This window comes from Rhodospirillum rubrum ATCC 11170 (assembly GCF_000013085.1).
GTDB classification, from domain to species: domain Bacteria; phylum Pseudomonadota; class Alphaproteobacteria; order Rhodospirillales; family Rhodospirillaceae; genus Rhodospirillum; species Rhodospirillum rubrum.
The window spans coordinates 3,134,546-3,248,678 of the sequence record NC_007643.1 but is presented as its reverse complement, the minus strand read 5'-3'; the positions used below and the strand labels follow the sequence as shown (position 1 = coordinate 3,248,678).

The 114,133-nt window shown below is 66.0% G+C and carries 104 protein-coding genes and 1 tRNA gene (2 of these 105 cut by a window edge); 60 read left to right on the top strand and 45 right to left on the bottom strand.

Features of this window, described 5'->3' with window-relative positions; all coding sequences use genetic code 11:
* Positions 1-32: the 3' portion of a phasin family protein gene (locus tag RRU_RS14540; RefSeq protein ID WP_011390444.1), read on the top strand. It extends 319 nt beyond the left edge of the window; 32 of the gene's 351 nt are visible here — the last part of the coding sequence; its start codon lies off the left edge, out of view; the stop codon is at positions 30-32.
* Positions 33-183: 151 nt separating this feature from the next.
* Here the strand turns inward: RRU_RS14540 and RRU_RS14535 are convergent, their stop codons facing one another.
* From RRU_RS14535 to RRU_RS14505, 7 genes are all read right to left on the bottom strand, one after another.
* A complete protein-coding gene (locus RRU_RS14535) occupies positions 184-762 on the bottom strand; it encodes a TetR/AcrR family transcriptional regulator (RefSeq protein WP_011390443.1) in 579 nt (192 codons plus the stop codon).
* 136 nt (positions 763-898) lie between these two features.
* On the bottom strand, positions 899-1,387 hold the full coding sequence (locus RRU_RS14530) for a molybdenum cofactor biosynthesis protein MoaE (protein WP_011390442.1): 489 nt from the start codon (positions 1,385-1,387) through the stop codon (positions 899-901).
* Between the two features lie 4 nt (positions 1,388-1,391).
* On the bottom strand, positions 1,392-1,643 hold the full coding sequence (gene moaD / locus RRU_RS14525) for a molybdopterin converting factor subunit 1 (RefSeq protein WP_011390441.1): 252 nt from the start codon (positions 1,641-1,643) through the stop codon (positions 1,392-1,394).
* A gap of 108 nt (positions 1,644-1,751) precedes the next feature.
* Positions 1,752-2,252 carry a cyclic pyranopterin monophosphate synthase MoaC gene (gene moaC, locus RRU_RS14520; RefSeq protein ID WP_011390440.1) on the bottom strand — a complete coding sequence of 167 codons (501 nt, stop codon included), beginning with the start codon at positions 2,250-2,252 and terminating at the stop codon, positions 1,752-1,754.
* A gap of 44 nt (positions 2,253-2,296) precedes the next feature.
* The gene (gene mobA, locus RRU_RS14515) at positions 2,297-2,992 is read right to left on the bottom strand and encodes a molybdenum cofactor guanylyltransferase (RefSeq protein WP_237703773.1); all 696 of its coding nucleotides are present in this window, start codon (positions 2,990-2,992) and stop codon (positions 2,297-2,299) included.
* The gene (rimO, locus tag RRU_RS14510) at positions 2,952-4,277 is read right to left on the bottom strand and encodes a 30S ribosomal protein S12 methylthiotransferase RimO (RefSeq protein ID WP_011390438.1); all 1,326 of its coding nucleotides are present in this window, start codon (positions 4,275-4,277) and stop codon (positions 2,952-2,954) included. Before rimO ends, mobA begins: the two co-directional genes overlap by 41 nt.
* 97 nt (positions 4,278-4,374) lie before the next feature.
* Positions 4,375-5,517 (bottom strand): saccharopine dehydrogenase family protein, encoded by a 1,143-nt coding sequence (locus RRU_RS14505; RefSeq protein WP_011390620.1) that lies wholly within the window; start codon positions 5,515-5,517, stop codon positions 4,375-4,377.
* 277 nt (positions 5,518-5,794) lie between these two features.
* On the opposite strand from RRU_RS14505, the gene RRU_RS14500 reads away from it, so the two are divergent.
* The 7 genes from RRU_RS14500 (at position 5,795) to RRU_RS14470 (ending at position 13,698) form a co-directional block, all read left to right on the top strand.
* Positions 5,795-7,741, top strand: a complete 1,947-nt coding sequence (locus RRU_RS14500; RefSeq protein WP_014626455.1) for an FTR1 family iron permease — start codon at positions 5,795-5,797, stop codon at positions 7,739-7,741.
* A gap of 162 nt (positions 7,742-7,903) precedes the next feature.
* Positions 7,904-8,434, top strand: a complete 531-nt coding sequence (locus tag RRU_RS14495; RefSeq protein ID WP_011390618.1) for an iron transporter — start codon at positions 7,904-7,906, stop codon at positions 8,432-8,434.
* Positions 8,435-8,534: 100 nt separating this feature from the next.
* The gene (locus tag RRU_RS14490) at positions 8,535-10,004 is read left to right on the top strand and encodes a Fe-S-containing protein (RefSeq protein WP_011390617.1); all 1,470 of its coding nucleotides are present in this window, start codon (positions 8,535-8,537) and stop codon (positions 10,002-10,004) included.
* Position 10,005: 1 nt separating this feature from the next.
* Positions 10,006-11,295 carry an ABC transporter permease gene (locus RRU_RS14485; RefSeq protein ID WP_011390616.1) on the top strand — a complete coding sequence of 430 codons (1,290 nt, stop codon included), beginning with the start codon at positions 10,006-10,008 and terminating at the stop codon, positions 11,293-11,295.
* A 19-nt stretch (positions 11,296-11,314) separates the two neighbouring features.
* Positions 11,315-12,463: an ABC transporter permease gene (locus RRU_RS14480; protein ID WP_014626454.1), complete on the top strand. Its 1,149-nt coding sequence runs from the start codon at positions 11,315-11,317 to the stop codon at positions 12,461-12,463.
* A 4-nt stretch (positions 12,464-12,467) separates the two neighbouring features.
* Entirely contained in the window at positions 12,468-13,199 is a 732-nt protein-coding gene (locus tag RRU_RS14475; protein ID WP_011390614.1) for an ABC transporter ATP-binding protein, read from the top strand.
* Complete coding sequence (locus RRU_RS14470; RefSeq protein WP_162470626.1) at positions 13,192-13,698, top strand: TlpA disulfide reductase family protein; 507 nt, start codon at positions 13,192-13,194, stop codon at positions 13,696-13,698. The genes RRU_RS14475 and RRU_RS14470 overlap by 8 nt, the downstream gene beginning before the upstream one ends.
* Here RRU_RS14470 and RRU_RS14465 read toward each other — a convergent pair.
* Complete coding sequence (locus RRU_RS14465) at positions 13,695-14,042, bottom strand: c-type cytochrome (RefSeq protein WP_014626452.1); 348 nt, start codon at positions 14,040-14,042, stop codon at positions 13,695-13,697. The genes RRU_RS14470 and RRU_RS14465 overlap by 4 nt on opposite strands.
* 37 nt (positions 14,043-14,079) lie before the next feature.
* On the opposite strand from RRU_RS14465, the gene RRU_RS14460 reads away from it, so the two are divergent.
* A complete protein-coding gene (locus tag RRU_RS14460; protein ID WP_014626451.1) occupies positions 14,080-14,601 on the top strand; it encodes a TlpA family protein disulfide reductase in 522 nt (173 codons plus the stop codon).
* A gap of 74 nt (positions 14,602-14,675) precedes the next feature.
* Here RRU_RS14460 and RRU_RS14455 read toward each other — a convergent pair whose 3' ends face one another.
* Positions 14,676-15,122: a transposase gene (locus RRU_RS14455; protein ID WP_014626450.1), complete on the bottom strand. Its 447-nt coding sequence runs from the start codon at positions 15,120-15,122 to the stop codon at positions 14,676-14,678.
* A gap of 261 nt (positions 15,123-15,383) precedes the next feature.
* On the opposite strand from RRU_RS14455, the gene RRU_RS14450 reads away from it, so the two are divergent.
* The 5 genes from RRU_RS14450 (at position 15,384) to RRU_RS14430 (ending at position 19,502) form a co-directional block, all read left to right on the top strand.
* Positions 15,384-15,707, top strand: a complete 324-nt coding sequence (locus tag RRU_RS14450) for a heavy-metal-associated domain-containing protein (RefSeq protein WP_014626449.1) — start codon at positions 15,384-15,386, stop codon at positions 15,705-15,707.
* Between the two features lie 65 nt (positions 15,708-15,772).
* Positions 15,773-16,138 carry a magnetosome protein MamC gene (locus tag RRU_RS14445; protein ID WP_011390608.1) on the top strand — a complete coding sequence of 122 codons (366 nt, stop codon included), beginning with the start codon at positions 15,773-15,775 and terminating at the stop codon, positions 16,136-16,138.
* The gene (locus tag RRU_RS14440; protein ID WP_011390607.1) at positions 16,138-16,770 is read left to right on the top strand and encodes a hypothetical protein; all 633 of its coding nucleotides are present in this window, start codon (positions 16,138-16,140) and stop codon (positions 16,768-16,770) included. The genes RRU_RS14445 and RRU_RS14440 overlap by 1 nt, the downstream gene beginning before the upstream one ends.
* Positions 16,771-16,817: 47 nt before the next feature.
* On the top strand, positions 16,818-18,974 hold the full coding sequence (locus tag RRU_RS14435; protein WP_011390606.1) for a heavy metal translocating P-type ATPase: 2,157 nt from the start codon (positions 16,818-16,820) through the stop codon (positions 18,972-18,974).
* 123 nt (positions 18,975-19,097) lie between these two features.
* Positions 19,098-19,502 carry an HMA2 domain-containing protein gene (locus RRU_RS14430; protein ID WP_011390605.1) on the top strand — a complete coding sequence of 135 codons (405 nt, stop codon included), beginning with the start codon at positions 19,098-19,100 and terminating at the stop codon, positions 19,500-19,502.
* Between the two features lie 21 nt (positions 19,503-19,523).
* On the opposite strand, the gene dcd is transcribed toward RRU_RS14430, so the two are convergent.
* From dcd to RRU_RS14405, 5 genes are all read right to left on the bottom strand, one after another.
* Entirely contained in the window at positions 19,524-20,111 is a 588-nt protein-coding gene (gene dcd / locus RRU_RS14425) for a dCTP deaminase (protein ID WP_011390604.1), read from the bottom strand.
* A gap of 95 nt (positions 20,112-20,206) precedes the next feature.
* Positions 20,207-21,388, bottom strand: coding sequence for a winged helix-turn-helix domain-containing protein (locus tag RRU_RS14420; RefSeq protein ID WP_011390603.1), 1,182 nt, complete (start codon positions 21,386-21,388; stop codon positions 20,207-20,209).
* A 6-nt stretch (positions 21,389-21,394) separates the two neighbouring features.
* Positions 21,395-22,252 (bottom strand): FAD-dependent thymidylate synthase, encoded by an 858-nt coding sequence (thyX, locus tag RRU_RS14415; RefSeq protein WP_011390602.1) that lies wholly within the window; start codon positions 22,250-22,252, stop codon positions 21,395-21,397.
* A gap of 54 nt (positions 22,253-22,306) precedes the next feature.
* Positions 22,307-22,771 (bottom strand): dUTP diphosphatase, encoded by a 465-nt coding sequence (gene dut, locus RRU_RS14410; protein WP_011390601.1) that lies wholly within the window; start codon positions 22,769-22,771, stop codon positions 22,307-22,309.
* Between the two features lie 86 nt (positions 22,772-22,857).
* Positions 22,858-23,370 carry a MarR family winged helix-turn-helix transcriptional regulator gene (locus RRU_RS14405; RefSeq protein WP_011390600.1) on the bottom strand — a complete coding sequence of 171 codons (513 nt, stop codon included), beginning with the start codon at positions 23,368-23,370 and terminating at the stop codon, positions 22,858-22,860.
* A 153-nt stretch (positions 23,371-23,523) separates the two neighbouring features.
* Here RRU_RS14405 and RRU_RS14400 point away from each other — a divergent pair, with 153 nt between their 5' ends.
* Positions 23,524-25,230 carry an MFS transporter gene (locus RRU_RS14400; RefSeq protein WP_011390599.1) on the top strand — a complete coding sequence of 569 codons (1,707 nt, stop codon included), beginning with the start codon at positions 23,524-23,526 and terminating at the stop codon, positions 25,228-25,230.
* Here the strand turns inward: RRU_RS14400 and RRU_RS14395 are convergent.
* The 6 genes from RRU_RS14395 to RRU_RS14370 form a co-directional block, all read right to left on the bottom strand.
* On the bottom strand, positions 25,186-26,508 hold the full coding sequence (locus tag RRU_RS14395; protein ID WP_011390598.1) for an amidohydrolase family protein: 1,323 nt from the start codon (positions 26,506-26,508) through the stop codon (positions 25,186-25,188). The two genes, RRU_RS14400 and RRU_RS14395, sit on opposite strands and share 45 nt — an antisense overlap.
* A 1-nt stretch (position 26,509) precedes the next feature.
* Positions 26,510-27,451 (bottom strand): ABC transporter permease, encoded by a 942-nt coding sequence (locus RRU_RS14390; protein WP_011390597.1) that lies wholly within the window; start codon positions 27,449-27,451, stop codon positions 26,510-26,512.
* Between the two features lie 17 nt (positions 27,452-27,468).
* Entirely contained in the window at positions 27,469-28,518 is a 1,050-nt protein-coding gene (locus RRU_RS14385) for an ABC transporter permease (protein ID WP_011390596.1), read from the bottom strand.
* Positions 28,508-30,064: an ABC transporter ATP-binding protein gene (locus RRU_RS14380; protein ID WP_237703772.1), complete on the bottom strand. Its 1,557-nt coding sequence runs from the start codon at positions 30,062-30,064 to the stop codon at positions 28,508-28,510. The genes RRU_RS14385 and RRU_RS14380 overlap by 11 nt, the downstream gene beginning before the upstream one ends.
* A 20-nt stretch (positions 30,065-30,084) precedes the next feature.
* Positions 30,085-31,074, bottom strand: coding sequence for a BMP family protein (locus tag RRU_RS14375; protein WP_011390594.1), 990 nt, complete (start codon positions 31,072-31,074; stop codon positions 30,085-30,087).
* A gap of 273 nt (positions 31,075-31,347) precedes the next feature.
* Positions 31,348-31,908: a DUF2076 domain-containing protein gene (locus RRU_RS14370; RefSeq protein WP_011390593.1), complete on the bottom strand. Its 561-nt coding sequence runs from the start codon at positions 31,906-31,908 to the stop codon at positions 31,348-31,350.
* Positions 31,909-32,062: 154 nt separating this feature from the next.
* Between RRU_RS14370 and RRU_RS14365 the strand changes: the two genes are divergently transcribed.
* The 3 genes from RRU_RS14365 to RRU_RS14355 all read left to right on the top strand — a co-directional run bounded on the left by RRU_RS14365 (position 32,063) and on the right by RRU_RS14355 (position 35,163).
* Complete coding sequence (locus RRU_RS14365; RefSeq protein WP_011390592.1) at positions 32,063-32,968, top strand: hydrogen peroxide-inducible genes activator; 906 nt, start codon at positions 32,063-32,065, stop codon at positions 32,966-32,968.
* Positions 32,969-33,099: 131 nt separating this feature from the next.
* Entirely contained in the window at positions 33,100-34,320 is a 1,221-nt protein-coding gene (locus RRU_RS14360; protein ID WP_011390591.1) for a Tm-1-like ATP-binding domain-containing protein, read from the top strand.
* Positions 34,321-34,332: 12 nt separating this feature from the next.
* Positions 34,333-35,163 (top strand): phosphoenolpyruvate hydrolase family protein, encoded by an 831-nt coding sequence (locus RRU_RS14355; protein WP_011390590.1) that lies wholly within the window; start codon positions 34,333-34,335, stop codon positions 35,161-35,163.
* A 108-nt stretch (positions 35,164-35,271) separates the two neighbouring features.
* Here the strand turns inward: RRU_RS14355 and RRU_RS14350 are convergent, their stop codons facing one another.
* The 3 genes from RRU_RS14350 to RRU_RS14340 all read right to left on the bottom strand — a co-directional run bounded on the left by RRU_RS14350 (position 35,272) and on the right by RRU_RS14340 (position 36,961).
* Positions 35,272-35,604: a HigA family addiction module antitoxin gene (locus RRU_RS14350; protein WP_011390589.1), complete on the bottom strand. Its 333-nt coding sequence runs from the start codon at positions 35,602-35,604 to the stop codon at positions 35,272-35,274.
* Positions 35,605-35,613: 9 nt separating this feature from the next.
* A complete protein-coding gene (locus RRU_RS14345) occupies positions 35,614-35,874 on the bottom strand; it encodes a type II toxin-antitoxin system RelE/ParE family toxin (protein ID WP_237703771.1) in 261 nt (86 codons plus the stop codon).
* Positions 35,875-35,980: 106 nt separating this feature from the next.
* A complete protein-coding gene (locus tag RRU_RS14340) occupies positions 35,981-36,961 on the bottom strand; it encodes a DMT family transporter (protein WP_237703770.1) in 981 nt (326 codons plus the stop codon).
* 99 nt (positions 36,962-37,060) lie between these two features.
* On the opposite strand from RRU_RS14340, the gene RRU_RS14335 reads away from it, so the two are divergent.
* From RRU_RS14335 to RRU_RS14325, 3 genes are all read left to right on the top strand, one after another.
* On the top strand, positions 37,061-37,777 hold the full coding sequence (locus RRU_RS14335; protein WP_014626448.1) for a gamma-glutamylcyclotransferase: 717 nt from the start codon (positions 37,061-37,063) through the stop codon (positions 37,775-37,777).
* A 72-nt stretch (positions 37,778-37,849) separates the two neighbouring features.
* Positions 37,850-38,659: a dienelactone hydrolase family protein gene (locus RRU_RS14330; RefSeq protein WP_011390585.1), complete on the top strand. Its 810-nt coding sequence runs from the start codon at positions 37,850-37,852 to the stop codon at positions 38,657-38,659.
* Positions 38,660-38,856: 197 nt separating this feature from the next.
* Positions 38,857-41,046, top strand: coding sequence for a methyl-accepting chemotaxis protein (locus tag RRU_RS14325; protein WP_011390584.1), 2,190 nt, complete (start codon positions 38,857-38,859; stop codon positions 41,044-41,046).
* Between the two features lie 27 nt (positions 41,047-41,073).
* Here RRU_RS14325 and RRU_RS14320 read toward each other — a convergent pair whose 3' ends face one another.
* A complete protein-coding gene (locus RRU_RS14320) occupies positions 41,074-41,718 on the bottom strand; it encodes a hypothetical protein (RefSeq protein WP_011390583.1) in 645 nt (214 codons plus the stop codon).
* Positions 41,719-41,993: 275 nt separating this feature from the next.
* On the opposite strand from RRU_RS14320, the gene hisG reads away from it, so the two are divergent.
* The 15 genes from hisG (at position 41,994) to hcp (ending at position 57,748) form a co-directional block, all read left to right on the top strand.
* Positions 41,994-42,677 (top strand): ATP phosphoribosyltransferase, encoded by a 684-nt coding sequence (hisG, locus tag RRU_RS14315; RefSeq protein ID WP_011390582.1) that lies wholly within the window; start codon positions 41,994-41,996, stop codon positions 42,675-42,677.
* Positions 42,661-43,965, top strand: coding sequence for a histidinol dehydrogenase (gene hisD, locus RRU_RS14310; protein WP_011390581.1), 1,305 nt, complete (start codon positions 42,661-42,663; stop codon positions 43,963-43,965). Before hisG ends, hisD begins: the two co-directional genes overlap by 17 nt.
* A gap of 2 nt (positions 43,966-43,967) precedes the next feature.
* Positions 43,968-44,453 (top strand): UPF0262 family protein, encoded by a 486-nt coding sequence (locus RRU_RS14305; RefSeq protein WP_011390580.1) that lies wholly within the window; start codon positions 43,968-43,970, stop codon positions 44,451-44,453.
* 5 nt (positions 44,454-44,458) lie between these two features.
* Positions 44,459-44,908 (top strand): low molecular weight phosphatase family protein, encoded by a 450-nt coding sequence (locus RRU_RS14300; RefSeq protein WP_011390579.1) that lies wholly within the window; start codon positions 44,459-44,461, stop codon positions 44,906-44,908.
* A gap of 146 nt (positions 44,909-45,054) precedes the next feature.
* A complete protein-coding gene (locus RRU_RS14295) occupies positions 45,055-45,687 on the top strand; it encodes a Maf family protein (protein WP_011390578.1) in 633 nt (210 codons plus the stop codon).
* Positions 45,680-47,062, top strand: coding sequence for a ribonuclease E/G (locus tag RRU_RS14290; RefSeq protein ID WP_011390577.1), 1,383 nt, complete (start codon positions 45,680-45,682; stop codon positions 47,060-47,062). The genes RRU_RS14295 and RRU_RS14290 overlap by 8 nt, the downstream gene beginning before the upstream one ends.
* 350 nt (positions 47,063-47,412) lie before the next feature.
* Positions 47,413-47,649, top strand: a complete 237-nt coding sequence (locus tag RRU_RS14285; RefSeq protein ID WP_011390576.1) for a DNA gyrase inhibitor YacG — start codon at positions 47,413-47,415, stop codon at positions 47,647-47,649.
* Positions 47,650-47,693: 44 nt separating this feature from the next.
* On the top strand, positions 47,694-48,815 hold the full coding sequence (locus tag RRU_RS14280; RefSeq protein ID WP_011390575.1) for a peptidase C39 family protein: 1,122 nt from the start codon (positions 47,694-47,696) through the stop codon (positions 48,813-48,815).
* A gap of 11 nt (positions 48,816-48,826) precedes the next feature.
* Positions 48,827-50,296, top strand: a complete 1,470-nt coding sequence (locus RRU_RS14275; protein WP_011390574.1) for a RimK family protein — start codon at positions 48,827-48,829, stop codon at positions 50,294-50,296.
* A 288-nt stretch (positions 50,297-50,584) separates the two neighbouring features.
* Positions 50,585-53,047 (top strand): putative bifunctional diguanylate cyclase/phosphodiesterase, encoded by a 2,463-nt coding sequence (locus RRU_RS14270; RefSeq protein ID WP_011390573.1) that lies wholly within the window; start codon positions 50,585-50,587, stop codon positions 53,045-53,047.
* Positions 53,048-53,166: 119 nt separating this feature from the next.
* Complete coding sequence (locus RRU_RS14265) at positions 53,167-53,562, top strand: hypothetical protein (RefSeq protein ID WP_014626444.1); 396 nt, start codon at positions 53,167-53,169, stop codon at positions 53,560-53,562.
* A gap of 103 nt (positions 53,563-53,665) precedes the next feature.
* Positions 53,666-53,741 (top strand) — tRNA-Phe (locus RRU_RS14260).
* A 430-nt stretch (positions 53,742-54,171) separates the two neighbouring features.
* Complete coding sequence (locus RRU_RS14255) at positions 54,172-55,329, top strand: acyltransferase family protein (RefSeq protein WP_011390571.1); 1,158 nt, start codon at positions 54,172-54,174, stop codon at positions 55,327-55,329.
* Positions 55,330-55,538: 209 nt separating this feature from the next.
* Positions 55,539-55,766 carry a hypothetical protein gene (locus tag RRU_RS14250; RefSeq protein ID WP_011390570.1) on the top strand — a complete coding sequence of 76 codons (228 nt, stop codon included), beginning with the start codon at positions 55,539-55,541 and terminating at the stop codon, positions 55,764-55,766.
* A gap of 332 nt (positions 55,767-56,098) precedes the next feature.
* Positions 56,099-57,748, top strand: a complete 1,650-nt coding sequence (hcp, locus tag RRU_RS14245; RefSeq protein ID WP_011390569.1) for a hydroxylamine reductase — start codon at positions 56,099-56,101, stop codon at positions 57,746-57,748.
* Positions 57,749-57,801: 53 nt separating this feature from the next.
* Here the strand turns inward: hcp and RRU_RS14240 are convergent, their stop codons facing one another.
* Both RRU_RS14240 and RRU_RS14235 read right to left on the bottom strand, forming a co-directional pair.
* Positions 57,802-58,170 (bottom strand): response regulator, encoded by a 369-nt coding sequence (locus tag RRU_RS14240; protein ID WP_011390568.1) that lies wholly within the window; start codon positions 58,168-58,170, stop codon positions 57,802-57,804.
* Positions 58,171-58,233: 63 nt separating this feature from the next.
* Positions 58,234-60,009 carry a methyl-accepting chemotaxis protein gene (locus RRU_RS14235; protein WP_011390567.1) on the bottom strand — a complete coding sequence of 592 codons (1,776 nt, stop codon included), beginning with the start codon at positions 60,007-60,009 and terminating at the stop codon, positions 58,234-58,236.
* Positions 60,010-60,037: 28 nt separating this feature from the next.
* Between RRU_RS14235 and RRU_RS14230 the strand changes: the two genes are divergently transcribed.
* A complete protein-coding gene (locus RRU_RS14230; protein WP_162470625.1) occupies positions 60,038-60,517 on the top strand; it encodes a hypothetical protein in 480 nt (159 codons plus the stop codon).
* Between the two features lie 631 nt (positions 60,518-61,148).
* Here the strand turns inward: RRU_RS14230 and RRU_RS14225 are convergent.
* On the bottom strand, positions 61,149-61,361 hold the full coding sequence (locus RRU_RS14225) for a cold-shock protein (protein WP_011390564.1): 213 nt from the start codon (positions 61,359-61,361) through the stop codon (positions 61,149-61,151).
* 365 nt (positions 61,362-61,726) lie between these two features.
* On the opposite strand from RRU_RS14225, the gene RRU_RS14220 reads away from it, so the two are divergent.
* The 17 genes from RRU_RS14220 (at position 61,727) to RRU_RS14140 (ending at position 82,217) form a co-directional block, all read left to right on the top strand.
* Positions 61,727-62,593: a transglutaminase family protein gene (locus tag RRU_RS14220; RefSeq protein WP_011390563.1), complete on the top strand. Its 867-nt coding sequence runs from the start codon at positions 61,727-61,729 to the stop codon at positions 62,591-62,593.
* A 147-nt stretch (positions 62,594-62,740) separates the two neighbouring features.
* On the top strand, positions 62,741-63,802 hold the full coding sequence (locus RRU_RS14215) for a sensor histidine kinase (RefSeq protein ID WP_042440462.1): 1,062 nt from the start codon (positions 62,741-62,743) through the stop codon (positions 63,800-63,802).
* Positions 63,803-63,859: 57 nt separating this feature from the next.
* Positions 63,860-64,387: a methyltransferase family protein gene (locus tag RRU_RS14210; RefSeq protein ID WP_011390561.1), complete on the top strand. Its 528-nt coding sequence runs from the start codon at positions 63,860-63,862 to the stop codon at positions 64,385-64,387.
* A 193-nt stretch (positions 64,388-64,580) separates the two neighbouring features.
* Complete coding sequence (locus RRU_RS14205; RefSeq protein ID WP_237703769.1) at positions 64,581-65,768, top strand: efflux RND transporter periplasmic adaptor subunit; 1,188 nt, start codon at positions 64,581-64,583, stop codon at positions 65,766-65,768.
* A 4-nt stretch (positions 65,769-65,772) separates the two neighbouring features.
* Entirely contained in the window at positions 65,773-67,002 is a 1,230-nt protein-coding gene (locus tag RRU_RS14200; protein ID WP_011390559.1) for an ABC transporter permease, read from the top strand.
* Positions 66,999-67,694, top strand: a complete 696-nt coding sequence (locus RRU_RS14195) for an ABC transporter ATP-binding protein (RefSeq protein WP_011390558.1) — start codon at positions 66,999-67,001, stop codon at positions 67,692-67,694. The genes RRU_RS14200 and RRU_RS14195 overlap by 4 nt, the downstream gene beginning before the upstream one ends.
* Before the next feature lie 161 nt (positions 67,695-67,855).
* The gene (locus RRU_RS14190) at positions 67,856-68,617 is read left to right on the top strand and encodes an SDR family oxidoreductase (RefSeq protein WP_011390557.1); all 762 of its coding nucleotides are present in this window, start codon (positions 67,856-67,858) and stop codon (positions 68,615-68,617) included.
* Between the two features lie 167 nt (positions 68,618-68,784).
* The gene (locus tag RRU_RS14185; protein WP_011390556.1) at positions 68,785-69,975 is read left to right on the top strand and encodes a DegT/DnrJ/EryC1/StrS family aminotransferase; all 1,191 of its coding nucleotides are present in this window, start codon (positions 68,785-68,787) and stop codon (positions 69,973-69,975) included.
* Positions 69,972-71,108, top strand: coding sequence for a class I SAM-dependent methyltransferase (locus RRU_RS14180; RefSeq protein WP_011390555.1), 1,137 nt, complete (start codon positions 69,972-69,974; stop codon positions 71,106-71,108). The genes RRU_RS14185 and RRU_RS14180 overlap by 4 nt, the downstream gene beginning before the upstream one ends.
* Positions 71,099-71,848, top strand: a complete 750-nt coding sequence (locus tag RRU_RS14175; protein WP_011390554.1) for a WbqC family protein — start codon at positions 71,099-71,101, stop codon at positions 71,846-71,848. The genes RRU_RS14180 and RRU_RS14175 overlap by 10 nt, the downstream gene beginning before the upstream one ends.
* Entirely contained in the window at positions 71,845-72,852 is a 1,008-nt protein-coding gene (locus RRU_RS14170; RefSeq protein WP_011390553.1) for a radical SAM protein, read from the top strand. Before RRU_RS14175 ends, RRU_RS14170 begins: the two co-directional genes overlap by 4 nt.
* A gap of 3 nt (positions 72,853-72,855) precedes the next feature.
* Positions 72,856-74,400, top strand: coding sequence for a peptide transporter (locus tag RRU_RS14165; protein WP_011390552.1), 1,545 nt, complete (start codon positions 72,856-72,858; stop codon positions 74,398-74,400).
* A gap of 132 nt (positions 74,401-74,532) precedes the next feature.
* Positions 74,533-75,600 carry a polysaccharide biosynthesis protein gene (locus RRU_RS14160; RefSeq protein WP_011390551.1) on the top strand — a complete coding sequence of 356 codons (1,068 nt, stop codon included), beginning with the start codon at positions 74,533-74,535 and terminating at the stop codon, positions 75,598-75,600.
* Positions 75,597-76,694 (top strand): non-hydrolyzing UDP-N-acetylglucosamine 2-epimerase, encoded by a 1,098-nt coding sequence (gene wecB / locus RRU_RS14155; RefSeq protein ID WP_011390550.1) that lies wholly within the window; start codon positions 75,597-75,599, stop codon positions 76,692-76,694. The genes RRU_RS14160 and wecB overlap by 4 nt, the downstream gene beginning before the upstream one ends.
* Positions 76,691-79,153: a glycosyltransferase family 4 protein gene (locus RRU_RS14150; RefSeq protein ID WP_011390549.1), complete on the top strand. Its 2,463-nt coding sequence runs from the start codon at positions 76,691-76,693 to the stop codon at positions 79,151-79,153. The genes wecB and RRU_RS14150 overlap by 4 nt, the downstream gene beginning before the upstream one ends.
* Positions 79,150-80,772, top strand: coding sequence for a glycosyltransferase (locus RRU_RS14145; RefSeq protein ID WP_011390548.1), 1,623 nt, complete (start codon positions 79,150-79,152; stop codon positions 80,770-80,772). Before RRU_RS14150 ends, RRU_RS14145 begins: the two co-directional genes overlap by 4 nt.
* A complete protein-coding gene (locus RRU_RS14140; RefSeq protein WP_011390547.1) occupies positions 80,769-82,217 on the top strand; it encodes a glycosyltransferase family 2 protein in 1,449 nt (482 codons plus the stop codon). Before RRU_RS14145 ends, RRU_RS14140 begins: the two co-directional genes overlap by 4 nt.
* Before the next feature lie 5 nt (positions 82,218-82,222).
* Here RRU_RS14140 and RRU_RS14135 read toward each other — a convergent pair whose 3' ends face one another.
* The 6 genes from RRU_RS14135 to RRU_RS14110 all read right to left on the bottom strand — a co-directional run bounded on the left by RRU_RS14135 (position 82,223) and on the right by RRU_RS14110 (position 90,641).
* Positions 82,223-84,829: a glycosyltransferase family protein gene (locus RRU_RS14135; RefSeq protein WP_011390546.1), complete on the bottom strand. Its 2,607-nt coding sequence runs from the start codon at positions 84,827-84,829 to the stop codon at positions 82,223-82,225.
* Positions 84,826-85,458, bottom strand: a complete 633-nt coding sequence (locus RRU_RS14130; protein WP_011390545.1) for a class I SAM-dependent methyltransferase — start codon at positions 85,456-85,458, stop codon at positions 84,826-84,828. The genes RRU_RS14135 and RRU_RS14130 overlap by 4 nt, the downstream gene beginning before the upstream one ends.
* Positions 85,455-86,360 carry a dTDP-4-dehydrorhamnose reductase family protein gene (locus RRU_RS14125; RefSeq protein ID WP_011390544.1) on the bottom strand — a complete coding sequence of 302 codons (906 nt, stop codon included), beginning with the start codon at positions 86,358-86,360 and terminating at the stop codon, positions 85,455-85,457. Before RRU_RS14125 ends, RRU_RS14130 begins: the two co-directional genes overlap by 4 nt.
* A 110-nt stretch (positions 86,361-86,470) precedes the next feature.
* Positions 86,471-88,222, bottom strand: a complete 1,752-nt coding sequence (locus RRU_RS14120) for a glycosyltransferase family 2 protein (protein WP_011390543.1) — start codon at positions 88,220-88,222, stop codon at positions 86,471-86,473.
* 156 nt (positions 88,223-88,378) lie between these two features.
* Positions 88,379-89,911 (bottom strand): ATP-binding protein, encoded by a 1,533-nt coding sequence (locus RRU_RS14115; protein ID WP_011390542.1) that lies wholly within the window; start codon positions 89,909-89,911, stop codon positions 88,379-88,381.
* Positions 89,912-89,996: 85 nt separating this feature from the next.
* Positions 89,997-90,641, bottom strand: a complete 645-nt coding sequence (locus RRU_RS14110; protein WP_011390541.1) for an exopolysaccharide biosynthesis protein — start codon at positions 90,639-90,641, stop codon at positions 89,997-89,999.
* A gap of 284 nt (positions 90,642-90,925) precedes the next feature.
* Here RRU_RS14110 and RRU_RS14105 point away from each other — a divergent pair, with 284 nt between their 5' ends.
* Entirely contained in the window at positions 90,926-91,240 is a 315-nt protein-coding gene (locus RRU_RS14105; protein ID WP_011390540.1) for a hypothetical protein, read from the top strand.
* 51 nt (positions 91,241-91,291) lie between these two features.
* Here the strand turns inward: RRU_RS14105 and RRU_RS14100 are convergent, their stop codons facing one another.
* Entirely contained in the window at positions 91,292-91,855 is a 564-nt protein-coding gene (locus RRU_RS14100; RefSeq protein ID WP_011390539.1) for a TIGR02444 family protein, read from the bottom strand.
* A gap of 182 nt (positions 91,856-92,037) precedes the next feature.
* Here RRU_RS14100 and RRU_RS14095 point away from each other — a divergent pair, with 182 nt between their 5' ends.
* Complete coding sequence (locus RRU_RS14095) at positions 92,038-92,718, top strand: NnrU family protein (protein ID WP_011390538.1); 681 nt, start codon at positions 92,038-92,040, stop codon at positions 92,716-92,718.
* 122 nt (positions 92,719-92,840) lie between these two features.
* Positions 92,841-93,632, top strand: a complete 792-nt coding sequence (locus RRU_RS14090) for a DUF2189 domain-containing protein (RefSeq protein ID WP_011390537.1) — start codon at positions 92,841-92,843, stop codon at positions 93,630-93,632.
* 66 nt (positions 93,633-93,698) lie between these two features.
* On the opposite strand, the gene RRU_RS14085 is transcribed toward RRU_RS14090, so the two are convergent.
* The 6 genes from RRU_RS14085 to RRU_RS14060 all read right to left on the bottom strand — a co-directional run bounded on the left by RRU_RS14085 (position 93,699) and on the right by RRU_RS14060 (position 102,287).
* Positions 93,699-95,642, bottom strand: a complete 1,944-nt coding sequence (locus tag RRU_RS14085; RefSeq protein WP_011390536.1) for a response regulator — start codon at positions 95,640-95,642, stop codon at positions 93,699-93,701.
* Positions 95,639-98,143: an ATP-binding protein gene (locus RRU_RS14080; protein WP_011390535.1), complete on the bottom strand. Its 2,505-nt coding sequence runs from the start codon at positions 98,141-98,143 to the stop codon at positions 95,639-95,641. Before RRU_RS14080 ends, RRU_RS14085 begins: the two co-directional genes overlap by 4 nt.
* 104 nt (positions 98,144-98,247) lie before the next feature.
* Positions 98,248-98,961, bottom strand: a complete 714-nt coding sequence (locus RRU_RS14075; protein WP_011390534.1) for an alpha/beta hydrolase — start codon at positions 98,959-98,961, stop codon at positions 98,248-98,250.
* 81 nt (positions 98,962-99,042) lie between these two features.
* Positions 99,043-99,546 carry a ferritin-like domain-containing protein gene (locus RRU_RS14070; protein WP_011390533.1) on the bottom strand — a complete coding sequence of 168 codons (504 nt, stop codon included), beginning with the start codon at positions 99,544-99,546 and terminating at the stop codon, positions 99,043-99,045.
* Positions 99,547-99,666: 120 nt separating this feature from the next.
* On the bottom strand, positions 99,667-100,497 hold the full coding sequence (locus RRU_RS14065) for a 2-oxoacid:ferredoxin oxidoreductase subunit beta (protein ID WP_011390532.1): 831 nt from the start codon (positions 100,495-100,497) through the stop codon (positions 99,667-99,669).
* A gap of 2 nt (positions 100,498-100,499) precedes the next feature.
* Positions 100,500-102,287, bottom strand: coding sequence for a 2-oxoacid:acceptor oxidoreductase subunit alpha (locus tag RRU_RS14060; RefSeq protein ID WP_011390531.1), 1,788 nt, complete (start codon positions 102,285-102,287; stop codon positions 100,500-100,502).
* Positions 102,288-102,686: 399 nt separating this feature from the next.
* Between RRU_RS14060 and RRU_RS14055 the strand changes: the two genes are divergently transcribed.
* Positions 102,687-102,875 carry a YfhL family 4Fe-4S dicluster ferredoxin gene (locus RRU_RS14055; RefSeq protein ID WP_011390530.1) on the top strand — a complete coding sequence of 63 codons (189 nt, stop codon included), beginning with the start codon at positions 102,687-102,689 and terminating at the stop codon, positions 102,873-102,875.
* A 55-nt stretch (positions 102,876-102,930) separates the two neighbouring features.
* On the opposite strand, the gene ipdC is transcribed toward RRU_RS14055, so the two are convergent.
* Together ipdC and RRU_RS14045 are read right to left on the bottom strand one after the other, a co-directional pair.
* A complete protein-coding gene (ipdC, locus tag RRU_RS14050; protein WP_011390529.1) occupies positions 102,931-104,592 on the bottom strand; it encodes an indolepyruvate/phenylpyruvate decarboxylase in 1,662 nt (553 codons plus the stop codon).
* Between the two features lie 28 nt (positions 104,593-104,620).
* Positions 104,621-107,020, bottom strand: coding sequence for a DEAD/DEAH box helicase (locus RRU_RS14045; protein ID WP_011390528.1), 2,400 nt, complete (start codon positions 107,018-107,020; stop codon positions 104,621-104,623).
* Positions 107,021-107,351: 331 nt separating this feature from the next.
* Here RRU_RS14045 and RRU_RS14040 point away from each other — a divergent pair, with 331 nt between their 5' ends.
* Complete coding sequence (locus tag RRU_RS14040; protein WP_011390527.1) at positions 107,352-107,921, top strand: hydrolase; 570 nt, start codon at positions 107,352-107,354, stop codon at positions 107,919-107,921.
* Between the two features lie 169 nt (positions 107,922-108,090).
* Here RRU_RS14040 and RRU_RS14035 read toward each other — a convergent pair whose 3' ends face one another.
* From RRU_RS14035 to RRU_RS14025, 3 genes are all read right to left on the bottom strand, one after another.
* Positions 108,091-109,194 (bottom strand): acyltransferase family protein, encoded by a 1,104-nt coding sequence (locus tag RRU_RS14035; protein WP_011390526.1) that lies wholly within the window; start codon positions 109,192-109,194, stop codon positions 108,091-108,093.
* Positions 109,195-109,610: 416 nt separating this feature from the next.
* The gene (locus RRU_RS14030; protein ID WP_011390525.1) at positions 109,611-110,714 is read right to left on the bottom strand and encodes an acyltransferase family protein; all 1,104 of its coding nucleotides are present in this window, start codon (positions 110,712-110,714) and stop codon (positions 109,611-109,613) included.
* Between the two features lie 866 nt (positions 110,715-111,580).
* The gene (locus RRU_RS14025; RefSeq protein WP_011390524.1) at positions 111,581-112,630 is read right to left on the bottom strand and encodes a restriction endonuclease; all 1,050 of its coding nucleotides are present in this window, start codon (positions 112,628-112,630) and stop codon (positions 111,581-111,583) included.
* Positions 112,631-113,568: 938 nt separating this feature from the next.
* Here RRU_RS14025 and RRU_RS14020 point away from each other — a divergent pair.
* Positions 113,569-114,133 carry the 5' portion of a TetR/AcrR family transcriptional regulator gene (locus RRU_RS14020; protein ID WP_011390522.1) on the top strand. Its footprint extends 56 nt past the window's final position, so the window shows 565 of its 621 coding nt (coding positions 1-565); the start codon lies at positions 113,569-113,571; the stop codon falls past the right edge of the window.

The window sequence follows — 114,133 nt, the reverse complement described above, 5'->3', positions numbered from 1 at the left end:
CCGCACTCAATACGGTCGCCAAGGCCGCCTGATTTTTTCTTCTCATCGAACCGTCCGCTTCGGGCCGCCTTTCGCAAGAAGGGCGGCCCGATCGCTTTTGGCGGCATGGAGGGGGGAGGCGCTGCCGGCGATAAAGCCAAGGCCGCTCTGTGCCAAGGATAAGCGGGCGATCGCGGGTACGCTTTAAGCGGGCAGGGGCGCGGGGTGGCTTTGGGCGAGCGTCAGGGCGCTGTGGCGGGCGATCTCGAAGGCCCGGCCGTCGCTTTGAATATGGGCGATGGTCAGGGCGCCAACCACCAGCAGGCCCATCTGCGCCGCGGCGACCGCGTCGATGCCGACGCGTTGGCTGGCGGCATCAAGCAAGGTGGTCAGCGATTGGATCTGGGCGGCGGCGGCGCGGTGGATCGGATGATCGCTCGCGCCGAATTCGCCCGCCGCATGAATGGGCAAGAACCCCTGGAAGCGGATTTCCTGAAGGGTTTGGCCCCTTTGCCAAGCGGCCAGACCGTCGAAGAGGGTTTCGATGGTCGGCCCGGGGGTGGCGGGGCAGGCGGCCAGACGCTCTTCCAGCCAGTGGCGGAACACCAGCCAATGACGGTCGAGCGCGGCGAGGATCAGGTCGTCCTTGGAGCGGAAGTGGCGGTAGAGGGTCATCTTGGCCACCCCGGCCTCGGCTAGGATCCGATCGATACCAGTCGCATGAAACCCTTCGGAGGCGAAGAGGGTGATGGCGGTCTCGATCAGACGCTCGCGCGGTTTCACCTGCAATGCCGCCTCCGTCTGAAAAGGATGCCCGCCCGTACCTTGGGCGGTCTACAGTCTTAAAGCTAATACATCCCTTCCGCTATGACTAGAGCCTTTTGCATCTGTCTTGTTTCGTCGGCAAAATGGTCGCGGCTTAGTCGGGGTTGCGCGGCGCGCTTGCCTCGTTCCAGGCCGCGGCGCGGGCGTCGTCTTCGGCCTTGGCGTCGACCCACCGCGGTCCCTCGGCGGTTTCCTCTTTTTTCCAGAAGGGCGCCTTGGTCTTGAGCCAGTCCATCAGAAAGGCGCAGGCGGCGAAGGCGGCTTCGCGGTGCGAGGACGCGGTGCAGACCAGCACGATGCGCGCGCCCGGCTCCAGCCGGCCGAAGCGGTGGATGATCAGGCTATCGGTCAGCGGCCAGCGGGCCAGCGCCTCGGCCTCGATGGCGGCCAGGGCGCGCTCGGTCATGCCGGGGTAGTGTTCCAGGGTCATCGCCCCGATCAGCGGACCATCCTCCCCCTCGCGGCCGCGCACCAGCCCGCAGAAGCTGGCCACCGCCCCGGCGCCCTTGAGGGCGGCTTGGCGCTCGAAGCGGGCGATCTCGGCGGCGCTGTCGAAATCGGCGCTTTGGACGTGAACGGCCATCGCCTCAGCCCCCGGTCAGCGGCGGGAAGAACGCCACTTCATCGCTGGCGGTCAAAGGCGTCTCGGGGGTGGCGAGGTCTTGATTGACCGCGGCGCGCAGGCGGCGGGGGTCGGAAAACGCTTCCGCATAGCCGGCGCCGCGCCCGGCCTGCCACAGGGCGAGGTCGCCCAAGGTGGTGACGCCGGGCGGCAGGGATAGGGTTTCCTCGTCCAGGCCGACGGTCTCGCGCACCCAGGCGAAATAGAGCAGTTTCATGGGAGGTGTGTCCTTTGGTCATGGGGCCCGCCCCGGCGAGCGCGAAGCCCAGAGAAAATCCCCTGGAGCGGCGAGCGCGAGATCTGGTCCCCGCTCACCGCGTCACGATTAGGAGGCGGTCCAGGTCCCCGACTTGCCGCCGGTTTTGGACAGCAGCCGGATATCGGTCAGGCGCATGCCCTTATCGACGGCCTTGCACATGTCATAAACCGTGAGTCCGGCGACGGCGACGGCGGTCAGCGCCTCCATCTCGACGCCGGTCCGCCCGCGCAGGGCGCAGGTGGCGGTGATCACCACCCGGTCATGGTCGGGGTCGGGGGTCAGCTCGACGGCGACCTTGGTCAGGGCCAAAGGATGGCACAGCGGGATCAGATCGGGGGTGCGCTTGGCGCCCATGATGCCGGCCAACTGGGCCACGCTCAGCACGTCGCCCTTTTTCAGGCCGCGCTCGATGATGGCGCGCAGGGTGGCCGGCGCCATTTCCACGCAGCCGCCGGCCACGGCCACCCGTTCGGTCTCATCCTTGGCCGAGACATCGACCATCACGGCGTTGCCCGCCGTATCGAAATGGGTCAGCCCGTCGGCAGTGGCGGGGGCGGGGTCCGTCATCGGGGAAACTCCTGTGGTCGAAACTCCAGCACCGGCGGGGCGGCTCAGGGATGTGTCCGCGCCATCCGGCGGGCGAGGCGGGTGGTGGCAAGGCCGCGGATCTGGGCCAGATCCTCGGGCGTATTGACGTTGAGGAAGGGATCCTCGGGCCCCAGGTCGTCGAAGGCGACGGCGATCGAGCCGGCTTCTTCGAGCAGGGCGCGCAAGGCGCCGCCGCCGTCGCGGCACAGCCGGGCGGCGATCGCCGCCACCCGTCCGCCCACCGGCCACAGCGCCACGGCGTTGTGGCGGCGGCCGGCGAAGCTGGCGACGGCGACGGGCGGGTCCCGGGGATCGGCGGTGGCGGCGGCCTGATCAAGGGCCCGGGTCAGGCGTTCGGCCAAATCGGCGGGGGGGAAGGGGGTATCGACGGGCAGGGTCAGCAGGCGCTTGGCCCCCCGAGTCTCGGCCCAGTCGAGCAGGGCGGCGACGGCGGCCAGCGGGCCCAGGCGCGGGCCCGGCCCGTCGCCGACCTGGGGCAGGCCGAGCACGGCGAGCGCCGGATCGGGGGCGTGAACCGACAGCGCCACCACGTCCACGCTCCGCCGCACCGAATCAAGGGCCCAGGCGGCCATCGGCTGACCGGCGATCGGCACCAGGGCCTTGCTGACGCCGCCCAGGCGTTTGCCCTCGCCCCCGGCCAGCAGGCCGCAGGCGATGTCAGTCCTTGCCGGCAAGGGAGCCCCACAGGTCGTATTCATCGGCATGCTCGATGAGCACGGGCACGATATCGCCCGGGGCGAGGCTGGTTTCGCCGTTGAGGAACAGGCTGCCGTCGATCTCGGGGGCGTCGCCCTTGGTCCGGCCGATGGCGCCTTCCTCGTCGACTTCGTCGATGATCGCCTCGATCACCGTTCCGACCTTTTGGGCCAGACGGCGCTCGCTGATCTCCTGCTGGGCGGCCATGAAGCGGTGCCAGCGCTCCTCCTTGACCTCTTCGGGAACGGCATCGGCCAGGGCATTGGCCTTGGCCCCGGCCACCGCCTCGTATTTGAAGCAGCCGACGCGGTCGAGTTCGGCTTCGCCCATCCAGTCGAGCAACTGCTGGAAATCGTCCTCGGTTTCGCCGGGGAAGCCGACGATGAAGGTCGAGCGCAGCGCGATATCGGGGCAGATCGTCCGCCAGCGGCGGATGCGCTCGAGCGTGCGGTCCTGGGCGGCCGGGCGCTTCATCGCCTCAAGGATCTTCGGGCTGGCGTGCTGGAAGGGGATATCCAGATAGGGCAGGATCTTGCCCTCGGCCATCAGCGGGATGATCTCGTCGACGAAGGGATAGGGATAGACATAGTGCAGACGCACCCAGATCCCCAGTTCGCCCAGGGCGCTACACAGCTCGGTCATGCGGGCCTTGACCGGCGCGCCGTGCCAGGGGCTTTCGCCGTGGCGCAGATCGACGCCATAGGCGCTGGTGTCCTGGCTGATCACCAGCAACTCGCGCACCCCGGCCTCGGCCAGCTTCTCGGCCTCCATCAGCACCTTGGAGGCTGGGCGGCTGACCAGTTTGCCGCGCAGATCGGGGATGATGCAGAAGGTGCAGCCGTGATTGCAGCCTTCCGAGATCTTCAGATAGGCGTAATGGCGGGGCGTCAAGCGGATGCCCTCGGCCGGCACCAGATCAAGATAGGGGTCATGGGCCGGCGGCGCCGCCTCGTGGACGGCGGCGACCACGCGCTCGTATTGCTGGGGTCCGGTGACCGCCAGAACGCCGGGATGGGCGCTGCGGATGGCGGCCTCGTCGCCGCCCATGCAGCCGGTCACGATCACCCGGCCGTTCTGGGCCATGGCCTCGCCAATCGCCTCCAGGCTTTCGGCCTTGGCCGAATCGAGGAAGCCGCAGGTATTGACGATCACCACATTGGCGTCGTCATAGGTGGGCGACACCTCATAGCCTTCCGCCCGCAGGCGGGTGAGGATGCGTTCGGAATCGACCAGGGCTTTGGGGCAGCCCAGGCTGACGATGCCCACCTTCTGAAGGTCTTTGTTCATGCTCTCTCGCGCGCGGGGGAAAGTTTTAAGCCCCCATATAGGCCAGACTCCTTCCAAAAAGCCAGACCGCTCGCCGCCCCGACGCGGTTAAAGACGATCAGGCGGGACAGAGGTCGGGGCTGGGGCGCGCCGGCGCCTGCGCGCCTTGGGCCGCCTCGGCCTCGTCGGGCCAATAATTGCGGCCGAAGCGGTTGGCGCGAAACAGCGGCAAGGGGATGTCTTCTTGGCGGATCAGGCCGCGATCGGGCAGGGCGCCTTCGACCAGCAGGTCGAGAACGGCGGTGATGCCCGAGGCGGTGGTGAGGCCGATGGCGCTCAGTTGGCGCCCGGCCACCGGCTTGCCGAAAATGCGGCTGATCAGGCTTTCCTCGATGAAGCGCCCCTGGCGCTGGCCGCGCGCCGTGACCAGCACCAGCACCATGTCCTGGGCGGTGATCGGCAGGCCGGCGTCGAGCAGCTCGCACAGCAGCTCCGGGCGGCGCGACAGCCCCAGATCATCAAGCAGCACCTTCATCAGCGCGCAATGGCCGGGATAGCGCACCGAGCGGTAATCAAGGGCGCGCAGCCGCCCGGCATAGGTCTCGCACAGGCTGCCCAGACCGCCCGAGGTATTGAAGGCCTCATAGGCCACGCCATCAAGCGAGAAGCTCTCCAGGCCGTCCATCGGCTGCACCGTCGTCAGCCGGCCATCGACGATGGCCTCGCAGGGGCGGAGATATTCATTGACCAGCCCCTGGGTGCTCCAGGAAAGGTTGTACTTGAGCCCGTTGGTGGGAAAACGCGGCAGGGCGCCGACGCGCAGACGCAAGGAGTCGAGGCTATCGAAACTCTGCGCCAGATCGTTGGCGGCGATCGAAATGAAGCCGGGCGCCAGACCGCATTGGGGAATGAAGGCGCTGGTCGCCCCCTCGGCCAGGGCCCTGACCTCGGCGGTCGAGGCCACGTCCTCGGTCAGATCGAGATAATGGGCGCCGGCGCGGCGCGCCGCCCGGGCGATGCCGACGGTTAAAAAAAACGGACAGGCGCTGAGGATAGCGAAGGCGCCGCCGGCCGCCGCCGCCACCGCGTCCTCGTCGCTGGCGTCGATCACCAGGGGGGTGACCCCGGGCAAGGCCGCGACCCCGGCCAAAGCCTGCGCGCTGCGATCGCCGACGACGATTTGATAATCGCCGCTTTCGCCCAAAAGGGTGGCGATGGCCTCGCCGATCTTACCGCCGCCGAGAAGAAGGATGCGCGTCATGGTCAAGACCCTCCGTGGTGATCGACTATTTCTTTAGGGAAGCACCCCTTCGTGTCGGACGGAACGCCATGGAACGTCGCCAGACCGGCGGTTTTTCCGACGAACCGTCGGTTTCATGGGTGGTTTCGTCGGTGCCTGGGGCCAGCCGGGCTTGGGTGATGGTAGGACATGGCCGATAAGAATGAAAATGCATGGCTTTCGCGCTTGACCTGATAACTCCTCTCATTACCATGCCCATTGCATGTTTATGGATAACCGTGCCGTTGGAGTATGGGGTTTGGGTGTTCTCAAGGGTGTGTCGCTGTGGACCGCGCGGGTGGCGGTGGTGGTGTTCGTCTGGGCCGCTGGCCTCGGTCCGGCCTTGGCCGATCCCGACTACAAGGGAATGGTCGATCGCATCGACGCTTTCTTGAGCGGCGCGGCGGAAAGCTACCGGGCGGGCGACGCCGAAACCGCCAAGACCAACGTCCAGCGCGCCTATTTCGAGGTTTTCGAGAACCTTGAAGGTCCTATTCGCGTCAATATCTCGGCCAAGGCCAGCTATGCCCTGGAGGCCGAATTCGGCGCCATTCGCAAGCTGGTGATGGCCGGCGCCCCGCCCGAGGAGGTCGCCGCCCGGACCACCGCCCAGATCGCGGCGATTCGCGCCGTGGTGCCGGTGCTCGAGGCCGGCTTCAAGATCAAGGCGCACCCGGCCGCCGGCGCCGAGGACGAGGCCGCCCCCAATCCGACTCCGGCCCTGCCGCAAACCATCGAACCCTATTGGCAGCGCGCCGTCGAGGCGATCGGCACCGATCTTTACGCCGCCGCCAGCGCCCTCGAGGCGGGAAAGCCCGATGAGGCCAAGGCGCTGATCACCCGCGCCCAGTTTAGCGGCTATAAGAACTCGCTGCTGGAAACCGCGGTCCGGCGCACGCTCTCCCAACGCCAGGACATCGCCTTCAACGCCGAATTCCAGCGCATCCTGGGTTTGGTCGACGCCGGCAAGCCGCCAAGGATGATCCGCGCCTCGGCCGATGTTCTGGTCGAGGAACTGACCGCCCTGCTGCCCGGCCTGCCGCTGGTCGGCATCGCCAAGGATCAGGCCGCCCCGGCCGCCGAGCCCGAGGCCGATTGGGCCCAAGTCGCCCGCGACGTCGCCACCCGCATCGATGGCGCCATCGCGATGGCCGGCGAAGGCAAGACCGGCGCCGCCGCCGGATCGATCCAAGACACCTATTTCGACGTGTTCGAGGCCAGCGGCATGGAAAGCCGCATCGGCGCCCGCGACACCGCCTTCAAGGCGCGGCTTGAGGCGCATTTCAGCAAGATCGCCGCCCTAATCAACCAGGGGGCCGATCAGGCGACGCTGAAGGCCGCCGCCGAGGCGATGGCCGTCGATATGAAGAAGGCCATCGAGATGCTGGGCGGCGGGTCGTCGTCGCCGACGGCGCTGTTCTTCTATGCCCTGCTGATCATCCTGCGCGAGGGGGTGGAGGCGATGCTGATCGTCACCGCCATCCTGACCTATCTGGTGAAAACCGGAAATCGCGACCGCCAGGGCACCATCGTCAACAGCGTTCTGGTCGCCTTGGCCTGCTCGGTGGTGACGGCGGTGCTGCTCAAGCTGGTCTTCCGCGCCTCGGCGGCCAGCCAGGAGGTTCTGGAAGGCGCCACCATGCTGGTCGCCGCCGTGATCTTGTTCACCATGAGCTACTGGCTGGTCTCCAAGGCCGAGGCCCAGAAGTGGATGGCCTATATCAAGGGCAAGGTCGAGGGATCGCTGTCGTCGGGATCGCTGAAGGCCCTGTGGTTCACCAGCTTCCTGGCCGTCTACCGCGAAGGCGCGGAAACCGTTCTGTTCTATCAGGCCCTGACCCTGGATGCCGATACCACCGGGCTGTTCGCCATCGCCGGCGGCTTCGCCGTCGGCTGTGTAGGGCTGGGCGTCATCTATCTGGTGATGCGCGCCGGGGCGATGAAGCTGGCGATCCGGCCGTTCTTCATGATCACCGGGGGGCTGCTCTATGCCATGGCCTTTATCTTCGCCGGCAAGGGCATCATGGAGCTGGTGGAAGGCAAGATCATCGAGCCGACGCTGGTCTCCTGGGCCCCCGACCTGCCGATGATCGGGATGTTCCCCTATGTCGAATCCCTTGTTCCGCAAATCGCCCTGGTGGTGGCGGCGGTGATCGGCTTGCTGGTGGCGACGCGGCGGCGGGGTCCGTCGCCGGCCACCCCCTGATCCCGGCGCCGCCAGAGCGGCGGGTGCCGCCGGACCGGCGGGCGTCGGGCAAAAAAAGACCACGGGTCGGAGGAGCCCGTTAAAAAAAGACTTTAAAACGATAATGCGACTTAATCACCATACCGATGCTCCCGGAGCGGATCCGGGACCGAAGGAGGATCGATGAAGACCCTTGTTAGCCTAGCGGCCGCCGCCGCCCTTACGCTTGGTGTCGCGGCTTCGGCCAATGCCGAGGAATTCCAGGAATTCCCCATCGGCGAAGCCAAGACGATCAACACCTTGGAAGTCGCCGCGGTTTATCTGAAGCCGATCGACATGGAGCCGCGCGGCATCGATCTGCCCGCCTCCCAGGCCGATATCCATCTCGAAGCCGACATTCACGCCGCCGAAGCCAATCCCAACGGCTTTGGCGCCGGCGAATGGGTGCCTTACCTCACCGTTTCCTATCGCCTGGAAAACCAGGATACCGGCAAGGTTCTGACCGGCAATCTGATGCCGATGGTCGCCGTCGACGGGCCCCATTACGGCGCCAACATCAAGATGCCCGGCACCGGCAATTACAAGTTGAGCTACAACATCGACCCGCCGTCGCGTCAGGGCTTCGGCCGTCATACCGATAAGGCGAGCGGCGTCGGTCCGTGGTTCCAGTCTTTCGCCGTTGACTACGAATTCAAGTACGTCCCGCTGAAGTAGGACGGCGGACTTCACCTGGGGTGACGCGACCGGATCAGGCAAGGCCCGATCCGGTCGCATCGCTTTTTCAAGGATTGGCGCGGCCTTCGGGATCGATACCATGACAGCCTATTTGACCAGCCTGATCCATGCCTTCGCCGCCCCGGCCGTTTTGCTGGGGCTGCTGATCGCCCTCGCCCCCGCCGAGGCGCGGCGGCGCGTCGCGCGGGGGGCGGGCTGGGTCTTCGCCGCCGGGCTGGCCGGCGGGGCGGTGCTGTGGCTGGCCCTGGCGAGCGGCGGCGCCGTGGTCGAGGCGCGGTCGATCCTGCGGCTGACCGCCCTGGCCCTGGGTCTGGCGGTCGTGGCCGCCGCCCTGGGCGGCGGGCGGACCGCGCGCCGCGCCCTGGCGCTCGTCGCCGCGCCCTTCGTCGGCGTTCTGGGCGGGCAGGGGGTCTTCGACCTGCTCGCCCGCACCGCCAATCAAAGCTTCACCGCCACCTCGGTGATCAATACCGAACTGCTGCTCAACGCCTTCGCCCTGGTGCTCGGCTCGGGTCTTTGCGCGACCTTCGGCCTTGCCAGCGCCCAGATCGCCGCCCGGCTGCGCCGGCGGTGGGCGGTCGGGCTGCTGGCCGGGGTGGTTCTTCTGGAAGCCGTGTTCTGGCTGGGCGACGCCATGCTGGGCGGCCTGCAGGTCGGCACCCTGGGCGTGACCTCCGGGCGCATCTCCTTCGTCGCTAAGATCACCTCGGCTTCCGGCTTCGCCGCCTATGGCGTGATCGTCCTGGTGGTCCTCGCCGCCCTTGGCCTGTGGATCGGCGGTCCGCCGCCCAGCGCGATGAGCCAGGACCCGTCCACCGCTGCACACGCGGCGCCGGAGCGGCGCAAGGACCGCGCCCGCCTTCTGACCCGACGGCGCTGGCTGCGCACCGCCGTCGGCTCGGCGGCTTTCCTGGGCGCGGCGCTGCTCTATCACGATCTTTACGCCTCTCTGCCCCCCAGCCTGTCGCCGGCCGCCCCGGTGACGCCCGATGCCAAGGGGCAGGTGCGCCTGGCCATCGATCCGCTGAAGGACGGCGCTTTGCACCGCTTCGCCTATATCGCCGGCGACGGCCACCGGGTGCGGTTTTTCCTGATCAACCGTTATGACGGCGAGCATGTGAAGATGGGCGTGGTTTTCGACGCCTGCATGATCTGCGGCGACGAGGGCTATATCCAGAAGGGCAATGAGATCATTTGCATCGCCTGCAATGTGCGGATTTTCCGCCCCTCCATCGGCAAGGCCGGCGGCTGCAACCCGATTCCGATGCGCCACACCGTGGAAAACGGCGAGATCGTCATCACCCAATCCGAATTGGAACGCGGCGCCCGCTATTTTTCGGAAGTGGTCGATATAGAAGTCGGCGATCCGGTGACCAAGGGTCGGTTGATCAACACCAAGGCGCCGTTCCAATACGAATACAAGGGCCACATGTTCTTCTTCGAATCCCGCGAGTCCTACGATCTGTTCCGCGCCGATCCCGAGAAGTACGTGGGCAACGTTGAAAGTCGTTCCCTGCGCGTCCAGGGCTTCCAGCCGGTCGAGGGGTGAGATGTTCTTTCACATGCTGCGCCAGTCCTTCCTTGAAGGACGCAAACGCAAGATTTTGGCGGCGGTGACGGTGGCCTTGGCCGCCACCTTGATCACCACGCTGTTCACCATCTCGCTTGATGTCGGCGACAAGATGGCCCGCGAGATGAAGTCCTATGGCTCCAACATCCGGGTTGTGCCCAAAAGCGAGGCGGTGCCGCTGCGCATCGGCGGGGTCGATTACAACCCGCTGAAGGGCCGCGACTATCTTGACGAGGCCGATCTGCCCAAGATGAAGGACATCTTCTGGCGCAATAATATCGTTGGTTTGGCGCCGACGTTGCGCACCCCGGTACGCCTTGGCGAGGAAAAGGCGGTGTCGCTGATCGGCACCTATTTCGACAAGCCGATGCCCCTGCCCGATGATCCCGATTACCGCACCGGCGTGCGCCAGACCAGCGGCTTCTGGAGCGTCGATGGCGCGTGGCCCCAAGATGACGCCTCTGATCAGGCCTTGGTCGGCGTCACCCTGGCCGGCCGCCTGGGGCTGACCAAGGGCGCCACGGTGAGCGTGGTCGACGAGGCCACCGGCACAAGCCGGAGCTTCACGGTCAGTGGCCTGCTGACCACCGGCGGGGTCGAGGACGACGCCGTCGTCGTGCCGTTGGCCGTGGTTCAGGAGATGGCCGGCTTGGCCGGCAAGGTGGCCGAGGTCGAGATCAGCGCCCTGACCATCCCGGAAAACGAGCTTTCGACCAAGGCGCGGCGCGATACCGAGAAGCTGTCGACCGCCGAATACGACACTTGGTACTGCACCGCCTATGTCAGTTCGATCGCCCATCAGATCGAAGAGGCGGTGGTCAACGCCTCGGCCCGGCCGATCTGGCAGGTGGCGGCGGGCGAGGGGGCGGTGATCGGCAAGATCCAGGCCCTGCTGCTGGTCGTCGGCCTTGCCGCCTTCGTTTCGGCGGCGATGGGGGTGTCGTCGATGATGAACACGACGATCACCGAGCGCGCCCGCGAGATCGGCCTGATGAAGGCCCTGGGGGCGGCGGGTGGCGAGATTTATCTGCTGTTTTTGGGCGAGGCGGTGATCGTTGGCGGGATCGGCGGGCTGGTCGGCTGGGGGCTGGGGCTGGGTTTGGCCCAGGGCGTCGGCCTGATGGTCTTCGGCTCGACCGTTACCATCGCCTGGGTCAGCGGCCCGCTGGTGGTGCTGGTTTCCATCGCCATGGCCCTGGCCGGATCGGCCCTGCCGGCCCGCGCCATCACCGCCCTGATGCCCGTCGAGGTGCTTCATGGTCGTCGTTAAGCAAAAGGGACGTTGGGCGATGACGCTACGCCTGCTGGTCAAATCGTTGCTCGGCCCGACTAGCAAGATCGGCGTCGCCCTGGCCTCGCTGGCGGTGGGCGCGGCGGTGGTTTCGGCCCTGACCAGCCTCTATCTCGATATCTCGATCAAGATGAGCGAGGAATTGCGCGCCTTCGGCGCCAATTTCATGGTGGCGCCGCTGGCCGGCGAGGCCGAGGCCGGCGCCCCCCCCACGGTGCGTGGCATGGCCACCGAACGTCTGGAGGCGGCGATCGCCTCGGTGCCCGCCGACCGGCTGGTCGGCGCCAGCCCCTATCTTTACGGGCTGGTGCGCCTTGATCTGGGCAACGCGGTGATGGTCGGCGTCGATTTCCCCGGCCTGCGCCGCCTGTCGCCCTATTGGCAGGTCGAGGGATCGTGGATCGGCGTCGCCTTCGATGACCGCAACGCCATGATCGGCCGCCGTCTGGCCGAGAGCATGGCCCTCAAGGTCGGCGACGGCGTGACACTCTTGAACCGGGCCGAGGGGCAACAGACGCGGGTGACGATCAAGGGCATCATCGATGCCGGCGATCAGGAGGACGATCAGATCTTCGTCGCCCTGCCTTTGGCCCAACGCCTGCTTGGTTTGGCCGGGCGTGCCGATTTCGCCATGCTCAGCGTGGTCGCCCAGGGACCCGAGGCCGATGCCCTGGCGGCGACGATGACCCGGGAGTTCCCCGATGTCAGCGCCCGGCCGATCCGCAAGATTTCCCAATCCGATGGCCAGATCCTCGGCAAGATCGACGGGCTGATGGCCCTGGTCGCCGCCACCATTCTGGTCATCACCACGCTCTGCGTGAACGCGACCTTGACGGCGATGGTGGCGCGGCGCACCCCCGAGATCGGCCTGCAAAAGGCGCTGGGCGCCGATAACCGGGCCATCGTCGCCCAGGTGCTGGCCGAGACGACGCTGATCTGCCTTGTCGGCGTCGTGCTGGGGTTAGTCATCGGCTATGGCCTAGCCCAAGTTCTCGGCCAGGCGGTGTTCAATGCCTGGGTGACCTTCCGGCCCGTCGTCATTCCGCTGACCCTGGGGGTGTCGCTGGTCGCCGCCCTGATCGCCGCCGTTTTGCCGGTGCGCGGCGCCGTGCGCGTGGCCCCGGCCCGCGTGCTGAGAGGAGAATAAGCCCATGACCACCATGCCGCCCCGCCCCGACGGCGTCGTTTCCACCGCCCAATCCCCAGCGTCCGCCGATCCACGACCCAACGGAGCGCCGGAGGTCATCCGCATCCGTCATCTCGCCAAGCGCTTTGGCGCGGTCTCGGCCCTTGATGGGGTCGATATGGGGGTCGAAGCCGGCGAGTTCGTCTCGATCATGGGCCCCTCGGGCTCGGGCAAGACGACGCTGCTCAATATCTTGTCGCTGCTCGATCAGCCGACCGAGGGCGATTATCTGCTCGATGGCATCAACACCTCGGTGGTCAGCGAGCGCGAGCGCGCCGTCATCCGCCGCGAGCGCATCGGGTTGGTCTTTCAGCAGTTCCACCTGATCCCTTACCTGAGCGCGGTGGAAAACGTCATGCTCGCCCAGCACTATCACAGCGTCGCCGATCGCGGCGAAGCCCTGACCGCCCTGGGGCGGGTCGGGCTCGATCACCGGGCGAGCCATCTGCCCTCGCAGCTTTCGGGCGGCGAGCAACAGCGCGTCTGTATCGCCCGGGCGCTGATCAACGGCCCCTCGCTGATTCTGGCCGACGAGCCGACGGGCAATCTGGACGCGGCGAACGAAACCCTGGTGATGGATCTGTTCCGCGCCCTGCATGGCGAGGGGCGGACCATCGTGCTGGTCACCCATAACCCCGATCTCGGGCGTTTGACCGATCGCACCATCCGCTTGCAGCATGGTCGTTGCGTTGACTAGGGCCAGGGCCAGGGGCTTGTGGGCGGCGGTCGGCCTGATCGGCGCCCTGCTGGCGGCGGGCTGCGACGAGGCGCCCAAAACGGCGCGCACCGATCAGGGGGCGCCCGAACTGGTGGCGACCGACCGGCAAGACGCCGTGGTGCGTCTGGCCGACCAGCGCGGCAAGGTGGTTCTGATCAATTTCTGGCTGGCCGAATGCGGTCCCTGTCTGGCCGAGATGCCCGATTTCGACGGCTTCTACCGGGAAACCCGCGGGCGCGGCTTCGAGATCCTGGCGATCAACATGGGCCAGGAGGACAAGGTGGTGGGCGATGTCGCCCGGCGGCTTCAGGTGTCGTTTCCGCTGCTGACCGATGCCCTGGGCATCACCACCAAGCGCTATGAGGTGGTCGCCGCCCCCACGTCGTTCCTGATCGACCGCGAGGGCAGGCTGGTGGCGCGCTTCAACAGTCCGCTCAACCGGGCGGCCCTGGAAAAGGCGGTTGGGCCGCTGCTTTAAGGGTGCGTCTTGATCGAGGCGATGTAGGCGGCCAAAGCCTCGACATCGTCATCGGTCAGGCCGCTTTTGATGCGGTCTTGCATCGAGCGCGGCGGCCGGCGGCGGCGCTCGTCAAGGGCGGCGGTGATCTCGGCGGCCGACAGGGCAGCGACCGGTCGCGACAGGCCCAAAGCGGCCTTTTCGCCGGCGCGGCCGTGGCAGTCGCGGCACGACAGGCTAAACAGCGCCGCTCCTTCGCTGATCAACGCGTCATCGCCCGCCAGGGCCGGCGCGGCGCTAGCGATCAGGGTGGCGAAGGCGGCGGTGGCGAGCAAGGGGCGCGGGAGGGAAAGGCGGGTCATCATGGGGCGGCTACCGGTGGAAAAGGACGAGGGGTTGAGAATGCGACACACTAAGCCGGCTTGGGGCGTCAAGGCCAGCGCCAAGACCGCCGCCCTGGGTTTGGCGCTGGTCCTGGGCCTCGCGGCCTGCAAGCCGGAAGAAGCCGGCCGCGCCGGCGCCAAGGCTCCCGATCTTGCCGCCCTGACCCTGGAGGGCACCCCGACCAGCCTTAGGGATCATGCCGGGCGGGTGGTGGTGGTGAATTTCTGGCTGGGCGGCTGCGCCCCCTGCCTGACCGAGATGCCGGCTTTGGAGGCCTTCCATCGCGGATGGGCGGACAAGGGCGTCGATCTGATGGCGATCAATGTCGGCGGCAATGCCCAGATCGTGCGCAAGGCGATCACCGACGTCGACGCCACCTTCCCCTTCCTGGTCGACGAGTTGTCGCTGACCGCCAGCCGCTACGAGGTCGCCGTTTTCCCGACCACTTTGGTCATCGACCGCCAGGGCATCGTCCGCGCCCGCTTCGCCGGCGAAATGAAGGACCAAGTCCTGGCCCAGGCGGTGCTGCCGCTGCTGTAAGGCCCGGGCATGGAAAAGGGCGGCCTCCGCTGGGGAAGCCGCCCTGGCGAGGGCGGGCCAGGGGAGAAGTCCGCTCAACCCGGGGGCGGGGTGGTCTGGCGCAGGCCGAGGATCAGCGGATCTTCGGGGGCGGCGCGCATGCGCTGGACCATGCTCCAGGCGGTTTTGTAGCTAACGCCGGTGGCGCGCTCGATGCGGGCGGGCAGGCCGGCGCCCGGGGCGCTGATGAACAGGCGCAGCGCCGTCAGCCAGCCGGCGGTGGGAACGTTGGAGCGTTCCATCACCGTGCCGCGACGGGCCGAATACTGCTTGCGGCAGCGGGCGCATTTGAAGCGGACCCTTTGGCTGCCTTCCAGGCGATAGGCATGGCGAAAGCCGCAATGGGGGCAGACCGGCCGCGAGCGCGCCCAGCGCAGTTGTTCAAGCTCGCGCTCCGGGCTGTGGGGTTCTTTTGGCCGGGCGGGAAGGGGGCTTTGGGGCAGAGCCTCAGAGCTGGGGAAAATCATCGAAGAGCCGTCCATTTGCATGCTGTCCTGCTCCAGGTACAAAGACGAATGACCGGATTTTCGCGATGGTATTGGAAATGAAAGTCATTCGCAATCCACTTTTCGCGCGGATTTCAATCTCCGACGGTGCCGAGAGGATATGAACGCCCGCCGGTGGGGTGGCGGGCGGGCTTGAGCGGAATTGGAAAAATGGGTGACTAAAGGATATAAACGCCCTTGTCGGCTGTGGCGGGCGAGCGTTAGGGTGGGACAAATACCTCTTTAACGGTCATGGGTATGTCCGCGAATTTGTCCGATTTGGTCGATCTGTTGTTGCGGATCCGCCCTTACGCCTCCATCGCCCACCATCTTCCCGGCCGGGTTCGCCTGAAGATCGGCCTGGGTGTGCTTGGCGCGCTCAAGGGCATGCCGCTGGATCTGCGGCTTGCCGATCTCCGGGCTTTTCAGGGCATCGGCGAGGTGCGGGTGAACATGGCGGCCCTGTCGGCCGTGGTGTCCTATGATCCCTCCATCGTCCCTAACGACTTTTGGCGGCAGTGTTTGACCCTTGCCGACGCGGATCTGCGCGAGATGGTCGCGCGGGTCCTGCGGCCTTTGTAAGACTTCAAGGTTCGGGGCCTTGGCCAGATCAAGGTCCCGGGCCGTTCCGGGTTGAGGAGAGCGCGATGTCTGAGGACTGGACAAAAGGGCGGGCCGTCGGCCTGCGGGTCGGCGGACCAACGGCGCCGGCCGATTTGCTGGTGCGGGCCGGGGCGGTCGGCGCCCTGGTGGGCGGAACGGCCGCCCTGGCGATCGCCGCCCGCAAGCTCAAGGACCAGGAGATCACCCGCGACGAGGCCCTGCGCAAGGTGCTGATCGGCGCCGCCCGCTCGGGCGTCGCCACCGGACTGGGGGCGCTGGTCGCCTCGTCATTGCGCGGCAACCCGCTGTTGTCGGCCACCGCCATGGTCGCCACCGGCGCCGCCGTACTCTACGTGATGGATGGGGCCGAGCTGAGCAAAGCCGCCCCGAAGACGCAAAGGAAGGCCTGATGTCGCACGAACAGAACACCGCTGGCGCCGCTTCGGCGCCGGGCGCCCAAGGTCCGGCCAATGACCCGTGGACGGCCTGGGCTGCCTGGGCCGCCGCCCAGGGCCAGGGGGCGGCCGCGCCGCAGCAGGGTCAGGGTCCGGCCCCGCAAGGCGCCGCGCCCGGCTATCCTTGCCCCTATCCCGGGTACGCCCCGCCGGGATATGGCCCGGCTTATGGCTATGGCTATCCGTCGGCGGCTCCCCATTTTCCCCATCCGCCCCACCATGGCCACCCCTACGCCGGCTGGGCGCCGCCGCCGGGCTATGCCCCGGGCTGGGGTCCCAATGGCCCCACTCCGGGCTGGGGTCCCAATGGTCCCCAGGGCGCGGCCGGCCCGCTGGGCCCGCTGGGCGGGTGGTTCGATTTCCGCAACGAGGCTTTCGTGCGCGGCGCCCTGGTCGGGGCGGCGGCGGCGGTGCTGCTGACCAATCCGTCGATCCAGAAAAAGACCCTGCAGTCGCTGGTCTCGCTTTGGGGCCTGTTCCAGGGCGGCATCGAGGAGATGAAGGAGCGCCTGCGCGACGCCGAGGCCGAAATGCAGGCCGCCGCCGCGACGGCGCCCGAGGACGAAGCCCCGGCCAAGCAGGACTGACCGCCCGGCCGTCAGCTTAATTCCATTACGAAAACAACGGGGAAACGATGATCAGCCTCGTCCACGGACTGCCCGGGCGGTCGCGCTATAAGCTGGCGCGGCTGCGTGACCGGCATCTCGATTTGCGCTATGTGCGCAGCTATCTGGAAGCCGTGCCCGGAGTCCGTGGCGTGCGGGTCAACCCCGGGGCGCTGTCGCTGGTCATCGAGCACGAGACCTCCAAGGCCGTGCGCGCCGCCGTCGCCGAGGCGGTTTCCGCCCTGGCCAAGGCCGATCTGCCGCGCACGGCGCGGGCCGATCAGGGGGGGGCGCCGCCCGATGGCAGCCGCCTGCTGGCGGGCGGTGCCTTGATCCTCGCCCTGCCGCTGTTGCCCCGGCCGTTGCGCGCCGTGCTGACGGCGATCAACATCGCGGGCAACCTCAAGACCGGACTGACCACCCTGGTGACGCGGGGCATGAAGGTGGAGGTGCTTGATTCCATCGCTGTCGGCCTGTCGGCGGTGCGCGGCGAATACGTCACCGCCAATATCACCCAGCTTCTGCTTAATTTTTCCGATTATGTGCAAAGCACCACCCAGCGGGCGTCTGATGATCTGATCTTGCGCCTGCTTCAGCCCGACGCCGAAGAGGTGTGGGTGGAGACCGACGACGGGGCGGTGGTCGCCCAGCCGTTCTCCTCGGTGGTTCCGGGGACCAAGGTGGTGGTCGGCGCCGGCGAGTTGATCCCGATCGACGGCGTGGTCGCCAGCGGCTCGGCCTATGTCAACCAGTCGACGGTGACCGGCGAAAGCCTGCCGATCCCGCGCGAGGCCGGCGACGCCGTGCTGTCGGGCTCGGTGGTCGAGGAAGGCCGTCTGACCATCGTCGCCGAGCGGGTCGGCGGTTCGACGACCACGGCGCGCATCGCCCGCTTCATCCAGCAGGCCCTGGCCGAAGAGGCCGATACCCAGTCCAAGGCCAGCCTGCTCGCCGATCGCCGCGTTTATATCACCCTGGCCTCGGGGGCGGCGATCTTCGCCCTGACCCGCGATATCCGCCGGGTCGAGGCGGTGTTCCTGGTCGATTTCTCCTGCGCCGTCAAACTCGGCACCTCGGTCGCGGTCAAATCGGCGATGTTCAAGGCCGCCCGCCATGGCGCCCTGGTCAAGGGCGGCCGGGCGCTTGAACGCCTGGCCGAGGTCGATACGGTGGTCTTCGACAAGACCGGCACCCTGACCCATAACGAGCTCGAGGTAACCGATATCGTCTGCCTGGGGCCGCTGTGCACCAGCCAGGACGATCTGCTGGCCATGGTCGCCTCGGTGGCCGAGCATTCGCGCCACCCGGTTTCCGCCGCCGTCGTCGATATCGCCAAGCGCCGCAACCTCGCCCATATGGGCCATGAGGAGGTGGATTTCTTCGTGGGTCATGGTCTGGCGACGGCGGTGGGCGATCACACCCTGCGCATCGGCAGCCGCCATTACCTGGAAGAGCACGAGGGCATCGATTTCACGCCCTATGAAGATATTCTGACCGGCCTGACCGCCCAGGGCGAAACCCTGCTGTACGTCGGCTCCGATGGCCGTCCCCATGGGGTGATCGGCCTGCGCGACCGCCTGCGACCCGATGCCGCCCAGGTGCTGGCGCAACTGCGCGCCGGCGGGATCACCCGTTTGGTGATGATCACCGGCGATCACCGCGACAAGGCCCAGGCCTTGGGCGCCACCCTGGGGCTGGACGCCGTTCACGGCCAGATCGCCCCCGAAGAGAAGGCCGAGATCATCAAGGCCCTGCAGGCCGAGGGGCGCAAGGTGGCCTTCGTCGGCGATGGGGTGAACGATGGCCCGGCCCTGATGGTCGCCGATGTCGGCATCGCCATGCCGCGCGGCGCCGATGTCGCCCGGGCGACCGCCGATGTCGTGCTGCTGGAGGACGATCTGCGCGGCGTGGCCGAAACCCGCCTGCTGGCGACCCGCACCATCGATTTGATCGACCGCAACTTCACCGTGGCCGCCGGCATCAATACGGCGGTGATGTTCGGCGCCGTGGCCGGCTGGCTGTCGCCGGTGGCGACGGCGCTTTTGCACAACGGCACCACCATCGGCGTTCTGGCCAACGCCTTCCTCGGCGGCGATTTCTCGCGCCAGGGCATCACCGCCGCCCTGGCCGACCTGCGCAAGGCCGCCCTGGCACCGCCGCGCGACGAGGGGGAGCGGCCGCTGTAAACGGCTGTCCCTGGGTGGAAACGGGTTATCAAAGGTGATGGGCGGGGGTCTTTCCCCTACGCCGTGAAGGCGCGAGTTATTATCATCCGCACCCAAAGCTCACAACTCTGCGGGGATGACCTCATGGCCTATATTCACAGCGTGCCCGGTCGGATGCGGGTGAAGTGCAATTCCTTCAAGCGCGACGAGGGCCGCTGTCTGGCCCTACGCCAGGAACTGGCGGCGATCGACGGGGTGGCCGATGTCAGCGTCAATGCCCGCGCCCATAGCCTGATCGTTGTTTACGATCCGGCCGTGGTCGGGGCCGACCGCCTTTTGCGCCTCTTGCGCGATCGCGGGGTGGCCTGCCAGCCGACTCCGACCGTTGGCCAAAGCCCGGCGCGACGCGGCCGGCCGGTTTCGGTGGCGGTGGTTTCGGGGGCAGCGGCGGCTTTTGGCGGGGCTTTCGGGCGGGCGGTGTTCGGCGCGGTGCTCAAATCCAGCCTGGAACGCGGCGTCGCCAGCTTGGTGAGCGCCGCCATCCGTTAGAGCGATGCTGTCTCGCCGCCCTTATGCCGATTGGTCGCTGGCCAGTCGGCTGGGCAGGGGGGCGAGTTGGTCCTTGTATTTGGCGGTCGGGCTGGCGGCATAGGGCTTGGAGGTCGGCGACATCAGGGCTTCGAAGCTGATGGCGCAGATCCGCATGCCCGGGCGCATGGCCAGCGGCAGCGGGCCGCAGTTGAAGAACTCCAGGGTGATGCGGCCGTCCCAGCCGGGATCGATGGTATGGGCGGTGGCATGGACCATCAGCCCCAGGCGGGCGAGGCTGCTGCGGCCATCCAGGCGGCCGGCGACATCGGCGGGCAGGCGCACGCGCTGGATGGTGATGCCGAGGGCGAATTCGCCCGGATGCAGATAGAACGCCTCGTTCTCGCCGACTTCGACATGGCCCATCAGGGCTTCGATATCGCGGCCCTTGATGCCGCCGGGCGGCGCCAAATCGACATGGCTGACCTTGCCCGGAACGAAAACCCGGAACGAATCCCCCAACTGCAGATCAACCGACATCGCCCCGATCGCGTCTTCTCCGGGAACCGGATCAATGGCGATACGTCCCTCGGCCATATAGCGCCGGATATCGGTGTCGGACAGTTTCATGGGGCGGGTGCTCCGGGGGCGACAAAAAGCGTGAAGAATGGCGGCGAAGATTCCATGAATTGGGCGAAAGGTCCACCGGTTGCGCCGATTCCCCGTCACTTTGGCGGGTCAAAGGCGATTTCCGCCGGGGGATCAAGGTTTTGCCAGCGGGCAATCTCGGCCAGCTCCAGGCAAAGGGCGGCGGTCACGGCCTCGCGGTTGGCGGTTTTCTCCAGGTGCGCGCTGGCCACCACCAGCCTTCGCGCTTTGCGCTCGGCTCGCAGATCGACGCGGCCGACCAGGGTGTCGCCTAGCAGCAGGGGCAGGGTGTAATAGCCGTATTGGCGCTTGGCGGCGGGAACATAGATCTCGATGCGGTAGGTGAAGCCGAACAGGCGTTCGACGCGGGCGCGCTCGAACAGCAAGGGATCAAAGGGCGAGACGATGGCTTGGGCCCGCAAAGGCCCGCTCGACGGCGGATCGGCGCTTAGATAGGCCGGCTGGCCCCAGCCGGCGACGGCAACGGGCTGAAGGGTGCCCTCTTCGACCAGTTCGGCGATGGCGCGATTGGCGTCAGTCGCCGGCAGGCGGAAGTAAAGCCGCAGGTCGCTCGCCGTCGCCACCCCCAGGGCCGAGGCCGCCTGGGTGACAAGGATCCGCAGCGCCTCGGCGCGTGGCGGGGTGGGGCGGGCGAGCACGCTGGCGGGCAGGGCGCGCTCGGTCAGATCATAGACGCGCTCGAACCCCCGGCGCCTCAGGGTGGTGACCAGCCCGCCCCAGAACAACCATTCCAGGGCGGCCTTGGTCTCGCCCCAGCCCCACCAGGCGCCATTGCGCTTTTGTCCGGGATCAAGGTCGCGGGCCGAGGCCGGGCCATGGGCGGCCAGCGCCGCCAGAACGCCGTCGATCACCGCCCGGCGCTCGACGGCAAAGCGCGCCAAACCACTGTAAAGGCCGAGGCCGGCCCGGGCATCCTCCATCCGCCAGCGCAGGGCCGGCTGCAACTCGAGGCGGATCAGCGAGGCCTCATGGCCCCAATATTCGAACAAGGTGCGCCGGCGCGGATCGTAGCTGGCGGTTTCCAGCAGGGCCTTGTCATAGGGGCCAAGCCGCGAGAAGGCCGGCATGGCATGGGCGCGGGCCAGAACATTGATCGAGTCCATCTGCACCAAGCCGAGACGGCGGGTCACGGCGTCGAGATGGCGGGGGCTTGGCGTAGGGGGCCGGGCGCGGCCGAAGCCCTGGGCCCGCAAGGCGATGCGGCGGGCTTCCAGGGCCGAGAGCGCGCGCGGCCCCATCGGCGCTTAAACCTTGTGGTGGCCGACGCCGACGCTTTCGAAGCCGTCGCTGTCGGTGAACACCCCGACATCGGCGAAGACCAGCGGCGCGACCTCTTTCATCTTGCGCGCCAGCAGGCACGACAGGCGGCGGATCTCCAGATCGGCGTCGCGATGGCCGCGCAGTTCCACCACATGGCGGGCCGAGCGCAGGTTCATCGTCCACACCAGCCGGGTTTCGGTGGCGTTGGGCAGGATGCAGCGGGCGGCCTCATTGGCGCGCTTCTTGATCAGGGTCGGTTCGCTGACGCCCAAAGCCTCGACCTGGGCGCGGAACGACTCCTGCCAGCGCTTGTAACGGCCAAGGGCGCTTTCGCAATCGGTCAGGAATTCGGCGCACAGGGCGTCGGCTTCGCCGGCCGCGCCGCTGGCTTTCAGGCGGTCGATCTCGGCCACCAGCAACGGCGGCACGACGAAATTCACCGATTTGGCATCGACGTAGCGCTGGCTTTCCTGGCTGACCGCCGTGCCGGCGCGGTGGCGGATCAACTCGTGGGTCAGGGCGCGCGAGACGCCGGTGACGGCGAAGGACACGCTGACATGTTCGAGCACCGAGCCATGGCCCGAGTCGAGGATATGGGCGACGTATTCGTCGGCCGGCCGGCCCTTCTTGAACGAGCGGTAGCAGAAGCGCCCGGCGAATTCGGGCAGGACATCGGCCGATCCGGCGCCGGTCGACGCCTGGGCGATATCGCCCAGCGGCGTCGTCGCGTCGTCGATCAGGGCGCCATAGCCCATTTCGGCCGCCCACCCGGCAAGGCCGGCGGGGTCCATCGATGAGTGGGCCACCACCGTGGCGGTGGGGGCGAAAAGCAGTTCGGTCATGCCGTCCTCGTTGGTCGGGTGATCTGATATCGGGTCATCGTGCGGCGGCGACGATTAGCCGCGCGGCGTTTCGGCCACCGACACGCCGGTCGAGCCAAAACCGCCGCTGCCGCGCTCGGACGGGGGCAATTCGGCGACTTCGACGAAGGGCATATGGGCGACGGCGGCCAGCACCGCCTGGGCGATGCGGTCGCCGGGGGCGACGGTATGGGCGACGCGACCGATATTGGTCAAGATCACCTTGAACTCGCCGCGATAGCCCGAATCGACCGTTCCCGGCGCATTGGCGACGATCAGCCCCTTCAGCGACAGCCCGGAGCGCGAGCGCACCTGGATCTCATAGCCCTCGGGCACGGCCATGGCGATGCCGGCGGGCACCAGGGTGATGTCGCCGGGCTCGATGGTGATCGGCGCGGCGATGGCGGCGCGCAGGTCGAAGCCGGCGTCGCCGGGCTTGGCATAGGCCACCGGACCAAAGGTGGCGCGGTCGTAATGGGGAAGATAGGTGATCTGAAGCATCAAAGGTCCGTTAAGTCAGGGGGAAGGCGGCGGGCGCCGACATGGGGCGCAGTATCGGTGGCACGGTCGTGGGTGGCAACCCTTGGCTAGATCGTCGGATCGTTGATCCGAGCCGTGGCGTCGTCGATGTAGCGGCCCAGCAGGTGGCGGAAGACCTCGCGGTCGCTTTCCGACCACGGGGCGAACAGCAGACCGATGCGTTCCAGGCGCAGGGCGCGCATGGCCGTGTGCTGGTCGCGGCCCGTGGCGGTGGCGGCGACCAGAAGGCTGCGGCGATCGGCGGGATTGGGGCGCTTTTCAACCAAACCGGCCTGCCCCAGCGTCGCCACTTGCCGGGTCACCGTCGATTCGTCGAGCAGCAGGGCCTGGGCGAGGTGCGAGATGGTCAGGCCTTCGCCCTCGACGATCCGGCCAAGCAGCAGGTAAAGCGCCCGCTCCAAGGGATAGCCGCGCTTGCGCTGGCTGGCTTCCTGGATGCGGCCAAGGAAGGCCAGGGCGCGTTCCAGGTCGTCTAAGGTATCGGCGGGCAGGGTATCCGCAGGCAGGGGCTCGGCGGGCGAGCGATCGGCGGACGGCGGCGGCATGGGCATGGCGGTCATCGGTCTCCCCCGGGAACGTCGGTTGGCTGGCGTGTTTTTTCGCAGAATACCTCCTTCAAAAGGACGGTCGCGGAATTATCTTGATTTGATGTCTGTATGCTACAAGCATATAAACGTCCTCCCTCCCTCTCTCCTTCCGCAAGGTCGCTTGCCATGTCGTCGTCTTCCGCCGGTGCCGCCGCCGGCGCCCCCTCGCTGTTTCGCCAGCCCAAGGCGGTGTGGGCGACCGCCTTCGCCGCGGTGATCGGTTTCACCAGCATCGGACTGGTCGACCCGATCCTGACCTCGATCGCCGAGGGGCTGAGCGCCACGCCCAGTCAGGTCTCGCTGTTGTTCACCAGCTATTTCTTCGTCACCGCCGTGATGATGCTGGTCACCGGCTTCGTCTCCAGCCGCATCGGCGGGCGCAACACCTTATTGCTTGGCGCCCTGCTAATCGCCGTCTTCGCCGCCCTGGCCGGCACCTCCGACTCGGTGGCCGAACTGGTCGCTTATCGGGCGGGATGGGGCTTGGGCAACGCCTTTTTCGTCGTCACCGCGCTGTCGGTGATCGTCGGCGCCGCTTCGGGCGGCACGGCCGGGGCGATCTTGCTTTATGAGGCCGCCTTGGGCTTGGGCATCTCGGCCGGACCGTTGATCGGCGCGGCGCTCGGCGCCCATTCCTGGCGCTATCCGTTCTTCGGCACGGCGGCGCTGATGACCATCGGCTTCCTGGCCATCGCCGTGTTCCTTGATCCCCAGCCCAAGCCGGCGCGCAAGATCGGCTTGTCGGGGCCTGTGAAGGCCTTGCGCCATCCCGGCTTGCTGACGACCTCGGTCAGCGCCTTTTTCTATTACTACGCCTTCTTCACCGTGCTGGCCTTCGCGCCCTTCGTGCTGCGACTGTCGGCCCATGCCATCGGCCTGATCTTCTTTGGCTGGGGGGTGGCGCTGGCCCTGTTCTCGGTGCTGGTCGCCCCCCGTTTGCAGGCGCGCTTTGGCGCCTTCGCCCTGCTTGCCGTCAGTCTGGTCGGCTTCGCCCTGCTGCTCTGCGTCATGGCCTTCGGCACGATCCCGATGATCGTGACCGCCGTCGTCGCCTCGGGGGCGCTGATGGGCGTCAATAACACCGTCTATACGGAAATGGCGCTGGAGGTTTCCGAGCAGCCGCGCCCGGTGGCTTCGGCGGCCTATAATTTCCTGCGCTGGTTCGCCGGCGTCATCGCCCCTTATGCCGCCTCGCGCCTGGGCGAGAGCTCCGGTCCGGCCAGCGCCTTCCTGACGGCGGCGGGCGCCGCGCTGATCGGTGGGGCGATCCTGGTGGCGCTGCGGCGCAATTTGGGCCGCTACGGCCAGACGCGCCAGGACGCAATCCCGCCGACCGTCCCGTCGATCGGGCCGATTCTGGTCGGGCTTGATGGTTCGGCCGCCGATCGGGCGGTGCTGGCGCGGGCGGTTACCCTGGCGCGCCAGGGCGGCGGGGCGGTGTTCGTGCTGCACATTCGCCCGATCGAGGTGTTTGGCGAATTCGCCGCCGCCCTGGAAGACCGCGCCGCCGGCCGGGCGGTTGTCGAGAACGCCGTGGCAAGCCTCGGCGCCCAGGGGATCACCGCCATGGGCGAGGTGCTCGAGGAATCGTCCACCCTGGTCCCCCAGCGGGTCATCGCCCGCGCCCGGGCCCTGGCCGCCCGGGTGATCGTGCTGGGCACCCGCCATCCCGGCGATCTTGGCAATCTGTTGCACGGCTCGGTGGCCGATATCGTCGGCCGCGAGGCCGGACGGCTGGTCGAACTGGTTCCGAGTTCGGCGGGGGAAGGCGAGGCCGGGGAGACTGCCTTAGAACCCCGGGCGCTCGCCGCCACGCCAGGACACCGGGTTTAGGGTGGGGCGGTCGCCGTCGCCCAGATCCAAGGTGGCGGTGGCCGCCGGGGTGCGGGCGATGATCCGGCCGCCGCGCACCACGGCCAGCCGGGTCGCGCGCAGACGCAGGGCCTCCACCGGATCGCCGGCCTGCAGCAGCACCAGATCGCCCCGACAGCCGGGCATCAGGCCGTAATCGTCGAGCCCCATCAGCTTGGCCGGCGCCGTGGTGACGGCGGCGAAGCACTCGGCCATCGCCGACTGGCCGGTCATCTGGGCGACGTGAAGGCCCATGGCGGCGACTTCAAGCATGTCGGCGCTGCCCAGGCCATACCAGGGGTCCATCACGCAGTCATGGCCGAAGGCCACGGTCAGACCGGCGGCGAGCAATTCGGGCACCCGGGTCATCCCCCGGCGCTTGGGATAGCCGTCGTGGCGGCCCTGAAGGGTGATGTTGATCAGCGGATTGGCGATCACCCCCAGCTCGGCCTCGGCCATCAGGGCGATCAGTTTCGAGACGTAGTAGCTGTCCATCGAATGCATCGAGGTCAGGTGCGAGCCGGTGACCCGTCCTTCCAGACCGAGGCGGGTGGTTTCCGCCGCCAGGGTCTCGACGTGGCGGCTCATCGGGTCGTCGCTTTCATCGCAATGCATATCCACGCGCAAGCCGCGCTCGGCGGCGATCTCGCACAGCGCGCGCACGCTTTCGGCGCCTTGAGCCATCGTGCGTTCGAAATGCGGGATGCCGCCGACCACATCGACGCCGCGATCCAGGGCGGCGATCAGGCGCTCGCGGCTGCCTTGGGCGCGCAAGAAGCCATCCTGGGGGAAGGCGACAAGCTGCAAGGTCAGCCAGGGGGCGACTTTTTCGCGGACTTCGAGCAGGGCGTCGACGGCGAGCAGGCGGGGATCGCAGATATCGACATGGCTGCGGATGGCCAGCAGGCCGCGACCGATCGCCCAGTCGCAATAGGCAAGCGCCCGATCAACAATCGCCTGATGGGTCAACTCGGGCTTGAGTTCCCCCCACAGGGCGATGCCTTCGAGCAAGGTGCCCGAGGCGTTGATCCGCGGCAGGCCGTAAGACAGTGCCGAGTCCATATGGAAATGGGCATCGACGAAGGGCGGGGCGACCAGATCGCCTTTGGCGTCAAGAACCGGGGTGGCCTCGGGCGCGTCCAGGGCCGGGCCGATGGCTTTGATCGTGCCCGCCAGGATCAGGATGTCCTGAGCGCGGCGGCCATCGGGCAGGCTGGCGTTGCGGACGATCAAGTCCTGGGCGGGGGGAAAAGTGGTCATCTTAGCGTTCTCCCTTGCGGAAGGGGATCATCAGGGCCTGGGGATAGGCGGCGCGGCGCGACATGACGACCAGGGCGACGATGCTCAGCACATAGGGGGCCATCAGATAGACCTGATAGGGAATGCCGCTGTCACCGCCCTGTTGCAGGCGGGTTTGCAAGGCGTCGAACAGGGCGAAGAGCAGCGCGCCAAACAGCGCCTTGCCCGGTCGCCACGAGGCGAAGACGACCAGGGCGATGCAGATCCAGCCGCGTCCGCCGATCATGTTGAAGAAGAAGGCGTTGAAGGCCGACAGCGTCAGAAAGGCGCCGCCCACGGCCATCAGGGCCGATCCGGCCATCACCGCGCCCATGCGGACGGCGGTGACGCTGATGCCCTGGGCGTCGGCGGCGGCCGGGTTTTCGCCGACCATGCGGATCGCCAGCCCCAGCGGCGTGCGGTACAGCAGCCAAGCGATCGCCACGACGGCGCAGAGGGCGACCATGGTCAGCGGCGTTTGCTGGGCGAGGACCCCGCCGATGACCGGCAGGTCGGCCAGCGCTCCGTCGCCAAACGGGGCGAAGGGGGCAATGCTGGGCGGCGTCGTCGTTTGCGGCAGGGCGAGGCGGTAGACGTAATAACTGAGGCTGGTGCACAGCAAGGTGACGCCGATGCCCGTCACATGCTGCGACAGGCCGAGCGGCACGGTCAGCAGCCCCTGAAGCAGCCCGGCGGCCATGCCGGCGCAAGCGGCCAGCATCACCCCGGTCCACAGGTCGCAGCCCTGGTAGACGCTGAGCCAACCGACGAGGGCGCCCAGCGTCATGATGCCTTCGATCCCGAGATTGAGAACCCCGGCCCGCTCGCAGAGCAATTCGCCGAGCGTGCCGAAGATCAAAGGCGTGGCGATGCGCAGAACCGTGGCCCATAGGCCAGCGCTGAGCAGCAGATCAAGGAGGTCCATGGTCTTCTTTTCCCGGTTCAGCCGCGGCGCAGCCGGTAGCGGGTGAACAGCATGGCCGTCAACATGCACAGCAAGGAGACGGCCACCAGAACATCGGCGATGTAATTGGGCACGCCGACCGCCCGGCTCATGGCGTCGGCGCCGACGAAAACACCGGCCACCATCACCGCCGCGGCGATGACGCCCAGCGGGTTCAATTGGGCCAGCATGGCGATGACGATGCCCGAATAACCATAGCCCGGCGACATGTCGAGGGTCAGATAGCCCGCCCGCCCGGCGACCTCGCAGGCCCCGGCCAGCCCGGCCAGCCCACCCGAGAGCAGGGCGACCCGCAGCACGACCTTGCCCACCGGCACCCCGGCGAAGGCGGCGGCGCGGGGATTGGCGCCCAGGGCCCGCATCTCGAAGCCCCAGATCGTCCGGCTTTTGAGCAGCCAGACCAGCCCGGCCAGCGCCACGGCGATGAGCAGCCCGGCGTGAATGCGGCTGCGCGCCACCAGCCGGGGCAATTCGGCCTCGGGCAGCATGGCCGCACTTTGCGGCCAGCCCATCGCCATCGGGTCCTTCATCGGCCCCTCAAGCATCATCGAGACGAACAGCAAGACGATGAAGTTCAGAAGCAAGGTGGTCACCACCTCGTCCACGCCGAAGCGGGTTTTGAGCAGGGCGGGGCCGAGCAGGGCCAGACCGCCGGCCAGGGCTGCGCCCAACATCACCACGGGCAGCAGGGCCCAGGCGGGCAGGGCGAGCGGCCCCGAGCCCAGGGCGACGGCGGCCAGGGCGCCCAGGTAAAGCTGGCCCTCGGCCCCGATGTTCCACAACTTGGCGCGGAAGGCGACGGCGGCGGCCAGACCGGTGAGGATCAGCGGCGTCGCCCGGGTCAGGGTTTCGCCGATGGCGAACCGCGAGCCGAAGCCGCCTGTGAACAGCGTGGCGAAGGCCTTGAGCACCGGGGCGCCGCTGGCCGCGACCAGCAGGGCGCACAGGATGAGGGCGGCGGCGACGGCGGCCAAGGGGGCTGCGACCGAGGCCCAGGCCGGAACGCTTTCGCGTCGTTCAAGCCGCATGACCGGCCTCCTGTGGGCCGTCACCGGCCATCATCACGCCCAATTGGCCGATGGTCACGCTTTCGCGGGCGACCGGCGGCGACAGGCGGCCAGCATGGATAACGGCGATGCGATCAGACAGCGCCAGGATTTCATCAAGGTCTTCGGAAATCAGCACGATCGCCGCCCCTTTCTCGCGGGCCCGCAACAACCGGTCGTGAACAAAGGCGACGGCGCCGATATCCAGGCCGCGATTGGGCTGATTGGCCAGGATCAAGCCGGGATCGCGCGTCAACGTCCGCCCGAGGATGAGCTTTTGCATATTGCCCCCCGACAGCAGACGCGTCGTGGCGTCGGGCGAGGAGCAGCGTACGTCGAAATCGGCGATTAGCGCCCGGGCATGGGCGCGGGCGGCCTTGCGTTTCACGAAGCCGGCGCGCTGGAAGGCCTTGTCGCGATACTGTTCGGCGATCAGGTTTTCCCAGATCGCCAGATCGCCGACCAGCCCTTCGGCGTGGCGATCCTCGGGAATGCGCCCCACCCCTAGGGTAATCATCTGGGTTGGGCGGTGGCGGGCGGGTTCCTGACCAAACAGGCGAAACTGGCCCGACGTCGGGGCGACCAGCCCGGAAATCAGCGCCGCCAGGGTGGCTTGCCCATTGCCCGACACCCCGGCGATGCCGACAATCTCGTGGCGATGGACGGTCAGGCTGACATCGCGCAAGGGGGCGCGGATCCCGGGACCGTTGACCGTGATGGCGCGCAGCGCCAGGGCCGGCGGGCCGGGCGGCAGGGGGCGGCGCACCGGATCGGCCACCGGGCGGCCGACCATCAACTCGGCCAAGGCGGCGCGGTTCATGCCGGCGGTCGGGCGCTCGGCCACCAGCTTGCCGCCGCGCAACACGGCGACCCGGCTGCTGACGGCGGCGACCTCGTTTAACTTATGGCTGATGAAAATGACCGACAGCCCGTCGCCGACCATGGTGCGCAGGGTGGAAAACAGCGCTTCGCTTTCCTGCGGGGTCAGCACGGCGGTCGGTTCGTCAAGGATCAGGATGCGGGCGTCGCGGTAGAGGGCCTTGAGGATTTCCACGCGCTGGCGTTCGCCCACCGACAAGGCGGCCACGGCGGCGTCGGGATTGACCTCCAGGCCGAAGCGCCGGCCAAGCGCCAGCAAACGGGCCCGCGCCTTGGCCCGCCCCAGGCGGGGAAGCCACAGCGGCTCGGTGCCGATCAGCACGTTTTCAAGAACGCTGAGGTTCTCGGCCAGGGTGAAATGCTGGTGGACCATGCCTAGGCCGGCGGCGATGGCCGCGCGCGGCGAGGCGGCGGTCAAAGGCTTGCCAAAGACCTCGATCGACCCTGAATCGGCCAGATAATGGCCAAACAGGATATTCATCAAAGTGGTCTTGCCCGCGCCGTTTTCGCCCAGCAGCGCCAGGATCTCGCCCTTGGCCAGATCCAGGCTGATGGCGTCATTGGCCAACAGGGCGCCGAAGCGCTTGGTGATGGCGCGCAGCCGGAGCGCGGGCTCCGGCTGCGTCATCGTCGGGGGGGAGGAGGACAAAGGGGAGAGACCCTGCTGGCTTACTTGGAGGATTTGGGCTCGGCGTCATCGACGGTGACGACGAAGGATCCATCAAGGATCGCCTGCTTCTTGGCTTCGACCTTGGCCTTCAGATCGGCCGGGATCTTGTCGTCGAAGGTGCCGTAAGGGGCCAGCGCGCCGCCCTGGTGCTTCATGTAGGAATAGACGCTGTAATCCTCGGCCTTGAAGGTCTTGGCCTTGACCATCTCCAGGGCCTTGGCGATCGTCGGCTCCATCGACCACAGGGCGCTGGCGACCACGGTCTGCGGATAATCGGCCTGGGTGTCGATGACATTGCCGATGGCCAGCACGCCCTTTTCCTTGGCGGCGTCGGAGACGCCGAAGCGCTCGGCATAGAGCACGTCGACGCCGCGTTCGATCATGGCGAAGGCGGCTTCCTTGGCCTTGGGCGGATCGAACCACGAGCCGATGAACGACACGGTGAAGCTGGCCTGCGGGTTGACCTCGCGGGCGCCGGCGATGAAGGCGTTCATCAGGCGATTGACCTCGGGGATCGGATAGCCGCCGACCAGACCGATCTTGGCCGTTTTGGTCATGCCGCCGGCGATCATGCCGGTCAGATAGCTGGGCTCGTGGATGTAGTTGTCAAACACCGAGAAGTTCGGCGCCTGGGGCTTGAACGACGAGCCCATCAGGAAGGCGGTGTCGGGGTAATCCTTGGCCACCCGGCGGGCGGCCTGTTCCACGCCGAAAACCTCGCCGATGACCAGGGCGTTGCCCTTTTCGGCGTATTCGCGCATCACGCGCTCGTAATCGGCGTTGGCCACCGATTCCGAATAGGCGTAGTCGATCTCGCCACGCTCTTTCGCCGCCGTCAGCGCCTTGTGGATGCGGCTGACCCATTGCTGTTCGATCGGCACGGTATAGACCGCCGCGACCTTCAGGGGATCGGCGGCGGTGGCCGCGCCGGGCAGGCAGAACGCGGTTGCGGCAGCCAACACGGCCGCTTTGACGAAAGAACGCAGCATGGATGGGTGATCCCTCAAGCTATTTGGCGCGGGGGCGCGCGATAAGCCTTTGCTTCCCCCAAAACCACGGTCGGGGGGAACAAGGCCCGGTCCCGGATGGGGGGCGGCGCCCGACCAACGCAAGTCCGGTGCCACTCTACCCCGAGGGCCAGGGCGAGGGCCAGCGCCAAGCGGACGGGTCCGGGGGGAACCGGCTCCGTCCGCTGTGGCTGTTTTCAGGGCGAGGTGACCGCTTTTTAGGCGGGCCGCCGGGCCGGACCGGCGGCGGGAGGCTTACAGTTCCTCGAAGCCGCCGTCGTCGAAGCCGGCGTCATCGGCGGCGTAGTCTTCTTCGGGGGCGGGTTCGGGCGCCGGCTCGGCGGCCTGGGCCTCGTCACCCGAGAACAGCGACATGATGGCGTTGCCCATCAGCACGCCGCCGGCGACGCCCATCGCCGTCTGCATCGCGCCGGCCAGGAAGCCGCCCTGGGGGGCGTTGGCGAAGGCGGCGCCGGGGTGGGGGGAATGGCCGCCATAGGACGCGCCCATCGGCGCGGCGCGGCGCGGCGGCTGGGGCTGGCTGCCGCCGCCGAACAGACCCGACAGAAAGCCGCCCGAGGCGGCCGGACGGGTCTCGCGCTCGCGCTCCATCTCGGTCAGGCGCTCATTGGCCGCCTTCAAGGCCTGTTCCTGCACGAGAATGGTCTGGGCCATGTAATAGGCGGCATTGGGGCTGGCGGCGATGCGCTGGGCGATGAAGCGCTCGGCATCGCTATCGCGCTGGGGGGCCTGGGATTCCACGGTGCGCAATTTGCCGAACAACCCTTCGATCATGTCGCGTTCGGTTTGGTTCATAGCCTTCGATCTCCTGATGAACCGGCGGGCGTTTTTTGGGATATCCCGCCGGGGTGACCCTTGATATAGCCCCCTTGAAAGATAGGTTCCAATTGATACCAAGGCATCCTGTGATAGGGTGAAATTATCATTAAAGCCGCTTTCGGAGCCGTCGATGTTCACGTTGCGCCAACTCCGCTACATCGTCGCCGTAGCCGATACCCTGAATTTCCGCCGTGCCGCCGAGGTTTGTCTGGTGTCGCAACCCACGCTCAGCGTGCAGATCGCCGAGGTCGAAGCCTTCCTTGGGCTGACGCTGTTCGAGCGCACTCGCCGCAGCGTGGTGCTGACGCCGATCGGCCGCGAAATCGCCGAACGGGCGCGCGGCGTTCTGCGCGAGGCCAATGAGATCGTCGATCTGGCGCGCTCGCTGCGCGCTCCCCTGTCGGGGCCGCTGCGTCTGGGCGTCATCGCCACCCTCGGCCCCTATCTGCTGCCCTATGTGTTGTCGGCCTTCCGCGAAAAGCATCCCTCCTTGCGCCTTTACCTGCGCGAGGACCCATCGCTGCGCCTAGAGCGTCGGCTGCGGGCCGGTGAGCTTGATCTGATCCTGGTCGATATGCCCATCGACGATGCCGGCCTCGACATCATGGATCTGTTTTTCGAGCCCCTATGGCTGGCCGCGCCCCCCGATCACGCCCTGGCCGACAGGACGCGGGTGAGCGTCGAGGATCTCGCCGGGCGCGACCTTTTGCTGCTCGAAGAGGGCCATTGCCTGCGCGACGAGGTGCTTGACCTCTGCCGGCGGGTGGGGGCGCGCGAACATGGCGGCTTCCAGGCGACCAGCCTTGACACCCTGCGTCAGATGGTGGCCAGCCGCATCGGTCTGGCCCTGCTGCCCGATCTGTATGTCGCCGCCGAGGCCGCCCAGGATCCCAATATCCGGATGATTCCCTTCAGCGCGCCGCCGGTCCGCCGAGTCGGTTTGGCATGGCGCAAAACCTCGGCGCGCGTAGCCGAATTTCGCGAATTCGGCGCCTTTATCCTGGCCCGGTTGCCGGCCAGTCTCGCGGTTCCGTGAGGAAATCGGCTTCCCGCAAATTGCCTTGTTTCCCATGGGTTAATCGGGCTCTCTTAGATTAATTCATCTAACCGCCAAGACGATTATTCCTCGCCCTGGCGGTGAGGTGGGACGACCTTCAGGAGGGATCCATGGGGAAACGTCTCTATATCGTGGGAACCCGCGATACCAAGAATGACGAATTGGTTTATGTGCGCGATCAGATCACCCAAACCGGCGCCCGGGCGGTCATCGTCGATCTGTCGACCTCGGGGCCGGAAACCTTCGCCGATGGTGTCGCCGCCGCCGAGGTCGCGGCCGCCCATCCCGAAGGCGCCAAGGCGGTGTTCACCGGCGACCGCGGCCGCTCGATCGCCGCCATGGCCGTCGCCTTTGAAAGCTATCTGACCGGCCGCGACGATATCGCCGGGGTGATCGGTCTGGGCGGATCGGGGGGGACGGCGCTGATCGCCCCGGCCCTGCGGGGGCTGGCGGTCGGCGTGCCCAAGCTGATCGTTTCGACCGTCGCCTCGGGCAATGTCGCGCCCTATGTCGGGCCCAGCGATATCGCCATGATGTATTCCGTTACCGATCTGGCCGGCCTCAACCGCATCTCGCGGCTGATCCTGGCCAATGCCGCCCATGCCATCGCCGGCATGGCCAAGGCGCCGCCCGTACCCCTGTCGGCCTCGGACAAGCCGGTGATCGGGTTGACGATGTTCGGCGTCACCACCCCTTGCGTCAACGCCCTGACCGCGGCCTTGGGCGATGCCTACGATCCTTTGGTGTTCCACGCGACGGGGACCGGCGGCCAGTCGATGGAAAAGCTTGTCGAATCCGGGCTGATCGCCGGGGTGATCGACATCACGACCACCGAGGTCTGCGACCTGCTGATGGGCGGGGTGCTGGCCTGCACCGAGGATCGCCTGGGCGCCATCGCCCGCACTGGCGTTCCCTATGTCGGGTCCTGCGGCGCCCTGGACATGGTCAACTTCGGGGCGCCCGACACCATTCCCGAACGCTATGCCGGGCGCACCTTCTACGCCCATAATCCCCAGGTGACGCTGATGCGCACGACCGTCGAGGAAAACGTGCGGATGGGGCGGTGGATCGGCGAAAAGCTCAATGCCTGCGAGGGCGAGGTGCGCTTTTTGCTGCCCGAGGGCGGCGTCTCGGCCCTTGATGTCCCGGGGATGGCCTTCCACGATCCCGAGGCCGACGCGGCGCTGTTCGCCAGCCTGGAGGCCACCGTGCGGCCGACGGGGCGGCGCCAGTTGATCCGCGTGCCCGCCGCCATCAACGACCCGGCTTTCGCCGAGGCGGTGCTGACGACCTTCAAGGGACTGATGTCCTCTTCCAACCACGACGCATAAGGATTCTGTTTTATGGCTCGTATCGAGAGAACGGCGCTTCTGGAAACCTTTCACGAGATGGTCAGGCAGGGCCGGCCGATCGTTGGCGGGGGCGCCGGCACCGGATTGTCGGCCAAATGCGAGGAGCAGGGCGGCATCGATCTGATCGTCATCTATAATTCCGGCCGCTACCGCATGGCCGGCCGCGGCTCTTTGGCCGGGTTGCTGGCCTATGGCAACGCCAATGAGATCGTGATGGACATGGCGCGCGAGGTGTTGCCGGTGGTCCGCCATACCCCGGTGCTGGCCGGGGTCAACGGCACCGATCCCTTCTGCAATTTCGATCATTTCCTTGATCAGGTGAAGGCCGTCGGCTTTTCCGGGATCCAGAACTTCCCCACCGTCGGGCTGATCGATGGCACCTTCCGCGCCAATCTTGAAGAGACCGGCATGGGCTTTGGGCTGGAAGTCGATCTGGTGCGGCTGGCCCGGGCCAAGGATCTGCTGACCACGCCCTATGTCTTCAGCGAAGACGACGCCCGGGCGATGACCGAGGCCGGAGCCGATATCGTCGTCGCCCATATGGGGCTGACCACCGGCGGAGCGATCGGGGCGGAAACCGCCCTGTCGCTGCACGGCGCGGCCGAGCGGGTTTCGGCGATCGCCCAGGCGGCAATCGCCGTGCGCCCGGATGTGATCGTGCTCTGCCATGGCGGGCCGATCGCCACGCCCGAGGACGCCCAGTTCATCCTGGAAACCTGCCCGCAATGTCACGGCTTCTATGGGGCAAGCAGCATGGAGCGCCTGCCCACGGAAATCGCCCTGACCGAGCAGACGAAACGCTTCAAGGCGATTTCCCGCTAATCCTTGCGGGATGGGATGTCGCGAGCGGACGGCCGTTGCGGTCCCTCCGCTCGCGGCTTGCCGTTTTTAAAGCGACCCCTTGGCGATCGGTCGCCGCGTGTTCCCGGCTCAGATCGGCGTCGCTTGCCGATCCTGCGGCTTTCCCTGGAAGGGCGCGACGGTGATCTCCCCCTCCCGCTTGCGGGCCTGGGCGATGTCGTAGCTGTTCTGCATCCGCATAAGCGTATCCATCGACACACCGAACGCCTTCTCGATCCGCAGCGCCATTTCCGGTGAAAGATGCGCGCGCTCGTTCAGCACGGCCGACAACGCCGCCCGCGTAACACCAAGAACCTGCGCCGCGCTCGTCACCGATAGGCCGAGCGCCTCGATGATCTCGCTTTTGACGAAACCGCCGGGATGAGCGGGGTTCTTCACACGGAGGCCTAGTGCCTCGCTCATGGACATCTCCTAGTGATAATCTTCATAGTCGAGGTCGATGATCTCGATTTCGCTTTGGTCGATCCGGAAGGTGATCCGCCAGTTTTTGGTTACGAACAGGCTCCAGGTGCCTTTCCGATCGCCGGTGAGTTGATGGGCCTTCCAGCTCGGAACCGTGCGCAACTCCTCTTCCCGCTCCATATCTTGGAGAAAGGAGACGATGCGACGGACTTTTGGCACTACGGCCGTCTGCAAGCCGGTGGCGTCATCATCTTCGATGAACCGGCGCAACCCCTTATGAACCACGTTTCGGAGTCTCATATGCCGAGACTGGCAGGCAAACCGTATAGTGTCAAGCTACGCTATACAGATGTGCCGCGTTATGGTCCACGGCACGTCAGCGCAGGCCTTTGACCTTGCGGTCGCGGTAGAGAACATACAGACCCGAGGCGACGATCACCGCGCCGCCGATGAAGGTGGCGAGATCGGGGATGTTGTTGAAGACCAGATAGCCGACGATCCCCGACCAGACGAGGCTGAGGTAATTATAGGGCTGGAGGACCGAGGCCGGGGCGTATTCCAGGGCCTTGATCAGCAGGAAGTGCGAGCTCATGCCGAAGAGGGCGAGCAGGGCCATCCAGCCCCAATCGATGCCGCTCATCGCCGTCCAATGGGCGCCGCCGAACAGGGTGACCAGGATGGCTCCGACCACTCCCGTATACAAAAACGTGGTGCCGGCGCTGTCATCAGCGCTGACCATGCGGGTGAGCACCGTGTAAAGGGCGTACATCGTGGCCGAGGCCAGACTGTACAGGGCGGCGGGCTCGAAGGTGCCGACGCCCGGGCGAACGATGATCAACAGGCCGATGAAGCCGACCCCCGTCGCCACCCAGCGCCGCCAGCCGACCCGCTCGCCCAGCAAAACGATGGCCATGGCCATCACCAGCAGCGGATAGACGGCGAAGATCGATTGCACCTCGGCCAGCCCCATATGACGGAAGGCGAGGGCGACCAGACCGATTTCGCTGACCAGCAGCAAGGCGCGCAAGGATTGCAGAATCGGCCGCTTGCTGCGCGTCGCCGCCCTTACGCCGCCCGGCTTGCGGGCGACCAGGGCGATGGCGAACAGGGCAAAAGCCCAATAGCGAACCATGACGATGAACGGAATCGGGTAATGGCTGGCAAGATACTTGGTGATCCCGTCTTGGAAGGCGAAGATGACCGTGGCGCCGACCAGACAGGCCACCCCCAGGCGCAGCTGGGGGGCGCGGCCGGGCGGGGGCGCGGCGGGGGGAAGATTTTCCGCCGGAGGCATGGGAAGGGGAGCGGCCGGCGAACCGGCGAAGGGCTGGGAAGCCATGCTGGGGGACTTGCTCACTTTGGGATCCAATATTCATACTGAAGGCCAGGACCGGGCGTGGCAAGGCTTAGATCCGTTATGGCAAGGGCGCCAGAGCCGATAGCAGGAGGCCAAGCGTTGATTCCGTTCACCCTTGATCGCACCACCATCGCCGCCGGCGGTTTGCAGGATATGGCGCTGCGCCATGGCGCCCGGGTGCGGGTGATGAGCCCGGCCGAGTTGGACGCCTCGCTGGAGGAAACCCTGGCGCACCGCCCCGGTGGCGGCGATGTCTGGCTGTTCGCTTATGGCTCGCTGATCTGGAATCCGGCCTTTCATTTCGCCGAGCGCCAGGTGGGAACGGTGCGCGGCTGGCACCGTCGCTTCTGCCTGTCCTCGACCCTGGGGCGCGGCACCCCCGATTGCCCCGGGCTGGTTCTGGGGCTTGATCGCGGCGGCGCCTGTCGCGGCGTGGCCTTTCGCATCCCGGCGGCCTTGGTGCGCGCCGAACTGGCCGTGGTCTGGTGCCGGGAAATGCTGACGGCGTCCTACACGCCGCGCTGGGCCCGGGTCAGCCTGGGGGGAACGCGGGTGCCGGCGATCGTTTTCACCATCAATCGCGCCGATCCCCATTACGCGCCGGGCCTTGACGACGCGACGGTCGCCGCCCGGCTGGCGGTGGCCCGCGGCGAATTCGGCGCGGCCTCGGATTACCTGTTCAACACCCTGCGCGCCCTGGATGCCGAGGGCATCATCGATGTCGGTCTTCACCGCATCGCCCGCCACGTCCGCCTGTTGCAGGCCGAGGCTTTGGCTCCGCCGCCGGTTGAAACCCCGGCGCAGGCGCCCACCTGACAGAGAGCCCCGGGGCGTGCGGTCTTGTCGGCGTCCCTTTCGGCGTTTCACGCCCCGCTCTGGAGGATCGCCATGTCCGTCCGCCGCTCCGCCGTCCTGTTCGCCGCGCTGTTGGCCCCCGCCGGTCTGGGGGCGGGCGCTAGCGCCCCGGCGCAAGCCGCCATCGTCGAAAAGCCCGTCGCCTATAGCGTGGACGGCACCGCGTTTGAAGGGGTGCTGGTTTACGACGACGCCGTCGCCACACCGCGCCCGCCGGTGCTGATGGTGCCCAACTGGTTTGGCGTGTCGGCCGCCGCCATCGCCCAGGCTGGCGAAATCGCCGGGCGCGACTATGTGGTGCTGGTCGCCGATGTCTATGGCAAGACCCTGCGCCCGACCACCGCCGAACAGGCCGGGGCGGCCGCCGGGGCCTTGCGCGCCGATCGTCCGCGCCTGCGCGCCCGGGCCAACGCGGCGCTTGACGCCCTGCTCGCCCAGGCCGGCGGCGCGCCGATGGCGACGGGCAAGGTCGCCGCCATCGGTTTTTGTTTCGGCGGGGGCACCGTTCTGGAACTGGCGCGCAGCGGCCGGCCGCTTGATGCGGTGGTGTCCTTCCACGGCAATCTCGATACCCCAAGGCCCGAAGACATGACCAAGGCCCAGGTCAAGGGCGTGCTGGTTCTGCATGGGGCGGCCGATCCCTTCGTGCCGCCGGCCCAGGTCGATGGCTTCCTGGCCGAAATGAAGGCGACCAAACTCGACTGGCAACTGGTGTCGTTTGGCAATGCGGTGCATTCCTTCACCGATCCCGAGGCCAATGATCCCGGCAAATCCCAGTATGACGAGACGACCGCCAAGCGGGCTTTCGCCCTGATGCGCGCCTTCTTTGACGAAAAGCTGTGAATGAACCTATTGCGAAACATTCTCCCCTGCGCGATCGGACCCTGGTATAGGTGAAGCCTGGGGTTTCCGCCGTCGCCCCCCCTCTTGCCCGGGGGCTGGTTCACCTGCCGGTTGACGGGTTCCAGACGATGGCGTATCGGGCGTGATCGGGTTTTTCAACCGGGACGGCGCATGCCACCGGGGGCGTGGGGATTGGCATGACACAGACAGGCAAGCGGTCGGCGACGGCCGGCGGGATCCGCTTTGGTATCGGCAAGCGGATCCTGACGTCTTTTCTGGCGGTGGCGGCGATCACCGTCGGTCTGTCGGTGCTCGCCTGGACCAGCCTGGATCAGTCGCGCAAGGATTACGGCGCCCTGGTCGACGACAGCCTTCCCGCGGTCAAGGACGCCCTGGAACTGGCGCGCAGCAGCGTCGTGCTGACCAGCATGGCGCCGATGCTCCAGGCCGTGCGCAGCGACGACGAGCGCAAGAGGATTTTCGATGACCTCCGCGGCTCCCATCAGGCCCTTGATCAGCGCATCACCGATCTGGCCGCCCGCGTCGATCGTCCCGAGATCATCGCCGGCCTGCGCAAGACCGCCGAGGAGATGCGAACCACCCTTGATCGCCTGAACGGCATCGCCCAATCGATGCTGGGGACCGAGGCGGTGATGATCGAGGATACGAAAACCATTCGCGGCCTTGAAACCGGCTTCGCCGCCGCGGCGCGCAAACTGGCCGGCAGCGCCAAGATCGAGGTGGTTCTGGGCGCCCGCAAACTGGCCAATATGATCGAATTGCTCCAGGCCGATCAAACGGTGACCGGGGCGGCCGAGGTGGCCAAGGCCGGCGAACAGGCGACCCAGGCCTTTGAGGCCAGCTTGCGCATCAGTGCCGATGCCGTGCGCTCGCTCAGCATTCTGGCCCAGGCCCAGCGCGCCCCCGATCTGGAAACCCTGTCGAGCCTGGAAAGCGCCTTCAAATCGGGCATGGCCTCGGTCTCGTCGCAGCTAAGCCGGCTGAAATCGGCCAATGTCGATGCCGATCAGCTCGCCCAGCTGCAAAGGCTGTTCGACGATACGATGATGCTGGGCGACGAAATGCCCAGCCTGTTCGACCGTCGGGCCAGCGCCCTGACCCAGGTTGGCATGGCCAACGATCTGGTCGAGGAGAGCCGGGCGATCGCCGAGCGCCTGGGCATCCTGGTCAATAACTTGGTTGGCGCCGTCGATGGCGATATCGCGACCACTGTCGAAATCAGCGAGGCCCGGGCCAAAACCACCGTCATCATCCAGTGGTCGGTCGCCGGCCTTGCCGTGTTGATCACCGTGTTGATCGGCTGGTGGTATGTGGGCAAGCGGATCATCGGCCGTTTGCTGCGGCTGGCCACGGCGATGGATCGCATCGCCGGCGGTGATCTTGATACGGCGATTCCCGATCAGGGCAACGACGAGATCAGCCAGATGGCGCGCACGGTCGCCGTATTCCGCGATACCGCCCGCGAGGCCCGCGAGGCCGAGCGGCGGGTGGCCGAGGAACGCGAGCGGGCGGCCCGGTTGAAGCGCGAGGGTGAATTGTCGCTGGCCGACGCCTTCGATCAATCGGTGGGGCAGACCGTGCAGGATCTGGGCGGGGCGGCGCAGACGGCGGCCGAACGCGCCGATACCATGGACCAACTGGCGCGCGCCGTGATGGACGAGAACCGCGGCGTCGCCCAGACCTCGGAGGAGATGTCGGGCCAGACCCAGGCGGTGGCGGCGGCGGTCGAGGAGCTGGATTCGGCGATCGAGGAGATTTTGCGCCAGACCACCGGATCATCGGAAGTGTCGGGCAGCGCGGTGCGCGAGGCCGAAGCGATGCGCGCCGTCATGGACTCGCTCAACGACGGTTCGGGACGGATTGGCGAGATCATCGGCCTGATCGAACAGGTGGCGGCCCAGACCAATCTTCTGGCGATGAACGCCACCATCGAAGCCGCCCATGCCGGCAACGCCGGCAAGGGATTCGCCGTGGTGGCGAGCGAGGTCAAGAACCTTGCCCACCAGTCCAGCCAGTCGGCCGATGATATCCGCAAGCAGATCGCCAAGATCCGCGCCGATGTGGAAAACGCCGTTTCGGCGACCGGCCGGCTGACCGATATCATCCGGCGCAACGACGAGATCGTCGCCGGCATCGCCAGTTCGGTGGAACAGCAAAGCGCCGCCACCCGCGAAATCAGCCGCAATGTGCAGATGGTGGCCGAAGGCGTGCGCCATATTTCTTCAAGCGTCACCCTGGTCTCGGATGTCTCCGAACGCTCGGGCAAGGCGGCCGCCGAGGTTCTGGCGGCGTCACAGGCCATGCGCGGTCAGGTTGGCGTCATCACCGGCGAGATCGATTCCTTCCTGAGTGGCATTCGCGCCTAAGGTCCTTGGCGGGCCGAACCGCCTTACTTACATGATTCCGGCAAGGCGGCGTCGGCGCAGCTCGGTCAGGTTGAACTCGACGGCGGCGGCGCCCAAAGGCTTGCCCATCTCGTCGGTCAGGGTCATGTTGACCTGCAGCCGTTCGGTGGCGGTCGCCTTGTCGACTTCGGGGTCATCGATGAACACGGCGTCGCCGCCGACCAGGAAGGTCTTCTGATATTTGGCTTCGTCGCCCTGCCAGTAATCGGAGCTGATGGCGCTGAGCCCGGCGTTCAATCCCCTGGCGTCCATGACGATGATCTCGGTGATCAGGCCGTTGGATTGCGCCTGGATGCGGATCAGGTCGGCCGACAGCGGGCTGGCCATCACCGAGGCGACCAGAGGTTGCTCCTTGGCGGTGCGCTGGGCGATCCAGGCCTTGTCCAGGCCATCGATATCGGACTGGCTCATGCTCCGCGTATTGGCCCGACGGGCTTCAAGGATCGTGCGCACCAGCGGCGTGCTCAACTGATTGCGGATTTCACCCAGCATCGCCTCGCTCACCTCGGCGGTGGCGGCGCTCACCGGTTCGGCGGCATTGGCGACGTGAAGAGGGGTGGTGACCGCCAGCAGGCCGGCGAGAGCGAGCGGTGTTCCCGAGAGAAGGGTGGCCAGGGCGATGGCTTTTTTCATGGCTGTCCGCTTTCGTTCCTGTCGGCGCCGGCTTGGCGCTCGGCGCGCTTCGATGGAAAGGATGTAGCATTTCAGACGGGGTCTGAGAATCCACCGAAAGGCAGGGGTCCGAAAGACAGGGGGTGCGCGGTTTGGGAAAGATAAGGTAGAACGGACAGGAAGAAGAACGCTACGCTGGGCCGAGCCTGTGGCTGCGGCGCCTCGGACGAGGTTGGCGGCGTGACGGTTATCCGACGGCCGGACCCACGGCCACCACGACGGAAGGCATAGGTTCCATGGTGTTCGACGCGCGCGATGGCGCGGACAAACTGGTGATCGCCCTGCCCAAGGGGCGCATTCTCAAAGAGGCTATGCCGCTGATCGAGGCGGCCGGGCTCTCTCCCGAACCCTCGTTCGATGATCCCGACAGCCGGCAATTGCGCTTTTCCACCAGCGATCCCCGGGTGGATATCATCCGGGTGCGCAGCTTCGACGTGGCGACCTTCGTCGCCTTCGGGGCCGCCCATATCGGGGTGGCGGGCAATGACGTGATCCTTGAGTTCAATTATCCCGAGCTTTACGCCCCGCTTGACCTGGGCATCGGCGCCTGCCGGCTGTCGGTGGCCGAGGCCGAGCGGTTTTCGGCCGAGGATGATCCGGGGCGCTGGTCGCATATTCGCGTGGCGACCAAATATCCCGAGATCACCCGCCGCCATTTCGCCGCGCGCGGGGTTCAGGCCGAATGCATCAAGCTCAATGGCGCCATGGAACTGGCCCCGGCCCTGGGGCTTTGCCGGCGCATCGTCGATCTGGTGTCGAGCGGCGCCACCTTGAAGGCCAATGGCCTAGTCGAGGTCGAGCGCATCCTTGATGTCACCTCGCGTCTTGTCGTCAACCGCACCGCCATGAAGGTCCGCTCGCGCGAGATGACCGCCTGGATCGAACGCTTCCGGGAGGCTTGCGATGCCGTTGCGGCTTGAGGCCTCCAGCGCCGATTTCGCCCCGGCCTTCGCCGCGCTGCTGGCGGGCAAGCGCGAGAGCGCCCAGGACGTCAACGACGTGGTGAGCGCGATCCTGGCCGATGTGCGCCTGCGCGGCGACGATGCCCTGATCGATTACACGGCGCGCTTTGACAAGATGACCGTTTCGGCCGAGGGCCTGCGCTTTAGCGACGACGAGGTGGACACCGCCGTCGCCCTGATCGAGCCGGCCTTGCGCGATGCCCTGGCCCTGGCGGCCAAGCGCATCACCCGCTTCCATGAACGCCAGATGCCCACGGCGATCTCGTTCACCGACGAGGACGGCGTGCGGCTGGGCCAGCGCTGGACGGCGGTTTCCGCCGCCGGGCTTTACGTGCCGGGCGGTCTCGCGGCCTATCCGTCCTCGGTGCTGATGAACGCCCTGCCGGCCAAGGTGGCGGGCGTCGAACGGCTGGTCATGGTGGTGCCGACGCCGGCCGGGCGGATCAATCCGCTGGTGCTGGCGGCGGCCAAGCTGGCCGGCGTCGATGAGATCTATCGCGTCGGCGGCGCCCAGGCGGTGGCGGCCCTGGCCTATGGCACGCGGACCATCGCCCCCGTCGACAAGATCGTCGGCCCCGGCAACGCCTATGTCGCCGCCGCCAAACGTCAGGTTTTCGGCACCGTCGGCATCGATATGATCGCCGGTCCCTCGGAGATCCTGGTGGTCGCCGATGGCGCCAATGATCCCGACTGGATCGCCCTTGACCTGCTGTCCCAGGCCGAGCACGACGCCGCCGCCCAATCGATCCTGATCACCGATGATCGGGCCTTCGCCGATCGGGTGGAGCGCGCGGTGACCGACCGCCTGCGGACGCTGTCGCGCACCGAGATCGCCAGCGCCTCCTGGCGCGACCACGGGGCGATCATCCTGGTGGGCGATCTGTTGCGCGACGCCCCGGCCCTGGTCGACAAGGTGGCGCCCGAGCATCTGGAACTGGCGGTGGCCGATCCCGACGCCCTGGCGGCGCGCGTGCGCCACGCCGGCGCGATCTTCCTTGGGCGCTATACCCCCGAAGCCATCGGCGATTACATCGCCGGGCCCAACCATGTGCTGCCAACCTCGCGCACGGCGCGTTTCTCGTCGGGGCTTGGGGTGCTCGACTTCATGAAGCGGACGACGCTGGTCGGCTGCGGAGCCGAGTCGCTGGGGGCGATCGGACCAAGCGCCGTCCGTCTGGCCCGGGCCGAAGGGCTTGAGGCCCACGGGCTGTCGGTGGCGGCCCGCATGAACCGGGGCTGGGAGTAGACATGGAGGAGGGCGAGCTGAAGGATACGGATCATCTGATCGATATTCAGCTCGACGAAGTGACCTTCGTGCGCCGGCGGCCCGAGGTGGAGCACGAACGGGCCGTGGCGATCTTCGATCTGCTTGAAGACAACCATTTCGGCATCAAGGGCTTCCAGGGGCCCTTCCGGCTGGTGCTGAGTTTGGCCGAAAACCGCCTGTTGTTTGACATCCGCGACGGCGAAGACAAGCCCTTGCGCAAGGTGATCTTGTCGCTGCGGCCCTTCCGCATGATCGTCAAAGACTATTTCATGATTTGCGAAAGCTATTTCAGCGCCATCCGCTCGATGACTCCGGCCCAGATCGAGGCCATCGACATGGGGCGGCGCGGCCTTCACAACGAAGGGGGAGCGGTGCTGAAGGAGCGGCTGGCGGGCAAGGTCGTCGTCGATCATGATACCGCCCGCCGGCTGTTCACGCTGATCTGCGTTCTGCATGCCCGGGGCTGAGGGGCTTGGTCGATTCCCTTCCCTCGGCGGTGCTGTTTTGCTGCACCATGAATTCGATCCGCTCGCCGATGGCCGAAGGGATCCTCAAGCGCTTTCACGGCAATCGCATCTATGTCGATTCGGCCGGGGTGCGGGCGGGGGGCTATATCGATGGCTTCGTCGTCGAGGTGATGGAGGAGATCGGCATCGATCTGAGCGGCCATCGCTGCAAGGTCTTTGACGAGTTGGAAGATGACAGCTTCGACGTCATCGTGTCGCTATCGCCCAAGGCCCAGCACCGGGCCGTGGAAATGACCCGCTTCATGTCTTGCGAGGTGCTGTTCTGGAATACCTTCGATGCCAGCCTGATCGATGGCAACCGCGAGGTTCGGCTCAACGCCTATCGGGCGGTAAGGGACGATCTGATGCGCAAGATCCTGGCCCGATTTCCCGTTGCCCGGGCGCCCTCGGGGTAGCAAGCCGCGCCGGGCCCTCCGGCGCCGGCGGGCGTGAGCCGATTCTTCTTGACGTTTTAATGTCGCCGAAACATTTAGGAGCCTGAGGCTCCTTATGGATCTGGCCTTCCTTTTCTTTCAATCAGCAGATTGGTCACCCGCCACCGATGACGCACGGCGATAACCGGGACGGACCCGGCCGGGAAACCCGTTCCTCTGGACCCCTCGTGCTGGCATCGGCTTCGCCCCGGCGGGTGGATCTGCTTGCCCAGATCGGTCTGGTTCCCGATGCCATCGATCCCGCCGATCTTGACGAGACGCCGGCGGCCGATGAACTGCCGCGCCCCTATGCCGAGCGCGTCGCCCGGGCCAAGGCCCTGGCGGTGGCGCCACGCCACCCGGGCGCCTGGGTTCTGGCGGGGGATACGGTTGTCGCGCGCGGGCGGCGCATCCTGCCCAAGGCCGAAGACGCCAAAACCGCCAAGACCTGCCTGGAGATGCTGTCGGGCGCCCGCCACCGGGTGATCGGCGCCATCGCCCTGGTCACGCCCGAGGGGCGGCTGATCGAGCGCAGCGTTGTTAGCCAAGTGGCCTTCAAGCGGCTGTCGGCGGCGGAGATCGCCGAGTATCTGGCCGGTGACGAATGGCGGGGCAAGGCCGGCGGCTATGCCATCCAGGGCCGGGCGGCGGCTTTTGTGCGCTGGCTGGAAGGCAGTCATTCCAACGTCGTCGGCCTGCCGCTGTTTGAGACCAACGCCCTGCTCGCCGGAACGGGCTACCGGCCCGGACGCGATGGCTGACCCCGGCCGCCAGACCTATCACGTTCTGGTGTCCGATGGGCCGGGCGAAACCCGCTGGGCCCTGCTGGCCGGGGATACGCCGGTCGAGGTGGTCTTCCAGCGCGCCCATGCGGTGGAAACCGGCGCCATCGTCGCCGGTCGGGTGACCGCCGCCGTTCCCGGCCATCAGGCGCTGTTCGTCGATCTGGGGCGGGGGCCGGCGGGGTTCCTGGGGGCCGAGGACACGCCGCGCGGCCTGCCCGGCGAAGGCGCCCTGCTGGCCTTTCAGGTGTTGCGCGAGGCGGTGGCCGGCAAGGGGCCAACGGTGACGGCTGCGCCGACCCTGGCCGGGCGTTTGCTGGTCTATACCCCTTATGTGCCCGGTGTCGGGCTGTCGCCGCGCGCCGGATCGACCGCGGCGCGCAAGGCGCTGCGCGCCCGCATCACCGCTTTGCTCGATCCCGGCGAAGGCGTCGTCGCCCGCACCATCGCCGGCGAGGCCAGCGAGGCGGCCCTGCGCGCCGAGCTTGATCATCACCGCGCCCGCTGGCGCGCCATCGGCCGGGCGCTGGCTGCCAGCACCCGCCCGGGCCTGCTGGAGGCCGCCCCCGGTCCGCTGGGCGGCTGGCTTGACAGCCTGGGCGACGCCCTGCGCTCGGTGGTCGCCGATCAGGGCGAGCGTGCCCAGGCCCTGCGCCGCGCCCTGGCCGCCCGGGGCCCGGACTGGCCGGCCCGGGTGGTCATCGAACGCGCCGACCAGCCCTTGTTCGAGCGCTGGGGGGTCGAGGAGGCGCTGGAGGCCGCCCTGGCGGTGCGCTTGGCGCTGCCCGGCGGCGGAGCGATCGCGATCGAGGAAACCGCCGCCCTGACCGCCATCGATGTCGATGCCGGCGGCGCCGATCGCCGGCTGGTAGCGCCGGTGGCGGCGCGCGAGATCGCCCGCCAGATCCGCCTGCGCGCCCTGGCCGGCCAGATCCTGATCGATTTCCCGCGTGGTGCCCGCGGTCCGGAGGAAAGCGGTCTGGTCGCCCTGATCGAGGCCCTGGCCGCCGATCCGGCCGGTCCGCGCGTGTTGGGGGTGACGCGGGGCGGACTGGTCGAGGTGGTGCGGCCGCGGCGGCGCCCGCCCTTGTCCTCGCTGCTGACCGTTCCCGGCGGCCCGCCGAAACTGACGGCCGAGACCGCGCTGCTGGCCGCCTTGCGCGAGCTGGTGGCCGGGGCGACGCGGGCGCCCGGCGCCCGTCCGCATCTGCGGGTCGGGCCGCGATCGGGCGGGCTGCTCGCCACCGATCTGGCCCAGGCCCTGGCCGAGGTGGAAGCGGCCCTGGGGCAGGCGGTGGCGATCGATTGCTTTGCCGATCACCCGGAAGACCGGCCCGAGGCGACGTTTTTCTAGGGCCGGGACGGGCCGTTGGGGCGGAGCCCGCCGTCTTGGCATGGCTGCCTCCCGGCTTTCCCCGGGGCTGGAGAGTGGATTTTTCGCGCGGGGCGTCCTAGATTGCCTCTTGAAAGGTGGAGGTGCGGGCTGGGCGCATAACCTCCACTGGCCGGTCACCCGTCCCACCAAGGGTGGCTTATCAACTCAGTGGGTCGCTCCTCGCGTACACTCGCGTACAGTAGCCCCCCCTGCCGTTTGTTGTTCGCGTAGGACGGTGAGCTGGCCGGGATAAAGGTCCATCCCTCGAAGCGCCCCCGGGTGGCGTTGGCGACTTTTTTGGGGCGGGCGAGCATTTGTGAGGCGGCGCTATGACAGTACCCTCCGGAGGGGACGACGATTTCCCCAAGGATCCCCCCGGCGAAAAATCCGCCAGTCCGGATTTGGTGCGGGTCACCGCCCGGGCCTGCCCGATTTGCGGTCATCCGGTCGAGGCCCGCTATCGGCCGTTCTGCTCCAAGCGCTGCGCCGATATCGATCTGGGACGCTGGGTGCTTGGCACCTATCGGATCGAGACCAACGAGGCCCCCGACCCCGACGAAATGTGATCGCCCGCTTTCCTCGAAAAACCTGAAACCGGCCAGGAGGCCGGATGATGACCCTGCGAACGCGTCTGCTGGGATCTGACGATCTGTCGGATCTGGTTTCCCTGGAAACGGCCAGTTTTACCGGCGATCAGCTGTCGCGGCGCAGCCTGCAGCGTTTGCTCAAGCGCCCCAACGCCCTGTTCGTCGGGGTCGAGGAGGAGGGCGCGGGGCAAGGCCTGCTCGGCTACGCCTTGGTGCTGCTGCGCACCGGCACCTCGCTGGCCCGGCTTTATTCCCTGGCCGTCGGCCCCACGGCGCGCGGACGGGGGGCGGGGCGGGCCCTGCTGGCGGCGGCCGAGGCGGCGGCGGTGGACCAGGGGGCTTCGGCCATGCGCCTGGAGGTTCGCCCCGACAACGCCGCGGCGATCACCCTTTACAAGTCGTCGGGTTATAGCGAATTCGCCGTTTACCAGGGCTATTACGAGGATTTGTCCGATGCCCTGCGGCTGTCCAAGCCGCTGCTGGTCGATACCAATCGGGTCTCGTCGCGGGTGCCGCTGTATCATCAGACCTTGGAGTTCACCTGCGGCTCGGCCTGCCTGATGATGGCGATGCACGCCTTGGATTCGCGCCAGCCGATGACGCGCAGCCACGAGATCCGGCTGTGGCGCGAGGCCACGACCATTTTCATGGCCAGCGGGCATGGCGGCTGCGGACCCCATGGGCTGGCGCTTGCCGCCCATCGCCGGGGCTTCGAGGCCGAGATCTATGTCTCCGACGATGGCCCGTTGTTTGTTGAAGGGGTGCGCGATCCGGCGAAAAAAGAGGTCCTGCGCGTTGTCCATCAGGATTTCCAGATCGCCTGCCTGGAAGCCGATATTCCCGTGCACAAGCGCTCGCTCGGCGCCGACGATGTCAGCCGCTTCGTCGCCTCGGGCGCCATTCCCATCGTTCTGATCAGTCAATACCGGATCTGGCGCGAGAAAGTTCCCCATTGGGTGGTGGTGGCCGCCGTCGACGACCACTGCATCCATGTGAACGACCCCGACGTTGATTTGGCGGAGGAGACCTCCTCCTCGCTCGAATGCCTGAGACTGCCCATTCCCCGGCGCGATTTTCAGGCGATGGCTCGCTATGGCCGTTCCCGGCTGCGCGCCGCCGTGGTGATACGCCGCGCCACCTTCTGACGGACCCACAAATGCTTTTCATTTTGTCCGAACGCAAGCCCGAGACCTTCCCGGCGGACGTGGCCGATCTGATTGTCGCCCCCCGCGAGTTCATTTCCCGCCCGGCGCTGTTTTCGGCCCCGGGGACCCGCATCATCAATCTGGCCAGCGATTGCTCCTATCTGGGGCTGGGCTATTACGCCTCGCTGCTGGCGGCGGCGCGCGGCCTGAAGGTGCTGCCCGCCGTTGCCGCCATCGTCAATCTGAACCGCAAATCCCTGCGCCAGATCCTGATGCGCGGTCTGAACGACGCGCTTGATATCCGCATGGGAGACCTGGGCGAAACCGAAGCCCAGCCATTCGAGGTGTTCATCGCCTTTGGCGCCACCCCCGATGCGCGCTTTGGCAAGTTGGCCCGTCAGGTGTGGGAGGCATTTCAGTTTCCGCTGATGGTGATGACCATCGCTCCGGTGGCGGGCGGGTCGGGCTGGCAGATCCAGGATATCGAGCCGCGCTCGGCCAAGGATCTTCCCGAAGACCGCGAGAGCTTTTTCCAAGAGCAACTGGCCAAGGCGCTGAAGGACGAATGGAAACCGCCCAAGCCGCGCAAGGCGCCGAAATGGTCGCTGGCGGTGCTGTATAACCGCGAGGATCCCCTGCCGCCCTCGACGGCGCCGACGCTACGCAAGCTGAGCCGGGCGGCGGCCAGGGCCGGGGTCGAGGTGGAGGTGATCGGCAAGAAGGATCTGCCGCGTCTGGCGGAATTCGACGCCCTGTTCATCCGCGAGACGACCAACGTCAACCACCACACCTTCACCTTCGCCCGCACCGCCGAGGAAAACGGCATGCCGGTGATCGATGATTCGCTGTCGATCCTGCGCTGTACCAACAAGGTCTATCTGGCCGAGCTGCTGGCGGCCAATAATCTGCCGACCCCGGAAACCCGGGTGATCGATCGCCAGCGGCTGAAAACGGTTGAACGCTATCTGAGCTACCCGATCGTCCTCAAGATCCCCGACGGCAGTTTTTCGCGTGGGGTGGTCAAGGTCGAAGACCGGGCCGCGCTGCTTGATGTCGGCCATAAGCTGCTGGGCTCGTCGGATCTGATCCTCGCCCAGGAATTCGTACCCACCGCCTTTGATTGGCGGGTTGGCGTGCTCAACGGCCAGCCGCTGTTCGTCTGCCAGTATCTGATGAGCCGCAAGCATTGGCAGATCGTTAATCACAACGCCAATGGCAAGACCGAACTGGGAAGCTGTAAGACCCTGGATATCGATCAAGCCCCCCACGAGGTCATCGCCCTTGCCCTGCGCGCGGCCAATCTGATGGGCAACGGGCTTTATGGCGTCGATATCAAACAAACCGAAAAGGGCTGTCTGGTGATCGAGGTCAACGACAACCCCAATATCGATACCGGCATCGAGGATCAGGTGCTTAAGGGCGCCTTGTACGACACGCTGATCGGCGAGTTCGTGCGTCGCCTCGAAGAGGCGCGGAGTTAGTCGCCTCGAAGAGGCGCGGAGTTAGAATCTCGAAGAGGCGCGGAGCTAGAGTCTCGAAGAGGCGCGGGGCGAGAGTCATCTATCGGTCAGGGATAACCACACCTTTTTGATGTATTAACGCGGGGCTCCACAAGAACCATACGGCTAAATCTTGACAACCCCCCAGGACTTCAGGTTAGGCTGATATTGAAAATGAGAGTGATTCTCATGTCGGACTAACTGAAGGACCGGCGTTCAAGGCGGGGCCGCTTGCGGCCGAGGTCGCCCAGACGTCGAAAAGGGGGAACCGTGCGATCGATTTCACAGAGTTTGCGCGGGCGTTTTTTGCTGACCGCCCTGGTTCTGGCCATCGTCTTGCTGGGAATCTCGGCCTATGGCCAGTCGCTGGTCAAGGCCATCGGCGCGGAAAGCCACCGGCAGATCCAAACCTATTACGGCTCCCACCGGCTGCTTCAAGAGACCAAAACCGCCCTTGGTCAGGTGGAACGGGCGCTGCACGAGGCGATGATCCACCCCGATGCCATCGGTTCGGTGCGGGCGGCGGTGGCCGGGCTGAGGGCGGCTGTCGGTCGGCTGACCAGCGATCCGACCTTGGCCGGACAGCCGATCTTTTCCGGCCTGCCGGCCGCCGTTGACGAGATGAGCACCCGCCTGGACCGCGACCTGGGGCGATGGAGCCGCGGCGAGGCTGCGGCCCCCGTTGGCCTTGTCGATGGCTTGCGCGACGTTTTGCACCTGTGCGAAAGGCGGGTTTATGACGCCATGGTCGATAAGACCTATCTCGCTTTGGGCACCTCGGACACGCTGAGCATCATCATCTGGGGGCTGACCGGGGTTATCTTCCTGATCGTGCTGGCGGCTTATGGCGTTTTCGAACTGTCGATCCGCCGACCGGTGTTGCGGGTGGCCGAGGCCCTGCGCGCCGAAGGCCGCGGGGCGGTTGGAGAGACCGATGTGCCGATGCCGCGCACCATTGAAACCTGGCTGCTGGTCGATGCCTTCAATGGCATGCGCCTGCAGGTCCATTCCCGGCAGTTGCGGCTGCAATCGGTTTTGGAAAGCACCAGCGACGGCATCATCACCGTCGATGACAAGGGCAGCATCGAATCGATCAATGGCGCGGCCGAGCGGGTGCTGGGGCTGACCAGGGACGAGGCGGTGGGGCGGCCGCTCGGCGATCTTATTCCCCTGGACCGGTTGGCCGAAGACGGGGGCGAGGAGGGGGCGCTTTCCCGGCGGCTTTTGGCCTTGCGCGGCCGTGAAATCGATCTGCCGGCGCGGCGGGCCGATGGCGCGGCCTTTCATCTGTCGCTCAAGCTCAGCGATTTCATGTTGGGCGAGCGGCGCTATTTCAATGCCCTGATCGCCGATGTGACCGACCGCAAGGCGATGATCGACCGCCTGACCTTCCTGGCCCAGCGCGATCCGCTGACCGGGCTGATCAATCGTCGCAGCTTTTTCGATGATCTGGAAAAGGCGGTGGCGCGGGCCGGCCGATTCCCGGCGGCCGGGGTGGCGGTAATCAGCATCGATCTCGATCGCTTCAAATACGTGAACGATTCCCTTGGTCATCAGGCCGGCGATTGCCTGCTGAAGGAGGTGGCCGAGGTGCTTTTCGGCCGCCTGCGCGAAACCGATCTGCTGGCCCGCCTGGGGGGCGACGAATTCGCCGTGCTGCTCCACGGCGTCAACCGCGAAGGCGCCCTGCATGTCGCCGAGGCCCTGCGGCTGTGTTTGGCCGATTACGCCTTTTCCTATGACGGCAAATCGGTGGAGATCGGCTGTTCGCTGGGCGTCGCCACTTGGGCCGCCGATGTGGACGATCCCGAGGACCTGCTGGCGCGGGCCGATATGGCGATGCGGCTGGCCAAACGCGCCGGGCGCAACCGCGTTCATCTGTTCGAGGAGGGCGACCTGGAAGTCCGCGCCCGGGTGGTGGCCGATGCCGGCTATTCCAAGCTGATCGATCGCGGGTTGCGCAACAATCTGTTCCGTCCGGTTTTTCAGCCGATCATTGATGTGACGAGCGGGGCAGTGGTCGGCCATGAAACCCTGGCCCGGCTCCATGATCCGGCGGCGATCGGCCTGACCATGGATGTGTTGATTCCCGTCGCCGAACGCTTCGGTCTGGCCGTGGAGATCGATCGCCAGATCATCCTGGCGGTGACCGAGGCCCTGGCCGAGGATGCCGGCTGGCTGGAGGGCGGCTTCCTGAGCTTCAATCTTTCGGCGCAATCCGTCGGCGATGGACGGATTTTCAGCGCCGTCCGCCGGCTGATCGCCACCCGCCGCTTGCCGCCACAGGCGCTGATCTTCGAGATCACCGAAACGGCGGCGATCGCCAGTCTGGCGGCGGCGCGGACTTTCCTCAAGGCCTTGACCGATCTCGGCTGCAAGACCGCCCTTGATGATTTCGGCTCGGGGTATTCCTCGTTCACCTATCTGCGGGAGCTGCCGGTGGATTTCCTTAAGATCGATGGCCGCTATGTGCGCGATATCCACCACGACCCGGTCAAGGCGGCGATGGTCCAGGCGATCAATACGGTTGCCCATGCCATGGGCATGCGCACGATCGCCGAATGCGTCGAGGAGGCGTCGGGTCTGGAGGTTCTGCGCCAAAGCGGTGTCGACTGCGCCCAGGGCTTCCTGTTTGGCCGACCGGCGCCGCTGGGGCCGTGGATCGTTCCCAACCCGATCCCCAAAGGTATCGGCCGGCCGCGTCTGGCTCTCGTCGCCCCGGAGGGACGGTGAGAGGGGTACGCCCCTTTGGGGCGATGACAGGAGTACGCCCCTTTGGGGCGATGAAAGGAGTACGCCCCTTTGGGGCGCTCGCGTGGCGGAGAACGGCGCTGGTCCTTGCCGGAGGGATCTTGATCGGGTGGCTGGCGGGGGCGCCGTTGACCGCCTCGCTCAAGGCCGACGAGCCGGCTTTCGCGGTGGCGGTGGAGACCATTCATCAGCGGGGCGAGGCGGCGGTCGCGGGCTATCAGGCAAGCCAAGGCATCGCCACCGGCACGGTGTTTTCCGATCTTTATTTCGATGTCTTCGAAGGCAGCGGCATGGAAATGGCGCTGGCCCGCCGCGACGAGGCGTTGAAGGTCGATCTCGAAGCCCATTTCAGCACCCTGATCGGCGCGGCGATGCGGGGCGCCCCGCGAGCGGAGGTGGAAAGCCATTGGCGCGCCCTTGAGGGGCGTCTGCATGAGGTTCTACCCTTGGTCGAAAGCCGGGAGCCTAGCTGGCGGAATTGGTTCGGTTTTCGCTGATTTCCGCCCTGCGGGGGGCGATGTGCGTTTTTTTGAAGAGTTCCTCTTGCAGCCCCCGAAAGGATCGTGTACACACCCCTCCTCGCTGGCGACAGCGATCGGTGCCCGGGTAGCTCAGCTGGTAGAGCACGTGACTGAAAATCACGGTGTCGGTGGTTCGACTCCGCCCCCGGGCACCACTTTCTCATCAAGGCGTTGATCTTCAGATCCGTCTTTGCGAAGCGGATAAAGCCGCTGATGAGTAAGTGTGGCGCCGATAGGCGCATTCGAAATTCCCTTGGCTATTTTCTTATAGATCCTAACGACTCCCGGCGTGTTCCGGCATCGCGACGGCTCGCGTGGCGTTCTCGGCGAGGGTGGCCCTGTCTTGCAAAAGGGGAAACGGTGACGCGTTCCGAACCGATGGCGACGACGATATGCTCCGCTATCAGGATCCTAGAACGGCCTGCGTGAACCGGGTTTTCCGCATATCGCCGGAGGTGTCGCATCGGGCTGTTTTTCGCCCTCATCGATCCCTTTCTGTGAAAGTCGTGAAGCTTATCATTTTGTCTTAGATTAAAATGTTCGCCGAGTTTTTAGAAAAAACACATCTTCCCTGGGGAACGCGCTTTGACTTATTCAGTGAGTGCTACTGGTGATAAATCCGGAGTTTTTTTAAAATCTTTGACTGGAATTAGGTTGTTTGCGGCTTTGGCGATCGTGCTTCATCACGTGCCGGGACACTTTGGAATCTCCCACGAGCTGACAGAGGGGTGGAGCTTAGGTCAGGGGGTTTCGGTTTTCTTTGTGTTGTCCGGTTTTATTTTGACTTACCGATATCCTGCTTTGACTGATCGGGCCGCCATAGTGCGGTTTTGGGTTGCGCGCGTGGCAAGAATATGGCCGGCGCATGCCTTTATTTTGTTTGTTCTTTTGCTCGTAAATTACGATTCTATGCCTGATATTGAAAGTACAAGTCTAAAAAATATTCTGGCGAATGTGTTTTTAGTTCAGTCTTGGTTTCCATATGCTGGGTATTTTTTTGGATATAATAGCGTAAGTTGGAGCATATCTACGGAAATGGGATTTTATTTGCTGTTTCCGTTTTTGATATTTTGTTTTCAAAAAACATGGTTGTTGAAAGTTTTCATTTCTTTTTCTGTCGGTTTTGTTTTTGTGTTGTTGGCTTATTATATGAGCATTCCAAGTTTTCAGTATCCAGATAATAAGATTGTTATGGAGGGGTTGATTTATGTCAATCCGCTTGCAAGGCTATTTGAGTTTGTTGCTGGAATGTGTTCCGCATTTTTGTGGATAAAATTTCATAATCGTATAGTTATGAATAGAGTGCTCTGGACTGTACTAGAAGTGTTTTCGGTTTTGTTTCTTATTTTTAATGTGAGTTTTCTGTCTAAAATTTTTTCTGTTTTTAGTTTTGATTTTGGATTTCCTGGTTTGTACTGGAAAGTTATGAGCTTATTTCCGGCTCTGGCTGCGGCTGTTTTTATTTTTGTAATGGCAAAAAGTGAAGGTTTCCTCTCTTCTGTTTTATCAACAAGATTTTTTGTTTACATGGGAGAGGTTTCTTTCTCAATTTACCTTCTTCATCTTGTGATTATAAAAATGTTTGATGATCTGCCGGCACTTGGGTATCTCAACGATTTTTTCGCTTTAATTTTGGCGCTTATCTCTGTGTTTGTTTGCTCTATGTTAATGTTCCATTTTGTAGAAAAGCCAGGAAAGACCATGATTATTTCTGTGTCTCGTCTTTTTGGAAATCGTAAATAGAAAGCAAGAAGGTCTTTTTTATTTTTTTGATTTCTTGAGTTTTGTTCCGGTCGCATCCTTTTTTTAAAAAAAGGGATCGCTGATCTTCATCGCTTTCAAAAGCCGGTCCCTCTGGTGCCTTGCCACCCCGCTTCCCGCTTTAATTTCGCCACAGTCGCCGCTGTAGACTTGGGCTCACCGTTTTTTCCAGCCGAACGGATCATTCTCAGATGAACAAGATTCTCGCCCTCGCGTCCGTCAGCGCCGTGCTTGGGCTTTCGGCCTGCGCGTCTTCGGATGCCACCGTCGTTCGCATGTCCAATGTTTGGTCCACCACCTGTGGCGGCAGTGGGCAAGGGGTGGTGGTGAGCGCCAAGACCCTGGCCGAATTCCATGCCGCCGTTGAAAAAACGCCGGAATGCGCCCGCGGCTACGTGGCGAACGCCCCGTCCAACTAAAGCAAATCCCGAGCACTCTGACGCAGAGTGCGACGACGATTGGCTTGACCATGAAAATCTTAGCGCGGTATGCGGGGACCGGATTTCCCGCACACCGCGCTAACAGCGCAAGACCCGGGCGCTTGCGCCCGTTGGCTCCTGAAATCTCTTTCGCAGATCCGATCGACCGCCCAGGCCATGCCGGGCGGTCGACGACGTTTGGGGCTTCGTTACCCGGAAGCCTGCGCACCCTTGACCATCGTCAAGGTCGCTCGGGGACTTTGCTGTCGTTCTGATACCGACAATTTCCGCAGGGGTTTGGCGCCCCGTCCCGGTCGCGAAGGATCTGAACGATGTATTGCTACCAATGTGAACAGACGGCCCAGGGTGTGGCCTGTGTCACCGTCGGCCTCTGTGGCAAGACGGCCGAGGTCGCCGCCCTGCAGGATCTGCTGATCGAGGCGGCCAAGGGCCTGTCGCAATATGCCTACCGCCTGCGCCAGCTGGGGATCGCTCTGCCCGAGATCGACGCCTTCGTGCTCGATGCGCTGTTCACCACCGTCACCAATGTCAGCTTCGATCCGGCCCGGCTGGAGGAGCAACTGCGCGAGGCCGCCTGTTTGCGCGATCAGCTCCGGGCCCGCTACGATGCAGCCTGCGCCGCCCGTCACACATCTCCCGAAACCCTGAGCGGCCCCGCCCTGTGGCAGCCGGCCTCGACGCGGGCCGGTTTGGTCGGCACTGGCGAGGCGGCGTCGATCGCCCATCGCCTGACGGCGCAAGGCGCCGATCTGACCGGCTTGCAGGACCTGTTGCTCTATGGGGTGAAGGGCATGGCCGCCTATGCCTGCCACGCCCGTATCCTGGGGCAGACCGACGAGAGCGTGGCGGCCTTCGTTCACGAGGTGTTGACCACCCTGGCCGAGGTTCCCGCCGATGCCGAGGCCCTGCTTGGGCTGGTGCTGCGCTGTGGCACGGTGTCGCTGACGGTGCTTGATCTGCTTGATCGGGCCAATACGGGCGCCTATGGCGATCCGCAGCCGACGCCGGTTCTGATGGGCCATCGCGCCGGCAAGGCGATCTTGGTCTCGGGCCATGACCTCAAGGATCTTGCCGTTCTTCTCGAGCAAACCGTCGGTCTGGGGGTCGATATCTATACCCACGGCGAGATGCTGCCGGCGCATGGCTATCCCGAACTGAAGAAGTATCCCCATCTGGTCGGCCATTACGGCGGGGCTTGGCAGCGCCAGCGCAGCGAGTTCGCCGCCTTCCCCGGGCCGATCCTGATGACCACCAACTGCATCCAGAACCCGACGGCGGCCTATCGGGATCGGCTGTTCACCTGTGGGCTGGTCGCCCATCCGGAGGCGACGGCGCTGTCGGGGCGGAATTTCGCGCCGCTGATCGCCAGCGCCCTGGCCGCGCCCGGCTTTGCCGAGGATGGCCCGGTCCGTCACCATTTGGCCGGCTTCGGTCACAAGGCGGTGCTGGGCGTCGCCCCGCAGATCATCGACGCGGTCAAGGCCGGCGCCATCCGCCGCTTCGTGCTGATCGGCGGCTGCGACGGCCATGAATCCGCCCGGTCCTATTTCGACGATCTCGCCGGCTCGCTGCCCCAGGACGCGGTGGTGTTGACGCTGGGCTGCGGCAAGTTCCGGGTGATCGATCACGATATGGGCACCATCGCCGGCCTGCCGCGCCTGCTCGATATGGGCCAGTGCAACGACGCCTATTCGGCGATCAAGGTTGCCCAGGCCCTGGCCGAGGCCTTTGGCGTCGGCGTCAACGACCTGCCGCTGTCGCTGGTGCTGTCATGGTTCGAGCAGAAGGCGGTCACCGTGCTGCTGGCGCTGCTCGCCCTTGGGGTGAGGAACATTCGCCTGGGGCCGAACCTGCCGGCTTTCATCACCCCGCCGGTGCTCAAGGTGCTGGTCGATCGCTTCGGCATCATGCCCGTCGGCACGGTTGCCGAGGATCTGGCGGCGATGGGGTTGGCCGCCTAAGGCACCGGGGTCATAAGCCGGGACGGCCCGCAAGGGCCGTCTTTCGGCCCCCCTTACTTCGCCAAGACCTTGTCGACGGCGGCCAGGAGTTCGGCCTTTTCGAAGGGCTTTTGCAAAAAGGCGTCGGCCTTGAGCTTGGCCGCTTTTAGCGCCGTTTCGGCCGAAATGCCCGCCCCGCCGCCGGAAATGGCGATCACCGGCGGATGGTTGGGCATGGCGCCCAGTTGAAACAACACCTCCGTTCCATCCATGCCGGGCATCAGCATGTCGGTGATGACCAGATCGAAGCGGCGGCGGCGTAAGTGCTCCAAGCCCTGGTCGCCGGTTTCGGCGACGACGACGCTGTGTCCAGCCCGTTTGAGCATGCCGCTGAGGGCGTGGCGCACGCCCGACATATCTTCGATGATCAGGATTTCGGCCATCTTTGGTTTCTCCCGAAGGATGCGACTCGTGTTCTGGTTTAGCGTAAATCCCGAGCCCCTGTCTTAGGCGGCGGCTTTCCCCAGGTGGGCCAGGATCTGGGTCATATAGGTCAGATGGGCGTGGTCGAGAGGCAGCTGCAGGTAGGACCCATCCTCTTTGACTTCGACGAAACGCACCTTGAGCGGCCGGTCGACGGTATCGATCCGCATCTCGAGCACCGTTCCGGGTTGCACGCCAAGGCGGCCGGAGAAGACGACGAATCCGGGAGAAAGCTTGGTGACCTGGCCGGTGGTGATCTGGCCATTGATGGTGGCACTGGCGGCCAGGGAGACGGCATAGGTGCGGAATTCGTCGCTGCGGCTGAGATCGGCCAGGGCGCCCAGGAAATCCTTGACCTCAAGGCCCAGGGAATCGGCTTCCTGGGATAGCTCCTCGGCGATCGAGCGGACGGCAGTCGCGCCCTGGCTATTGTTGGTGACGGCGGCATTAACCCGTTCCATGCTGCGGGTCACGCTGGTCGTCGTATCGGAGACCTGCTCGAAACTGCGGGCGATCTCCTGGGTGGCGGCGCTTTGTTGGGTCACCGCCGAGGCGATGGTGACGGCGATCTCGTTGACCTGTCTCACCGTTTGGGCAATGCCCTGAATGGCGTCGGCGGTACGGGCCGCCACCGCCTGGATCGAGGAGACCTGACCGCCGATATCCTCGGTCGCCTTGCCGGTCTGCTGGGCCAGGGTCTTGACCTCGGAGGCGACGACGGCGAAGCCCTTGCCCGCCTCGCCGGCCCGCGCCGCTTCGATGGTGGCGTTGAGCGCCAGCAGGTTGGTCTGGCTGGCGATGGTGTTGATGAGTTCGACGACGGTGCCGATCTGTTCGGCGGCGCTGCGCAATTCATTCACGCGCTTGATGATCTCATCGGACTGATCCATCGCCGCGGTCGAGATGCGCGAGGATTCTCCGGCTTGGCGGCCGATTTCCTCGATCGAGGCGGATAGTTCCTGCGAGGCGGCGGCGACGGTCTGGACGGTTCCGGCGGTCTGCTCGATCTCGCCCATGACGTGGCGGGCCTGGGTCCGGGTGTCGGCCGCCGATTCCTGGAGGGAACTTGATGTCTTGGCGATGCCGATGGAGGCCTTGGAGACCGAGGTGAAAACACTGCTGACGCTGCGGCCGAAGAAGCCGACCAGTTGGTCGACCTCCTCCTGGCGCCGGGCGCGAGCGGCTTGTTCGCTGATTTGCTGCTCTTCAAGACGGCGCTTCTGGACGGCGTTTTGCTTGAAGACCTCGACGGTACCGGCCATGGTGCCGATCTCGTCGTCACGCTCACGATAGGGAACGACCACCGTATCGCTTCCCGCCGCCAGATGTTCCATGGTCTCGGTGATGCGCCGAATGGGCACGGTGATGCCGCGGCCGATCACGGCGGCGAAAACGACGCCAAGGATGGCGGCGAGCAGGGCGAGCACGGCCTGCAGGGTCATGGTCCGGTCTATGGTCGCATCGTTATCGATCTTGGCCCGGGCGAACTCGACCAACAGGGAATCGCGGGCGGTGTGGAGGTGGTTCTGCATATCGATCGTCTGCAGCTTCATCGCCGAATCCTGATCGGCGACGTCCCTGTGGGCCTTGGCGATGGCGTTGACCGCCTGCCGATAGCCATCGATGGCGGCGCTGGCCCGGGTGGCCAGGGGTTTGAGGGAGTCCGGCGCCTCGGCGACGGCGTTGACCATCGCCACCTTGGCTTTTTCCGCATTGGCATTGGCCAGATCCAGCCATTGACGGTCGCCGCTGGCGAGGAAGCGCAAGCCGGTGACCCGTAACGACAACACGGCACGCATGGCTTCCCCCCCCCGCCAGGATCAGGGGTTGGCTGTCGGTGCTTCGCAAGGCGGTGAGCAGGGTCTCGGTTTCGCTCGACACCCCGTCGCCGGCGGCGAACAGGGCCGCCTTGTCGGCGTTTACCACCCGCACCGCCGCCTTGAACCCGTCGAACTGGCTGGCGTGAAGGGAGATGGCGTCCTTCACGTCATTATAAATCGCCCGGCGCTCTGGATTGATGACAATGGCGAGCGATGTGCCGATCAGTTCCAGGGACGGCGGGATGGTTTTGTTGAACTCGGCCTCGGCCGCCATGTCGCCATCCAACTGGAACTTCAATTTGGTTCGCCGCAGGACCTCGAGATTCGCATCGATCTTGAGCAGGCGCACCGTGCCGTCGGCGATGAGGCTCATCTTCTGGTTCTGCGCTTCGAGTCGCGAAAGCTGCCAATACCCGTAACCAGCCAGTGCCGCTCCCAAGAGGATGAGGACACCAAAGCCCGCGTAAAGCCTGAGACGGATGGTTAGATGGCCTAAGCGCATGGAAAGCTCCTGATGATCGGGGCGGCGCCCGGCCCGGAAGGGCGAAACGCGCCGCGCACGCTTGCGAAGGCATGGCTTATGAATAGCAACCAAAAGAGTATTATGATATTAAAAGCTACATTCATAGGTCCATATTTGCCGAGGGGCATTTTTCAGAACCTTCCTCGGTCAAAAGAAAACCTCCGGAAATAAATCTACTGTCTAGTTAATAAAAATCCCGGGAAGTGGATGGCCTCTGATTAATAGACGTGAAAAGTATTTTCTTTTAGAAAACGAGTACAATAAAGAATAGCCATATAAAGAGACTGTTCTGAGCAAATTTTCCCCGTATCAAGGGATGTGCGAGCCAGATGGATTGGAGGCACTGTAATGAGTCCGATGGGTGACAAGAATGACGGGGCTGATTTCTCGATGATCTGTTCGGCTTCCTCAATTGGGGAGCGGCTGGGCGGCGGCGCGGCAACGGACGAACTTGCCCGCCTTGCGGCGCTTCATGCCTATCGGGTGCTCGATACCCTTCCCGAAGTCGCCTTCGATCGGGTGACCCGGCTCGCGGCCTTGATTTTGGATGTGCCGATCGCCCTGATCTCGTTGGTTGACCGGGACCGCCAGTGGTTCAAGTCGCGCCGCGGCGTCGATGTCGACGAGATGCCCCGGGCCATCGCCTTTTGCGATCACGCGATTCGCGGCACCGATATCCTGGTGGTGAACGATCCGACGAGCGCTCTACCGCGCTGATGTGAACAAAGGCATCGCTGCCGCCGTCATCGGGCGCAATGAAGCCGAAGCCCTTCTGAACGTTAAACCACTTAACGGTTCCCGTAGTCATGGAAACCCCTTTCTAGATCATAGAGAGAGCTTGCCCGCAGGGATGCGGACCGTCGAAATCGCGTTTTCAGGTAGAAGAGTATCAGCTTAGCGCGAATTGCTTCAGCGCGAGGCCAAGTCATCAGGCCGTCTATCGACCCTCTTAAGATGGTCCACAATGGCCGCGAATGCAAGCGTGGTTTGCGGATTATTTGTCGCAGCGACTCAAAGGTCGAAAAAGCAGCGGCGGGAACCAACGACTTTTGCCGGGCAAAGCAAGGCTCGGCGATCTTATATAGTGGCTAAATACCCGCGATGTTTTCCCCCATTGGTCGGCCCTGCCGGACGATGAGGATCACCCGTCCTCACCCCCAGGGAGTCTCCCCCGTGATCACGCTGCGGATCTCGCATAGAACGACCTATCGCTATCGTCAGGCGGTCGGCCTTGGCCCCCATCGCTTAATGCTGCGTCCGCGTGAAAGCCGGGATCTGCGGCTGATCTCGAGCGAGATCGTCGTCAGCCCGGCGGCGACGATCACCTGGGCCCATGACGTGTCGGGCAACGCGCTGGCGACGGCGAGCTTTCAGGGGCTGGCCGACACCCTGGTCATCGACAGCCTTGCCGAGGTCCAGCTCAAGGCGGTGGTCTGGCCGGTCTTCGACATCGCGGCTTCGGCGATCTCCTATCCGTTTTCCTATGCCGACGACGATTGGATCGATCTTGGCGCCTTGACCCAGCCGCGCTACGACGACGCTGATGGCCGCTTGCGGGCCTGGGCGCGGGCCTTCGTGCGCGGCGAACGGACCGATACACTGTCGCTGCTCAAGGATCTCAACGCCGGGATCTCGGCCTGGGTCTCTTATCAGGGGCGGGAGGACGAAGGCACCCAGACGCCGTTGCAGACCCTTGATCGCGGCTGGGGATCCTGCCGGGATTTCGCCGTGCTGTTCATCGAGGCTGCCCGCTGCCTGGGCTTCGGGGCGCGCATCGTGTCGGGCTATCTTCACAACCCCGATCAGGCCAGCCTGGGGGACGCCGGGGCGGGATCGACCCATGCCTGGGCCGAGGTCTTTGTTCCGGGCGCCGGGTGGATCACCTTCGATCCGACCAACCGCAGCGTCGGCGGCTCCAATCTGATCCCGGTGGCCGTCGCCCGCGATATCCATCAGGCCATGCCGGTTTCGGGCAGCTTCGTGGGCGGTGGCGACGCCTTCGACAGTCTTTTGGTCGAGGTTCGGGTCAGTAGCATCTGAGGCCACCGCCGCCGGCCGGAAGCGGCGGTGCGCAGTCGACCACCGACGAATTTTGGAGAGATGGTCGGGACCTCTTGGGGTATTGTGCGGCTGAAATGGCCCGCCGCCTGTCCCTTGGCGGCTGAAGGCCCGATTCGGAAGGCCCCGATGACCAGCGCCCAAGCCTTTGCCCAGATTGAAGACGGCGTCGCTTTCGCCCAGGCGATCGTCGATACCATCCGCGAACCTTTGCTGGTGCTCGACAAGGATCTCCGCGTCGTCTGCGCGAGCCGGGCGTTTTATCAGACCTTCAAGCTCCGCCCCGAAGACGTGGCGGGCTGTCCCCTGTACCGGGTGGGGGAGGGGCAGTGGAACATCCCCGAATTGCGCGTGCTTCTGGAAACCATCTTGCCCCAGCACGCGGTGATGGACGCCTATGAGATCGATCACGATTTCGGCGAAAGCGGCCGTCGCACCATGGTGCTGAACGCGCGCACCGTGGTCGAGAAGGGCAAGGGCGAGCGGTTGATTTTGCTGGCGATGGAAGATGTCACCGTGCAGCGCGCCGCCGAGGCGGCGATGCGCGATCTGCTCGCCGAAAAGGACGTGTTGCTTCAGGAAATGCGCCATCGGGTCGGCAATAGCCTGCAGCTGATCGCCAGTATCCTGATGATGAAGGCGCGCGCCGTCAGCTCGGAGGAAGCCCGCCACCACCTGCAAGACGCCCATCAGCGCATCCTGTCGATCGCCGCCGCCCAGCAACAGCTTCAGGCCTCGCGCCCCGGCGAGGCGATCGCCCTCGCCCCCTATCTGGGCCGGTTGTGCGAAACCCTGACCGCGACGCTGATCGGCGATGCCCGCCCCATCGTCGTCAAGGTCGAGGCCGTGGGCTCGGCGCCGTCGAACGAGGCGGCGAGCCTGGGCTTGATCGTGACCGAACTGGTGATCAACGCCCTGAAGCACGCCTTCCGGGCCGATGCCACCGCCGGCGAGATCCTGGTCGCCTATGAAAGCGCCGCCGACGGCGCTTGGCGGCTTTCGGTCACCGATAATGGCGTCGGCACGCCGACCGAAAGCGCCGCCAAGGTCACCCCCGGGCTGGGTACCAGCATCATCCGGGCGCTGGGGCATCAGCTTGACGCCCGGATCGAGAGCGTCGGCGGTCCGCGGGGAACGCGGGTTTCGCTGACCCATGGCGCCTTCGCTCCGCCGACGGTTGCGGCATCCTGATCCGATTTCGGTTGCGCCTATTCGGTCTTTCTCGGTTCGGTGGAGTTTGCGCCGCCGATGGCTTATCGTCGCCTGCGCCCTCGCAAGCAAAAAGGTAAGGCCATGGTTCAAGACAGCAAACCCACCGGGACCGATCGGGCGCGGATGCGCGCCACCCCTCCCGCCCTGTTTTCGGTGTTCATGGTGGCGGGGGTGCTTGCCCATACCCTGTCGCCCGTGCCTTTCCTGCCGGCCTGGGGCGATCTGTGGCTTGGCGTGGTGTTTCTGGTTCTGGCCGGGGGGCTGATGGTCTGGGCGGTGCTGACGATGCGGCGCCATGACACCACCATCCATCCCCGGGGAACGACCACGGCCATCGTCACCGACGGCCCCTTCCGTCTGACCCGCAACCCGCTTTATCTGTCGCTGTCGCTGATCTATCTGGGAACGGCCTGTCTGCTCAATTCGCTGTGGATGGCCTTGCTGGTCTTCGTCTTCATGATCTGCCTTCAGCTTATCGTCATCCTGGCCGAGGAGCGTTATCTCGAAGCCAAATTCGGCGATGTCTATCGCGCCTATCGCGCCCAGGTCCGCCGCTGGCTGTGAGTCCCTCCGGCGAGGACTGCGGCCCGGCCGCGATCGGGGCCGGGACGGGGACGGCGGCGGCTCTCGCCGTGGTTGACGCTGTCGCCAAAGCCCGCCACTCTCCGATGACCATGCGCAGCCCCGCCCCCCGATCCCTTCCCCTCCGCCCGCCCTCCGCCGTCGTCGCCGGGGGTGTGGGGCCATGGGGGGCGCGATGGGGTTGAAGGATGCGGTTGATCTGGCCCAGGGCGAGGCCGGCGGAGAGGCGCAACGGGTCCGCCCCTTGCGCGCCCTGCCGCCGCCCGCCCGCCAGACGAGTCCGCCCCGGCGGGGCTGGCTGCGGGCGGGCCTGGGGCTGGCGATCCTGGCCGCCCTGGTCGGGCTGTTCGTTGTTTACGGACCATTCTGGCGGGCGCCGCCGGTCATTCCGCTGGTCACCGTCGAGCCCGGCCTTGTGGTGCGGGTCGTGGTGGCCAACGGTCGGCTGCGGGCGGCCGAAAGCGTCACCGTGCGGTCAAGGGTGGCCGGTCAACTGATCGAACTGGCTTTTGAGGAGGGCGCGCGGGTGGCCCGTGGCGCCGTTCTCGCCCGGCTTGATCCGGCGATCCCGGCCTCGGTGGTGGCCCAGGCCGAAGCGGCTTTGTCCAGCCGACGCAGCGAGCTTGATCAGGCCGAACGCGATCTTGGCCGGGCCAGCGCCCTGCAGCGCAGCGGCGCCGGATCGGTGGTGACCCGCGACGACGCCCGCTTCGCCGTCTCTCGCCTGGCCCGCGATATCGCCCGCCTCGAAGCCGCCGCCGAGGAAGCCCGGGCCCGGTTGGAGGAAACGGTGATCCGCGCGCCGTTTGACGGCATCATCACCGAACGCCCGGTCGACGGCGGGCAGGTGGTGGGCACCGACACCGCCCTTTACACCCTGGTCGCGACCTCCGCCCTGGATGTGGAGACCGAAATCGACGAGGCCCTGGCGGTCAGCTTGGCCGTTGGCCAGCCGGCGCGGATGATCCCGGCCGGACCCGAACCAAGGGCGATCGACGGCCGCGTCCTTTGGGTCTCGCCGCGCGTCGATCCGGCGACCGGCGGCCGTCTGGTCCGTGTCGGCTTCCTTGGCGAGCCGCCGGCGATTCCCGTTGGCCATTCGGTCGATATCACCATCGAGGTCGAGCGTCGCGAGGGCGCGCTCAGCCTGCCGCGCGCCTCCATCCTCGAGGCCCGCACCGCCCCGGCCGTGCTGGTGGCCGTCAATGGCGTTCTGGCGCGCCGGCCGATCCGCTTCATCGACTGGCCGGCGGCCGAGGTGATCGTCACAGAGGGCCTGAGCGCCGGCGAGGCCGTGGCCCTGGCCCCCCTTGGCCTGACCGCCGGGATGGTGGTGGCCCCCGGCGCGGCGGCTGGGGACTAAGGCCTTGTTCGCCCTCAAGGTCGCCCGCCGCTATCTGTTGTCCAATCCCGGTCAGACCCTGCTGCTGATCGCCGGCGTCGCCCTCGGGGTGATCGTTTTCGTTTTCATCACCGGGCTGATCGGCGGCTTGCGGGTGGAATTGATCGCCCAGACCGTGGGCAATCTTCCCCATGTGACGCTGGAGGCCAAGGCCCTGCCGCCGCGCGAGGCCCTGCCGCCGCGCGAGGCCCTGGCGTTGGGCGAGACGGCGAAGGTGCTGGCGGCGGTTGAAAAGACCCTGGATGTGCCCGAACAGATCCGCTCGTGGTCGCCGCTGCTGGGCATCGTCGAGGCGACGCCCGGGGTCAGGGTCGCCTCGCCGCAGATCATCGGCAACGCCTTCGCCACCCGGGGACGGGCGAGCGCGGCGCTGACCCTGACCGGTGTGCTGCCCGAGCGGCTGTCGGCGATCGCCGATATCGACGGCCAATTGGTGGCGGGCGAGGCGCGGCTTGATCTCGACAGTCTGCTGATCGGCGACAAACTGGCCGACAAGCTGGGCTTGAGGATCGGCAGCCGTCTGGTTCTGCGCGCCGATACCGGCACGGAGCGCAGCTTTCTGATCCAGGGGATCTTCCGCACCGGGGTCGAGGCGCTGGACGAGCGCACCGCCTATCTGCACCTGCGCGCCGCCCGCACCTTGCTTGATCTGCCCTATGGCATCAGCAAGATCGAGATCAAACTGGCCCGCCTCGACGACGCCGAGGTCGTGGCCAGCCATCTGGGGGCGGCGACCGGGCTGACGGCGACCAGCTGGATCGCCAAGAACCGCCGGCTGTATCAGGCCCTGGCCAGTCAGGCGCAGACCGGCCGCTTGATCCAGGGCTTCAGCCTGATCACCATCGTCATCGGCGTCTCCTCGGCCTTGCTGCTGTCGACCTATCGCCGGCGCTCCGAGATCGGCATCATGCGCTCGTTTGGCGTCTCCAAGCGCTTCGTGGCCCTGGTCTTCCTGGCCCAGGGGCTGTTCGTCGGACTGATCGGCGCCCTGCTCGGCGCCTCGGCCGGCTATGGGTTCTGCCAGTTGCTGGTCAGCGTGGCCCGCCGCCCCGATGGCACGCCGGCCCTGCCGATCGATCCCTCGCAGGGCGGCTATCTGGCGGTGATCAGCTTGACCGTGCTTGGCAGCGTGCTGGCCGCGGTGATCCCGGCGCGCAACGCCGCCGCCATCGATCCGGTCGAGGTGATCGGATGACGCTTCCTTTGGTCGAGGCGCGCAGCCTGTCCAAAAGCTTCGGCGAGGGCGAACTGGCCAGTCAGGTTCTCAAAAGGCTGAGTTTTGATATCAATGCGGGTGAGCGCGTCGCCCTGGTCGGTCCCTCGGGCTCGGGAAAATCCACCCTTCTGGCCGTGCTTGGCACCTTGCTGGGGGCGACCTCGGGCGACTTGCGCATCCTTGGCCAGCCGATGATCGGCCTGCCCGAAGCCGAGCTGGCGCGCTTTCGCAACCGTAATCTTGGCTTCGTCTTCCAGTTCCATCACCTGCTGCCCGATTTCACCGCCCTGGAAAACGTCCTGTTCCCCGCCGCCGCCGGCAAGGGCCGCGAGACCCGCCTCATGCGCGAGCGGGCCCGCGCCCTGTTGGTGCGCGTGGGCCTGGAAGACCGCGTCGATTACGGGGCGCGCAAATTATCGGGTGGCCAGAAGCAGCGCGTCGCCCTGGCCCGCGCCCTGATCAACCGCCCGGCCCTGGTCCTGGCCGACGAACCCACGGGCAATCTCGACAGCGGTCCGGCCGAACAGGTGATGAACCTGCTGGGCGAGATCAACGCCGAAGACGGCACCACCTTCCTGATCTCCACCCACGACGCCGCCGTCGCCGCCCGCTGCACCCGCCGCATGGAACTGCTCGACGGCCGTCTGGTCGGCCAGGATCCGGCGGATTAGGAGGCCGTTGCGAGCGATCTGGGCCAAAGGGCGACAAAGCGCGTTGACCGTCGTTCGCCACGGGGTGGTGCGGTTTTAAGGCATTGGGGCTTGATCGGGGTGAAGGGGGCGCGGCTAATGCCCCCTTGGTCTTCCCTTATGTCCTGAGAAAGGTCCTCGCCATGGCCGCGTCGCTGTTCGATCTCGCCGGAAAAACCGCCCTGGTGACCGGGAGCAGCCGGGGGCTGGGGTTCGAGATGGCTTTGGCCTTGGCCCGGGCTGGCGCCTGGGTGGCCGTTCACGGGCGGGGCGGCGCGGACCTGGAACGGGCGGTGGCGGCCATTCGGGCGGCGGGGGGCGCGGCCGAGGCGGTGGCTTTCGATCTGGGCGAGCCCGAGGCCGGCGCCGCCGCGCTCGAGGAGCTGACCGAGTCGTGGGGCGGCATCGATATCCTGGTCAATAACGCCGGGGCCCGCGATCGCCGACCCCTTGACGATCTTGATCTGGCCGCCGTACGCCAACTGCTGGAGATCGATCTGCTCGCCCCCTTCGCCCTGTCGCGGCGCGCCGCCCAGGCCATGCCGGCCGGCGGGCGGATCATCAACATCACCTCGATCGCCGGTCAAGTGGCGCGGGCGGGCGATGCGGCCTATACCACGGCCAAGGGCGGGCTCGATGCCCTGACCCGGGCGCTCGCCGCCGAACTGGGGCCGCGCGGCATCACCGTGAATGCCATCGCGCCGGGCTATTTCGCCACGTCGGCCAATGCGGCGATGGTCGCCGATGCCGAAAACGAGCGCCACCTGGAGCGGCGCACCGCGCTCGGGCGCTGGGGCCAGCCGGCGGAAATCGCCGGAGCCGTGGTCTTCCTGGCCTCGCCGGCGGCGTCCTATGTCACCGGTCAGGTGTTGGCGGTCGACGGCGGCTACCTCGCCCATTTTTGACCCGGCCGCGTTCGCTCTCCTTAAGGAGAGGGTGATTTAAAAGGGCGACGAATTAAGGCTGTCTTCATATCCTTCCCGCTACACTCTCCCTGCCGTTGTCTGCGCTTCCCGGAGCGATAGGAGCGGAGTCCCGATAGAAATCGGGGTTTGGTCAGGGAGACCGTCTGATGGGCATAAGCGAGTTCAAGCCCCTGTCGCCACCCGCCGTGGTCGACGCCCCGATCGCTTTTGGCCGGCCGTCCTTGGGCGCCGCCGAGATCGAGGCCGTCGCCAAGGTCCTCGCCTCGGGGTGGATCGGCATGGGCGAGCAGACCCTGGCCTTTGAGCGCGACCTGGGCGCGCGCATCGGCTGTCCGCATACGGTCTTGCTCAATTCCTGCACTTCGGCCTTGTTCCTTTCCCTGCATATGCACGCCATAGGCGCGGGCGACGAGGTCGTGCTTCCCAGTCTGAACTGGTTTTCCGCAGCCAATGCCAGCTTGTGGCTGGGCGCCCGCCCGGCCTTTTGCGATGTCGATGAAGAAACCTTATGCGTCACCCCGGAAACCGTCGCGGCGGCGCTGACGCCGCGCACCCGCGCCGTGGTCGTCGTCCACATGGGCGGCCATCCCGTCGATATCGAGGGGATCGCGGCGATCCTGCCGCCCGGCGTCCTGCTGATCGAGGACGCCGCCCATGCCATGGGCGGGGCCTATCTGGATGGCCGGCCGGTCGGATCGGCGGGCAATCCCACCTGCTACAGCTTTTACGCCAATAAGAATCTCTCGACCGGCGAGGGCGGGCTGCTGGCGGCGCCGACGGCCGAGATGGCCGACAGGGCCCGGCGGTTGCGGCTGCATGGCCTGGGGGCCGATAGCTGGAAACGCTATATCGATCCGCGCGCCAGCATCGGGCTGACCCCTTCGGAGGTCGGCTTCAAGATGAACTACACCGATCTGCAGGCCGCCATCGGCCGGGTTCAGTTGTCGCGGCTGGACGCCATGCAGGCCCGCCGCCGCGAGATCTGCGCGCGCTATCGCCAAAGGCTGGGCGGGGCCGGGCTCGCTCTGGGCTTCCAGGCGATGATCGAGGATCCGCGCCATGCCCGCCACCTTCTGGTGGTGCGTTTGCCGGTGGGGGAAGGCCACGCCCGGCGCGACGATGTTTTCCTTGGCCTCAAAAAGCAGGGAATCGGCGTCGCCATCCATTACACGCCCTTGCACCATATGGCCGTCTATCGGGATTACGCGGCGCGGCCGCTGCCGGTGACCGATCGCCTGAGCGACAGCATCCTCAGCCTTCCCTTGAGCGCCTGCCTGAGCGATGAGGATGTCGAGCGGGTCTGCGAGCGGCTGATCGACGCGGTGGCGCCGTCATGACGCCGCCTTGCGCGGCGCCGCGCCCGGGGGGCAGGCCGCTGACCCGGGGGGCGGCGATCTTGATCTTTCCCTTTGGGAATTCGGTCAGTCTTGATCTTTACGCCGAGGCGACGGGGCGGGGGCGCCGGGTAATCTGCGCCTCGTCGCTGGCCTTCGATCCGGCCCGCGATCTCTGCACGCGGGGAGTTTGGCTGCCCTATTATTCCGATCCCGACTTCGAGGATCATCTGACATCCCTGATCGCCCGCGAGGGCATCGGCGAGATCGTCTGTCCCCATGCGGTTGTCTGGCGGGCCCTGAAGGAACGCCTTCCCGGCTTCGCTCCGGGGGTGGCCTTGCGCGAAACCGATGGCTGGCAGCGCCCCTTCTCCGGCCATCGGGTGGCCGATCTGCTGGTGGCCAGCCATCATCCGGGCGCCCTGGCCGCCAGCGGAACACCGGCGGCCTTGTTGCCCGAGCATAAGCTGCGCGCGGTGTTCGCCCAGGCCCATGGCATTCCCGGCTGGTGCTCGAACGAAAAGATCAGCGCCTTGCTCGATGTCTTCCGCTGGATGCCCACCGGGGATGTGATCGAAATCGGGTCGTGGTGCGGTAAATCCGCCTTCGTTCTGGCCTTCCTGGCCCGCCATTACGCCACCGGGGCGGTTTTATGTGTCGATCCCTGGCATGGGGCGGACATCATCCAGGAAAATCAGGCGATCAACGCCGCCATGGTCACCTTCGACATGGACGAGATCTTTCGCGTCTTCTTGTCGACCATGACCCTGGTCGGTTCCGGCTTCGTGAACTATCGGCGCATGCCCTCGGCCGCCGCCGCCATTCCGGGAACCGCGCCCTTCAGCGTGACCAGCGCGGAATTCGGCGAGACCCTCTATCGCGGGCGGACGGCGTTGCTGCATATCGATGGCAATCACGACATTCCCAAGATCGAGGAAGACCTGCGCCTGTGGCTGCCCCGGCTGGTGCCGGGGGGCTGGCTGGTGATGGATGACTATGTCCACGCCTGGGGCGATGGGCCGCGGATCATCGCCGACCGCTTCGTCGAGGAGCATTGGCGATCGCTGGACTGCGTCTTTGTGCGCGGCGGCGCCTTGTTCGTCAGGCTGATGGCGGAGGGGGCGTCATGCGCGTAGGCATTATCCAGTCGTGCTATCTGCCGTGGCGCGGCTATTTCGATTTCATCGCCAGCGTTGATTTGTTTTTGATTTTTGATGAGGTGCAACTGCCCAACCGTCACGACTGGCGCATCCGCAACGCCATCAAGACGCCAAAGGGCCGGCGCTGGCTGACGGTGCCGATCGCGCGCACCGGCCCACCGCAGCGGATCTGCGATACGCCCATCCTGACCGATCGCCCGTGGATCGCCGACCATCTTGCCCTGCTTGAAGAGGCTTATGCTTCGGCCCCCCATTACGACCGCTATATCGAGCCTTACCGGGCCATTCTGAGGAAGGGCCATGGTCTTCTCAGCGCTCTCAATCGCGAATTGACGCTTTGGTTGATGGATGAACTGGCGATCACCACGCCCATCGAAAGCAGCGAGCCCTGGGGGGAGCCCGGGCGCAAGACGGCGCGGTTGCTGTCTATTCTGCGGGCCGTCGGGGCGACGCGCTATCTGTCGGGCCCGGCGGCGGCGGATTATCTGGATCTGGAGGCCTTTCGCGCCTCGGGGATCGGGCTTGAGTATAAAACCTATGATTACGCCCCCTATCCCCAGCTTTGGGGCGCCTTCGCCCCGGCGGTGACGGTTCTTGATCTGCTGTTCAATCTGGGCTCCGAGGCGCGCCATCACCTGCGCAGCCGGCAACCCGACACCGTGGTTCTGCCCCCGGCGCCGGCTTTTGCCGACGCCCTGGCGAGGAGGTCGTCGTGACCATTTTATCGCCCAAGGCCGTCCCCGCGCCGGCCGCTTCCGACGCTTACGGGTTTGGCGACCGGCTGACGGCAGATTTTCCCTCGCAGATCAATGTGGATGTGACCGAGGTCTGCAATCTGGCCTGCGTTCACTGTCCCCATCCCCAGTTCAAGAAAAGCGTCCATTACGCCGGACGTATGCTTGATCCCGCCTTGAACGACAAGATGGTCGAGGAGGTGCGAGATCATGGCCAGGGGCGGGTTGGCTATATCCGCTATACGGCGGCGGGCGAGCCGATGGCCCATCCGGCTATCTTCCCCATGCTCGCCAAGGCCGTCGCCCGCTCGGGCACCACCGTGTCCCTGACCACCAACGGCATGCTGCTGGACGAGGGCCGGCGGGCGCGGCTGCTGGAAACGGGGATCCATCTGATCGACATTAGCATCGACGCCTTCCTGCCCGAAACCTATGCCCGGGTGCGGGTGGGCGGCGATCTGGAGCGGGTGCGCGGCGGCGTTTTGCGCCTGATGGAAGGCGCCGCCCGCCGCGTCGATCCGCCCAAGATCGTCGTGTCTTTCGTCGAACAGCCGTTCAATCAGGGGGAGACCGCCGATTTCGAACGCTTCTGGAAGGAAAACGGCGCGGCCTATGTGGTGATCCGCCGGCTGCATTCCTGTGCCGGCGCCGCCCAGGATCTGGCGGCGACGCTGCGGGTCGAGCAAGGCGAGACGCGCCGCCCCTGCCTTTATCCCTGGGAGCGCATCGTGCTTAACCCCAGCGGCCAATTATCCTTTTGCCCGGCGGACTGGGCCCATGGCGCCGCCATCGCCGAGTACCGCGACACCACCATTCGCGAGGTCTGGCAAGGGCCGTTCTATCGGGCGCTGCGCGAGGCCCATCTGACCAACAGCTACGCCAACCATGGCTTCTGCGGCCAATGCCCGGACTGGGCCTCGACGCGCTGGCCCAAGCAGGGACGGTCCTATGCCGATATGGTCCAGGACTTCAAGGAAACGGAATAGGCCATGGCCGGGGATATCGACGACCTGACCCACCTTGGCCCGCTTCTGGCGAGCGAAGGGGTTGATCGGCGGATAACCGTCAATCTTATGGCGGCCAAGGCCTTTCTCGCCGAGGGACGGCCCGATCAGGCGCTGATCTGCGCCGAGCGGCTGTTCCGCCTGTCGGGCTGGCAACCCGCCGTTGCCCCGGTGCTGCTATCGATTCTTGATGGGATGGGGGCGGTGGCGCGGGCGACCGAGGTTCGCAAGATCGCCTGTCTCTCGGCCTGCAAAGCCGGCGATTTCGCCCTGGTCCGCCGGCTTTACCTGGACTGGCGCTATCACCACGTCGCCGTGCTGGGGCGGGAGGTTTTCGATGCCGACCCTTGCGTGATCGAGGGGCTTGACCGCCTGGCCGAGCGCCTGCGCCCCCCGGGGGAAACGCCGGGCGGCGGGAGAGCGCCGCGCCAGACGCCGCGTGTTCTTTATGTGCTGTCGAGCGTCACCCAGGAAGGGTCGGTTCTGGCCAAGCTGATGGCCGGTCTGCTGACCCATCATGACGCCAGCCGCTGCGAGGTCGGCGTGGCGATCGCCGACGCCGACCAGCGCGCCTTTGAGGAGTCGGCCGAGGGGCGGCAGGTGAGGACCGTGGCCACCCTGCGCGGTTGGACGACCTTTGTCGCCTCCGAAGCCGGGATCGAGGCGCGGCTGCGCGCCCTGCGCGCCCGCGTCATCGACTGGGCGCCCGATCTTCTGGTGACCAATGCCGCCCTGGCTCAGCCCGAGGCCTATCTTCTGGTGCGATCCCTGGATATCCCCTGGGTCGCCCAGGTGGTGGGGCCGCCGGCCCAGTTCACCGCCCCCGGAGCGGTGTTCAATATCGCCTCCGACGAGCGCCTGCTGATGGACTGCCCGGGATCGGGGACCATCGTTCGGGTCGAGGTGGATCTGCCCGATGACCAAAAGGTCACCCCCTTGGCCCGGACGGCGCTTGGCATTCCCGAGGGCGCGCCGGTGCTCTGTGGCGCCGGTCGGCCGGTGAAGTTCAGCCCCCGCTATCTGGCGGTGGTCGCCGAGGTTCTGCGCAAGGTTCCGACAAGCTGGTTTCTGGCGCTTGGGGTGGGGCGCGAGGGGCTCGCCGCCCTGCCCGAGGATGTGGCCGGGCGGGTGGTGGCCTTGCCCTGGACCCGCGATTACCTGGGCGCCCTGGCGCTTGGCGATCTGATGATCGACACCTTTCCCTCGGGCGGCGGGGTGACGGTGATGGACGCCATGGCGCTGTCGATCCCGGTGCTGGTGATGGGCCATGACCTTTGGCGGGAATACCGCTCCGATCAGTGGTCGGTGGCCCATGAATTCGCCTTGCCCGATTTGGTGATCGCCGCCGATGACGACGGCGCCCTGGCGGCGAGGGCGGTGGAGATTTTGGGCGATGCCCTGACCCTGGGGGTGATGGGGGCCCGGGCCCGCCCCCGCGTCGTCGCCCGGCGCGGTGATGTGGCGCGCATGACCAAGCGCTTCGAAGACGCCTATCGGGGCGTTCTAGATCTTCTTTCCCCCCGGGTTTGATCGCTCTTTTAAAAAGCGGCGAGGCGCCACCCTAAAAAGCTGTTCTTCCTTCGCTTATCTATAGCAAAGAGCGAAGCGGCGACAAGGTTTTCAGGCCTGTGGTGGATCTTACCGGGGGAGTGGATTAAGCCGATGTTGACGGGACAACGGGTGTTAATCACCGGGGGGACGGGGTCTTTGGGGCGGGTTCTGGTGCGCCGTCTGCTATCGGGCGAGATGGGAACGCCCGAGCGGGTGACCATCATGTCGCGCGACGAGGCTAAGCAGAACGCCCTGCGCACGTCTTATCTGGTCTCGGCGGGTCGTCATCCGACCGACGAGATCATCTACGAGAATTTCCGGCGAACGCTCGCCTTTCAAATCGGCGATGTCCGCGACCGCGACGCCGTGTCGCTGGCCCTGTCGGATGCGGATGTCGTGTTCAACGCCGCCGCCCTGAAACAGGTGCCGACCTGCGAATATTTCCCCTATGAGGCCATCCGCACCAATGTGGAGGGGCCGTGGAATATCATCACCACCATCCGCGATCGGCGGCTGCCGGTGAAAACCGTGGTCGGCATCTCCACCGACAAGGCGGCCAAGCCGATCAATGTCATGGGCATGACCAAGGCCCTGCAGGAACGGCTGTTCCTGTCGGCCAATCTTGGCTGCGGCCAAACGCGCTTCATCGCCGTGCGCTATGGCAATGTCCTGGCCTCGCGGGGGTCGGTGGTGCCGTTGTTTCATCAGCAAATCGCCGCCGGCGGGCCGGTGACCCTGACCGATCCGGATATGACCCGCTTTTTGCTCAGCCTGAACGATGCGGTCGATCTGATCTTTTCGGCCTGTCGCACGGCCTTGCCTGGCGAGACCTATGTGCCCCGCGTCGCTTCGGCGCGGGTTGAGGATATCGCCCTGGCGCTGATTGGCGAGCGCGCGATTCCCATCAAGATCATCGGCCTGCGGCCGGGCGAGAAATCCCACGAGATCATGGTGAGCGAGGAGGAGGCGCGGCGGACGATTGAGCGCGACGGGCGCTATGTGATCCGGCCCATCCTGCCCGAACTGGCCGCCGGGAACATGGGCCCGCCGGCCCTTGACGAGGAATACACCTCCGCCCAAGGGGTGCTCGACCGGGCGGGGGTGGAAGAGCTGTTTCGCCGCAATCGCTTGATGGTGGGCGATCTGGACCTGGATGACGAGAAAGATCTGCTGCGATGAAAGTCATGACCATTCTGGGCACGCGCCCGGAACTGATCCGCTTGTCGCTGATCCTGCCCAGGCTTGATGCGGTGTGCGACCATGTTTTCGTCTATACCGGGCAGAACGCCCATCCCAGCCTGTGGCGAAATTTCCTGGGCGAGTTTTCCCTGCGCTCCGAAGATCACGACCTGGGCGCCAGCCAGGGCACCCTGGGCGAGCGGGTGGGGGCCATCCTTGCCGGGGCGGAACGGGTGATCGGTCTGGAACGCCCCGACCGGGTGCTGATCCTTGGCGATACCAACAGCGGTCTGTCGGCCTATGTCGCCAAGCGCCTGGGCATCCCGGTTTTTCATATGGAGGCGGGAAACCGCTGCCATGACGACCGGGTGCCCGAAGAGGTCAACCGCCGGGTCATCGATCATTGCTCCGATCTTTTGATGCCCTATACCGAGCATGGTCGGCGCAATCTGCTGGCCGAGGGCATCCCCGGCCAGCGCATCGTGGTCACCGGCAATCCCATCGGCGAGGTGCTGGCGGCGATGGCCGAGCGCATCGACGCCGCGACCGCGCTGGGTGCCCTGGGGCTGCGGCCCGGCGCGTATCTGCTGTTCACCTTCCACCGTCAGGAAAACGTCGATGTTCCCCAGCGCCTAATGGCCCTGATGGCCGGGGTGCGGCGGGTGATGGCGGTAAGCGGCCTGCCCGCCGTGGTCAGTGTCCATCCGCGCACCCGCGCCCATCTCGAGGCGAGCGGTTTGGCCGACCAGGGGCGCGGCGATCTGATGTTGATGGAGCCCTTTGGCTTCTGCGATTTCGTCGCCCTGGAAAAATCCGCCCGCTGCGTGCTGAGCGATAGCGGCACGGTGCAGGAGGAGGGGGCGATCCTTGGTGTGCCGACGGTGACGCTGCGCGATGTCACCGAACGGCCCGAGACCCTGGAGACCGGCAGCAATATCCTATGCGGCGTTGATCCCGAAGCGATGGAGCGGGCCTTTCGCCTGGTGACCGCGACACCACCCAATTGGCCGGTTCCGTTGGACTATACCCGCATGAACGTGGCCGACACCGTGGTCCGGCTGCTGATCGGCGCCAGCCTGCCGGTGGGGCGATGAGCGCCATGGACGCCGAAGACTCTCCGTTCACCGCCCTGGGCGATGAGGCCTGGGAGGCGGGATCCTGGCGCAAGGCCGCCTTGTTCTATGGCCGGGCGCTCGACGGCGGCGAGGTCGGGCCGCCGATCACGGCGCGGCTGATTTTTCGCCAGATGGTGGCCGAGGCGAACAGCGGGGCGATCTTGCCGGCTTTGCGCGCCTTGCGCGCCCTTTTGGCCCTGCCGATCGAGGAGTGGCCGTCCGACGTGCGCAGCCAGCTGCCCACGGCCGAGGCGGCCCTTCTTCATAGGGCCGGCCAGCCCGAGGAGGCCGATCGCGCCGCCCAAAGCTATGGTCCGGTGGCCTTGGCAAGCGGCTATACCAGCGGCTCGGCCATGTTGCGCTTCGGGGCGGCTTTTCAGGCGGCCGTGGCCCGCCCGCCGGGGCGGTTGGATCTGCGCTGGCTGTTGCCAGCCCTGCCGCCGCCGCCTTCGCAGGGGGGAGCGGCGGGGGTTTTGCTGATCGCCTGTGACAGCGCCTATTTCGAACGCTATGGCCCGGCGGCCTGGACGGCTTTGCGCCGCCAGGACGCGGGGAACACGTTGCTCCATGTGCATCTTTGCGCCCCGACGCCGGCGGCCCAGCGCTTGGCCCTCGCCCTGGCCAAGGCCGATCCATTGCTGCGCTTCACCACCTCGCCCTTGCCCGGCGGGCTGGCGGCGGGCGAGCCCACCTTGGTTTATTACACCTGCCTGCGCTTTCTGGTGCTGCCGGCTCTTCAGCAGGCCTACCAGCGGCCGATCCTCATAACCGATGCTGATCTGCTGGCGGTCGCCCCCCTTGATGACCTATGGCGGGCGGTTGAAGGCAAGGCGGCGGCGCTGATCGCCTTTCCCAAGCTGCGGATGAACCTGTGGGCGTGGCTGACCGCCTCGGTCGTGGTGGTGCCCTTTGAGGGCGCCGGCCAGCGCTTCGCCACCCTCCTTCGCGCCTATATCGAGGCGCAGATCGCCCGCGGTTTGCTGCTCTGGCACCTTGATCAGGCGGCCCTGGCGGCGGTGACGCTGAATGGCGGTCTGGAGATCGGTTTCCTGGCGCCCGAGGTGATGGACGCGGCGCCCTGGGGCCCCGAGGATGGCGGGAACGCCGCCGAAGGCTCCCGTCACCCCGCCGGTACGGCCGTTTTCTGGTCGATCACCGGCTCGCGAGCCGAACATGTCCATAAGCTAGATAGCGCCGTCTTTCGCGATCTCGATCGCCGTCCGCCCCCGGTCGCCGCCGACCGGCCGTTGGTGGTGTTGTCACCGGCCGTTCCCCCCGATCCGATGGGGCAGGCGGCGGTTCTCGGGCGGCTGCTTGACGGACGGCCCGCCCTGGCCCTGCGCTTCGTCACGGCGGGTCTGCCGGCCCAACCAACGCAGGCCGACGGGGCGGTCTGGACCTTTCAGACAACCCGCCCCCCCGCCGGATGGGTCGAGGCTCTGGGCGCGGGGGAGGCGGCGGCGGCCGGCTATGAGGGCTTCGTCGCGGCGCGGGCCGCCGAGATCCTCGCCCTGGTTGGCGCCGATCGCCCGTGCGCGCTGCTGGCCTGCACCGCCGATCCCCTTGACCTGCCCGCCGCCACCTTGGTCGCCCGCGCCTTGGGCATTCCCTTGGTGGTCTATCTGTTTGATGATCCGGTCTTCCAGTGGCCCGACAGCATGGCGGTGGTGCGGGCCGGCGCCGAGCGCTGGGCCAGGGTCTGGACCCGGGAGGCGGCCGAGATTATCGCGCCCAATCCCTTGCTCGCCGATGGCATCGCCGCGCGCTATGGCCGGCGGCCGATCGTCGTGCTCAATGGATCGCTCACCCCGCTCAACCGAGAGCCCCCTCCGCCTTGGCCGGCGCCACCGGCCGCCTTGTCGCTGGTGTTCACCGGATCGATCTATCACGCCCAGGCCGATGCCCTGGGGCGGGTGGTCGCCGCCCTCGACCGTCTGGCCGGGCGCTGGCAATTGCATCTTTATACCCCTCAAGACACGGCGACGCTGCGGGGCCTGGGATTGACCGGGCCCCATGTCTTCCCCCACGCGGCGGTGACGGCCCAGGCCGTGGTGCCGATCCAGCGCGCCGCCGAGGCCCTAGTGCTGCCTTTGGCCTTCACCAGCGGCGTGCCCGAGGTGGTGCGGACGGCGGCGCCGGGGAAGCTGGGCGATTATCTGATGTCCGGCCGCCCGATCCTGGTCCATGCCCCGGCCGATAGCTACGCCGCCCGGCTGTTCGCCGAGGAAGGCTGCGGGGCGGTGGTCGGCATAGCCGATGTCGACCGTTTGGTGGAGACCTTGACGCGGCTTGATCGCGATGAGGTCTGGCGCCAAAGCCTGATCGACGCGGCGCGGCGGGTGGCGCCGTCCTATGGCATGGATGTGGCGCGCTGTGTTTTCTGGGAGCGGATGGATCGTCTGCTGGCCGAGTCATCGCTTGGGGAGGGGGGGCAATGAACGGATCCTTGCCGCGGCTTTTGATTATCGACACCTTGAAGCCCGTGGAACGCTCGTTCATGCGCGACCTGATCGCGCCGCTCGATCGCGATTTCGCGGTGCGTTTCCTGCATCCCCAGGGTACGGAGGGGCTGGCCGAGGCGATCGCCGACGCCGATGTGGTGTGGTTCGAATGGTGCGCCCATCATGCGGCCTGGGCGACGCGGTCGCTTGATCTTGGCGGTAAGCGCGTGGTCATCCGCCTGCATTCCACCGAGATTTACGACAGCACATTCCCCCAGTCGATCCCCTGGGAGGTCGTCGATCACCTGATCCTGGTGGGCGAGGATATCCGCGGCGAGGTGGAGGAGGCGATCCCCGGGCTGGCCAAGCGGGTCGAGATCACGGTCATCGCCAATGGCGTCGATTGCACGCTGTTTCGTCCGGGGCGGGCCGCCGATCCCCATGCCATCGGCTGGGTTGGCGATGTGGCGATGAAGAAAAACCCGATGCTGGCCCTGCAGATCATCGGCGCCTTGGTCGAAGAGGACCCGCGCTATCACCTGCATATGGCCGGAGCCATGCCCTGTCGGCGGACGGCGCGCTATCTGGCCCATCAGATCGCCGAGCGCGGCCTGGGGGCGCATGTGAGTTTCCACGGTCCCGTGTCCACGATGCCGGCGTGGTACAGGGCGATGGGGGCGCTGCTGTCGACCACGCTTTATGAAAGCTTCGGGTTGAATATTCTGGAGGCCATGGCTTCGGGGTGCCGGCCGGTGGTCCATAACTACCCCGGTGCCGGGCGGTTATGGCCGCGCGAGATCTTATTCAATTCCGTTGACGAGGCGGTGGCCCTGCTGCGGCGCGAGGACTTCGCGGACTATCGGGCTTTCGCCGAGACCTTCGATTTGCCCCGCCAGATCGAGGCGACGCGGGCGCTGTTGAGCGGTCCGCCCGGTGCCCGCAAAAACGCTGTCTTCGATCCGGCGGCCTATTGGGATCGCCGCCATGGCGATCTGCGCGGCCAATTGCGCGCCGTGGCCCACCAGGACCTTGACGAGGCGGAGAACCGCGCCGATTACGAGGAGAACTTGCGCCATCTGATCGCGCCGCTTCAGGCGCGCTTTGCCACTCCGCAAGGCGTTGATCTGCTTGATTGCGGCTGCGGCTCGGGCCATGTGGCCCAAAGGTTCGCCGGCCTGGGTTTTTCCGTGCGCGGGGTGGATTTCTCGCCGACGGCGGTCGATGAGGCGGCCAAGCGAGTGCCGGGCGGATCGTTTCAGTGCGGATCTTTGGCCGATCTGTCCGAGCCGCCGGCCCGGGTGGTGCTCTGCCTTGATGTCTTGTTCCATGTGCTTGATGACGCGGTCTGGCGGCAGACGCTTGACCGGTTGGCCGCCCATGTCGTCCCCGGCGGCGTTTTGCTGATTCTGGAGCATTTCCCCGAGGCCGAGGGGCAAGGGGCCGCCGCCGCGCCGGGGCCGGTCCGCCATGTGCGCTGGCGTTCCCTGGCCGCCTATCAGGAGCGGTTCGCCGCTCTTGGCCTGACCCTGGCCGGGGTGGATGTCTATCGCCAGCCGGCCTCCGGGGCGATGAAGACCTTGATGGTTGTCGATCGCTTGCCGGAGAAGGAAGCATGACCGTCATCGCGCTGCGTCATCTGGGGCCGGCGGAGCGCAAGAGCTTCGCCCGCCATCTGGCCGGGGGGGATTTTCCGGGCAAAGGGGCGTGGGACGACGGGACGGTCGTGCTTGATCGCGTTCTTGACGGGCTTGGCGATGAGGCGGGGCGCGCCCTGATCGAGGGCGCTTTGGCGAAGGCGTCCCGGATGGTGGTGGTCACCCTGGGTGGCGAAGCCGCCGCGCGGTGGACGCCCGAGGTCCTGGGGCCGGCCTTCGTTTATCTGCTGGGCGAGGCGATCGATGCGGACTCGCCGGCGGTGGCCCTGGCTTTTCTTGATGGCCCGGGACGGCCGCGCCTTTTCGCGCCAAGGTTTTCCGTCATGGTCCCGGTCTATAATCACCGGGATCTCATCGGGGCCTGTCTGGACTCGATCGCCGCCCAAAGTTGGCCGCTGTGGGAGGCGGTGGTGGTCGATGATGGCTCGACCGATGGGGTGGCGACGCTCCTGACTGAGCGGGCGGCGGCCGATCCGCGCCTGCGCTGGAGCAGCCAAGCCAATGGCGGCACCGGGGCGGCGCTGAACGCGTGCTTGGCCATGGCCCGGGAGGAGTGGATCGCCTGGCTGTCCAGCGATGATCTGTTCGCGCCCGACAAACTGGCCGCCCATGCCGCCCTGCTGCGTCGCGACGGTTTGGCGCCCGCCTTTCACCATACGGCGGTGATCCGGCGCAATGACGCCGGGGAAGAGCAGGTGGTGGCGCCCCTGGGGCCGCTGATGACGGGATCGGCGGGACTGCGTCGGCTGGCGATGACCTCGGTCAACCTGATCCAGGGGATCTCGATCGTCGTCCATCGCGATCTCTTCGCCCAGACGGCGGGCTTTGATCCCCGCAACCGCTTCACCCAGGATTATGCGATGTGGGTTCGGCTGATGGAGCGGACCGATCCGGTCTATCTGCCCTTGGTGACGGCGGTGACCCGGGTTGGCGCCGCCCAGACCACGGCGCGCCATTACCAGCGCACCCGGGCCGAGGCCATCGCCGCCATCCTGGGCGCCCTGCGCGATTTCTCGGCCGGAGCGCCGGATGATAGGGAAGCGCGGCTCGAGGCGGTGGCGGCGCTGGTCATGCTGGCGTCTTCGCCCCACGGCTTTCTCGCCCGCTATGGCCTTCAGGGGTGGTATGTGGCGCGCGCCATGGGATTGGCGGCTGAGGCCAAGGTCTTGGGCGCGACCTTCGCCGATGTGTCGGCGCGGCTGGGCCCGTGGTCGGTGGGCCATATCCACGATCCCCAGGCCATGGGCCATCTGGCGATGATCGAAAGCGTTTTCCGCGAGGACAAGGCCGCCGCGCCGATCGATCCCTTTCGCATTCTGACCCGGATGCTGATCTCGCCGACCATCCCGGCCGATCTGGCCGAGGCGATCACCGGCTTTCTGCGGGGCGATCTCCCCCAGCCATAGGGCGCTTACAACCCCGTCAACGCCAATTCGGAGCGGGGGAGGAGGGCGGCCAGCGGGGCGAGGGCCTGGGGCTCGCGGGCCAGAAACAGCACAAGATCCTCGCGCCCCGTCAGCGGATCGCGCGCCGTCGCCGGAAAAACCGGCAAGGGCCCGGTGCGCCGGAACAAGCGCTCCAGCAGGTCACGGCCATAAAGGCGGTAATGGCCGTGCAGGTCCTCGCGCGGGAAGCCCCAATCCTCGGTCAGCCTTTGGCTGAAGGGATCGGGGACGGTGAGTTCGATCACCCCGCCGGGGGCAAGGATCCTCAGCAGTTCGGCCAAGGCTAGGCCATCGTCGGCGACATGCTCGATGACATGGTTGCAAAGAACCCACTCATAGGCGCCGTTGGGGCGGTCGATCGCTTGCAGGTCAAGGTGGTTGTCGCCGCCGAAGACCGAGACCTCGAAGGTGGTGAACCACTGCGGTTTCACCGAGGCCTCGGGGCTGAACTGCAAGGCGCGGCCGGCGCATAGCCCGGCTTCGGCCAGGATGGTCCACATCTGGCGCAGGCCGCGATGGCGCTCCAGGGCGCCGCAGGACAGGCAACGCACCGGCTGGTCGCGCGGCGGCAGGGGCGCCAGCCCGCCCGGCCCCGAGCCAAAGGCGATCCCGCCGCACAGGGGGCAAACAGGCGGCGCGGGGGGCTCGGTATCGGCAAGGGTGGTCCAGGCGCGGCGAACACTGTCTTCGATGCGGGCGGCGAAAGCGTCGGCGGGGGTCGGGTCGAGCAGATCGCTCAGAACGGCGAGCCTTTGGGCGTGATAGCCGGGATTGGTCGCCAGCCGCCGAACAAGGCGATGGAGCTCATCGGCGGACTCGGCGATCTCCATCGCCCGCAGCCAGTCGCCCGGACAGTTGCGCGCCGTTTCCGCCCGGCAGACGGGGACCGCCCCGGCCTGGATCGCATCGAGAAAACGCGGCGGCGGCAGGCAGCGCAAAGCGGCATCTTCCAACGGGTCGATCAGGACGACCCGGGCATAGCCAAACAGCAGCCGGACCATGTCATCGCTCAGCACGCCGTCGAACAACTGGGTCGGCGGGACGATATCGTGCCACCCCTGGCCATAGACGCCAAAGGGCAGCTTGGCCTCCAGGGCCAGGGCGACGATGCTGGCCGCCCGCAGGGCGGGATCGCGCGGCGCGGAGCCGACATAAACCACGCTGGGGACGGAGGGTGGGGTCGCCGGGCGGGGCAGCGGCGGCAGGGGAACGGGGGCGAGGAGAGGAACGCTCAGGGCGCCGGGCAAGCTGGGGTCTTGGTCGGCCCAACCCGGTTCAAAGACCGCAAGGGCCGGCGCGGCCTCGTCGGGACTGACCCGTGTCGGATGGGAGCAGGCCCAGATCAGAAGGGGGATGCCAAGATCATAGGGGAAACGCGCTTCGCCGCGCACGATCAGGGCGGCGTCATCGAGCCGGCCGGCGGCCCGCGTCCACTGGGCCAGGGCATCGACGCGGACCATGTGACCCCGGGTTTTCAGGGCGCGCGACAGGGCGCGGATCTGACCGTCGTTCTGCAGGGCGGCGTCGCTTTCGGGCCGATCGGGATGGCCGGGTTCCCGATCGGTCTTGATCGAGAGCCGCAAGCCGCCGACCAGGGCGGCGATCTGCGCCCGGAATTCCTCGGCGCGGTGGGCATAGGTATGCCCGGCCAGAACCATGGCGCGCAAGGTGGCGACCTTGGCTTGCCGCGCCGCTTCGTCGGTCAGATAGCTACGCACCAGGGCGGTTAGCTCCTCGGCCCCGGAAAAGCAGGGCAGGGCGTCGCCAAAAATCTCTTGGGCGCCGAGGGCACCGTTGCTCAACACGAGACGCCCGGCGGCCAGGGCATCGAACACCCGGCTGTTGACCGAGCCCCAGGGGGCGGTCACCGCATTCGCATCGTCAAGAACCAGAGTGGTCGAGGCGTAGGCGTCGGGCAGGCGCTCATAGGGCAAGGGGCCGCGCCCATGGGCGCCCATCCCGGCGACCTCTTCCCAGTTCTTTCCGTAAATGGCGAAGCGGCCGGGCCAGTCGGCGGGCCGGGCGCTTTGGGCAAGGCCGCGTTGGGTTCCCCAGTAACTGCCGGTGAACAGCACCTCGCTGGCCAGGGCCGGGTCGGGGTGACCTTGGGCGAAACGCTCGGGATCGGTGGCGATGCGCAGCAGGCCGCAGGGCAGGGCGGTGGCGGCGCTGACAAAGGCGCGGGCCCGCTCCGAGGAGGCCAGCAAAAGATCAAAGTCATCGATCCAGGATACGGAAGGCCATAAATTGAACCAGTTGCGCATCCAGCCAACGACAAGGGCGCCGGGCTTTGGCGGGCGGAAGGTCCGAATATCGACATCATGGAGCATATGCACCACGATGTCGGCTTCGGCCAATTGTGTCGGGGCGCTGTCACGGGCGATGCAGCGCCAACGCCAGCAGAAGCGCTTTTCCAGGGCTCGCCCAAGTTCCAGGGCGGTGAACCAGTCTCCGGCGAGGCGATCGGATCGCGTCGAGGTCACGACGAAGATCACCAAAGGCGGATCGGCGGCGTCACCTTCGCGCAAACGACGGCGCCATGCCCGGCGAAAGCCCGGTTGGTCGGTCGTCACCGATCGTCCGCCTTTTCCATCAGCGCCCAATGCCAGGAGGCGGTGGGGGTAACGCGTTCGCTGTCGAGCGACAGCAGGTCAAGGCCGTGGCGCCGGGCAAGGATGCGGATATCGTCTTCCGTCCAGCGCACATTGGGTTCGTAGAAGCGAAGATCGGCATCGGCCTCGCCGGTATCGCTGTCACAGAACTGCACATAGAAGCGGCCGCCCGGGCGCAATTTGCCTTTCAGGCCGCCGATGTAATCGTCCACCAGATCCCGGGTCAGATGCTGGAAGACGACGACGCTGTAAACAAGATCAAGGCCGCCATCGGGAAGGATGGTTTTCCATTGCGAGGCGAGGACCGGGGTGAAGTTGACGTGATTGTCCGCCAGCATCCTTTCCAGGGCCTTGGCCAGGATGGTCCATGAGACGTCGATGCCATAGACCTTGCGCACCCGCCGGCAGAACGACGCACTTTCCCGGCCATAGCCGCAGCCGATGATGGCGATCTTCATGTCTTTGGTCAGCGGCGTCGCCTTTTCGACGCGGGCGGCGTCGTCGTTGACCTGCCGCTCCTGGTAAAAGGGATGGTTTTCGAAATATCCCTTTTCCTGAAGGGTGACCCAGTGCTCCAGATTGGTTTTCACGGCGGGGGGGATCCTTCAGCGGTTTTGGCGGGCGCCGTCGCGGCGATGTGCGCGGCCAGATGGGAAACCATGATCGGCCAGGGGGGGGCGCTCCACCCGGTCGCGGCGCTCAGGCGGGCGGCCGATAGGCTGCGGTCCACGACGACGCTTTCGTCGCGTAGAATGGTCAGATCAAGGGCCAGGGCGTCGTTGAGCAGGTGAAGCAGGTCGTATTTGGAAATGGGGGCGGCGGCGGCGTGGTAAAGCCCATCAAGCCGCGGAAAGTCGGATATCAGCCGGGCGATCAGGGCGCAGAGATCAACGGTGGTCAGGCCGCTGAACAGGGCCTTGGCATAACCGGTAACCCGGCCGCCGCGCTGGGCGAGCAGCCAGTCGACCAGCCCAGGCCCGGGGCGCAGGCCGGGGCCGATGATCGAGGTGCGCAGGGTCAGGCACCCCGGCCCGTCGACCTCGCCCAGCAGCTTTGAGCGTCCATACAGATCGGGCGGCGCGGCGGGGCTGTCTTCGTCATAGCCGCCGGCCGTTCCCGAAAACACGCAATCGGTGGACAGGTGGATCAGGCGCAGGGTGCGGGCCCGGCAGAGATTGGCAAGGATCTGGGGGAACAGGGCGTTGACGGTGATGGCGACAACCGGGTCCTGGGCTTCGGGGCGTTGCTTGATGATGCCGATGGCGTTGACGACGACGGCGGGACGAAGCGCATCGAGCAGGTCCGCTAAGGACCCGGGGGCCATGGCGTCGACGCCGCCAACCAGTTGGGGATCGGCGGACGGCTGGGAGGGCGCGGGCAGGGCGTCGCGGACGGTTCCCCAGCAGTCATGACCGGCGGCCCGCAGACCGGCGAGCAACACGTGGCCGGCCATGCCATGGGCGCCAAGGACAAGGATACGCTTTTCCGCCACAGTAAACTCACCCTCCCTTCTTCCTGAAAAAAAAGCGATCAGCCCGGATCTTGTTAGGAATAGTCAATAATAGAACAAAGCCGTCGGAAAATATCGGGATGAATTTTCGTTCAGACGGTTGTGGTTTTGTCTCGTTGGGAACGGATGTCTTGGCGCAGTTTCGCCGCCGTGAACTGACGGAGAAAATCATATTCCAACATGTATTCCTTATCGAACAGCAAATGCCCATAGGTCTGGCGCAGGAAGGCGCTTTGGGCGCCATCGTCGCTGGCCGGGCGGCTGCCCAGGGCCTGATGGCGGGCGAGAAAGGCGCCAAGATAGAGATGGCGCAGGCCCCGCTCGCGTAGCCTCAGGCAATAGTCCACATCGTTCAGGCCGATGGGAAAGCCGATGGCGTCGAGCGGGCCGGCTTGCCTGAACACGGCGCGGGCAAGGCAGGCGCAGGCGAAGGTATTGGCGAAGGTCTCGCGGTTCAGTCCGGCGCCAAGCTGATCGAAGCCCTCGGCGACGATCGGGTGGAAATCGTGATCGGGATAGAGCGCGCAGATCCCCGAACAGGCCAGCCGACCCTCGGCGGTTTCCAGCCTGACGCCGACCGTGCCCACCCCGGGGGCCAGGGCCCAGGCCGCCATTTCGTCCAGGGCGCCGGGATCGACCAGGGCACAGTCATTGCTCATGAAGACCAGCGCCTCTCCGTTTCCAGCCGCCGCACCCAGATTGGTCTGGGCGCTGTGATTGAAGGGCCGGTCATAGGACAGCACCCGGACGGCGATCCCGGCGGGGGCGCGGGCGGCCTCGGCGTCGATCGCGGCGCGGGCGGCGGGGGTCGACTGGTTGTCGATCAGGAACAAGCTGACGCGGGCGGTGGTGGTCTGGGCGTAGATCGAGCCCATCGCCGCCAGGGTCAATTCGGGCTTGTCGCGGAAATTGATAACGATATCGATGCTGTGGGCGCGCCGTCGCGGTGTTAGGCGGATCGGTTGGGTGGGATGGGCGGGGTCGATCTCCAGACGGAAGGTCTCGTCCTCCAGGGCGGCCCCATAGGCTTCGACAAGGGCGGATTGGCGGGGCCAGGGCGGGGTGCCCAGGCTGTCGACCCGACAGGCGCCAAGGAACTCGTTCAGCCGCACGACCTTTGGCTTGCCGCGCAAGAGGGCGATCGACAGCGGATGACGGGCCATGCCGATCAACGCCTTGCCAAGATCGCCCTTGATTGTCTCAAAAAGCCTGGGCGTCGCCGCCCAAGCCGGGCCGGCGGCTTCCATATGGGCCAGGGCGACCGGCTGTCGTGTTGGATCGGGGCAACGCAGATAGGTGATGTCCTGGCCGGGCGCCTCGGCGCGCCGGCGCACCAGAAGGTGATTCCACACGGCGAAGTCGGCCCCGTCGCGCTGCAGGGCGCGGCCAAGGGCGGCGAACAGCCCGGGGTGGGCCAGGGCGCCCGGGGCGAAGACGACGACAAGGTCGAGATCTGCTTCGGCCATCCAGGCGCGGGGATCGGGGGTGACGACGACGTTGGGTGGGCAGGTCACGCTGGCCCACAGCGATACCGCCTCGCGCGCCTCGGTCGTCGCCGTGACCAGGGCGATCGAGGCGACGGGCAGGCTTTGCCCGCTTAGGCACCGGATCTGTTCGCTCAACCGCCGATCCAGGGTATCGGCTTCGGTGATCAGGGCGCCCAGGCGCCAGGGCCGGTGATCGGGACGGGCGAGCAGGCCATCCTCGACCAGGGCGCGTTCCTGGCGAAGCCGGCTGAACAGGCGGTCGATCAGGGCGTTATCAAAGACAACGGCATAGTCGAAGGGCAAACCCTGGAAGAAGGCCCTCTCTTTGACGGACGGGTAGGACTCGTCAGCGGCCATCGAGATGATTCCAGTCAGCCGGCAAGGCAAAACCACCGTTCTGGGGCCATGACCTTACCAAGCGTCCATCGTCGGCTGCTTTTCCGCCGGGTTCAAGACTAAAAACCACGGATGGGGCCGGGTTTCCTCCTTGATCGCCGAAGGTCTTCCCGACCCTCAGCCCAAGCCGAAGAGATCGCCCTGGCCGGCTTCGGCGTCTTCCGGGGTGCCGGGCGCGGTTTCCCAGTCAAGCGCGGTCAGCGAGACCACCCGCAGCCCATAGGCATCCTCGCGGATGCCGATGGCGCCCTGGCCTTCCAGGTAATCAAGCAGACCGCGCCCGCGACGCGGCGAGCGCGAGCCCCGGGCGCGGGCGATGGCCAGATCGCTGGGGCAGGGCGCCCCATCGCGGGCGGCGCGGGCAAGCAGCAGATAGATCGCGCGCAGATCCTCGGGCAGGGCATCGGCGGCGGTCTGGGCGCGCTGCCAGTCGGGATCATCCGAACAGGCCGCCGGATCGACGCCAGCGCGCGCCACCGCCAAACGGCGGCGGAAGGCGCCAAGATCGAGCATGCGGCCGTTCACCCCGCGCAGGCGGCAGCGCACCAGAAAATCCTGATAGAGCACCGCTTCATTGCGGAAGGCGGCGTCGGGATCGGAGAGCACCTCGCGCAGCAATTCATCAAGGCGGGACGGCGGGGTTTCCACCACGGCGGCGACGGGCGGGGCGCCGTCCTCGACCGGCGCGCCGCTATCATTGGCGGCCGTTCCGGCGGGGAGGGCGCGATCGACGCTGTCGAGGATGTCGCGGGTGGTCGGCGTCAGGGGGCGGCGTTCGGGCAGGCGGGCGGGATGGGCGTCGATCTTGAGGATCAGGGCGCGGGCGTCGGCGGGCGGATTGGCCGGCAGCGGCAGAAGCTTGGGGCCGCCGCCCCGCGTGCCGGTTTCCACCGGGCCGATGGTCAGGGATAGCGGTCGACGCGACAGCGCCGGACCGAGGGCGATGAAATGGCCGCGATCCAGGTCGCGGAACATTTCGGCTTGGCGGCGTTCCATGCCCAGCAAATCGGCCGCCCGGCTCATGTCGATGTCAAGGAAGGTGCGGCCCATCAGGAAATTCGAGGCCTCGGCGGCGACGTTCTTGGCCAGCTTGGCCAGCCGCTGGGTGGCGATGACCCCGGCCAGTCCGCGCTTGCGCCCCCGGCACATCAGGTTGGTCATGGCGCCAAGCGAGACCTTGCGCGCCTCGTCGGCCACATCGCCGGCGGCGGCCGGGGCGAACATCTGCGCCTCGTCGACGACGACAAGCAGCGGATACCAATGGTCGCGGTCCATGTCGAACAGCCCGCCAAGAAAGGCCGCCGCCCGGCGCATCTGCAGCTCGGTTTCCAGGTTCTCCAGATTGAGCACCACGGAAACCCGGTGCTGGCGCACCTTGCCGGCGATCTGCTGCAAGGCGGCTTCGGTATGGGCCGAGGCATCGACCACCACATGGCCGAACACATCGGCCAGGGTGACGAAATCGCCTTCCGGATCGATCACCGCCTGCTGGACCCAGGGGGCGGATTGCTCGAGCAGCCGGCGCAGCAGGTGGGATTTCCCCGACCCGGAATTGCCCTGGACCAGCAGGCGGGTCGCCAGCAATTCCTCAAGGTTCATCAGGGCTTTTTCGCCCGTCCGGGTGGTTCCCATGTCGATACTGACGGTCATTGCGCCGTTGTGTTCCCCGGTTTGGTTTGGAAAGGCGTGACTCTTACCATGGCGGGCCCGCTGTCAAGGCCCGAGGCGTTTTCGCCTATTGCCCAAAGGTCGCCGCCGGCTCGCCGGCCAGCGCCCCGGCCAGCCAACGGCCGACTCCGGCCAAGATGGCGATCCAGGCGAGGCCGACGCCATGGCCGACCAGGACCATCAGGCCGTCGCGGGCCAAAATCCCCAGGGCGATCAAGATGATCGCCAAGGCCGGCAGGGTATTGCCAAAGGGAATGGGCAGGGCCACCAGGGCGGCGTGAACCACCACCATGCCATAGGCTAACCCCAGGCCGGCCCCCAGCGCCAGCCCGGAAAGACGCGGGCGCAGGCGCCGTTCCAGCCAGCGCAAGAGCGGCACGGCGCGGCGCAGCACGCCATGAAGGACGCGGCGGGGCAGGGGTTTGCGCGACAGCCAGCCGGGCAGGGCCGGCCGGCTTTCCCCGGGGCGGATCAGGGCGGCGAAGGCGACCACGGCGCAGGCGCTGCCGGTGATCATGCCCACCGGCAAGCCGGGTGTCGGCACGAAGGCCGCGAGCCCGAGGAACAGCAGCAGCAGGGGAATCGCCCGGTCCGACAGGTGATCGGCGACGGCGCCCAAGGTCGGCCCCCGCGCTCCCGGCAGCCGTCGCAGACCGGCCAGCGTCCGGGCGGCCGAGGGCGCGGGTGTCGTCCGGGGAAGGGGATGGGGCATCGCGGGCTCCTTGACGGGCGGGCCGGGGACGGGACCAGGCCGCCGATCAATGATCGTGCCCGTCGTCCGTTCCGCTGATTTGGCCGAACGCCCTGGCGACCTGGACCAAAGATCAGGGGTGAAAGCGGCGTTTTCATTACGGCCGATAGGGGATGCCCGTTGCCTTCCGCCGTTCCATCCCCATCTCAAACGGGCGCGCCTTTGGGAACCGATCGGCCGCATCGGGCTTTCAAAGGGCGATGGAACTTAAGTCGTCCGACTAGGAATCAGGAAGGAGTCCGTCGATGGGGGCCGTCGGTCAGGAAGACTATGTAAGACTGTTCTCGCTCTATGGCGATGGGGTGGCGACCGCCTATCAGGATGCCAAGCCCGGCGATGCCGAGCGCTTCACCTTGTTGTTCGAACAGGTCATGCGCCTGCTGGCCAAGGGATCATCCTATAACCTGTCGCTGCCCTCCACCTTCACGCGCACCGCCCGGGACTATGTCGGGGGCGATGGCGGCACGGTCAGCCGCCTGGGCGATCCCGATACCCGCATGTTCATCCTGAGCGATCTGTATGATTACCTTCACCTGAGCCGCGTCCGCCGCGCCGGCTGAGCCCGGCGGCGATGGTTTTTGGCCTAGGCGCTTTTGGGTGGCGCCGTTTGGTCAAGACAGGGCGTCGGCCACCGAGAGCGGGCTATGGGCGAGGGCGGCATCGGTCAGCACGGCCAGATGACGCTCGCGCCAGGAATCGGCCACGCCGGCGGCCGGCAGGGCGACCACGGCGCGCAGGGCCTGCAAGATCGCTTCGCGCGGCGGCGGCGCGTCGCTCGCCTTGGCGGTGTTGCGGGGGTCGAGGCGGGCATGGGCGGCCAGGGCATCCAGGGCCAGACGTTCGGCTTCCAGTTCCACGGATTTCAACCGCGCCCGCAGATCGGCCGCCGGGGTCTCCAGATCGCGATGGGGCGGCGGCGCGCCTTTCATCGTCCGGCGGACCGTGCGCAGCGGCCGGATGACGGTTTCCCGCCAGGGCACTAGCCTGCTATCAAGATCGGCCAGGGTTTCCGCCGGAAGGACGACGCCGCGTCGAGCCGCCGCCCAGGCGGCGAACAACAACAAGGGGACATCGGCCCCGGCTTCATCCTGAAGGGCGAGGCAGGCGTTTTCCACCCCGGCACGGGCGTGGACGGCGACGGCGAATCGCCACAGATCGTCGGCATCGGCGGACATGGCGGACCTCCTCACGCGGGCGGGTACGGGCGCTCCCCCTCGCGCCCCACGGACCCGCGCCGGGCTGGCGCGGAAAACCCGCGGGAGACGGGCGGGGGAGTAGAGTATGGGGCCGCCGGAGCCGGGGCGCAATGCACCCAAAAGGCGGCTAAGGTCGAAAAAGGCCTTAGGGATAACAAGGGATGGGGGGTGTTTTGGACGGGTTTTGGCAACAAGGGGTGGCCCTGGCGGTTTTTCTGGGTACCCATGCGATCGCCGCCTTGCCCGGGGCGCGCGGGGCGCTGCGGCGTCGGTTGGGGGCGGGCGGCTATCTTGTCGGGTATAGCGTGGTGTCGCTGGCCTTGCTGGTCTGGTTGACCGTGGCCACCTTGGGCAGTCCGTTCGTCGCCCTGTGGCCGCCCCAGCCCTTCGCCGCCGTGCTTCTGGTCGCGGTGATGCCCGGAGCGCTGATTTTACTGGTCGCCGCCTTGACCGAGGCCAATCCCTTTTCCCTGGGCTTCAGCGGTCGGACCTTCGATCCGCAGCGTCCCCATACCTGCGGTCGGGTCGCCCATCCGCTGTTCGTGGCCTTCGGCCTGTGGGCGGGACTGCATTTGCTGGCCAATGGCGATGTGGCGGCGGCGCTGTATTTCGGTCCGCTGCTGCTCCTGGCCTTGGCCGGACCGGCGGTGGCTTCGGCCAAGGCCAAGGCGCGCTATGGCGCGGTCCAGCTTGATCTGTGGCGCCGCGCCGCCCGTGCCGCGCCGCCCACCACCCGCTTGCCCGCCCTGCGAACCTGGATCGGCGGCCTGCTTTTGTATGGGGCGATCCTCTTCCTTCACGGTCCGCTGATCGGGCTTGATCCGCGTGACATGCTCCCTTGAGCTAGGTATCGGCGATCAAAACATAGTAGAATGCTCTGATAATCACCCGGAAGCGATGTCCTTCCGGGGATGGAACAGGATGGGACCGGCTTGGCCCGGTCCGTTGCCAGGGAGACCCGCCGATGACTCTCTCCAACGCTTCTTCCCCCACGGATCTTCTGCCCGATGTGACCCGTCCCGCCGTCCGGGTCGTTTCCATTGACGAATCGGGCCAATGGCTGGCGCGGGGTCTGGCCGATTTCCGCCGCGCCCCCGGGCCCAGCCTGCTGGCTGGGGGCTTTTACAGCCTGATCGCCTTTGGCATCCTGATCGGCCTGCAATGGGTCGGCCTCGCCTCGCTGATCTTGCCGCTGTGTGGCGGTTTCATTCTCGTCGCCCCGCTTTCGGCGGTGTTGTTCTATGAGATCAGCCGGCGCATCGAAAACGGCGAGCCCTATCCCTTCCGCGCCACGGCGGCGGCCTGTTTGGCCAAGGCCGGGCCGCTGTCGGCGGTCGGCATGGTGCTGATGCTGGCGATGCTGGTTTGGATCTTGCTGGCCCTGGTGCTGTTCGCGCTGTTTTACGGCGTTTCGCCGCCGCCTTTGGGGGATTTCTTCTTCGGCGTGCTGACGGCCCCCCAGTCGATGATCTTCCTAGCCGTGGGAACGGTGGTCGGCGGGGCGCTCGCCACGCTGGTCTTCGCCCTAGCGGCGGTTTCACTGCCGATGATCCTGGATCGCGACATCTCGGCCCTGGCGGCGATGGCGACCAGCATTGACGCGGTCAACACCAACCGCGCCGTCATGGTCGGCTGGGCGGCGACCATCGCCTTCATCACCGTTTGCGGTTTGCTCACCGGTTTTATCGGTCTGGCCTTCACCTTGCCGCTGCTGGGTTATTCCACCTGGCATGCCTATCGGGCCCTGGTGGTCTGAGGACCCAAGGCGAATCCGGGCGCGCCGGAGCGGGGCGCGCCGACGCTTTGCCTTGCTATCGGGATTTCAGAGCGGCGGCGGGGCGGGAAGATCGCTCTCGCCGCCGCGATTGAACAAAACAAGAACCTTTTCCTCCAGTTGTTCGGGGGGAAAGGGCTTGGCGATATAGGCCGTGACATCATGGGCCATGGCGGTGCGCACGGTCTCGACCGTGGCCAGGGCGGTGACCATCAGGAACGGCACGGTGGGCGCCACGGCGCGGATCTGCTTGAGAAAATCCAGACCCGACATCACCGGCATCATCCAGTCGCAGATGATCAAATCGATCTCGTGTTCCCATCCCACGATGCGTTGCAGGGCATCGCGGCCGTTCGCGGCCAGGGTCACATCCTCGATGCCCATATCGCCAAGCACCATGCGCACATAGGCGGCGGCGCTTTCCTCGTCCTCGACCACCAGCACCTTGGCCCGGGTGACATCGCGAAAGGGGATGCCGGCGTCGCGCAAGCGCCGGGCAAGCTCGCCGATCATGCCGGCCGTGCCGCCGACGCCTTGCAGATGGGCCAGACAGGAGCGCAGGAATTCCGGTTGGCGGGCGTGACGGATCAACAGGTCGCGGGCCTCGTCCAGGCATCGTCCGGGAACGAAGCCGCCATCGGCGGCCAGATCAAGCACCCGCATGAAGGTCGCCATGCCGCGCAACCGCTCACGGCGCAGATCGCCAAGCAGGCCGCTGCTACGGATCAGCCCGTACTGGACCTCGTCAAGGGTTTCGATCAGCCGGCGGCGGGTGGCCTCGCCTAGGGCCGCCTCGTCGACCAGGGCGGCAATCTCGCCCAGAACCCGAAGCTGCAGGTCCTCGCCTTCGACCTCGTCGCGCAGACGCCCGGGGAAATCGCGGTCGCCGATCACATCGACGATCTGCTGACCCAGAATCTTGCGCGAGGTCCGCCCGACGCTCAGCCTTTGCACCTTAAACAGCGTGCGCAGGCGATCGATCAACGGCTTGCTGTCAAGCACCCGGGGCAGCACGGCGCCGCCGATCAGCTCCAGGATACGGGCATCGAGCAATTGGGCGGTGCGCCGCCCCCCCATCACCGCGCCGTCGATGGTCAATTGGTTGGTCAGGTCGGCGATCGTTTGCAGGGCGACAAGCAGGTCGGCCTCGGTGATGTCCTCGCCGGCGCTTTCCTCCTCGCTCAGCGGCTGGCTTGAGGCCAATACCCCATGCAGATGCTCGGTCAGGCTGTCGCGGCAGGCCGGCAGGGCGTGTTGGGAAAAAAGCAGGAACAATCGCAAGGCGGCTTCCGAACGTCCCGAAGGCTGGGACTGGCTCCCGCGATAGAGCAGGGCGAGGTCGGCCAGCAGGTCCATCGGTGTTGGCGGCAGGCCCAGCATCTCTTCGAGGATGGCCCGATCGGCCAGCCCGTCGGCGAGGAACGGATCGAGAAAGCCGACGCCATGATCGGTGTTCTGGCCGACGGTCAGGTCGAGCAGGGCTTTCACCTTGGCCGGGCGGTCGGCGTGAAGGGCGAGGATGCGCGAGACCATCAGGCCAAGCAGAACCCATTCCCGGTCATCGGGGGTGGGGCCGAAGTTATCGGTCAGGATGGCGAAGCCCCCGGCGTCGAGCGGCAGGGCGGGCAGATGGGAGGCGGCGGCGTCGAGTTGATCGCCCAGGAAATCGACAAGGGTGCCGAGGTCGCGGCGCCGCTCCTCGGCCGTTGGCCCGCCAACGGCGGCCTGGGCCCGGGCGGCGGCGGCCATCGCCGGTTCGAAGAGGGGGGAGAGCCGCACCTCGCCGAGCAGAAGCGGGCTGAAGATCACCTCACAGGGCAGAAGGCCGCGCGCGTCGAGAAACTCCCTGGCGTGGTGGGCGATCATCCGCCGGCTTTGCGGACGCACGATGTCGCGCAGATCGACGCAGAGCGCGCCGCCAGGGCCGTCCTCGGCGCCGGTGGGGGGAGTGGCGGGATCTCCATCGGTCGAGGCGGAAAGGGGCGGGGTCATGGCGTCAGCAACTCCTCGACGGCGGCGATCAGCGCATCCGGGGTGACCGGTTTGGCAAGCACCCGGCGGGCGCCCTCGCCCTCGCGCGCGTCTTCCGAGGGGATTTCGTCGGAATAGCCTGACATCAGCACGGCCGGCAGCAAAGGGGTGTGGGCGCGCAGGCGGTCATAAAGGGCGAGACCGCCCAGCTCGGGCATTACCAGATCGCTGATCAGCAAATCGAACCGCCCCCCCTCGGCCTCCCAGATGTCGAGGGCCTCGCGCCCATTGGTCGCCGCCCGCACGGCGTAGCCGCCATCCTCCAGGACCATGGCGGCGAAGCGGCGCACGGCGTCCTCGTCCTCGACCAACAGGATGCGCGCCCCGCCACGCGGGAGGGGCGGCGGCCCTTCGATGGTCGGCGCCGCGGCGGCGCCATCGGCCAAGGGCAGATAGAGGGTCACCGTCGTCCCCCGACCGACGATCGAGTCGAGTTCCACCGCGCCATTGGCCTGTTCGGCCATGGCATAGACCATCGGCAGGCCAAGACCGGTGCCCTTGCCCTGGGCCTTGGTGGTGAAGAAGGGCTCGAAGACGCGGGGCAGATCCTCTTCGGGAATGCCACAGCCCGAATCGATGACCCGCAGCACCGCATGCTGGCCGGCGCCCAGATGGGGGTGGCGACAGCGCAGGCGCTCAGGGGGCACGCCGTGTCCGGTCTCGATGATGACGGTTCCGCCCTCGGCCATGGCGTCGCGGGCGTTGATGCACAGATTGACCAGGGCCTGATGCAGCCGGTCGCGGTTGGCGAGAACAAACAAGGACTCGACGGCGCAGCGCAGGTCCAAGGCGATGCGTTCGCCCAGCACCGGCTTCAGGAAGGTGCGCAATTCATCAAGCAGGGCGCCCAGCGGAATGCGCAGGGTTTCCTCTTCGGTGGTGCGCCGGCTGAAGTTCAAAAGCTGGCTGGTCAGCCCGGCGGCGCGATCGGCCGAGCGCACCACCTCGGCCAGACACATGGTGACGCGCTCCAAGCGCTCGGGCGTGCGCTGGGCCATGCGGGCGAAGCCGCCGATCGAGGTCAGCATGTTATTGAATTCATGGGCGATGCCGCCGGCAAGCTGGCCAACGGCCTCCATCTTCTGGGATTGCAGCAAGGCCAGTTCGGCCTGTTTGCGCTCGGTGATGTTCTCGGCCGTCATCATCAAGCCGCCGACCGTGCCGTCCTCGAGGAACCAGGGATATTCGCGGCGGCGCAGCCACAAGGTCCGCCCGCCCAGATCGATCGAGACCTCCTCGCGTTCGATGGCGACACCCGAAAGCGCCTGTTCGTAATCATTGAGCCAATCATCGGGCAGCGAGGGCATGACTACGTCGTGGCGTTGGCCGATGATGTCGCGGTCCTCCAGACCGAATTCCGTCCGCCAGCGCCGGCTGACCCGCAGATAGCGTAACGTGGCATCGACCATGGCGACGGCCACCGGGGTTTCATCGACGAAGGTGCGCAACAGGGCGGTTTGCTGGGCCAGACGATCGGCGCCGGTCTTCATCTCGGTGATGTCCATCAACACCTTGACCAAGCCGCCCCCCCGGGTCTCATGCTCGCCGATCCGATACCAGCGGCCGTCCGATAACTTGCAATCGTTCGTTCCGCCCTCGCGGTGGCGGTGCAGGCGCTCGTCGATCCAGCCGCGCAGGTCTTTCTCGGCGCCCAGGTCACGGCCGCGGGCGGCCACTTTCAGCAATTCTTCAAAGGTGATGCCCGGAACCAGATGATCGGCCAATTGCGGATAGGCATAACGGTAGCTGTCGTTGACCACCACCAGCCGGCCTTCCGGGTCGAACAGCACGAAGCCCTCGGAAATGCTGTCGACGGCGTCGAACATCAGGTCGCGCAAGGCCTCGGAGCGGGCGCTGGCGGCGATTTCGCCCGTGACATCGACGCCGGCGCCCCGATAGCCGGCGAAGACGCCCCGATCATCGAGCACCGGTCGGCCGGCCAGACGGAAATGACGACGATAGCCGTCTCCCAGATCGACGGTCAGCGCCAGATCGCGAAAGGGTCGGCGGGTGGCGATGCGTTCGGCGGCGTCCGAGCGCGGATCCGGGCAAAGATCGCTCAGCCTTTGGCCCATGATCTTGGCGGGATCGTTGCCGCTCAGGTCGAGCAGGCGGGGCGAGGCGTAGGTATAGGCCAGGGTCGGGCCGGTTTCCCAGAACCAGTCGGAACTCGATTGGGCGAAGTCGCGGATCCGGGCTTCGCTATCGGCAAGCCGGCGCCCCGATCGGTCGATCGCCTTGAACAGGGTGCGTTGGCGGCGGATCAACAGCAGGACCAGGGCCAGACCCGGGATCAGGATGGCCAGAACGACGGCATCGGGGAGGGGGCGATCAAGGATGGTCGGGATCGCCAGCGCCAGCATGACGACGACCATAAGGCTAAGCCCGATGACGAAGTCGCGGCCGATGCTGGCAAGATCCAGTGTATCGCCTTTCAGGCGTTCCGGGTCCACGGTCGGCATCTCCCTCGGCCCCGTCTTTTCAGGCCTTCCCCGGCGGTTGGATCCAAGGATCAAGGATACGCCGTGTTGGGGAAGGAGAACAAGGTCGAGGGGAGCCCTGTCGGTCAGGCGTTCCAGATCCGTTCGAGCAAGGCGATGGCGGCGTCGAGGCCGGTGTCGTCGATGGCGTGGGGCAGGCCGGGAACCTCGATCAGCGAGGCGTTGAACCCGGCGGCCTTGAGCACCGGCAGGGCCTGACGGGCGCGCGAGACCGGCACCACGTCGTCGGCGTCGCCATGGACCAGCAACACCGGCGGGCGGGCGCGGGTTTCGGTGGGCAGGCTGGCCGGGCTGAGCAGCGAGCCCGAAAAGCCGACGACGGCGGCGACCGGTTCGGCGCGGCGCGGGGCGCAGAGCAGGGCCATCATCGTGCCCTGGGAAAATCCGACCAGCGCCAGACGATCGGCGGGCAGGCCGTAATGATCGAGCAGGCCGTCAAGCGTGGCGTCGAGGGTCGGCAGAACCGAGCGGCTGTCGCGCTCAAGGGCGGCGAAGGCGGCGCCCATCTTGGCCGGATCGCCCGTCATCAGCGCCGGATCATGGACGGCGGCCAGGCTGAACCACTGACGGCCGCCGGCCATGACCTCGCAGGGAAAAGGGGCATGGGGGGCGTGGAAGGCGGCGTCGGGGAAATGCTCGGCGAAGATCGGGGCCAAGCTTATCAGATCGGTCCCATCCGCGCCGTAGCCATGCAGGAAGACGACGAGTCGTCCGGCCGGACCGCCATCGGCCGGTGGCACCGAGGGACCATCAAGGGGAAGGGCGACGGAAACGGACATGCTGGAGATCCTCCGGGAAGCCAAGGGGCGGTCCCTTCAGATAGCATGGCCGTTTGCGTCCCGGAAGGCGCGACAGAGTGGTTAATCGACAACCACCGGGGGATCCATGTCCTCGTCCCAATCGGCTTCGGGGCGGGGATAGCGCGTCAGCATCTCGTCAAGCAGGGCGACATGCTCGCTTTCCTCGCCGGCGAATTCCAAGGCGAGATCGCGGATTCGGGGGTTTTCGGTCTTATCGGCGACGCCCTGATAAAAATCGCGGCCACGGATTTCGCTGTCGAGCGCCAGCTTGAGGGCGTGGTGGGGCGTCATCAGGTAATGGGTGCCGTCGACCATCGGGGTTTCCGGGGCCTCGGCGTCGGGCCATTCGAATTCCCAGGGGCGGATATGGGGCAGGGTCCGCCCCTCGGCCAGATCGCGGGCTTCGCGCAGATGCAGCCGGGAATAATGGGCCATCTTGCGGAAGATCTCGGTGACCTCGGCATTGTTGTGGACATCAAGGGCATCGGCCAGTTCGTCGAAGCGCAGGGCCGAGTCTTCTTCCAGCGCCACGGCATGGGCCAGAAAATCTTCAACGGATTTCATAAGTCCATCCCCCCACAAAGACTGTCGCTCGAACACTACGCCGCTCCAAAACAGGGATGCCAGATCAAAGTCTCCGCGATGAGGGATCTTCCCCTCACCGCGGCATTGTTTAGCTGCGCCCTAGACCGCGAACTGGGCTTCGATTTCGGTGAAGCTCGCCCGCTCGGCGGTCTCGGGCACGAAGGCGGGCTTGGTGCCCTTGTACAAGATCCCCGTGGAGAAGCCGTCGTCGTCGAGCAGTTTGCGAAAGGCCTCCGTGCGATCGGCGGTGGGCTGCCATTCCTGATGGACACGGTCCTTATAGGCGCGCTGTTCGGGGCGGTAGGTGACGCAGGGCGACAATACGTGGATGAACGAGAAGCCCTTGTGGTGGATGCCCTCGCAGATCTGGCGGGTCAACTCGCCGGGCTGACCGGAAAAGGCCCGGCCGATGAAGCTGGCGCCCGCCGAGAGCGCGATCTCCAAAGGCTGGAAGGGCAGCAGGCCGGTGCCGTTGGGGGTCAGCTTCGAGCCGCCCCAATCGGCCTCGGTGGTTGGCGAGGCCTGGCCCTTGGTCATGCCATAGACGCTGTTGTCCATGACGATATAGGTCAGATCAACATTGCGCCGGCAGGCGTGCATGAAATGATTGCCGCCGATCGAGAAGCCATCGCCATCGCCGCCGGCGACCAGCACGGTCAGATCCTGGCGGGCCATTTTCAGGCCGGTGGCGATCGGCAGGGCCCGGCCATGGACGCCGTGGAAGCCATAGACCGCCGAATAGGCCGGGATGCGCGAGGAACAGCCGATGCCCGAAACGAAGGCGACCTCCTCGGGCACCAGCTGCAGCTCGGCCAGGGCCTTGGTGATCGAGGCGATCACCGAATAATCCCCGCATCCCGGACACCAGACGGGCTTGAGGTCGGATTTGTAATCCTGGGCGACATATTCGTTGCTGGCGAGCGTATCCATGATCACTCTCCCTGGCCGGTCTGTTCGCTTGCGGGCGGGTGGACGCGCGCCCCCCAGGATTTGACCGCGCTGACGATTTCGTGGGGGCGCAGAACCACCGGGCCGGGGCGGTTGTAGGTGATGGTGTCGGCGGGCAGGTCGTAGACGCTGCGCAGATAGCGGTAGAACTGCCGCCCATGGTTCTGTTCGACGATCAGGGCGCGCGACACGCCGGCCAGGGCCTGGGCGAAGGCCTCGGGCAGGGCGGGGGCGATCAGGCGCAGGCTGATCAGGCGCACGGCGATGCCGTCCTCGGCCAGCCGGGCGGCGGCCTCGCGCGCCGCGGCGGTGACCGATCCCCAGGTGATCAGCGCCGTCGGACCGTCGCCTTCGATATCGGCCCAGGCGTCGCCATAGGCGAAGCCGGTCAGCTTGCGCAGGCGCTTGTCGAGCTGTTCGCCGTGGTGGGAGGCCTGGGTCGAGGGCATGCCGCGCGGGCTGTGCTCCAGGCCATCGGCGGTATAAGCGCAGCCCGGGGTGCCCGGCACCGCCATCGGCGAGATTCCCGAGGCGGTGACGCCATAGCGGGCGTAAGGGGTTTCATCGCTTTTGGCGCGCGGCGGCGCGGTCAGGCGCTGGGCGACGCTGGCCCGGGTGGCGGGCTTGTCGATGATGGCGCGCGACTGGCCCATCGCCTGATCGGACAGCACGATCACCGGCACCTGCATGGCCTCGGCCAGATGGACCGACCACTGGGTGGTGGCGGCGCAATCGCCGATGCCATTGGGGGCGGTCACCACATGGGGCGCGTCGCCATGCAGGCCATAAAGCGCGATGTTGAGATCGACCTGCTCGGATTTGGTGGGAATGCCCGTCGACGGCCCGCCGCGCATGACGTTGCAGACGACGATCGGGGTTTCCGAGGCGACGCCCAGCCCCAGGGACTCGGTCATCAGCGCCAGACCCGGGCCCGAGGTGGCGGTCAGCGCCGGCACGCCGCCAAAGGATCCGCCGAGGATCATGTTGATCGAGGCCAGTTCGTCCTCGGCCTGGACCAGACAGCCGCCGACCTTGGGCAATTCGGGGGCCAGCCATTCAAGGATTTCGGTGGCCGGGGTGATCGGATAGGCGGCGACGAAGCGGATGCCGCCCTTGAGCGCGCCGAAGGCCGAGGCCTCATTGCCGCTGATCAGCCAGCGCGCCGGGGCGCTGGGCGGGGCGGGCAGGCAGACGCAGCCGGGGATCGCCTCGGCCGCCGCCGCGCCGGCCCGCAAGGCGGCAAGGCTGGAGTCGAGCGCGGCCGGGCCCTTCTTTTCCAGGGTCTCGGCCAGAACCTGGGCGAGGGAGTCTTGGGGAAGGCCGATGAGGGCGGCCAGCAAGCCAAGGGCGACCATGTTGACGCGCCCGCCGGGAACGCCGGCGGCCAGTTCTTTCAAGGCGACATCAACGACGATCGGATCGGCGGCGCGCATGACCGGCGGCACCACGCCCTGGGCCGGATCGGCCAGGATGACGCTGGTGGGGGCCAAGGGCAATTCGGCCGAAAAGCGCTCGACATTGCCCCAATCGACGGCGAGCAGGATGTCATAGACATCATCGGGGGTTTCGACCGGGCGGGTCGACAGCCGCAGCAGGGCCGCCGATTCGCCGCCGCGGATCTGCGGCCCCAAGGATTTGGCCATCAGCCCGTAGAACCCGGCCCTGGCGGCGGCGTCGAGCAGGATCTGGCCGGCGGTCATCACCCCGGCGCCGCCCGAACCGGTCAATGCAATGGAAACCGAGGATACCGCCTTGCGCGAAACCGTCATCATCCGTCTTTCAGAGAAGGGGTGAAACGATGTCCGATCCGCCCACCCCCGGGAAGGGATCGGACGGGTTGCTTATAGCCTTTCCAAGAGCCCGGCCGCAATCGGAATGCCCGTGACAGGGCTATAAAGTCCCCTTTTTTTCCAGGGACTTAGGGCGCAAGTCGCCCCCTTGACAGCCGTCGGTGGCCGTGAATGCTGAAGAAAGGGGGGGCAGGGGAGCGAAAGGATGCTCCGGGGCCGCGATCCTTGCTTTAAGTCAATTCCGGCGACGGCTTTTCCTGCTAGAGCCACGCCATCCACGGTCCTCTCCCTTGCCCGTCTCCGCCCTGGCCGCACCCGGTCCCGTCGGGGATCGGACGCTCGTGTGGTCCGCAAAAATCTGTCCAGTGGAGTTAGCGTAAGATGGCCCTGAAGATCACCAATGAATGCATCAGCTGCGGCGCCTGCGAGCCGGAGTGCCCCAACGAAGCGATTTCCGTGGGCGATCAGACCTTCACGATCGATCCCGCCAAATGCACCGAATGCGAAGGCTTCCACGATCAGCCCCAATGCGTGCCGGTCTGTCCGGTGGAATGCATCGTCAAGGCGTGACGCGACGGGTATCAGGGGCGCCCGTCCTTGATCGAAGGGCGGGTGCCGGGGGGCTTCAGGCATCGGCCGCCGCGGCGTGGCGGCCTTTCATCGTGGTGACGAAGCGCTGGAGGGTGTCCGAGATCGCCCCGCGCGCCAGAACCGCCTCGATCAGGTGAAAGCGCCCCGGTTCGCGGGCCGCCCGATCCAGGGCCCGGGCCAGATCGGCGCGGGTTTGGCAACGGTGACCAACGCCGCCCAGGCCGGCGGCCAGATCGGCGAATCGCCAATCGGCCAGATCGTTATAGGCGGTGTCGGGTTGGAAGGTGCGCAGCATCTCCCAACTGGCGTTGTTGAAGACGATGACGATCGGGTCCCAGCCGTAGCGGGCGCAATTGCCCAACTCCCAACCGGTCATCTGAAAGGCGCCGTCGCCGACCAGGATCAGCGGCCGGCGGCCACAGCTGGCCTGAACGCCCAATCCCGCCGGCACGCCAAAGCCCATGGTGGCGTAATAGCCCGGGGCGACCAGCGGCGCATGGGTGGTATCAAGGGCGGTGAACAGGCAATCGCCCATATCCGAGGCGATCGGCATCACCCCATGGGCCGAGAATAGATCGTTGATGGCCGCGGCGATATCCATCGGGCCGATCGGCGCCCCATCGGCGATCATGTCCCGGGGCAGGGCGGTCGGCTTGGGTAGGGCCTTGGCGTCCTGGCGGGCGAAGCCCTCGGCCTGACGCAGCAGGGCGGCGACCAGATCGGCCAGCGGGATATCGTTATAGGTATGAAAGCCCAGGGCGACCTGACGGTCGGCGGCGAGCATGGCGCGGCGCAGGTCGATGCGCTTGCCCGAAACGCCGAAATTGGTGTCGGACAAGATGACGCCGAGCATCAGCAGGCCATCGGAGTCTTCGATGACGGCGCGCACCTCGGGGCGGCCGGCCAGCCCCAGATAGGTGCCCATCAGGCTGTCGGGCGCGCCGCCGGCCGCGCCCTCCTCGGATAACAGACCCCGGCCCATGAAGGTGGTGGCGATGGGCAGGCCCAGGCGGCGGGCCAGTTCGGCGACATCGGCTTCGATGCCGTGGCGACGGACCTCGACCCCCAGCAGCAGCGCCGGGGCGCTGGCCGCAGCCAAGCGGGCCATGATCTCGCCGGCGGCGGCTTCGACCGCTTCGCCATCGACCGGGGTGGGCGGCAGGCGGTCCACGGCGGCGCAGGGCGCATCGACGATGTCGCGGGGGATTTCGATATAGACGGGGCGGGAGTGTTCAAGGCAGGCCCGCAACACCCGGGCGATTTCCCCGGGGGCGGTCAGCGGGTCATCAAGGCGGGTGCGGGCGCAGGTGATCTCTTCAAAGATCCGCCACTGGCTGTCGAGGGTTTTGGCCTGATGGTGGAGCAGCAGGCCGCCGGCGGATTCGGCGACGCCGGGGGCGCCGGAAATCACCACCAGGGGTGATTTCTCCGACCAAGCCCCGGCCACCGGATTGACCATGTTCAAGGCCCCGGCGCCGTAAGTGACCGCCGCCACCCCGAGGCCGCGCCCCATGCGGGCGCAGGCGTCGGCGGCGAAGCCGACTCCGGGTTCGTGGCTCAGGGTGTACAGCGGCAAGAGGGCGCTTTGTTCGGCCACCCGGAAGAACGGCAGGGCGAAATCGCCGGGAATGCCGAAGATCCGGGTCGCCCCATGGGCCTTCAACGCGTCAAGCAAGGCCGTGGCGATGGTGGGCATGGGGCGGCTCCGGGAAACGCCGATCGCGCTAGTCTTCGCGCGGCTCCGTCGGCGCGGCGACCTCGGCCTCGGCGTCCGCCTGGGCGGCTTCGGCCTTTTTGCGCGGGGCGGCGCGCTTGCGCTTGGGCTTTTCGGCGACCACCGCCACCGTCTCGTCACCCTCGGCCCCCACCGCTTCGGCCTTTTTGCGCGGGGCGGCGCGCTTGCGCTTGGGCTTTTCGGCGGGCGCCTCGGCCTCGGGGCTTGCTGCGGCCTCGTTGGTCACGGTTTCCGCCGCTTCGGCCTTTTTGCGCGGTGCGGCGCGCTTGCGCTTGGGCTTTTCGGGGGCGGCCTCAGCCACCGTCGGAGCTTCGACGACAGGCTCTGCCCCCGGCGCTTCGGCGACCATCGGCGCCGCATCGTCGGAAAGGGGCTCGGCGACGGCGTCGGTTCCTTCGGTCGTTGCGGCGAGCGCATCGGTTCCTTCGCTCGTTGCGGCGAGCGCATCGGTCCCTTCGGTCGTCGCGGCGAGCGTCTCGGCCGTCGGGGCGGTGTCGGCGCCATCGGTCGCGCCCTTGGTCCGGCGACCGCCGCGCTTGCGCTTGGGCTTCTCGCGCTCGGCTTTTTCGCGCTCGGGCTTCTCGGCGGCGACCGGCGCCTTGGGGGCGGTCTCGATCTCGCGGGCGGCAAGGCCGGGGGCGGGGACGAAGTCGGAGTCGTTTTCGGGCTCTTCGGCTTCGACCAGCAAACCGGCATCGGCCAGGGCTTCCTCGGCCAGGGCCTCGCGGTCGAGCTCGTCGGGATCGCTGAAGGGAACCGAGGGCACCAGCAGGAAGGCGGGGGTAAAGCCGCCAAAGCCGATCACATCGTCGCCGATGCGCATTTCCATGACTTCGGACTGGGGATCATCTTCCCAGCGCCGGGGCCGGCGACCGCGCGCCGCCGAGCGGTCATCGCGACCACGACCACCCCGGCCACGATCGTCGCCGTTGCGTTCGGAGGACGCACGCTCACTGCTGCGGTCGGAGGACGCACGCTCATTGGTGCGGTCGGAGGAGGGGCGTTCGGCGGTCCGCTCGGCCTGCCCGCGCTCGACCGGCGGGCGCTCGGCGACGGGCTGTTCGGCCAGGGTCTTTTCAACGGCGGGGCGCTCGACCGGGGCCTGATCATTGGCCGCGCGCTCGGGGGCGAGCGGACGGGGGCGTTCGGCGTCGGCGCTTCCCCGGCCTGACCGCCGGGCGCCGCGTTCGGGGCGGCCCTTGCCACCACGCTTGGGCCGGCGATCATCTTCGGCAACGGCTAGGGCGACATCCTCCACGGCCACGTCTGAAAGCTCCAATTGGGGGTCGGGCGGAATGGTTTTGCCCAACAGGTTTTCGATGGCCCGCAGGTACTTGGCGTCCTCAGGGGTGGCCAGGGTATAGGCGCGGCCGAGGCGGCCGGCCCGGCCGGTGCGGCCGATGCGGTGGATGTAATCCTCGGGGTGGGTCGGCACGTCGAAATTGAAGACGTGGGAAACCTCGGTCACGTCGATGCCGCGCGCCGCCACGTCCGAACAGACCATCAACTGGACTTCGGCGCGCTTGAACTTCTCCAGCCGCTCGGTCCGCACGTATTGGGGCATGTCGCCATGCAGGGCCAGAATGTCGAAGCCGTGGCCCGACAACGACTTATAGAGCACGTCGACATCGCGCTTGCGGTTACAGAAGATGAAGGCGTTGGTCACCGTCTCGCGCCGCAGAAGTTGGCGCAGGGCCTCGCGCTTTTCCGAGGCCTTGACCATGATCAGGGCCTGTTCCACCGTTTCGGCCACCTTCTGGGTGGGTTCGATGCGGACTTCCTTGGGGTTCATCAGGAAGGCATCGGCAAGCCGGCGGATTTCCTTGTCCATCGTCGCCGAGAAGAACAGCGTCTGACGGATTTTGGGCAGCAGGGCGACGATGCGTTCGACATCGGGGATGAACCCCATGTCGAGCATGCGGTCGGCCTCGTCGATCACCAGCACCTTGACGTCGCGCAGCAGGATCGATCCGCGTTCGAACAGATCGATCAGCCGCCCGGGGGTGGCGATCAGCACGTCGACGCCGCGATCAAGAACCTTTTGCTGCTCGTTCATCGACTCGCCGCCGATCAGCAACGCCATCGACAGCTTCTGGTACTTGCCATAGAGGGTGAAGTTTTCGGAAACCTGGGTGGCCAGTTCCCGGGTCGGGGCGAGGATCAGCGAGCGCGGCATCCGCGCCTTGGCCTTGCCGCTGGCCAGGATGTCGATCATCGGCAGCGTGAACGAGGCGGTTTTGCCCGTTCCGGTCTGGGCGATGCCCAAGACATCGCGCCCCATCTGAACATAGGGAATTGCCTGAACCTGAATGGGAGTGGGCGTTGTATAGCCCACTTCCTCGATGGCCCGGAGGGTTTCTGGACTGAGGCCGAGGTCGGCGAAGGTCATGCTGCGCTTTGAAGATCTATTGGTTGATGCGGCCCGGGCAAGGGCCGGGCGGCGGGAGTCGAAGGCCGGATCGGACCTGGGCCCGGGCCGTCCGCCCAAGTCCGCGCGTGGAAGGCGGGAGAGGGGGGGACCCGGCGGGTCAGACGCGTGCGTCCGTTCGATTGAGCGAAGGCACTATATCTTTCATTACAGGGCTGTCAACGACATGGCTTGCCTCGCGACAAGATCTTGGGTAGCGAAGGGGATTATTTCGCAGCCGACCCCTCCCCCTGTCGTTTCAGGATCCCCCTCGGGAGCCCATCCCGGGAGCCCCCTCCAGGAGACCGTGTCGATGTCGTTTGCCACCCCTTCGCTGATTGATGCCGCCCGTTCCGTGCTGATCGTCGTCGATATCCAGGAACGCCTCTGTCCGGTGATGACCGATCCGCGCGGCGTTCTGTTCAACGGGGCGCGTCTGGTGCGCGGCGCCCGGCGCCTTGGGGTGCCCGTGGTGGTGACCGAGCAGTATCCCAAGGGCCTGGGCCCGACCATGCACGATATTCTAAGCGAGTTGGGCGACGGCGCGAGCAGCGCGGTGATCGAAAAGACCCACTTTTCGGCGGCGGCCGAACCCTTGGTACGCCAACACCTGGAGAGCCTGGGGCGCAGGCAGGCGGTGATCTGCGGCATCGAGGCCCATGTCTGCGTGACCCAGACCGCCATCGATCTGCGGGCGGCCGGCTGGGAGGTCTTCGTCGTGAGCGACGCCTGCTCGTCACGCCGCCCCGAAAGCCTGACCGCCGCCCTGACCCGCTTCCCCGCCGCCGGCGTCGTCCCGGTGATCACCGAAATGGTGCTGTTCGAGTGGCTGGCCGACAAGAACAACGACGGCTTCAAGGACATCATGTCCCTGGTGCGCTGAGCAAGGGGCGACCGCGGACGGCGGTCCAAGACGGCCCGTCGCCTTGGGGGCCTGTGAGGCCGAAGGGCAAGAGCTCCTTCGGCCCCCTTATACCCGCTCTCTTTAAAAGGGGTCAGACCCCTTTCCTTTCTTTTGCGGTGATGACGGGGAGGGGACTCCCCGTCTTGGATCAGGAGGGGGAGGCGCCATAGGCCTTTTCCAGGCGGGGCCCGATATAGCTGCGGCGCAGGGCCAGGAAGGGGGCTTCGATGAAGCGGAAGCTGAGGTAGCCCAAGGGGATCATCAAGGCGAAGCAGACCACGGCCCAGGGCAGGGCGAGGTGAAAATCGGAAATATCCATGATGTGGCGATGAATGAAGTCCGCCATGCGGAAGACCACGAAGAAATGCAACAGGTAGAGGGAATAGGAATAGTCGCCAACGCGGGCCAGCCCCTTTGACACGAGGCCCTTACCGGCGAGGCCCGATCCATCATACCAGGCGATCGCCGCCGCATAGGCCATGCCTTCAAAGGTGGGGAGAATGATCCACAGCGGACTTGATGACGGATAGGAGGGGTGCAGATAGAAGCCGCCATCGGCATCAAAGACCGCGTAGAACGCCAGGAAGCTGGCGACCAATCCTCCAATCACCCAGGGATGGCGCGTTAGCCAACCCTGGGAGCGGGCGGCGGCTATTCCCAAAACGAATTGATCGATGCGCCCCACCAACGTCCAATAGGCCAAAGATTGGACCTCGCCTTTTGCGCAATAGAGACCCAGGCGCAGCCCGACGGTGGCGACCAGGAGCAGCGGGAGGGCGAAGCGCCAGCGGGCGGAGAGCCAGAGCAGCAGCGGCAACAGCAGGTAAAAATGGGCCTCCACGGTGATCGACCAGCCGCCGTTGGGCAGCGTCGGCAAGAGCGGACCCCAGAGGATATTGTTCCAATAGGCGTCGAGATCGGTGCCGATCCAATATTTCCCGAAGCCGCTGACGATGATCACCAGCACCAACAACGGCAGTAGCCGGAGGGCCCGGTTTAGAAGGAAAGTCGGGTAGCTGAAGCTCCGGCCATCAAGGATCTTGGCGAACAAATAACCGCTGAGAGTCATGAACAGGGCGACACCGGTGTGGCCCTCGTCAAAAATCGCCAGGATCCAGGGAAAGGCGGCCTCGAAGGGCACCGGATAGCCCGGGACCCGCGCATGGGTGAAATGCCAAGCGAAGACCAGGAAGGCCGCCAAGGCCCGAATATGATCAAGCGCCAGGGAATACTCCCCCGTCGACGACCGCATCGTCGCGCCCCCTTCTTGCCGACCCCGGTCGGTCGCGGTGGAACCGCTGGCGGTTGATCGACGTCATCGGCCGCCCCCTTAGAGCGGTGAGCGTGAAATCCGCTCCTCGCTCTAAGATCTTGATAGTCAAGAAAATCATCGTCGCACTCTGGTTCGGATCGCTAGGGGATTTGCTCTAAAAAACCGGCACGCCCATCCCCGTAAAAACAGCGCCCGCTGACGATCAAGGCCACTCTGGATCATGGTGGGAAAGGCCGCGAAGAGCGGGGCGTGGACGGCCGATCAAGGGAACAGTCTACGCGTAAAGAAGAACACGTCAAAGGAGATTGATCACCTTCAATAGCCCTTTAAGGGCGCGAAAGGCTGGAGGGAAGGATCAAAGCCGAGAGGATGGGAAGAGGCTTCCCCGTCTTGGATCAGGAGGGGGAGGCGCCATAGGCCTTTTTCAGGCGGGGCTCGATATAGTTGCGGCGCAGGGACAGGAAGGGGGCTTCGATGAAGCGGAAGCTGAGGTAGCCCAAGGGGATCATCAGGACGAAGCAGACCACGGCCCAAGGCAGGGCGGCGCGCGGCGTGGAAATGTCCATGATGTGGCGATGAATGAAGTCCGCCATGCGGAAGACCACGAAGAAATGCAACAGGTAGAGGGAATAGGAATAGTCGCCGATGCGGGCCAGTCCCTTTGACACGAGGCCCTTGCCGGCGAGACCCGACCGATCATACCACGCGATCGCCGCCGCATAGACCATGCCTTCAAAGGTGGGAAGAATGATCCACACCGGGCTTGATGACGGATGGGACGGGTGCAGAGCGAAGCCGCCGGCGGCATCAAAGACGGCGTAGAACGCCAGAAGGCTGGCGACCAACCCTCCAATCACCAAGGGATGGCGCATCAGCCAGCCTTGGGAGCGGGCGGCGATTATCCCCAAAACGAATTGATCGATGCGCCCCACCAACGTCCAATAGGCCAAAAACTGGACCTCGCCTTTTGCACAATAAAGACCCAAGCGCAGCCCAACGGTGGCGACCAGGAGCAGCGGAAGGGCGAAGCGCCAGCGGGCCGAGAGCCAGAGCAGCAGCGGTAACAACAGGTAAAAATGGGCCTCCACGGTGATCGACCAGCCGCCATTGGGCAGCGTCGGCAAGAGCGGACCCCAGAGGATATTGTTCCAATAGGCGTCGAGATCGGCGCCGATCCAATATTTCCTTATGCCGATGACGATGATCACCAACACCAGCAACGGCAGCAGCCGAAGGGCCCGGTTGAGAAGGAAGATCGGGTAGCTGAAGCTCCGGCCCTCAAGGATCTTGGCGAACAAATAGCCGCTGAGAGTCATGAACAGGGCGACGCCGGTATGGCCGGCGTCAAAGATCGCCAGGATCCAGGGCGAGGGGGCATCGAAAGGCACCGGATAGCCCGGGTCCCCCGCATGGGCGAAATGCCAAGCGAAGACCAGGAAGGCCGCCAAGGCCCGAATATGATCAAGCGCCAGCGAGTGCTGCCCCGTCGACGACCGCATTATCCCACCTCTTTCTTGGCCGCCACAGCCCGGCGCCGTGGACCCGTTGACGGTTGATCGACGTCGGCGCGCCAAATCTTTGGGAAAAGGCAGTGGGCTTGGTCTGGCGCAAGACCACCCCGGCTGACGCTTGCGCGCGATCCCATGCCGGGGGTATCGGCAAGACCGGCCCCCAACTTTATGCGTAAAACGACGCGCGTCAAAGGGTTCCTTGATACCCCCAAGCTGGGTAAGGGAATAAGACGACGGAGAATGGAGAGTGACGGCGATGGAGGGAGATGGAGGGAGATGGGGATGATCACTTCCGCTTTCATCCGGTCGCCCGGACTCAGGCGGGGTGGTGGCTTTTTCTTTTTCAAGGGGTGCCGTTACTCGAAAAGGACGATTGGTTGCGCCGGAACGTCCCCAAAGACGTCGGGCGGAACGCTTTTCAGCTTGCGCCCCTAGTCGCCGCCAAGATCAAGGGCGCGGAGCCGGTCGCGGCGAGCGCTTCGCGAGCACATCAGGGTTAGGACAAAGGGGGTGGACAAAGTAAAAAAGGGTTTGCCCCCTTTATTTTCTTAGAGAAATTCCCCGCCTCAGACAAGACGGCGCATCGTTGGATGCGTACTTCAGAACAGATCAATATGCGCAAGGTCGATGGTTGGCAAACCCTAGCCACAAAGCCCTTGGATCAGCCAATTGACCTTGCCGCCCCAACGATACCTTCGTATTTCCGCAGAATGCACCACGCCAATTCCAAATGAATTTCGGGCGGTACCGACGATTTAATTGAAATCGCAGTATGTAATGCGGTGAATCCGTAGAGACGATTGCGTCAAGCGACTGAGGCACACCTGTTGTGCACCGGGGAAGACATGGGGCCCTCAAGAAGAAAATTTTCTCTTTTCCTTATACTCAAGGACACTGCCGAATTTTATGATGAAACGCGCGACATCTGCTCCGATTATGAGTTCGATTTTCCGTCGGGGATCTTCATCCCTTAGCTTAGATAGTTCAGCCTCGAAATGCTCATTGGCACTGTCCGCAGTAGAGAAAATCAACCCCATGTCGGCAGCGGGATACTTTTTGAATGCTCGACGAAGGTCCTCAACGGCCTGAAGCTCATTGTGTCCGCCGACGAACGATTTCACTTGGATGATGCAGATGTGCTGATATTGGAACGCCGGGTGGGAAAGGCCAGTTTCGAACTCGACGATAAGGTCCGCTCCGTGGTCTCCCGCACCTCCCTGTCGCACTACCCGCTTGACCCCCGCCATTCCGCTGAAAATCAGCTCCAGTAGCTTTTCTAGATCGTAGTTCGGGTTGGTGCGCTGGATCAGGCGCGTCATATCGAGCAACGCGGGCTCTAGTTTTTTTGCCAGATAGGCCGCATTGCTGATCGGAGTCCGTAGCATCGGAGTGTTGACTGTGTCCACAGCTGCCAAAAGCTCCTTAAACTCGGCTTTTGCATAGATGCGCCAGTACCTGCCTTGCAATTTCAGACGCTGAGCTAGTGCAGTCGGGACAATCTGAGCGTTACGGTCGAATGAGCGAACAGTCTCGGGGTCAACGCGGAAACAGTGATTAAAGTCATCACTGGGCGAAGTATCCCAAAAGTATCCGGACGTGACTTGAGCCAAGGTGCATTGGCCCCACTTGGGAATATTGACGTAGACTACCCAATCTCGGGGTTCGATATCCAGAAGGAACGACTGATTCCGGTGTTGCTCGTCAGGGGTTAACTCAGCGTACGTTTTTTTGGCAAGTCGCCGCAGATCGGCATCTCCAAGCTGATCACCGGCGTCGGTACGCATATAGCTCCACCCAAAGCGTCCGATGCCGGCCCGTAAAGATGCCATGATCCGGTCGGCACCTTCGTCATAGCCTTTGAGAGCGAATACGGTTTCGTCAGTAAATAGATCAGCCAGCGACATGGATTTCCCCAGTTCAGATTAGGTAGCTGGCGGACGCCGAAGTGGCGTTTCAAGTTCCACCAGGGGACTAAGCTACGAATTCAATCGGTTCGAGCAAGAGTTGGCCGGAGAAATCTCGCATGCGCGCGCTCCTCGGGCAGGAATTCTGTAGTAGACTAGAACCACTTTGGCAGCTTTTTAAACGCTTTGGGGTCAAGCGCTTTGGGGTCTGACCCCTTTATTCTCTCTTTATTTTAACCCTTTTATTCTTCCTTGACGGTTGACCGACGTCGGCGCGCCAGATCTTTGGGAAAAGGCGGTGCGCTTGGTCTCGCGAAAGACCGCCGCGGCTGACGCTTGCGCGCGATCCCATGCCGGGGGCATCGGCAAGATCGGTGCGGGGCGACCGATCGGCGCCCAACTTTATGCGTAAAACGACGCACGTCAAAGGGTTCCTCGGCCCCCCCAGGCTCGGTAAGAGAATAAGACGGCGGGAGACAAAGAATGACGCCGATGGATGGGGAGGGGGATGGGGATGATCACTCCCGCTTTCATCCGGTCGCCTGGAATCAGGCAGGGTGCCGTTACTCGAAAAGGGCGATTGGTTGCGCCGGAACGTCCCCAAAGACGTCGGGCGGAACGCTTTTCAGCTTGCGCCCCTAGTCGCCGCCAAGATCAAGGGCGCGGAGCCGGTCGCGGCGAGCGCTTCGCAAGGATAAAAGCGGCTGCTCCCTTTGTTTTTTTTGTTTTGATCCCGTTTTTTTTATCAATGGCCCTTTCGATCCTGGCGCCCGTCGCCCCCTCCGCGAGGTAGGAAACGGCGCGACTTTTGGTATCTGGATCCTCCATTTCCCCGAGGGAAACCTGAAATCGCCTTATGCCGATCTTTTCTTGTTGAAGACGGCGCCGCGAGGTCTCAGGGTCGCGCCCCGAGATCGACAAAAGTATTGGAGGACGGAATGGCCCGGGGGAACACCCGCGCGCTGATTCTGGAAGCGGCGTTGGACTGCTTCCTGGCCAAGGGCTTCGCCGGAACCAGCGTGGCCGATATCCGCGCCCGCTCGGGCGCCAGCACCGGCAGCATCTATCATTTCTTTGACACCAAGGACGGGGTGGCGCTGGCGCTCTGCGCCGAAGGCTTGCGATCCTGGGCCGGGGCGGTCAGCGCCGTGCCGGCCCAGGGCGCGGCCGAAGGGGTGATCCGCGCCATGGTCGACGCCGCCATCGATTGGGCGCTGGGCAACGACCGCCTGCACCGGTTTCTTTTGCAAAGCGATTCGCTGGTGCCGGTGGCCGCCCAGCGCTCGGACATGGTCGATGCGCTGATGGAAGCCCGTCTGGCCCAGGAGCGCATCTTGCGCGACCTGACCGCCAAGGGATCGATTCGGCCGATGGCCTGGGACATGGCGCGCGCCATGATTCTGGGGCCGGCCGAATCCTACCTGCGCGAACGCGCCCATGGCCGCGCCGCCGCCCTGCCCGAGGAAGCCAAGGCCCTGTTGGGCGAGGCGGCATGGCAGGCGG

Excerpts from the sequence above, each read along its gene's own strand:
- RRU_RS14530 (WP_011390442.1), bottom strand. The coding sequence starts at position 1,387 with ATGGCCGTTCACGTCCAAAGCGCCGATTTCGACAGCGCCGCCGAGATC.
- moaD (WP_011390441.1), bottom strand. The coding sequence starts at position 1,643 with ATGAAACTGCTCTATTTCGCCTGGGTGCGCGAGACCGTCGGCCTGGAC.
- moaC (WP_011390440.1), bottom strand. The coding sequence starts at position 2,252 with ATGACGGACCCCGCCCCCGCCACTGCCGACGGGCTGACCCATTTCGAT.
- mobA (WP_237703773.1), bottom strand. The coding sequence starts at position 2,992 with ATGAATACGACCTGTGGGGCTCCCTTGCCGGCAAGGACTGACATCGCC.
- rimO (WP_011390438.1), bottom strand. The coding sequence starts at position 4,277 with ATGAACAAAGACCTTCAGAAGGTGGGCATCGTCAGCCTGGGCTGCCCC.
- RRU_RS14505 (WP_011390620.1), bottom strand. The coding sequence starts at position 5,517 with ATGACGCGCATCCTTCTTCTCGGCGGCGGTAAGATCGGCGAGGCCATC.
- RRU_RS14495 (WP_011390618.1), top strand. The coding sequence starts at position 7,904 with ATGAAGACCCTTGTTAGCCTAGCGGCCGCCGCCGCCCTTACGCTTGGT.
- RRU_RS14490 (WP_011390617.1), top strand. The coding sequence starts at position 8,535 with ATGACAGCCTATTTGACCAGCCTGATCCATGCCTTCGCCGCCCCGGCC.
- RRU_RS14485 (WP_011390616.1), top strand. The coding sequence starts at position 10,006 with ATGTTCTTTCACATGCTGCGCCAGTCCTTCCTTGAAGGACGCAAACGC.
- RRU_RS14480 (WP_014626454.1), top strand. The coding sequence starts at position 11,315 with ATGACGCTACGCCTGCTGGTCAAATCGTTGCTCGGCCCGACTAGCAAG.
- RRU_RS14475 (WP_011390614.1), top strand. The coding sequence starts at position 12,468 with ATGACCACCATGCCGCCCCGCCCCGACGGCGTCGTTTCCACCGCCCAA.
- RRU_RS14465 (WP_014626452.1), bottom strand. The coding sequence starts at position 14,042 with ATGATGACCCGCCTTTCCCTCCCGCGCCCCTTGCTCGCCACCGCCGCC.
- RRU_RS14460 (WP_014626451.1), top strand. The coding sequence starts at position 14,080 with ATGCGACACACTAAGCCGGCTTGGGGCGTCAAGGCCAGCGCCAAGACC.
- RRU_RS14455 (WP_014626450.1), bottom strand. The coding sequence starts at position 15,122 with ATGGACGGCTCTTCGATGATTTTCCCCAGCTCTGAGGCTCTGCCCCAA.
- RRU_RS14450 (WP_014626449.1), top strand. The coding sequence starts at position 15,384 with ATGTCCGCGAATTTGTCCGATTTGGTCGATCTGTTGTTGCGGATCCGC.
- RRU_RS14445 (WP_011390608.1), top strand. The coding sequence starts at position 15,773 with ATGTCTGAGGACTGGACAAAAGGGCGGGCCGTCGGCCTGCGGGTCGGC.
- RRU_RS14440 (WP_011390607.1), top strand. The coding sequence starts at position 16,138 with ATGTCGCACGAACAGAACACCGCTGGCGCCGCTTCGGCGCCGGGCGCC.
- RRU_RS14435 (WP_011390606.1), top strand. The coding sequence starts at position 16,818 with ATGATCAGCCTCGTCCACGGACTGCCCGGGCGGTCGCGCTATAAGCTG.
- RRU_RS14430 (WP_011390605.1), top strand. The coding sequence starts at position 19,098 with ATGGCCTATATTCACAGCGTGCCCGGTCGGATGCGGGTGAAGTGCAAT.
- dcd (WP_011390604.1), bottom strand. The coding sequence starts at position 20,111 with ATGAAACTGTCCGACACCGATATCCGGCGCTATATGGCCGAGGGACGT.
- RRU_RS14420 (WP_011390603.1), bottom strand. The coding sequence starts at position 21,388 with ATGGGGCCGCGCGCGCTCTCGGCCCTGGAAGCCCGCCGCATCGCCTTG.
- thyX (WP_011390602.1), bottom strand. The coding sequence starts at position 22,252 with ATGACCGAACTGCTTTTCGCCCCCACCGCCACGGTGGTGGCCCACTCA.
- dut (WP_011390601.1), bottom strand. The coding sequence starts at position 22,771 with ATGCTTCAGATCACCTATCTTCCCCATTACGACCGCGCCACCTTTGGT.
- RRU_RS14405 (WP_011390600.1), bottom strand. The coding sequence starts at position 23,370 with ATGACCGCCATGCCCATGCCGCCGCCGTCCGCCGATCGCTCGCCCGCC.
- RRU_RS14400 (WP_011390599.1), top strand. The coding sequence starts at position 23,524 with ATGTCGTCGTCTTCCGCCGGTGCCGCCGCCGGCGCCCCCTCGCTGTTT.
- RRU_RS14395 (WP_011390598.1), bottom strand. The coding sequence starts at position 26,508 with ATGACCACTTTTCCCCCCGCCCAGGACTTGATCGTCCGCAACGCCAGC.
- RRU_RS14390 (WP_011390597.1), bottom strand. The coding sequence starts at position 27,451 with ATGGACCTCCTTGATCTGCTGCTCAGCGCTGGCCTATGGGCCACGGTT.
- RRU_RS14385 (WP_011390596.1), bottom strand. The coding sequence starts at position 28,518 with ATGCGGCTTGAACGACGCGAAAGCGTTCCGGCCTGGGCCTCGGTCGCA.
- RRU_RS14375 (WP_011390594.1), bottom strand. The coding sequence starts at position 31,074 with ATGCTGCGTTCTTTCGTCAAAGCGGCCGTGTTGGCTGCCGCAACCGCG.
- RRU_RS14370 (WP_011390593.1), bottom strand. The coding sequence starts at position 31,908 with ATGAACCAAACCGAACGCGACATGATCGAAGGGTTGTTCGGCAAATTG.
- RRU_RS14365 (WP_011390592.1), top strand. The coding sequence starts at position 32,063 with ATGTTCACGTTGCGCCAACTCCGCTACATCGTCGCCGTAGCCGATACC.
- RRU_RS14360 (WP_011390591.1), top strand. The coding sequence starts at position 33,100 with ATGGGGAAACGTCTCTATATCGTGGGAACCCGCGATACCAAGAATGAC.
- RRU_RS14355 (WP_011390590.1), top strand. The coding sequence starts at position 34,333 with ATGGCTCGTATCGAGAGAACGGCGCTTCTGGAAACCTTTCACGAGATG.
- RRU_RS14350 (WP_011390589.1), bottom strand. The coding sequence starts at position 35,604 with ATGAGCGAGGCACTAGGCCTCCGTGTGAAGAACCCCGCTCATCCCGGC.
- RRU_RS14330 (WP_011390585.1), top strand. The coding sequence starts at position 37,850 with ATGTCCGTCCGCCGCTCCGCCGTCCTGTTCGCCGCGCTGTTGGCCCCC.
- RRU_RS14325 (WP_011390584.1), top strand. The coding sequence starts at position 38,857 with ATGACACAGACAGGCAAGCGGTCGGCGACGGCCGGCGGGATCCGCTTT.
- RRU_RS14320 (WP_011390583.1), bottom strand. The coding sequence starts at position 41,718 with ATGAAAAAAGCCATCGCCCTGGCCACCCTTCTCTCGGGAACACCGCTC.
- hisG (WP_011390582.1), top strand. The coding sequence starts at position 41,994 with ATGGTGTTCGACGCGCGCGATGGCGCGGACAAACTGGTGATCGCCCTG.
- hisD (WP_011390581.1), top strand. The coding sequence starts at position 42,661 with ATGCCGTTGCGGCTTGAGGCCTCCAGCGCCGATTTCGCCCCGGCCTTC.
- RRU_RS14305 (WP_011390580.1), top strand. The coding sequence starts at position 43,968 with ATGGAGGAGGGCGAGCTGAAGGATACGGATCATCTGATCGATATTCAG.
- RRU_RS14295 (WP_011390578.1), top strand. The coding sequence starts at position 45,055 with ATGACGCACGGCGATAACCGGGACGGACCCGGCCGGGAAACCCGTTCC.
- RRU_RS14290 (WP_011390577.1), top strand. The coding sequence starts at position 45,680 with ATGGCTGACCCCGGCCGCCAGACCTATCACGTTCTGGTGTCCGATGGG.
- RRU_RS14285 (WP_011390576.1), top strand. The coding sequence starts at position 47,413 with ATGACAGTACCCTCCGGAGGGGACGACGATTTCCCCAAGGATCCCCCC.
- RRU_RS14280 (WP_011390575.1), top strand. The coding sequence starts at position 47,694 with ATGATGACCCTGCGAACGCGTCTGCTGGGATCTGACGATCTGTCGGAT.
- RRU_RS14275 (WP_011390574.1), top strand. The coding sequence starts at position 48,827 with ATGCTTTTCATTTTGTCCGAACGCAAGCCCGAGACCTTCCCGGCGGAC.
- RRU_RS14250 (WP_011390570.1), top strand. The coding sequence starts at position 55,539 with ATGAACAAGATTCTCGCCCTCGCGTCCGTCAGCGCCGTGCTTGGGCTT.
- hcp (WP_011390569.1), top strand. The coding sequence starts at position 56,099 with ATGTATTGCTACCAATGTGAACAGACGGCCCAGGGTGTGGCCTGTGTC.
- RRU_RS14240 (WP_011390568.1), bottom strand. The coding sequence starts at position 58,170 with ATGGCCGAAATCCTGATCATCGAAGATATGTCGGGCGTGCGCCACGCC.
- RRU_RS14235 (WP_011390567.1), bottom strand. The coding sequence starts at position 60,009 with ATGCGTGCCGTGTTGTCGTTACGGGTCACCGGCTTGCGCTTCCTCGCC.
- RRU_RS14225 (WP_011390564.1), bottom strand. The coding sequence starts at position 61,361 with ATGACTACGGGAACCGTTAAGTGGTTTAACGTTCAGAAGGGCTTCGGC.
- RRU_RS14215 (WP_042440462.1), top strand. The coding sequence starts at position 62,741 with ATGACCAGCGCCCAAGCCTTTGCCCAGATTGAAGACGGCGTCGCTTTC.
- RRU_RS14210 (WP_011390561.1), top strand. The coding sequence starts at position 63,860 with ATGGCTTATCGTCGCCTGCGCCCTCGCAAGCAAAAAGGTAAGGCCATG.
- RRU_RS14205 (WP_237703769.1), top strand. The coding sequence starts at position 64,581 with ATGGGGTTGAAGGATGCGGTTGATCTGGCCCAGGGCGAGGCCGGCGGA.
- RRU_RS14195 (WP_011390558.1), top strand. The coding sequence starts at position 66,999 with ATGACGCTTCCTTTGGTCGAGGCGCGCAGCCTGTCCAAAAGCTTCGGC.
- RRU_RS14190 (WP_011390557.1), top strand. The coding sequence starts at position 67,856 with ATGGCCGCGTCGCTGTTCGATCTCGCCGGAAAAACCGCCCTGGTGACC.
- RRU_RS14185 (WP_011390556.1), top strand. The coding sequence starts at position 68,785 with ATGGGCATAAGCGAGTTCAAGCCCCTGTCGCCACCCGCCGTGGTCGAC.
- RRU_RS14180 (WP_011390555.1), top strand. The coding sequence starts at position 69,972 with ATGACGCCGCCTTGCGCGGCGCCGCGCCCGGGGGGCAGGCCGCTGACC.
- RRU_RS14175 (WP_011390554.1), top strand. The coding sequence starts at position 71,099 with ATGCGCGTAGGCATTATCCAGTCGTGCTATCTGCCGTGGCGCGGCTAT.
- RRU_RS14165 (WP_011390552.1), top strand. The coding sequence starts at position 72,856 with ATGGCCGGGGATATCGACGACCTGACCCACCTTGGCCCGCTTCTGGCG.
- RRU_RS14160 (WP_011390551.1), top strand. The coding sequence starts at position 74,533 with ATGTTGACGGGACAACGGGTGTTAATCACCGGGGGGACGGGGTCTTTG.
- wecB (WP_011390550.1), top strand. The coding sequence starts at position 75,597 with ATGAAAGTCATGACCATTCTGGGCACGCGCCCGGAACTGATCCGCTTG.
- RRU_RS14150 (WP_011390549.1), top strand. The coding sequence starts at position 76,691 with ATGAGCGCCATGGACGCCGAAGACTCTCCGTTCACCGCCCTGGGCGAT.
- RRU_RS14145 (WP_011390548.1), top strand. The coding sequence starts at position 79,150 with ATGAACGGATCCTTGCCGCGGCTTTTGATTATCGACACCTTGAAGCCC.
- RRU_RS14140 (WP_011390547.1), top strand. The coding sequence starts at position 80,769 with ATGACCGTCATCGCGCTGCGTCATCTGGGGCCGGCGGAGCGCAAGAGC.
- RRU_RS14120 (WP_011390543.1), bottom strand. The coding sequence starts at position 88,222 with ATGGCCGCTGACGAGTCCTACCCGTCCGTCAAAGAGAGGGCCTTCTTC.
- RRU_RS14115 (WP_011390542.1), bottom strand. The coding sequence starts at position 89,911 with ATGACCGTCAGTATCGACATGGGAACCACCCGGACGGGCGAAAAAGCC.
- RRU_RS14110 (WP_011390541.1), bottom strand. The coding sequence starts at position 90,641 with ATGCCCCATCCCCTTCCCCGGACGACACCCGCGCCCTCGGCCGCCCGG.
- RRU_RS14105 (WP_011390540.1), top strand. The coding sequence starts at position 90,926 with ATGGGGGCCGTCGGTCAGGAAGACTATGTAAGACTGTTCTCGCTCTAT.
- RRU_RS14100 (WP_011390539.1), bottom strand. The coding sequence starts at position 91,855 with ATGTCCGCCGATGCCGACGATCTGTGGCGATTCGCCGTCGCCGTCCAC.
- RRU_RS14095 (WP_011390538.1), top strand. The coding sequence starts at position 92,038 with ATGGGGGGTGTTTTGGACGGGTTTTGGCAACAAGGGGTGGCCCTGGCG.
- RRU_RS14090 (WP_011390537.1), top strand. The coding sequence starts at position 92,841 with ATGACTCTCTCCAACGCTTCTTCCCCCACGGATCTTCTGCCCGATGTG.
- RRU_RS14085 (WP_011390536.1), bottom strand. The coding sequence starts at position 95,642 with ATGACCCCGCCCCTTTCCGCCTCGACCGATGGAGATCCCGCCACTCCC.
- RRU_RS14080 (WP_011390535.1), bottom strand. The coding sequence starts at position 98,143 with ATGCCGACCGTGGACCCGGAACGCCTGAAAGGCGATACACTGGATCTT.
- RRU_RS14075 (WP_011390534.1), bottom strand. The coding sequence starts at position 98,961 with ATGTCCGTTTCCGTCGCCCTTCCCCTTGATGGTCCCTCGGTGCCACCG.
- RRU_RS14070 (WP_011390533.1), bottom strand. The coding sequence starts at position 99,546 with ATGAAATCCGTTGAAGATTTTCTGGCCCATGCCGTGGCGCTGGAAGAA.
- RRU_RS14065 (WP_011390532.1), bottom strand. The coding sequence starts at position 100,497 with ATGGATACGCTCGCCAGCAACGAATATGTCGCCCAGGATTACAAATCC.
- RRU_RS14060 (WP_011390531.1), bottom strand. The coding sequence starts at position 102,287 with ATGATGACGGTTTCGCGCAAGGCGGTATCCTCGGTTTCCATTGCATTG.
- RRU_RS14055 (WP_011390530.1), top strand. The coding sequence starts at position 102,687 with ATGGCCCTGAAGATCACCAATGAATGCATCAGCTGCGGCGCCTGCGAG.
- ipdC (WP_011390529.1), bottom strand. The coding sequence starts at position 104,592 with ATGCCCACCATCGCCACGGCCTTGCTTGACGCGTTGAAGGCCCATGGG.
- RRU_RS14045 (WP_011390528.1), bottom strand. The coding sequence starts at position 107,020 with ATGACCTTCGCCGACCTCGGCCTCAGTCCAGAAACCCTCCGGGCCATC.
- RRU_RS14040 (WP_011390527.1), top strand. The coding sequence starts at position 107,352 with ATGTCGTTTGCCACCCCTTCGCTGATTGATGCCGCCCGTTCCGTGCTG.
- RRU_RS14035 (WP_011390526.1), bottom strand. The coding sequence starts at position 109,194 with ATGCGGTCGTCGACGGGGGAGTATTCCCTGGCGCTTGATCATATTCGG.
- RRU_RS14030 (WP_011390525.1), bottom strand. The coding sequence starts at position 110,714 with ATGCGGTCGTCGACGGGGCAGCACTCGCTGGCGCTTGATCATATTCGG.
- RRU_RS14025 (WP_011390524.1), bottom strand. The coding sequence starts at position 112,630 with ATGTCGCTGGCTGATCTATTTACTGACGAAACCGTATTCGCTCTCAAA.